General features: G+C 43.3%; 72 protein-coding genes and 1 tRNA gene. 53 read left to right on the top strand and 20 right to left on the bottom strand.

The features are described 5' to 3' along the window. Positions 1-14 precede the first annotated feature (14 nt). Positions 15-989, top strand: coding sequence for an elongation factor P--(R)-beta-lysine ligase (gene epmA / locus D9603_RS09540; RefSeq protein WP_128731131.1), 975 nt, complete (start codon positions 15-17; stop codon positions 987-989). 50 nt (positions 990-1,039) lie between these two features. Here the strand turns inward: epmA and D9603_RS09535 are convergent, their stop codons facing one another. The 3 genes from D9603_RS09535 to D9603_RS09525 all read right to left on the bottom strand — a co-directional run bounded on the left by D9603_RS09535 (position 1,040) and on the right by D9603_RS09525 (position 3,930). After that, entirely contained in the window at positions 1,040-2,266 is a 1,227-nt protein-coding gene (locus D9603_RS09535; RefSeq protein WP_176032409.1) for a methyl-accepting chemotaxis protein, read from the bottom strand. Between the two features lie 81 nt (positions 2,267-2,347). After that, positions 2,348-3,070 (bottom strand): glycerophosphodiester phosphodiesterase family protein, encoded by a 723-nt coding sequence (locus D9603_RS09530; protein ID WP_128731126.1) that lies wholly within the window; start codon positions 3,068-3,070, stop codon positions 2,348-2,350. Further along, positions 3,067-3,930, bottom strand: coding sequence for a DMT family transporter (locus D9603_RS09525; RefSeq protein ID WP_128731125.1), 864 nt, complete (start codon positions 3,928-3,930; stop codon positions 3,067-3,069). Before D9603_RS09525 ends, D9603_RS09530 begins: the two co-directional genes overlap by 4 nt. 110 nt (positions 3,931-4,040) lie before the next feature. Between D9603_RS09525 and D9603_RS09520 the strand changes: the two genes are divergently transcribed. The 5 genes from D9603_RS09520 (at position 4,041) to rlmB (ending at position 11,633) form a co-directional block, all read left to right on the top strand. Further along, a complete protein-coding gene (locus tag D9603_RS09520; protein ID WP_128731124.1) occupies positions 4,041-5,135 on the top strand; it encodes a histidine kinase in 1,095 nt (364 codons plus the stop codon). Continuing rightward, the gene (locus tag D9603_RS09515) at positions 5,132-5,734 is read left to right on the top strand and encodes a response regulator transcription factor (RefSeq protein WP_128731123.1); all 603 of its coding nucleotides are present in this window, start codon (positions 5,132-5,134) and stop codon (positions 5,732-5,734) included. Before D9603_RS09520 ends, D9603_RS09515 begins: the two co-directional genes overlap by 4 nt. 108 nt (positions 5,735-5,842) lie before the next feature. Then, on the top strand, positions 5,843-8,029 hold the full coding sequence (locus tag D9603_RS09510) for an ATP-binding protein (RefSeq protein WP_128731122.1): 2,187 nt from the start codon (positions 5,843-5,845) through the stop codon (positions 8,027-8,029). A 355-nt stretch (positions 8,030-8,384) separates the two neighbouring features. Then, the gene (gene rnr, locus D9603_RS09505) at positions 8,385-10,871 is read left to right on the top strand and encodes a ribonuclease R (RefSeq protein WP_128731121.1); all 2,487 of its coding nucleotides are present in this window, start codon (positions 8,385-8,387) and stop codon (positions 10,869-10,871) included. 21 nt (positions 10,872-10,892) lie between these two features. Further along, positions 10,893-11,633, top strand: a complete 741-nt coding sequence (gene rlmB / locus D9603_RS09500) for a 23S rRNA (guanosine(2251)-2'-O)-methyltransferase RlmB (RefSeq protein WP_128731120.1) — start codon at positions 10,893-10,895, stop codon at positions 11,631-11,633. A 235-nt stretch (positions 11,634-11,868) separates the two neighbouring features. Here the strand turns inward: rlmB and yjjG are convergent, their stop codons facing one another. From yjjG to D9603_RS09485, 3 genes are all read right to left on the bottom strand, one after another. Further along, positions 11,869-12,546: a pyrimidine 5'-nucleotidase gene (gene yjjG, locus D9603_RS09495; RefSeq protein ID WP_128731119.1), complete on the bottom strand. Its 678-nt coding sequence runs from the start codon at positions 12,544-12,546 to the stop codon at positions 11,869-11,871. Further along, on the bottom strand, positions 12,546-13,079 hold the full coding sequence (gene yjjX, locus D9603_RS09490; protein ID WP_128731118.1) for an inosine/xanthosine triphosphatase: 534 nt from the start codon (positions 13,077-13,079) through the stop codon (positions 12,546-12,548). The genes yjjG and yjjX overlap by 1 nt, the downstream gene beginning before the upstream one ends. 98 nt (positions 13,080-13,177) lie before the next feature. Next, on the bottom strand, positions 13,178-14,077 hold the full coding sequence (locus tag D9603_RS09485; protein ID WP_125251035.1) for a phosphoribulokinase: 900 nt from the start codon (positions 14,075-14,077) through the stop codon (positions 13,178-13,180). Positions 14,078-14,212: 135 nt separating this feature from the next. On the opposite strand from D9603_RS09485, the gene D9603_RS09480 reads away from it, so the two are divergent. The 3 genes from D9603_RS09480 (at position 14,213) to phnW (ending at position 17,600) form a co-directional block, all read left to right on the top strand. Further along, the gene (locus D9603_RS09480; protein ID WP_128731117.1) at positions 14,213-15,097 is read left to right on the top strand and encodes a hypothetical protein; all 885 of its coding nucleotides are present in this window, start codon (positions 14,213-14,215) and stop codon (positions 15,095-15,097) included. 23 nt (positions 15,098-15,120) lie between these two features. Further along, positions 15,121-16,134, top strand: coding sequence for a UDP-glucose 4-epimerase GalE (gene galE, locus D9603_RS09475; RefSeq protein ID WP_128731116.1), 1,014 nt, complete (start codon positions 15,121-15,123; stop codon positions 16,132-16,134). A 359-nt stretch (positions 16,135-16,493) separates the two neighbouring features. Next, positions 16,494-17,600 (top strand): 2-aminoethylphosphonate--pyruvate transaminase, encoded by a 1,107-nt coding sequence (gene phnW / locus D9603_RS09470; protein ID WP_128731115.1) that lies wholly within the window; start codon positions 16,494-16,496, stop codon positions 17,598-17,600. Positions 17,601-17,980: 380 nt separating this feature from the next. Here phnW and D9603_RS09465 read toward each other — a convergent pair whose 3' ends face one another. The 6 genes from D9603_RS09465 to D9603_RS09440 all read right to left on the bottom strand — a co-directional run bounded on the left by D9603_RS09465 (position 17,981) and on the right by D9603_RS09440 (position 25,739). Then, positions 17,981-18,673, bottom strand: a complete 693-nt coding sequence (locus D9603_RS09465; RefSeq protein WP_128731114.1) for a UTRA domain-containing protein — start codon at positions 18,671-18,673, stop codon at positions 17,981-17,983. A gap of 60 nt (positions 18,674-18,733) precedes the next feature. Next, complete coding sequence (locus tag D9603_RS09460; protein ID WP_128731113.1) at positions 18,734-19,270, bottom strand: HD domain-containing protein; 537 nt, start codon at positions 19,268-19,270, stop codon at positions 18,734-18,736. Beyond that, entirely contained in the window at positions 19,267-20,685 is a 1,419-nt protein-coding gene (locus tag D9603_RS09455; RefSeq protein WP_128731112.1) for an FAD-dependent oxidoreductase, read from the bottom strand. The genes D9603_RS09460 and D9603_RS09455 overlap by 4 nt, the downstream gene beginning before the upstream one ends. Then, entirely contained in the window at positions 20,685-21,494 is an 810-nt protein-coding gene (gene phnX / locus D9603_RS09450; protein WP_128731111.1) for a phosphonoacetaldehyde hydrolase, read from the bottom strand. The genes D9603_RS09455 and phnX overlap by 1 nt, the downstream gene beginning before the upstream one ends. Before the next feature lie 17 nt (positions 21,495-21,511). Continuing rightward, complete coding sequence (locus D9603_RS09445; RefSeq protein WP_241651633.1) at positions 21,512-22,858, bottom strand: DUF5690 family protein; 1,347 nt, start codon at positions 22,856-22,858, stop codon at positions 21,512-21,514. Positions 22,859-22,943: 85 nt separating this feature from the next. Further along, positions 22,944-25,739: a TonB-dependent receptor gene (locus D9603_RS09440; RefSeq protein WP_128731110.1), complete on the bottom strand. Its 2,796-nt coding sequence runs from the start codon at positions 25,737-25,739 to the stop codon at positions 22,944-22,946. Positions 25,740-25,982: 243 nt separating this feature from the next. On the opposite strand from D9603_RS09440, the gene D9603_RS09435 reads away from it, so the two are divergent. Together D9603_RS09435 and D9603_RS09430 are read left to right on the top strand one after the other, a co-directional pair. Next, the gene (locus D9603_RS09435) at positions 25,983-27,191 is read left to right on the top strand and encodes a cation:proton antiporter (protein ID WP_128731109.1); all 1,209 of its coding nucleotides are present in this window, start codon (positions 25,983-25,985) and stop codon (positions 27,189-27,191) included. A 180-nt stretch (positions 27,192-27,371) separates the two neighbouring features. Continuing rightward, positions 27,372-29,036, top strand: coding sequence for an alkaline phosphatase (locus tag D9603_RS09430; protein WP_128731108.1), 1,665 nt, complete (start codon positions 27,372-27,374; stop codon positions 29,034-29,036). A gap of 17 nt (positions 29,037-29,053) precedes the next feature. Here the strand turns inward: D9603_RS09430 and D9603_RS09425 are convergent, their stop codons facing one another. After that, entirely contained in the window at positions 29,054-32,038 is a 2,985-nt protein-coding gene (locus tag D9603_RS09425; RefSeq protein ID WP_241651632.1) for an EAL domain-containing protein, read from the bottom strand. Positions 32,039-32,476: 438 nt separating this feature from the next. Between D9603_RS09425 and mraZ the strand changes: the two genes are divergently transcribed. The 16 genes from mraZ to lpxC all read left to right on the top strand — a co-directional run bounded on the left by mraZ (position 32,477) and on the right by lpxC (position 50,137). Continuing rightward, positions 32,477-32,935 (top strand): division/cell wall cluster transcriptional repressor MraZ, encoded by a 459-nt coding sequence (gene mraZ, locus D9603_RS09420; RefSeq protein ID WP_125251058.1) that lies wholly within the window; start codon positions 32,477-32,479, stop codon positions 32,933-32,935. Positions 32,936-32,949: 14 nt separating this feature from the next. Continuing rightward, complete coding sequence (gene rsmH, locus D9603_RS09415; RefSeq protein ID WP_128731107.1) at positions 32,950-33,882, top strand: 16S rRNA (cytosine(1402)-N(4))-methyltransferase RsmH; 933 nt, start codon at positions 32,950-32,952, stop codon at positions 33,880-33,882. Then, positions 33,882-34,205, top strand: a complete 324-nt coding sequence (gene ftsL / locus D9603_RS09410; protein ID WP_128731106.1) for a cell division protein FtsL — start codon at positions 33,882-33,884, stop codon at positions 34,203-34,205. Before rsmH ends, ftsL begins: the two co-directional genes overlap by 1 nt. Next, entirely contained in the window at positions 34,202-36,016 is a 1,815-nt protein-coding gene (locus D9603_RS09405) for a penicillin-binding transpeptidase domain-containing protein (RefSeq protein ID WP_128731105.1), read from the top strand. Before ftsL ends, D9603_RS09405 begins: the two co-directional genes overlap by 4 nt. Next, positions 36,009-37,472 carry a UDP-N-acetylmuramoyl-L-alanyl-D-glutamate--2,6-diaminopimelate ligase gene (gene murE / locus D9603_RS09400; RefSeq protein WP_128731128.1) on the top strand — a complete coding sequence of 488 codons (1,464 nt, stop codon included), beginning with the start codon at positions 36,009-36,011 and terminating at the stop codon, positions 37,470-37,472. Before D9603_RS09405 ends, murE begins: the two co-directional genes overlap by 8 nt. Next, positions 37,469-38,863 carry a UDP-N-acetylmuramoyl-tripeptide--D-alanyl-D-alanine ligase gene (gene murF / locus D9603_RS09395; RefSeq protein WP_128731104.1) on the top strand — a complete coding sequence of 465 codons (1,395 nt, stop codon included), beginning with the start codon at positions 37,469-37,471 and terminating at the stop codon, positions 38,861-38,863. The genes murE and murF overlap by 4 nt, the downstream gene beginning before the upstream one ends. Then, positions 38,857-39,939 (top strand): phospho-N-acetylmuramoyl-pentapeptide-transferase, encoded by a 1,083-nt coding sequence (mraY, locus tag D9603_RS09390; protein ID WP_125251063.1) that lies wholly within the window; start codon positions 38,857-38,859, stop codon positions 39,937-39,939. The genes murF and mraY overlap by 7 nt, the downstream gene beginning before the upstream one ends. Then, positions 39,939-41,267 carry a UDP-N-acetylmuramoyl-L-alanine--D-glutamate ligase gene (gene murD / locus D9603_RS09385; RefSeq protein ID WP_128731103.1) on the top strand — a complete coding sequence of 443 codons (1,329 nt, stop codon included), beginning with the start codon at positions 39,939-39,941 and terminating at the stop codon, positions 41,265-41,267. The genes mraY and murD overlap by 1 nt, the downstream gene beginning before the upstream one ends. After that, positions 41,260-42,435 carry a cell division protein FtsW gene (gene ftsW, locus D9603_RS09380; protein ID WP_128731102.1) on the top strand — a complete coding sequence of 392 codons (1,176 nt, stop codon included), beginning with the start codon at positions 41,260-41,262 and terminating at the stop codon, positions 42,433-42,435. Before murD ends, ftsW begins: the two co-directional genes overlap by 8 nt. Further along, on the top strand, positions 42,432-43,499 hold the full coding sequence (murG, locus tag D9603_RS09375; protein ID WP_128731101.1) for an undecaprenyldiphospho-muramoylpentapeptide beta-N-acetylglucosaminyltransferase: 1,068 nt from the start codon (positions 42,432-42,434) through the stop codon (positions 43,497-43,499). Before ftsW ends, murG begins: the two co-directional genes overlap by 4 nt. Positions 43,500-43,507: 8 nt before the next feature. Beyond that, positions 43,508-44,941: a UDP-N-acetylmuramate--L-alanine ligase gene (gene murC, locus D9603_RS09370; RefSeq protein ID WP_128731100.1), complete on the top strand. Its 1,434-nt coding sequence runs from the start codon at positions 43,508-43,510 to the stop codon at positions 44,939-44,941. Further along, positions 44,938-45,849, top strand: a complete 912-nt coding sequence (locus tag D9603_RS09365) for a D-alanine--D-alanine ligase (protein ID WP_128731099.1) — start codon at positions 44,938-44,940, stop codon at positions 45,847-45,849. Before murC ends, D9603_RS09365 begins: the two co-directional genes overlap by 4 nt. 1 nt (position 45,850) lies before the next feature. Next, complete coding sequence (locus D9603_RS09360; protein WP_128731098.1) at positions 45,851-46,636, top strand: cell division protein FtsQ/DivIB; 786 nt, start codon at positions 45,851-45,853, stop codon at positions 46,634-46,636. Then, positions 46,633-47,865 (top strand): cell division protein FtsA, encoded by a 1,233-nt coding sequence (ftsA, locus tag D9603_RS09355; protein ID WP_125251070.1) that lies wholly within the window; start codon positions 46,633-46,635, stop codon positions 47,863-47,865. The genes D9603_RS09360 and ftsA overlap by 4 nt, the downstream gene beginning before the upstream one ends. 21 nt (positions 47,866-47,886) lie before the next feature. Next, positions 47,887-49,125 carry a cell division protein FtsZ gene (ftsZ, locus tag D9603_RS09350; RefSeq protein WP_128731097.1) on the top strand — a complete coding sequence of 413 codons (1,239 nt, stop codon included), beginning with the start codon at positions 47,887-47,889 and terminating at the stop codon, positions 49,123-49,125. 88 nt (positions 49,126-49,213) lie between these two features. Then, the gene (gene lpxC / locus D9603_RS09345; RefSeq protein WP_010368639.1) at positions 49,214-50,137 is read left to right on the top strand and encodes a UDP-3-O-acyl-N-acetylglucosamine deacetylase; all 924 of its coding nucleotides are present in this window, start codon (positions 49,214-49,216) and stop codon (positions 50,135-50,137) included. Positions 50,138-50,177: 40 nt separating this feature from the next. Here lpxC and D9603_RS09340 read toward each other — a convergent pair whose 3' ends face one another. Further along, the gene (locus tag D9603_RS09340; RefSeq protein ID WP_194086961.1) at positions 50,178-50,663 is read right to left on the bottom strand and encodes a DciA family protein; all 486 of its coding nucleotides are present in this window, start codon (positions 50,661-50,663) and stop codon (positions 50,178-50,180) included. Positions 50,664-51,670: 1,007 nt separating this feature from the next. On the opposite strand from D9603_RS09340, the gene secA reads away from it, so the two are divergent. The 5 genes from secA (at position 51,671) to D9603_RS09310 (ending at position 61,559) form a co-directional block, all read left to right on the top strand. Continuing rightward, the gene (secA, locus tag D9603_RS09335) at positions 51,671-54,379 is read left to right on the top strand and encodes a preprotein translocase subunit SecA (protein WP_125251073.1); all 2,709 of its coding nucleotides are present in this window, start codon (positions 51,671-51,673) and stop codon (positions 54,377-54,379) included. A gap of 63 nt (positions 54,380-54,442) precedes the next feature. Beyond that, positions 54,443-54,844 carry an 8-oxo-dGTP diphosphatase MutT gene (gene mutT / locus D9603_RS09330; RefSeq protein WP_128731095.1) on the top strand — a complete coding sequence of 134 codons (402 nt, stop codon included), beginning with the start codon at positions 54,443-54,445 and terminating at the stop codon, positions 54,842-54,844. 106 nt (positions 54,845-54,950) lie between these two features. Beyond that, on the top strand, positions 54,951-57,017 hold the full coding sequence (locus tag D9603_RS09325) for a M13 family metallopeptidase (protein ID WP_128731094.1): 2,067 nt from the start codon (positions 54,951-54,953) through the stop codon (positions 57,015-57,017). 278 nt (positions 57,018-57,295) lie between these two features. Beyond that, positions 57,296-59,887: a family 20 glycosylhydrolase gene (locus tag D9603_RS09320; protein WP_128731093.1), complete on the top strand. Its 2,592-nt coding sequence runs from the start codon at positions 57,296-57,298 to the stop codon at positions 59,885-59,887. Positions 59,888-60,335: 448 nt separating this feature from the next. Continuing rightward, positions 60,336-61,559 (top strand): sugar MFS transporter, encoded by a 1,224-nt coding sequence (locus D9603_RS09310; protein WP_128731127.1) that lies wholly within the window; start codon positions 60,336-60,338, stop codon positions 61,557-61,559. 569 nt (positions 61,560-62,128) lie between these two features. Here the strand turns inward: D9603_RS09310 and D9603_RS09305 are convergent. Continuing rightward, positions 62,129-62,204, bottom strand: a tRNA-His gene (locus D9603_RS09305). Positions 62,205-62,626: 422 nt separating this feature from the next. Here D9603_RS09305 and D9603_RS09300 point away from each other — a divergent pair. The 18 genes from D9603_RS09300 to D9603_RS09215 all read left to right on the top strand — a co-directional run bounded on the left by D9603_RS09300 (position 62,627) and on the right by D9603_RS09215 (position 81,705). Beyond that, positions 62,627-63,445 (top strand): mechanosensitive ion channel domain-containing protein, encoded by an 819-nt coding sequence (locus tag D9603_RS09300; RefSeq protein WP_128731092.1) that lies wholly within the window; start codon positions 62,627-62,629, stop codon positions 63,443-63,445. Between the two features lie 15 nt (positions 63,446-63,460). Next, positions 63,461-64,252: a DUF481 domain-containing protein gene (locus D9603_RS09295; RefSeq protein ID WP_128731091.1), complete on the top strand. Its 792-nt coding sequence runs from the start codon at positions 63,461-63,463 to the stop codon at positions 64,250-64,252. An 85-nt stretch (positions 64,253-64,337) separates the two neighbouring features. After that, positions 64,338-67,016 carry an SLBB domain-containing protein gene (locus D9603_RS09290; RefSeq protein ID WP_128731090.1) on the top strand — a complete coding sequence of 893 codons (2,679 nt, stop codon included), beginning with the start codon at positions 64,338-64,340 and terminating at the stop codon, positions 67,014-67,016. A gap of 63 nt (positions 67,017-67,079) precedes the next feature. Further along, positions 67,080-68,123, top strand: coding sequence for a nitroreductase family protein (locus D9603_RS09285; RefSeq protein ID WP_128731089.1), 1,044 nt, complete (start codon positions 67,080-67,082; stop codon positions 68,121-68,123). After that, the gene (locus tag D9603_RS09280; protein ID WP_128731088.1) at positions 68,120-69,280 is read left to right on the top strand and encodes a polysaccharide pyruvyl transferase family protein; all 1,161 of its coding nucleotides are present in this window, start codon (positions 68,120-68,122) and stop codon (positions 69,278-69,280) included. The genes D9603_RS09285 and D9603_RS09280 overlap by 4 nt, the downstream gene beginning before the upstream one ends. Before the next feature lie 105 nt (positions 69,281-69,385). Next, a complete protein-coding gene (gspG, locus tag D9603_RS09275) occupies positions 69,386-69,781 on the top strand; it encodes a type II secretion system major pseudopilin GspG (RefSeq protein ID WP_128731087.1) in 396 nt (131 codons plus the stop codon). Next, a complete protein-coding gene (locus D9603_RS09270; protein WP_194086962.1) occupies positions 69,781-71,439 on the top strand; it encodes a GspE/PulE family protein in 1,659 nt (552 codons plus the stop codon). Before gspG ends, D9603_RS09270 begins: the two co-directional genes overlap by 1 nt. Continuing rightward, positions 71,439-72,638, top strand: coding sequence for a type II secretion system F family protein (locus D9603_RS09265; protein ID WP_128731085.1), 1,200 nt, complete (start codon positions 71,439-71,441; stop codon positions 72,636-72,638). The genes D9603_RS09270 and D9603_RS09265 overlap by 1 nt, the downstream gene beginning before the upstream one ends. Continuing rightward, entirely contained in the window at positions 72,622-73,032 is a 411-nt protein-coding gene (locus D9603_RS09260) for a type II secretion system protein (RefSeq protein WP_128731084.1), read from the top strand. The genes D9603_RS09265 and D9603_RS09260 overlap by 17 nt, the downstream gene beginning before the upstream one ends. Beyond that, positions 73,022-73,435 carry a prepilin-type N-terminal cleavage/methylation domain-containing protein gene (locus tag D9603_RS09255; protein ID WP_128731083.1) on the top strand — a complete coding sequence of 138 codons (414 nt, stop codon included), beginning with the start codon at positions 73,022-73,024 and terminating at the stop codon, positions 73,433-73,435. The genes D9603_RS09260 and D9603_RS09255 overlap by 11 nt, the downstream gene beginning before the upstream one ends. Continuing rightward, positions 73,432-74,145, top strand: a complete 714-nt coding sequence (locus tag D9603_RS09250) for a prepilin-type N-terminal cleavage/methylation domain-containing protein (protein ID WP_161972733.1) — start codon at positions 73,432-73,434, stop codon at positions 74,143-74,145. The genes D9603_RS09255 and D9603_RS09250 overlap by 4 nt, the downstream gene beginning before the upstream one ends. Beyond that, positions 74,145-75,032 (top strand): type II secretion system protein GspK, encoded by an 888-nt coding sequence (locus tag D9603_RS09245; RefSeq protein WP_128731081.1) that lies wholly within the window; start codon positions 74,145-74,147, stop codon positions 75,030-75,032. Before D9603_RS09250 ends, D9603_RS09245 begins: the two co-directional genes overlap by 1 nt. 2 nt (positions 75,033-75,034) lie before the next feature. After that, positions 75,035-76,114: a hypothetical protein gene (locus D9603_RS09240; protein WP_128731080.1), complete on the top strand. Its 1,080-nt coding sequence runs from the start codon at positions 75,035-75,037 to the stop codon at positions 76,112-76,114. Positions 76,115-76,126: 12 nt separating this feature from the next. Continuing rightward, positions 76,127-76,681, top strand: a complete 555-nt coding sequence (locus D9603_RS09235) for a hypothetical protein (protein WP_128731079.1) — start codon at positions 76,127-76,129, stop codon at positions 76,679-76,681. Continuing rightward, positions 76,678-77,163 carry a hypothetical protein gene (locus tag D9603_RS09230; protein ID WP_128731078.1) on the top strand — a complete coding sequence of 162 codons (486 nt, stop codon included), beginning with the start codon at positions 76,678-76,680 and terminating at the stop codon, positions 77,161-77,163. The genes D9603_RS09235 and D9603_RS09230 overlap by 4 nt, the downstream gene beginning before the upstream one ends. Then, entirely contained in the window at positions 77,147-79,243 is a 2,097-nt protein-coding gene (locus D9603_RS09225) for a secretin N-terminal domain-containing protein (protein WP_128731077.1), read from the top strand. The genes D9603_RS09230 and D9603_RS09225 overlap by 17 nt, the downstream gene beginning before the upstream one ends. Before the next feature lie 301 nt (positions 79,244-79,544). Continuing rightward, positions 79,545-81,005, top strand: coding sequence for a hypothetical protein (locus D9603_RS09220; RefSeq protein WP_128731076.1), 1,461 nt, complete (start codon positions 79,545-79,547; stop codon positions 81,003-81,005). A gap of 157 nt (positions 81,006-81,162) precedes the next feature. Continuing rightward, entirely contained in the window at positions 81,163-81,705 is a 543-nt protein-coding gene (locus D9603_RS09215) for a hypothetical protein (protein WP_128731075.1), read from the top strand. 104 nt (positions 81,706-81,809) lie between these two features. Here the strand turns inward: D9603_RS09215 and D9603_RS09210 are convergent, their stop codons facing one another. Then, complete coding sequence (locus D9603_RS09210; protein ID WP_128731074.1) at positions 81,810-83,069, bottom strand: flippase; 1,260 nt, start codon at positions 83,067-83,069, stop codon at positions 81,810-81,812. Next, a complete protein-coding gene (locus D9603_RS09205; protein WP_128731073.1) occupies positions 83,066-83,947 on the bottom strand; it encodes a hypothetical protein in 882 nt (293 codons plus the stop codon). The genes D9603_RS09210 and D9603_RS09205 overlap by 4 nt, the downstream gene beginning before the upstream one ends. A 223-nt stretch (positions 83,948-84,170) precedes the next feature. Here D9603_RS09205 and wecA (D9603_RS09200) point away from each other — a divergent pair, with 223 nt between their 5' ends. The 3 genes from wecA (D9603_RS09200) to D9603_RS09190 are packed head-to-tail and all read left to right on the top strand — an operon-like array spanning position 84,171 to position 87,715. Beyond that, positions 84,171-85,262, top strand: coding sequence for a UDP-N-acetylglucosamine--undecaprenyl-phosphate N-acetylglucosaminephosphotransferase (wecA, locus tag D9603_RS09200; RefSeq protein WP_128731072.1), 1,092 nt, complete (start codon positions 84,171-84,173; stop codon positions 85,260-85,262). Positions 85,263-85,302: 40 nt separating this feature from the next. Continuing rightward, complete coding sequence (locus tag D9603_RS09195; RefSeq protein ID WP_128731071.1) at positions 85,303-86,586, top strand: oligosaccharide flippase family protein; 1,284 nt, start codon at positions 85,303-85,305, stop codon at positions 86,584-86,586. Then, positions 86,561-87,715: a glycosyltransferase gene (locus D9603_RS09190; RefSeq protein ID WP_128731070.1), complete on the top strand. Its 1,155-nt coding sequence runs from the start codon at positions 86,561-86,563 to the stop codon at positions 87,713-87,715. The genes D9603_RS09195 and D9603_RS09190 overlap by 26 nt, the downstream gene beginning before the upstream one ends. 11 nt (positions 87,716-87,726) lie before the next feature. Here the strand turns inward: D9603_RS09190 and pssE are convergent, their stop codons facing one another. The 3 genes from pssE to wecA (D9603_RS09175) form a co-directional block, all read right to left on the bottom strand. Next, positions 87,727-88,173: a PssE/Cps14G family polysaccharide biosynthesis glycosyltransferase gene (pssE, locus tag D9603_RS09185; RefSeq protein WP_128731069.1), complete on the bottom strand. Its 447-nt coding sequence runs from the start codon at positions 88,171-88,173 to the stop codon at positions 87,727-87,729. After that, a complete protein-coding gene (gene pssD, locus D9603_RS09180) occupies positions 88,170-88,646 on the bottom strand; it encodes a PssD/Cps14F family polysaccharide biosynthesis glycosyltransferase (protein ID WP_128731068.1) in 477 nt (158 codons plus the stop codon). Before pssD ends, pssE begins: the two co-directional genes overlap by 4 nt. A gap of 2 nt (positions 88,647-88,648) precedes the next feature. After that, the coding region (gene wecA / locus D9603_RS09175) for a UDP-N-acetylglucosamine--undecaprenyl-phosphate N-acetylglucosaminephosphotransferase (protein WP_128731067.1) at positions 88,649-89,494 on the bottom strand (846 nt) is incomplete at its 5' end.

The following is an 89,494-nucleotide window of genomic DNA, read 5'->3' as shown; positions in this document are numbered from 1 at the left end:
TTTTTGGAGTAGAAATAATGGTAAATGATTGGCAGCCGAGCGCAAGCATAGAAACGCTAAGACATAGAGCCGCGATTTTAGCGAAAATACGGCAGTTTTTCGCAGCCCGAGAGGTAATGGAGGTAGAAACCCCAAGCCTCTCGCAGGCCTCAGTAACCGATCCCCATTTAGATACTTTCCATACACGTTTTGTTGGCCCAAATCATAGCCAAGGGTTGCCACTGTACTTACAAACTTCTCCAGAGTATGCCATGAAAAGGTTATTGGCAGCTGGAAGTGGCTCTATTTTTCAGCTTGGTAAAGCATTTCGTAATGAAGAGTCTGGCCGTCATCATAATCCAGAGTTCACTATGCTTGAGTATTATCAGGTGGGCTATGATGAATTTGAGCTAATGTCTGAATTAGATGAATTGATGCAGTATTTACTAGACTGTCCTGCAAGTGAGTCAATCAGCTATCAGCAGGCGTTTATTACCTATCTTGGGTTTGACCCACTAGCTATCTCTTTAAGCGACTTAAAAAAGCATGCCGAGCAGCGTGGTTATGGTGATATAGCCGCGATTGAAAATAACCCAGATACATTGCTACAGTTGTTGTTCTGTATGGAGATTGAGCCGCAAATTGGCCAACGTGTTCCGTGTTTTGTATATAATTTTCCGGCATCACAAGCCGCGCTTGCCAAGCTCAACCCGAAAGATAATCGAGTTGCTGGGCGCTTTGAGCTGTATTATCAAAATATGGAACTGGCAAATGGTTTTAATGAGTTAACCGACGCAGCCGAGCAGCGTGCCCGTTTTATGCAAGATAATCAGCTAAGGGCAGAAATGGGGCTTGATGCTGTGCCTGTCGATGAGCGTCTACTCGCAGCTCTTGATGCTGGCATTCCTGATTGTGCCGGCGTTGCGGTGGGCATAGATAGATTGGTTATGCTCGCACTAAACAAAACGACCATAAGTGAAGTAATCAGTTTTGATGTTTCGCGGGCTTAACGCACCGCGAAACAGCTGGGGTAAGAGCAAATAGTGATCCTAAGTTTAGGCTATTTATGTGAAACAAACCGTTTCAGCTCTTTTTGGGTTGTTTCTGTAAGTTTTTGGGCGCTTTGACATTCAGCCAATGCACTATCTATTTGCGATTTTGAGTGCTGCCCCAATTCAACAATTTGCTGCACAGCTTGATGGGTGTGCTTTTGTGTCTCTTCCAGTTGGTGCACTGCGCTGACAATTTCTTCCAATTGTGCTTGATTGCGTTCAAAATCATCACTCATTGAGATAAAACCATTGGATGTCTCACTAATGGCTTTCTCGGCAGAAACCGAATGTGAAATAAGTTGCTCTGATTCTTGATTGGTTTCGCCAACAAGTACGTTCATCTTGTTGATAAAGTCACTAATTTGGCGTGTGGCGTCATTTACTTTGACGGAGAGTGCTCTTACCTCATCGGCGACCACGGCAAACCCTCGACCTGCTTCTCCTGCTCGGGCAGCTTCAATCGCGGCGTTGAGCGCAAGTAAATTAGTCTGATCTGAAAACTCTTCAACCATTTTTAGGATACTGCGGATATTTTCGCTGTTCTCTTTTAGCCCCAGCACCGTCGATGAAAAGTTACCAAGCAGTGTGGTGATCTGTTTTACTTCAGCTACCAATTTAGTGACGGTTTGTGATGAGCCTCTCACGAAGTGCAGGCTCTCTGTATTGGCCTGATATACTTGATCCGTATTGTGAACAATGCTTTGTAAGCTATGGCTAACCTGATCAGAGGCTGCAATGATGGTATCGCCCTGACTTAACTGCTGCTGACCGTAGCTTGCGGTACTTTGCATTGATGCTGTGACATCATGGTTGCTTTGGGTTGCAGCAGCAGCACTTTGATAGGTCTTTTCTAATAGTTCGCTTAAATGAGTGGTAAAAGAATTGTATTGTTCGCTGAGATCTCTAAATTCGTCAAAGGTAAACTGAGGCAATTTGGCATCTAAATTACCATCTTGGCGGTTAATTCGCTCTAATGACTCTTTCATTGCTTGTACTGGGCGGACAATTAAAAAGCGCATGTAGAACACAGTAAAACCAAATGCTGCAATAATCACAATAGCTAGCAGCCAGAATGCGGCCAGACTGGCGTCGGCGCTCACCAGCTCAGAATATAGCCAAATCAAGCTAATAATTTGAAAAAGCAGTAAAAATCCTAGGTTACCAACTATTTTACGAGTGAGTGTGAAGAAAAAGGTTTCTTCGATAAAATTATAAATGCGCATATATAAACTCATATTGGGCTCATCATTGTGCCACTTTATTTGTCTCAGTATAGATGAGCTAAATGGAATAACAATGCTAAAGCGATCAACTAGTTACTCTTTTGGAGTGGCATAAGCACCATTCCGTTGTAAATACATTTTTGTCTGGCATGGGTAATTGGTAAAAATACCATCTACACCATAATCAATCATCATATCTATGTCTTGTTGTTTATCGACCGTATAGGCGAATACCTTAAGGCCTCTAGACTTTGCATCCAACACATACTCATGGTTGATAAAATTCTTGTCCATATGAATGCTGTAAGCATGCAGTGATCCGGCAAATTGCGCATAGTGGATTGGAATAGAAGCGGTCAGTGCGCCAATTCTCACCCAGGGCAACTTTTGCTTCAACCATAGCAGTTGATGATGATCGAATGATGAAATGAGCAATTGCTCACGGTTGATAATACCCTGTTGAATATGCGCTTCAATGTAGGAAACAAATTTATCCAAACCAAAAGTATGCTTAAGCTCTAAATTAATATCGGTTCGCGTACCAATGGTAGTAAACACTTGTTGCAAAGTGGGAATTTTTTGTCCTTTACCCGCGTCCAGCGTTGCTAAGTAAGCTTGGCTTTGTTCATTCACTCTGCCGACGCCATTCGTGGTTCTATCAAGCCAAGTATCATGAATAATCGCGTAATCATCTGCGCAGCTTTGCACATCTAACTCTATACCATCAACACCAACATCCAACGCTGCCTCTATAGCAGCAAGCGTATTTTCGGGATAACTGCCACTGGCTCCACGATGCGCTAAGACTTGAATCATGCTTTTTTCCTTGTAATAGACCAAGTTTCAAAACAGGCTGCACTAACGACTAACAAGCCACCAAATAATGTTGTTAGCGTTAGTGTCTCGTGTAACAGAATATAAGCTAACAGTGTTCCATACAATGGCTGTAAACAAGAAATTAATCCGGCTGTGGTAGCAGATAAATGTCTTAAACTTGAGGCAAATAAAGCATGAGGAATAGCCGTAAATACAACCCCTGCTAGCAGAATGAGTGAAATGTTTTGCGGCGAAACGTGCTGTGGTGGCACGTCAACAAACGCAATGAGTAGCAAACAAGCTACCAGCGTTTGATATAGCATAGTGTGTGGTCCGCTATAGTGTGAAAAAAATTGTTTTTGTAATAGGTTGCGTAGTGCAAATAGCACGCCTGAGAATACCCCAGTAATAATACCCAATGTTACTTGATTACCAAGGCTAGCTTCAGGCACCAGTAAATATATCCCCAGCAATACTGTTGATGCACTGATAATATCTTTGAGTTGTATTTGTTTGCGATTAAATAATGGCTCTAAAAATACAGTGATCACCGGGTAAGTAAAAAATGCGATGATCCCGATAGCAATGCCAGCCATTTGCATACCGGCAAAATAAGTAACCCAATGCAGCCCAACAATTGCGCCGAGCATAATAGCGACTAGATAATCTCGTTGATTGTGTAGTTTTATAGGCTGGCGTTGCAGTTTTAATAAAATAAGTAACACAATGAAAGCAATAGCTGCGCGATAAACAGTAATATCAAGTGCTGATAGTGAAATCAATTTTGAAAATAATGCTGTTCCACCAAACAATAAAACGGCACTATGGAGCGACAGTAAAGCGGATTGTTTCGGTTGCATAAAAAATTATTTTGACTTTTTTTAGCAGTCTACAAGATTGCGAACACTTGTCATTCCACATCGAACAATAAAAGTAAAACAACATTAAAAATAATGAGCGGGAGAACGTGGTGGCCATTACCACAGATCACACTTTAGTAGAAAAACGGCGCTCCTTTTGGGATGCCGGTCCATTGATATTCTCAATTTTTTATTTCTTTCCTTTGGCTTTTAGTTGGACACAAGAAGGGAGCGTTAACCTGCTCGCGCAGCTGTTGATTTATCTCGGATTTGTCTGGCTGTATTGGCAGAGTATTGCCAAAACCGGCATTGCTTTAATTACCCTTTTGTCACTGATGACGTTACTGTGTATTGTTGGCAGTTTGGCGACAACCGGTACTAGCTCGTTATTTGGTTTTGTTGCTTTTTTTTGCGGTTTTAGTTTACAGGGTAAATACAAAGTTTATGGATTTTTGGGGCTACTCATATCGATCTTGTTTACCTCCCATTTTATCATACCAGCGCATACGATTTATTTTTTAATGCCTGCCATTTGTGTTTCATTGGGGCTATTTATCTTTGGCTGGGTAACGCATAGAGAGCGAGTGCATCGTCAGTTGCAGCGTCAAAGTGAGCAAGAGATAAAACGCCTAGGCGCCGTTGCTGAGCGAGAACGAATTGCACGAGATTTACATGATTTACTCGGGCATTCATTGAGTTCTATTGCATTAAAGGCTGAGCTTGCCAGTAAGTTTGCTGCTGCACAGGCGTACGAGCAAGCGCAATCTGAGGCCCTTCAGGTCGCGGAGCTTGCACGAGAAGCACTGAGCGAAGTACGCCAGGCCGTTACTGGTTATCATCAACTGGCATTAGACGCACAACTTCATATTATGGCCTCGCGGCTGAAAGATAAGGGAATTGCTGTGTCGCTAAACCTGAATGCGGTGGAAATAGATAAAGAAAAAGAAGCGAGCTTGTGTTTTTTTGCCAAAGAGGTATGTACCAATATTATCCGCCATAGCGATGCCGACAAAGTGAGTGTGCAACTGCAACAAACGCAACAGAGTATATCAGTTGAAATTAAAGACAATGGTTCAGTGAAGAGTATTAAAGAAGGGAATGGATTAATGGGGATCCGAGCGCGTTTAAAGGAGTGTGGTGGTCAGTTGGTTTATCACACAGAGCAAGGTGGATATTTTAAAGCTGTTATTGAGGTAGATTTATGATCCGCGTGTTTATTGTTGAAGATCAAGCATTAGTTAGAGGTGCTATCGTTGCACTATTAAGTTTAGATCAGGATATTGAAGTAATAGGAGATGCTGAAAATGGTCAGGTTGCCAAAAAAAAACTCAAGTCTTTAAGCCCAGATGTTGTGCTGACCGATATCGAGATGCCTCATATTACAGGACTTGAGCTTGCCCAGCATTTGCAACAAACACAGCCTAACTGCAAAGTGGTCATCATGACAACCTTTTCCAAAGCAGGCTACATTCGCCGCGCAATTACACTAGGAGTGAATGGCTTTGTTTTGAAAGAAGCGCCAAGCGAGTACTTACTATCAACCTTAAAAAAAGTGATGAATGGGCAAAAGGTCATTGATCCTGAGCTGGCTTTATATGCACTTGAAGATGCTGATCCTTTGACAGATAAAGAACGCAGGGCATTACGATTGGCAGGAGAGGGCTTAAAAACGACGGAAATTGCAGCTCAATTATTCTTAAGTGACGGAACCGTAAGAAATTATCTTTCGGATGCTATCGCCAAATTACATGCGACAAATCGAATTGATGCAGCAAGGATCGCGAAGCAAAAAGGGTGGCTGTAAGGTATTGTAATAGCATATATTCACTTAATACTTCAAAATAATGTTAAGCAGTACTATACTGCGCTACTTCACAAAATAATGATAATGTATTAATTTTGAGTGTTGTTGATGGATCCTAAATTCCTTATTCAAGTAACCGCAATTACCACGGTGGTTTGCACTGTATTTATGGCGGTAAACTGGTTTATTAATAAGGCTCTCCCAGGCACTCGAGATTGGCTGTGTTTTATTGCATTGACGGGGATTGGATGTGGGCTGCTGGCTGCCTATACATTACCCGTCACATTTTCTATTTTTATTCCCAATTTAGCCATAGCAATAGGTTTATTCTATCTTACTCGGGGTGTGGACGCCTTTTTTGCAGTTCAGAGTAACTATATGCCTTGGTATGTGCTTGGGGCTATCGGAATTCCTAGTTTTAGTTATTTCTTATACGTAGACTTTAATTTTATTGCACGGGTCATACTCAATTATTTGGTGTGGGCAATGGCAATGATTTATTGTTTAAGAGCGCTAAATCAAGGCCAAAAGTTGTTATCAAAAGACTTTACTGTGGCACACTGGGCATTTGGTTTATCTTGTTTTAGCCTGCTGTTGGTATTTACCTTCAGGGCTGTCATGTTAGGTAGCTACTCAGTAACAGATAGCTTAGTGTCAGCAAATTGGGTTAATCAATTCTTCTCCGTGTCAGTAAGCACTATGCCATTGTTGCTATGCTTTTCACTTTGTCTGTTGTGTAGTAGCCGCCGTGAAAAAGAATTGCAAAGCTTGAAAACGGCTGCTGAACAGTCAGCACAAATCAAAGGCCAGTTTTTAACCCTGCTAAGTCATGAATTAAGAACACCGTTAAATGCCATTGTTGGGCACGCAGAATCACTTAAAAAGGTTCCGCGTGAGCCTGCTCGTCATGCTGAACTGTGTGATGTGATAGTTCATGCTGCGATGTCGATGTCTGATTTAGCCAATCAAGTGCTGCTACAGGCAAAGGGCGAGTATGCAGCACAAAACCGCGTGCCTTTCTCCCTTTATAGTCTTGCTCAAGAGCTAGTACGTTTATTACAGCCCCTCGCATTAGCAAAGGGCCTGAGTTTGAAGGTGGAAGTCAAAGGTTTATATCCGCAGGATGTGCATGTTGTAGAGCAAGATACGTTAGCGCTGATACTAAGAAATTTGCTTTCAAATGCGATAAAATATACCGACAAAGGGTGTATTACGCTAAGCCTTGAAGGCGCAGCTAGAGAAGACGATAAGCAAGCAATTCGGTTTGCTATTCGCGATACAGGAAAAGGCTTAACTGAGGCCCAAATAGAAAGAATTTTTGAACCCTTCGTCACTCTCGACAGCGAACAATCTATCTCACATAGTGCCGGGATTGGTTTGGCGCTATGTAAACAACTATTACATGGGCTAGCAGCTAACTTGGACGTAAAAAGTCAGTTAGGACAAGGAACTGAGTTTAGCTTTGAATTAACTTGCCAATGTAGTAACACGCCAATACAGCAAGGTCAGTTGAGTGCGGAAAAACTGCCATTGAATGTATTGGTTGTTGAGGATAATGCAATAAACGTTGAGGTGATCAGCAATTACCTAAATGATATGGTTACGCAGTTTTCTCTAGTTAAAAGCTTGGCAGAGGCTGAAGTTACTCTACTTGCACATCATTTTGATATTGTTTTATTAGATATGCATTTACCTGATGGGCATGGCCTTGAGTGGTTCAAAACTCGATTTACTGAAATTGGTTTTACGAAAAAAATCAAAGTAATCGCGTTGACAGGTGATGGCGACCCTGAATTGAAAAGGCGATGCTTACAAGCTGGTATGCAGGATTGTTTAACAAAGCCGGTGATGCCAAGTCGTCTCTATGCGGTATTAGAAAGTTCAACGATCAAACAAGTTTCCTCCATTGAGCGCAAAGTGTTGATTGACCGGCCTAAATTTTTAGAGCTTGTACACAGTGAAGCATCGGGAGTTTTAGCAACCAAACTGATGTACCTTGCAGATAGGTTTGAATATGAAATTGCCCAGATAAAGGGGTTAATTGAGCTAGATGTTCAGGACTTAGCAGCAGAAAAGCTGCATTATATCGAGGCCGAAGCGCAGAACTTTGGCATGATAAACTTAGTCGAACATATTCAAAGCTTACAGTCTCAGCTACTACAAACTAGTTCGACAATAGATTGGGATACACTCGCTGCTGTGGCTCGTCAGTCTGTTGAGCGTCTATTAGAGTTACATGCACAGCTGGTAACCCCACAGAGTCATTCAAATCAGGCAGTGAATTTATCAGCATAATAGGCTTCATCTGGTGTTATGTAGGTTATTTATTTTGTATGTTTTCATGCAAATAGCACTGTAGTTAAAGTATAAGCTTTTGATATTATTAAACATAGGCAAGGTTAGTTTTTGCATGAAAATGGGGGATATAACTTCACTCACTTTTCGGATGACTTAACCGATTTAAGCTATGACTCAAAAGGTTGGTTTTTAAATATCGTTGGTAAATTTTAGCCAAAGGCTTGAATTGATAATTATCATCAAGCCGATATATGAACTTATTTTGAATTCGCTTACTGTGTTCACTGATAATTAATGCGAGTGCTGTTATTTTGGGTTAAAATAACAGCATAGCTTATTTAACAAGACAGTAATGCCAAAACAGGATCCCTATCTCGATAGAGAACAGCAAAAATACGACAACCCCGTACCCAGTCGCGAATTTATCTTAGAACACATTAAAAGCGCGGCCAAACCTCCTTCTTTCTCTCAACTGTGTTTCGACTTAAAAGTGCTAGACGAAGAGCGTCAAATCGCACTTAAACGCCGCTTGCGCGCGATGGAGCGAGATGGTCAGTTACACTTCAATAAATTCAAGTGTTACACCATTCCAAGCGATGATGGCTTAGTGAAAGGCCGTGTTGTTGGGCATCGTGACGGCTTTGGCTTTTTAGAAGTGGAAGGCGAACCCAAAGATTGGTTTATCACTAAATATCAGATGGAGCGAGTGCTACATGGCGATTGGGTGCTAGCTAAAGCTGGTAGCCGAGGGTCGGGTGGTAAGGTTGAGGCACGCATTGTCCGCGTGCTTGAAAAAGAACGAGCCCCTGTAGTCGGTCGGTATTTTGTTGAGTTTGGCATGGCGGTAGTGGTGCCAGAAGATCCGCGTATTACGCAAGATATTATCATAGTACCAGGTCAAGAAAATGGTGCTCGCCATAATCAAATGGTGCAAGTAGAGATCACTCAAAGTCCAAGTAAGCAAATGAATGCAATGGGCAAAGTGCTTGAAGTATTAGGTGACCATATGGCACCTGGTATGGAAATTGAAGTGGCACTACGTAATCATGACATTCCTCATGAATGGCCAAGTGAAGTTGAAGCACAAGTAGCAAATCTTGGTGAGTTTGTTGAAGAATCAGCGAAACAGGGCCGTGTTGACCTGCGTGATTTACCGTTAGTGACCATTGATGGCGAAGATGCCCGGGACTTTGATGACGCCGTGTATTGTGAACGTAAAAAGTCAGGTGGCTGGCGCTTATGGGTGGCCATTGCTGATGTTTCTCACTATGTAGGTAAAGGCACCGCGCTTGACAAAGAAGCGATAGAACGTGGAAATTCTGTGTATTTCCCTGAGCAAGTTGTACCTATGCTTCCAAAGGTGCTGTCTAACGGCTTGTGCTCGCTAAACCCAAAAGTTGACCGTTTGTGTATGGTCGCTGAAATGACAGTGTCTGAAGCAGGTCGTTTATCGGGCTACCGCTTTTACGAAGCAGTGATGAACTCTCACGCCCGTTTAACGTACACCAAAGTTCATGCGATTTTACAAGGCGATGAAAAACTGAGGGCTGATTATCAGCCACTTGTGCCTCATCTCACAGAGCTTCATAACATGTATATGGCGCTTAAAGCGGCAAGGCAGGAGCGTGGTGCAATTGAGTTTGAAACCCTAGAAACACGTTTTGTTTTTAACGCACATCGTAAGATTGACTCCATTGTGCCTGTTGTTAGAAACGACGCCCATAAGTTGATTGAAGAATGTATGATCTTGGCGAATGTGTCTGCGGCAAAGCTATTGGAAAAACACGAAGCCCATAGTTTGTACCGTGTTCATGATGAGCCAGATCCTGAAAGGTTGAGCCAGTTTAGACAATTCTTGCAAGACTTGGGTATTGAAAGCCAATTACCTAACGATCCGTCGCCAGAGGAGTTGACGCAAGCGCTTGAGTCATTGGGAGATCGCCCTGAAAAAGAATTGATCCAAACCATGTTACTGCGCTCAATGAAGCAAGCAGTATATCAGCCAGAAAATATTGGTCACTTTGGTTTGGCATTAAAAGCCTATGCCCACTTTACTTCACCGATCCGTCGTTACCCAGATTTAGTCGTGCATCGTGCGATCAAAGGCATCTTGCAGCAACAAGAGCAACCTGTGAGTGGCGCTTATATCTATAACGAAGATGAAGTAAAACAACTCGGTGAGCAGTGCTCAATGACAGAGCGCCGCGCTGATGACGCGACCCGTGAAGTTGCTGATTGGCTTAAATGTGAGTTTATGCAAGACCATGTTGGTGATGAGTTTACTGGTGTGATCTCGTCAGTTACCAACTTTGGCTTATTTGTCAGGCTGGACGATTTGCAGATTGACGGTATGATCCATGTCAGCAATTTGGGTCATGAATACTTCCATTTTGATGCAGCTAAGCAGTGCTTGATTGGAGAGCATAGCCGTACTGTGTTTAGGTTGGGCGATAAGCTTAATGTAGTGGTTGCTTCGGTGAGCTTAGATGACCGCCGGATCAATTTAGCATTGGCCGAAGAAGGCCAACAAGACAGATACGCAAGACGAAGAAAGTCTGCAAAGGGGGCTGCTGGTAGTGTTCGTGCACAACTTAAAGCAGGTAAGATCCCTGAGACTAAACGCCGTGATGAGACTGACTCGGTAAGTGACAAAGATAAAGGGGCTGGAAAGTCTAAAAAGCGGAAGAAGACAACGCCAAAAGGTGAGCTTAAAAAAGCGAAAAAGGCCGGTACGCTGAAATCGAAAAAGAAATCGAGCAGCAAAAAAACGAAAGGGGCGAAAAGCAAAGCAAAACGTCCTGGTAAAAATGAAAGAAATCGCAGTAAAAAAGCACAATAAATCTAAAGCGGGAGCTTTAACGTGAGTAACGAATTAATTTTTGGCTTTCATTCAATCGAAGCCATTTTGAATAACGCGCCGGAGCGCTTATTAGAAATTTATGCACTGAAGGGACGTGAAGATAAGCGCTTAAATCAAGTCGTAAACGATGCCCGTAAGTTTGGTATTTCGGTGCAATTTATGCAGCGTAAAGCACTTGATAACAAAGCAAATGGTGAGCAACATCAGGGCATTATTGCTAATGTCAAAGGGGCGCGGGCTTTCAATGAAAAAGATCTTGATGACATCATTCAACGAGAAACCACACCGTTTTTCTTGGTGTTGGATGGGGTGACAGATCCTCACAACTTAGGAGCTTGCTTACGTAGTGCGGATGCAGCTGGTGTACATGGTGTGATTGTACCTAAAGATAAGTCAGCAAAACTGAATGGCACGGCAAGAAAAGTGGCGTGTGGTGCAGCCGAAACGGTTCCGCTCATTCAAGTGACGAACCTTGCTCGTACGTTGCGCGATATCAAAGAGGCAGGAGTGTGGGTAGTTGGTACCGCTGGAGAAACTGATACCGCCGTGTTTGATGCCAACCTAACAGGGCCTATGGCCATCGTTATGGGCGCGGAAGGTGACGGTATGCGCCGCCTAACACGTGAGCATTGTGATGAGTTGGTAAAGATCCCTATGGTCGGTAGCGTATCTAGCTTAAATGTGTCGGTTGCCACTGGTGTATGTTTGTTTGAAGTATTGAGACAGCGCTCGGCACTTTAATTATTTGATAAGCGCTGTTTAGAGCAGAGCATCTTTAAAGCGGTAAAAGCTCGCAAGGTAAACTTGCTCCTACACAAATTCGCTTTGGTAGGAGCCGATTTACTCGGCGAGCTTTTTTATAGCGCGCAAGGTAAGTGTATTCCCACACAAATTATCTTTGGTAGGAGCCGATTTACTCGGCGAGCTTTTTAATAGCGCGCAAGGTAAACTTGCTCCCGCAAATAAGCGCTGGGTATTACCCCTTTAAAATGGCTTGTAGCTGCGCAAGTGACTTTACGGTATAGGTTGGCTTGATATGATCAGGACAAACTTTACCTTCGTGTTGCAGCCAACAGCTATCAATTCCAAAGCGGTTTGCACCTAAAATGTCACTCGCAGGCGTGTCACCAACCATTAAGACCTTAGATTTGTCAGGGTTACCTAGTAACGCTAAGGTGTGTTCAAAAATACTAGGATCTGGTTTGGCCTTACCCACCAGCTCAGAGATCACCACTTCAGAAAAACGATCTATAAGACCTGTATGTTCTAAGCGTTTTTGCTGAAGTGCGGCAAAGCCGTTGGTAATGATAGCCAAAGTGCACTGACCCTTAAGACTGTCAAGCAAGGCGCGAGCACCTGACAGTGGCTGGCAAATCTCTGCCATCGCCGCTAAAAAACCAGCATTGAGGGTTTCAGGTGTCACATTGAGCTTTGTTGCCCAGCGTTTAAAACGAGTAATTTGTAATGTTTTAGCGTCAATTTCACCATTTTGATATTTTACCCAAAGTGGTGTGTTGAGGCTGTTATATTCCTCATAGTCTGCATCACTAAACACAACATCATAATGTGCAAATAGTTTTTGCAACCCGAGTTTGGCATTAAAACTAAACAAGGTTTCATCGGCGTCAAATAGAATATGGCTGTAGTGCGACATTATGGATACATCTCAGGGTGGTTAAACGGTGCCATGGCAAGCAATAACGCTTGAGTATAGCTACTTTCTCTGGTAGCGAGGTGATTGGTCAGCAGTCCAATCGCACCACCTTGTTGTTTTATATTAGTAGTGTTGAATAGGTCGTCCATCACATGCCCGAGTTCTTCACCTTGTTCAAGGCGTGCGTAGACCGATGCCGGTAGCGGCAGGTTGCAGCTGCGACCAATACTAGTACGAGTGTTATTCGCGATGACAACAAAAGCGAATGTCGCAGCGCCATACTCAAATTTGGCCGCGCCTCCTTCCATTGCACAATAAAAATCAGCTTGGTGATGCTGTTTAAGGTAAGTAACTCGGTTTTCCGCGCCTTCTCGTGTGGCCTGCTCACCTAAAGGTTGGTCAGCAACAAGGCTGGGGGCTGATATGCCCTGACAATCGATTTTGGCGTTGGGAAAGTACAGTGTAAAGATAGCTTTTGCAGCGTTGATTTTGACTGGGTTTTTAGACCCTACTAAAACGGTAAGCACGTCCATATTACAACATACTCGTAATGCCCTAAAAGACGTCAGTGTAAAGTGTGATATGGCGTGATGCAAGGAAGCTATTATTTCTTATCAAAAGATAAGCCAGGTTAAATCGGTAAATCGACAGGTGCCATATTTTCGAGGGCACGTTTTTTTACTAGCAACTCTTTAATCAGCGGAGTTAACACCAATTCCATCGCTAACCCCATTTTCCCTCCCGGTACTACGAGGGTATTGACACGCGACATGAAGCTGCCTTCAATCATTTGTAAATAGTAGGGAAAATTGACATCTTCGATACCACGAAAGCGAATAACCACAAAGCTTTCGTCCAACGACGGGATGTCTTTAGCACTAAAAGGGTTTGAAGTATCTACAGTGGGTACGCGTTGGAAATTAATATGGGTGCGAGAAAACTGTGGGGTGATATGGTTAATGTAATCATCCATTGAGCGCACGATTGAAGTCATAACCGCTTCTTTGGAGTGGCCGCGCTCATTGGTGTCACGAATAAGCTTTTGGATCCATTCAAGGTTGATGATAGGCACCATACCAATTAATAAATCTACATTACTAGCGACATCATATTCCGGTGTTACAACGCCACCATGTAATCCTTCATAAAACAGCATATCGGTATTGTGCTCTAACTCTTGGTAAGGCGTGAAGGTGCCCGGTAGTTGGTTAAATGGCACTGCATCGTCAAATGTGTGAAGATAACGGCGTACTTTTCCATTCCCCGTTTCACCATAGCTTTTAAATAGCTTTTCTAGTGCTCCAAAATCGTTCGCTTCCTCACCAAAATAGCTAATGTGTTTACCTTCTTGTAGCGCTTCGCGACGCAATTTATCCATTTCAGGGCGAGTGAAACGATGAAAGCTATCGCCTTCCACGTATGCGGCCTTGGTATTTAGACTGCGGAATATGTGCTTTATCGCGCTTGTCGTCGTTGTAGTCCCTGCGCCTGAGCTACCAGTAATAGCGATAATAGGGTGTTTGTCTGACATTATTTTGCCTTAGCTTTCATCACCAGTTAATTCGATGTTACGCGAAGCAAAGTTTTTGGCAAGCTTTGCTTGAAGGCGAGTGTTGGGTATCATAGAGCAGCGATATAACGACAACGAAAAATCAAAGGAACATCCATGCTCACTTCTATGCGTGTGAAGCTCGCGGTTGGCTTATTTGCCTTGGCATCTTGTTTACCGGCTTATTCTTCTATGCCCAAAAGCCAAATTTGGCTAGCTGAATTAGCTGAGCACTTTAGCGCAAAGCCAATTACTGACAATTCAGCGTATTTTAATCAGCCACTGGTAACCGACTCTGGAGTCTACTATACGGCAGAGGTAAGTACTGATGGTAAGAGCCAAACAGATCTGTTTTTCTATGACTTTCAAAGTAAACACACAACGAACCTGACACAATCCCTGGTCTCTGAATATTCACCCACACTTCACCCAAGTGGCGCAGGGTTAACGGCGATCGTGGTCGAAGCATCAGGCAAACAAAGGTTGTGGTTCTATCCGTTTGATGATGCCCAGAAGCCAAGTCGAGTTTTTGAGCATATTGAGCCTGTGGGGTATCACGCTTGGGGTGATAACCAAGACCTAATCATGTTTATTTTAGGTGCCACTGAAAGCGCTCCACATACCCTACAATACACTGATATAAACGGCCATCTGCCACAAATTCTAGCTGAAGATATTGGTCGGAGCTTATCTTACAACCGTGCTCGAGATGTGTTTGCTTTTACCTATCAAGTTAATGGCTTAACGTGGTTCGCAACCTACCACAAACAAAGCGACCATATTCAGCGATATTTTGCACTACCAAGTCAGGTTCAGGACTATACTTGGTTAGACGATAATAAAGTGGCCTATGCACTGGATAATAAAATCTTTTATCGTGATTTAAATTCCCCTAAAAAAGTACATTTATTCAGAAATCTAAGAAGTTACTGTAAGACCTCAATTTCTCGTTTAAGTTTTTTTAACAACAAACTGGCATTTGTCTGCCACAGTGAAGACTGATCACAATAAATATAGGAATAGATATGACGATTCTCGTAACAGGTGGAGCAGGTTATATTGGCTCTCACACTGTATTGGAGCTGCTTCAGCAAGGAAAAAAGGTAGTAGTTGTTGATAATCTTAGTAATTCTCAGCAGACTTCATTAGATAGAGTTTCAGAGATAGTAGGAAAGGAAGCCGCATTCCATCAAGGTGATATTCTTGACAAGGCATTTCTCGATAGCGTGTTTGCGCAATATGAGATTGAGGAAGTGATCCACTTTGCAGGCTTAAAGGCGATAGGCGAGTCGGTACAAAAGCCTATTGAGTATTATCAAAATAACGTGCAAGGGACGCTAACACTGCTTGATGCCATGCGTGATGCTAATGTCTTTAAGCTTGTTTTTAGCTCATCTGCCACGGTGTATGGCGACCCTGCGAGCCTTCCTATTCGTGAAGACTTCCCTGTTGGCGGTACCACCAACCCTTACGGTACATCAAAGCTAATGGTTGAAATGGTGCTACAGGATGTCGCAAAGTCAGACCCTCGTTGGGCCTTTGCTATTTTGCGCTACTTTAACCCAGTAGGTGCGCATGAATCAGGGTTAATTGGTGAAGATCCAAATGGTATTCCCAACAACTTACTCCCTTACATCTCACAAGTTGCAGTTGGTAAGCTGGCGAGTTTAGGTGTGTTCGGTAATGATTACGACACCATAGATGGTACAGGTGTGAGAGATTACATCCACGTGGTTGATCTCGCTATTGGTCACTTAAAAGCGCTTGAAAAAATTGCAGTAGCAGCAGGTGCGCATATCTATAATTTGGGAACGGGTAATGGCTACTCGGTACTAGAGATGGTTACCGCGTTTGAAAAAGCAGCGGGCAAAGCCATTCCATACGAAATTAAACCGCGTCGCGACGGTGACATTGCCGCTTGTTACGCCGCGCCTGAAAAAGCCAATTCAGAACTAGGCTGGCAAGCCAAGCGTGGGCTTGATGCAATGATGGAAGATACCTGGCGTTGGCAAAGCAATAATCCAAACGGGTATAAATAACCTAAGCTTGGGATAACAACTTGTTTTCTGGCAGCTGTTATCCCTTACTACTGCGTTAAATTTGCTTGCAATAGACCTGCTATTGACGCACAAATTTGCCTTGTATTAAGAAATAACTTCTGGCTAGAGTGAGCTGACAGCTTTTGCGTTTAGTTATTTTAGTTAATTTACTGACTACTTACCCCAAGTTCAGGTTAAATAACCTAAATCTCTGTCGCTTCTCTTCGCCTTTGCTTTTTAGAGCAAAGGCGAAGCTTCGAACGTCATCGCTACATCAATCTTAGTTTCATAAAACTGTCATACCGATGTCACCTAAACTCGCTTAAATATTCTGGTATAGACCAGTTTAGAGGCAAGTTATGAACAACGATTATTTACTCCTGACGCCAGGGCCACTTAGTACCTCTCGCAGTGTGAAAGAAGCCATGTTGCAAGACTGGTGCACTTGGGATGATGACTACAATCAAGGTGTGGTTCAGGTTATTCGCAGGCAGCTTTGTGAGATTGCGGTTGCGGATCCACAGTATCGTAATGACTACAGCACTACCTTAATGCAGGGTAGTGGAACAGCAAGTGTTGAAGCGGCTATTGGAACTTTTATTCCTAAGTCTAGCACTTTATTGGTTATTAATAATGGTGCCTATGGCGCGCGCATTATTGAGATAGCTAACTATCTAAATATTAATGTGGTAGCGCTCGACTTTGTTGAAACCGAGTTGCCACAACTTGAGCAGATCTCACAAGCGCTTGAGCAATACCCTGAGATCACCCATGTGGCAATGGTACACTGCGAAACCACGACGGGGATGCTGAATCCGGCTAAGCGCGTAGCTGAGCTTGCGAAACATCACAACAAAATCATGATCTTGGATGCCATGAGTAGTTTTGGTGGTGTTGAGATGGATATGCACGAGTGGCAAATTGATATTCTCATTAGCTCAGCAAATAAGTGTATTCAAGGTGTCCCAGGTTTTGGCTTTGTGATCGCAAAAACAGCGCTTTTGGTTGCCTGTGAAGGACAAGCACGTTCACTCTCGTTGGATCTTCACGCTCAGTGGAAAACCATGGAAAACCACCATGGTAAATGGCGTTTTACCTCGCCAACGCATGTTGTCAGAGCGTTTGCCAAAGCCCTAGAAGAATTGGCGCAAGAGGGAGGCATTTCTGCGCGATTTAAGCGTTACAGCGAAAATCAAAAACAACTCGTTAGCGGCATGAAAGCTCTTGGTTTTGAAGCCTTGTTACCAGAAGCCATGCACTCACCTATTATCACTTCTTTTTATTCACCAAGTGAAGAAAGTTATGAATTTAAGCGCTTTTATGAAGCATTGAAGCAAAAAGGATATGTGATTTACCCCGGTAAAGTATCAAATGCGGACTGCTTTCGAATTGGTAATATTGGCGAAGTATATGCCGCAGACATTAGCGGACTACTAGAAGCTATCGCACAAGCAAAATACTGGTAAACCATCAGAGTAGGAGCCGCTTTACGCGGCGATGGGTTAAGGGGGTTACACCCCTTTAGCAAAATAAATGAATAGCGAATCTTCAATTGTGTTAACGATGGCCTAATCTGAGCTGTCACCTTCCCATAAAATGATTCTGCACTCATTAAAGCATAAGGCTAACTAAGAAAAATCACGTTTTACCAAATCACAAGTTATCGCAGTGCTAACAGAAGCTGGAAAGTCTCAGGTGTATGTAATAAACACTGCGTAAGCAATGGTACGTATTCCACCACTAACTCGCATTTAGACGTAGAATATAGAATTAATGAAGATGTTTTTGACGCGGCAGTAGCTCTGGAAAGGTTGTCGTGCTAAAGCACGACCTACGGGGACGGGGGTTACACGCCTTCAACAATCATTTCTATGGCGTCATGGAGCCAATATTCAATATTGTAATCCACTAATGCTTGCTCGGCGTCATAGCGGGCGCGCAGTACCTTTAAGCAAGGTGCGCCGCTGTTCTTTTCTAATTTGTCGGCAACATCATCGGGTAGTACGGTGACGCTTATTACACACTGTTCAAAGCTGACGTCAACGTGGTAGTGAGTCGACATCACCTCCGTGATAGAGCCATCCAGCGGCTGGTTGTGTAAGTCGGCAAAACGTTCGGCTGCACAATAGATCTGTTCCATCATTATTGCACGATCATCTAACGCGCGTACTCGAGTTAGTTCATACACCGGCTGGCCGTCAAAATGAGAGCGGCTAAACTCAGGCTCAGTAGAAGGGGCATTAATTGTCACTACTTGAGTTGTTGGTGCAAAGCCTTGTTCAATGGCAAGGTGGTTAAAGTTTACTTTTTTAGCGGGGTGCCATTTGAGCTTTTCCGGCGTGACAAACCAGCCGCGACGCTTTTGGCTAAAGATAAGTCCTTCGGCTTCTAGTCGTGCTAGGGCTTCACGGACGGTGATCCGTGTTGAGCTAAATGTTTCTTGCAGCGCGCGCTCTGAAGGTAATTTGGCACCGGGCGTCATGCTGCCAGCGGCGAGCAGCGCTTGGATATGGTTTCGAATACGTTGATAAAGCAGCATAATTGAGTCGATAAAACCTTTTGTGACAAGCTTACTATCGTTTTATGACAGGATAAATATTTATAATTTGAGACTTGTAAACCAATAACTGCTAGGCAAAACGGTTAAATTTGGATCTTTTCCTAAATCATCAAAACGACGCAGCGCGATAATGGCGTCCAATTCAGGTAGCTTGGAGAATGCCGCAAGTTCTTCGCAGCTCATCTTTGCGCCTTGTCTTGTTAGCGTTAATTGGCTGGCAGGAGAGAGCGTTTGGTAATACTTCTCATCAATACTGACCAGATAGCGTTTCGCATCTACGTGTTTGCGTACTAGCATTGTCACCGCGCGGTCAAAGCCAAGTTGAGTTAAGTGATCAGCCCCTAAATCGCCATGATTGCTATATCCTTGTGGGGTAAAGTCGGGGTTATGCTGAGATTGAGCAACAAAATGGCCAATATCATGTAAAAATGCAGCGATTTGGGTCGCTTGATCATAACCACTTTCTTTCGCGAGGGTGGCGCATTGCTCAGCATGATAAATTTGGCTGCATGCCTCGTCATAGGTGGCATGACCATATTGCTCAAATAGCTGTTTTATTTGTGCAATGGCATTCACTTTATATACTCCTGCTTCACGTTCGGGTCTAATTTTGCTGCGCTGCCACTGAGCTTGCTTAGCCAAACATCGAGTTTATGCGGTGGCATGTTGTTATCCTCAGCGCTTTCTTTACGGCGAATAGCATTTCTCACCATTAAGGCGCCCGCGGTGCGAAATGGCTCGACGGGAAACTGTTTAAGCGTTTGGTTGACCAAAGCGCAGTGACGCCAGTCGTTATGTTGATTAAGCAGAAGACTCGCTAAGATTTGCCCACCTAAATAGGATTGCACCACGCCGTTGCCTGAGTAACCACTGCCATAAAACACATTAGCTTGACCATTTAAATGACCAAAGAAAGGTATGCCAGAGACACTTCGGTCTGAAGGTCCAGTCCAAGTTCTGTCTATCTCGAGCTGGTGATGTGCAAAGAAATGGCTAAATGAGCGTTCAAGAATCGCTTGATAGCGGCTAGCACGGTGAAAAGTGTCTCTTACTTGGTTATTGAAACTAAAATAATTCCCGCCTTTGCCAAGCATTAATCGACCGTTTGAGGTGGTGCGGTAGTAATTCACGAAAATACGTGCATCAATCACCGGAGCACCGTGGTTCAGCCTCATTGCTGCAAGCTTTTCAGGTGCTGGTGTGGTGATCGCCATATCGCTCGAAACTAACACTACGCTTCGAGAAAACTGCGGCAATAAGCTTGGCAGCCAAGCGTTAACGGCAAATACTAGCTGATTGGCTCTGATCTCGCCTTTGTCTGTGGTGATGGTTAGCGTGTCTTGGCCTTGGTGCTTTAGGTAGCGGGTGTGTTCAAATACCTTGACCCCAAGGGCTTTTGCCACCTTCATCAGTCCACGCACAAGCTTGGCGGGTTGAACACTACCCCCGTGGGGGGAGTAAATTCCAGCAAGGTTGGCATTAGATCCGGTTGCTTGCAACTGCGCTTTAGTTAGTGTTTGCCACGCATTAAGCTGGTGTTGCTCAAGTAGCGTGGTAATGGGGCCAAAGGCATTATGCTGGCTGTGATTTGAAGCCGTATAGTAAGTACCATCAACGCGGCAGTCACATTCAATCCCGTGTTTACTGGTAAAGGCTTTAATATCATGAACGGCTTGCTCCGACTGGCGCACTAAAAAGCAGGCTTGTTCTAAGCCAAACTCTTTAATTAAGCTGGCAAACTTAGTCGACCATGTCAACATAGCTCCACCATTACGACCCGAGGCGCCTTGTCCACAGAGGTCTTTTTCAATAATGGCGATATTCAGCTCAGGTTTTTGCTTTTTCAGCGTTATGGCTGTCCAAAGGCCAGTAAAGCCGCCACCTATTATACAAACTTGGGTATCCAACGCGCCATGATGCGGCGCGCTGGCTGCGGCTTCAATATCGGCTTGAGTGATTGCTTCATCAAACCAAAAAGGCTGAAAACGCATTACGGGCGCTCTCCACGGGCGATACGAGCAGAAATATCCACCAAGACCATTTCGATGTCAGCAAGTGAGTCAATCACATAGTGCGCACCGGCTTCGCCAAGCTGCTGATAAGCATTAAGGGAATGTGCACTTTGCTCTTCGTGACCAAGCGCCGTCCATTCTTCTTCGCTAAGCCCCACCGCATTACCCGTTAACGCAAGTCCTACGGTCCACATACCAGCATTTAACCCTTCGCTTATTCCCGGCGCGGAATCATCGACTTTTACGCATCCTGATACGCGATTAATGCCAAGTCGTTGTACGTTTTCTAACGCCATCCAGGGACCTGGGCGAGAGCCTGCTGCACATTCATCACTGGCAACCACACAATCTGGCTGATAACCATAGTCGGCAGCGGCAGGCACTAGTACGTCCATCACAGGCTTGGGATACCCAGAACAACTGCCAATCTTAACGCCTTGTTGTTGTAATCGTTTGATCACCGCAAGCACGCCCGGAATGGGGGCAGCTCGGTCGGCGACTTTTGCTTGTTGGAGCGGCATAAAGGTTTGATAAATATGGTCAACATCTGCCGTACTCGGTGCCTGACCAAATTGCGTTATCCAGCGGGTGCGGACACTCTCCATTTGTAGCAAGGTATTAATGTGATCCCATTTACCCATTCCCATCGGACCGCGCGCTTCAGCCAAGGAAATATCAAATTGATACGCTTGCTTAAATGCTTCAACAAAAATACTGGTAGGGGCAATCGAACCATAGTCGACCACAGTACCTGCCCAATCCAAAATTAACGCTTCAATGTGTTTCATGTTGCAAAGACTCCTAGCTAGGAAATATGTGATGAAAGTGCCGTGGCGCGTAGTTGCGTTGACGCCATACGTGGTCGCTTTAATTTCACGGCAAAATAAATAATTGAACTCACTACGAGGGCGCTTGCGATAAACGCCACCCAATAGCAGGCCATGGTAAAAAAGTGCAGCCAGCTGAGCTCCGGTGTGGCAAAAGTTTTATAGAGCAAAATGCCCACTGAGCCGATGTAGCCCGCCGAATCCGCCAGATAAATCAAAAAACCGGCGTTCGCAGTCGAGCCAACTGCTGAGATCATGCGGTCAAACAAAAAGCAGTTATAGGGGATATAACTGATATAAAGACCAGCCCCCAGCAGTACCATCCAAGTTTTAGGGTCTAGGCTTTGGGTTTGGTATAAATACGTACTACCAGCTAGCAGTGAAGCCCCGAGTAAGACAAAGCCATGGTTGGCAAAAAGTGCGATGCGGTTATTTTTAATTAACACCAATGCGGCAAGCGCAATGAGTACGATAAAGGCGATGCGGATCCCGGCATAAGCAAAAATCGCGGGCTCTTGCCCATACCCTAAGGCCCGCCAGATCTCGGCTGAGAAGTTATCTCTAAAGTCACGAAAGCCGGTAAAGAGTAAAAAGCTAAGCACCAGTACGGTTATTCCAAACCAATACTGTTTAAAAAATGCCAGCCGTGCTTTGCCATCCATTGGCGCGCGCTTTTGTCGTAATTGTTCATCCTCTTGTGTAGGTTCAGGAATACTATTAAGACAAGCAACGCTAAGTACAAGCAGCGGCAGAAAAATCGCTCCGGTTGCCGCTGGCATCCACAGTTCAGGCACATTGAGTTCACTCACCAGCCATTTACCCACAGTTCTGACCAATCCAGAGGCAAGAATAAAAGTTACGCTGAGTACCGCACCTAAGATTTCGGTGGTTTTACGACCTTCTAAAAAGCTAAAAACCAAACCCCAAATCATGCCAAGGGAGAGGCCATTGGCAAACAGCCAAATCAGATTCCAGCCCGTGGGAGTGATGGCAAATAGCACCAGTGCAAGCTCGGCGGCTAAAATCATGGCCAAAATCGCACGACCGCGATAATGATGCTGCATTTCAGCAATCACTTTAACGCCGATAAATTTCGCGCATAGGTAGCCAAACACTTGCGAAAGGATCAGGGCAATTTTAAAGCTAACAACCCAGCTCGGGTCATCAAAGGCTTCATAGGTATTGACCGAAAATGGCTTACGAAAGGCGTACATACAAAAGTAAGTCATAAACGCACTGGTCGCGGCAAATAGCACAAAGCCGATACCTTGGGCGTCTTTTAGCCAGTGTGGGCGAGTGTTAAATAGGGTGATCTGCAACATCATAGGATCCTCGGTAATTCGAGGGCAATCCTTTGTGGATTGCCCGTCAACCGGTGTATACCAATCGGCTTAATCAAGTGAATTGGTATTAAAATTGGTAGTTAATGCCGACCATGCCGCGGATACCATAGTATTCCACCTGTAATGGGCGACCTTGCTCACCTTGGTAGTACTGCAATGCTTCATTGGTGAGGTTACTTAGCTCTAGGTAAACTAACGTTTGTTCGTTAAGTTGGTATGACGTTGTAAAGTCGACGCTGGTATTGGCGCCATAGTAGCTATCTGATTGGCTATCGCCGCCGTGCTCTTCGATATAGGCACCTTTATGATTCAGCGCTATTCGAGCTGCAAAGCGGGTGTCGTCGTAATACAGCGTAAAGTTGTAAAGCTCATTGGCCTGACGTGGAATGGCCACTTTTTCTGTGCGCTCTGGAATTTGCATTTCAGAATCCATAAAGGTTGCATTGGTCATTACTCCAAAGTTGCTCAAACTGTCAGAAATAAAACCAAGGTCGCGGTTAAATGCCAGCTCAATGCCCGCAAGCCAAGCGCTATCGCCGTTTTCAGGACGGATGATGGTCACGCCTTGCTTGTTGTTGTAATTGCCAACGCTGGTGGCTTGGAAGATTGGGTCTTGGATATCTTTGTAGAATACCCCCGCAGAGACCAAGCCAACGCGGTCAAAATAATGTTCCACCATCAAGTCGAGGTTATTTGAGTAGGTAGGGTCGAGCGCTGGATTTCCTGAGTTAAGCTGGTTGTCTTGCTCAAGGTAAGTTGCGCCTGGTGTTAACGAACCAAAATCAGGACGGGCAAAGGTGCGAGTTAGTGCGAGGCGATAATTGGTATCGTCATTGGCACGATAAGTAACATGTAGTGCAGGTAAAATTGACCAATAATCATTGCTGTTGGTGGTATCAACAACTTTGTCTTCGTCGGCTAAATAAGTGTAACCAGACACTTCGGTATCGGTTCGCGTAACTCGCAAGCCACCTAATACTTCCCAGTTGTCGCTAGCTTGGTAAGTTGCCATACCGTAGAGCGAGGTGTGGGTTTCTTCAACATCAAAGTTTCTGCCCAGTGCTCCACCGTTGCTGATGAGTGCTGATTCACCCGCATCTAGCTTGAACTTATTGCGATTTTGCGTCCAAAACTGAGCAAGAGCATCGGTGGAAGCCACTTGTGATAGCTGCGTGCGATAATCAAACTTGGCTTCGCTTAAGTAATCGCTGCGACCGGGTTGATCGCTTAAGGCAAAGTCTGCAAGCGTTGGCGCTGCGCCATATTGTTCGTTGTCCCACGCGTAAAACTCATCGGCAAAGTCAGCTTTACGGACTTTATCGCGGTATTTTGCCCCAAACTTAACGGCTAGCTGGTTATTGTATTGCCAGTCTAAGTCGGCATTGGCCACAAGTCTGTCTTTTTCGTTGACGTAGACCTTGTATAGCTCAACCCAAGACAATCCCATTTTGCTTGGATCGAGTGTAAAGCCTGAGGGGAAGTGATTACTTATGGCGTTCCAAGGGTCACTGCCGCCGTCTACTTGGTTGTAGGCATAATTTTTACCGGTCTCGCGGTCTTCAAGTCCAACATATCCCACATTTTTTTGATCAAAACGGGCGACAAAATAGCTGTTGTCTTCACTGTTGGGTTTGTCGCCATAGCGGAACTCATTTTCGTACGTGGCTAGTTGCCAAGAGAGCGTTTTATCAAAGCCAAAGTCATGTTCACCCGCAATTTCAAAGCCTTGCATTTCGGTGATGAGTTCGTTGCGAATATGCTGCAGTTCAGCACGGTCTTTATCAAAACGCAGCCTGTGCTTATAGTGGATTTCATCGTCAATTAGTGTGCCATATAGCGCGCTGGCACTGAGCGTGCCGTTTTCAAGTTGATATTCCAGCGAGCCATTTAAGCCGTAAGTTTCACGGGTTCCGGTATAATCACGCAGCTCTAAACGGTAAATACCTAAGCCATCGTTACCCCTGCGCGGCTCATAGTTATCGGTTGCCCAATCACGCTGCCACGCTGTGGCGTTAATGATAAAACCTAGCTTGTCGTCGAGTAGGCGGTCGCCATACACCACATTGGCAGAATAGTTTGTGCCATCGGCCAGTTCGTTTTGGCCCACAGCAAAGTTGGTTTTGAGAATAAAATCATCAGCGCCTTTTTTGGTCACGAAATTAACATTCCCGCCAATCGCATCACCTTCCATGTCAGGAGTGATAGCTTTAGACACTTCCACAAACTCAATCAACTCGCTTGGAAAAAAGTCGAACGCAGTGGCGCGGCTGGTGGTTTCTTCTTCTGCGGTTGGAAGGCGGTTACCGTTGATGCTGGCCGAGCTCCATTGTGACGGTAAACCACGCACTGCAACAAACCGGCCTTCACCTTGGTCGCGTTCTATCGACACACCTGGAATACGTTGCACCGCTTCTGCTGCATTTCTATCTGGTAACTTACCAATCCCATCGGCAGAAATGATACTTTTGATATTACTAGCATTTTTTTGGTTATTTGCTGCGGCCATTGCGCCACGGAAGATTTGCCCAACCGTGACCACTTCTTCCATCGTTTGTTGTTGGTTTAATAAGATTGGAGACAAGGTAGTGACTTTGCCATCAATCACCTCAACCTGAAGCTCAGTTTCCTGATAACCCATATATTTCACCACTAGGGTGTAGCGACCTGCTTCCAGTTTTGGCAGTTCAAAGCGACCACGATAATCAGATACAGTGGAAACATCTTGGCCTTTGACCGAGATAACAGCGCCAGACAGATTACTTTGTGGGTCTTTTACTACACCAACGAGTTTACCTGTCGCAGCATATAAGCTGGGACTGGTGGTGAGTAACACGGCAGCTGCGATTTGGGTGAGTTTTTTCATTGCTCTTTTCTCAAAAGTTTGGGTTAAGTTTTCTGGTCTAGTCCAGTTTGTTACAGATAGAGTAATGACGGTTTTTTACAGTCCGATGACATAAAGATTAAAAATTAACTAGCGCCGGCTGCTCTTGAGTATTTAGTACGTTTTATAGGAAATAGGAGGTTGTTATTAGATGTTTGGCTTAACTGAATAAGGTTTGTCATACTCGCGTTATCAGCAACCGGTTTTCAGTAAAGGAATGGCTACGTGATTTATGCTTTGATTGCGGCGATTGGACTTTCTCTTTTTATCTATAGCATCACAGCTAGACAACTAGATAGGGCGGAGCTCACCGCCCCGATGTGGTTTATGCTAACCGGTGGAGTTATCGGGTTAGCGCTTGGTAATACTGAGGATGGACAGCAGGCATTCGCTGTTGATATTGATGGTCTACAAACACTGCTGCCAGTTATTGAGCTGACGCTTGCGATTTATCTATTCTCCGATGCTGCAAAAACACGACTACGGGTGCTATCCCACAGTTTCCAGCTACCAGTTAAATTATTGCTCGGGCTGCCATTAACAATGGTATTCGGTGCTTGGATAGCTCATGAGCTGTTTCAGTTATCTTGGTTGGCTTGCTTTTTAATTGCGGTAATAATCACTCCAACCGATGCCACTTTATGCAAAACCTTCATTCAGGATAAGTCTGTGCCCACCAGATTACGTGAGGCAATTAATGTAGAAAGTGGCCTAAATGATGGCCTATGTATTCCGGTATTTCTGTTCTTACTGGGAGTATTAGCTGAGCGAACGCAAGCGACAACTGAATCATTTGCTGGGATTTTTATACGAGAAGTAGGGACTGCACTTGTTGTCTCGGGGTTACTGACCGGGGCGATCATTTGGTTACTTAAACGTGCCTATCAACATCATTTTTTTGCGTCTAAAACCAGCCCTTTTCTCTTTGTTGGTATCGCTTTTTTAGTTTTCTCGGTAACCCAAGTACTGCATGGCAGCGGTTTTATTGCTGCATTTGTCAGCGGTTTGCTGTTTGATAAATATTATCGTGATGCGTTTAAAGATCAGCTTATCGAGGAAGGGGAACACCTCGCTGAATTTGCGGCTTTTATCATTTGGATTGTGTTTGGTTTGTCGGCCAGTGTGGTGCTTTTGGCAGTCACAGAGTGGCAGGTTTGGGTGTACGCAGTGTTGGCGACTGCCTTATTTAGATTGCTCCCGGTATACCTTTGTTTATTAGGTGGTGATCTGACAACCAAAGAGCGTTTTACTTTAGCATGGTTTGGCCCTAAAGGCTTGGCATCGGTGGTGCTAACCTTAATGCTACTCAGCGAAGAGTTGCCAAATGGTTTGCTAATTACTCAAGTGGCGATGGCAACGGTGTTGCTGAGCATTTTTGTATTTGGGCTATCTAGTCGACCCATTTCTAAATTATTTACCAGTACTTTAGGCTGAGAGTGATGACTCTACATCATGAAAACTATACAAGGTAACTTCGCTCCAAATTGTATTGTTATATTATAACTCATTGTAAAGTAATATAATTTTTGTCACTTTGCTGAAATAAAAAAGTCATGTAACGCGCCTAGACTGTGCCTGCCTTACAGACAAATATTACGTTTCAGGAACAGTACAATGAATAAAAAGTTACTTACAGTTGCTATCTCTGCAATATTACTTACCGCGTGTGATGACGATACTAAAACCGTTGAGGTGATCAAAGAGGTTGAAGTCATCAAAGAGGTTCCAGTGCAAGAAGTGACACAAGTAAAGAATGTGATCCTTATGATCGGCGACGGTATGGGGCCACAGCAAGTTGGCTTACTTGAAGAATACGCTCAGCGCGCGCCAAACTCTACTTATAAAAATAAAGGCAACCAAACAGCGCTTTCTAAACTTGCTGCGGGTGGTCATTTGGGTCTATCGCTTAATGCGCCGCATGGGGCAACAGGCAGCCTTGTGACTGATTCCGCTTGTTCTGCAACACAGTTAGCTACGGGCATTGCAGCTGGCTCTGAAATGATAGGTCTTGATGCCGAAGGTAATAAAGTTGCAACTATCTTAGAAAAAGCTAAAGCAGCTGGTAAAGCAACAGGTCTTGTGTCAGACACCCGTATCACTCATGCAACACCTGCGGCTTTTGCTGCACATATGCCGCATCGTTCTTATGAAGCAGAAATCGCCGAACAGTTGGTACGTTCAGGCAATGTTGATGTGATGCTATCTGGTGGTGCACGTGTATTTGTACCAAAGAGTACACCAGATAATGCAGAGCTTAAAGCTCAGTTTGATGCGCTTGGTATGCCAAGTAGTGTATATAAAAAATCAAAGCGTGGCGATGAAACAAATCTCGTTGTTGAAGCAAAAGAGCAGCACGGTTATGGCCTTGCTTTTGATAAAGCACAGCTAAATAGTTTTGAAGGTGAGAAAGTACTTGGTCTATTTGCAAACTCAGGCATGAATGACGCAATTGCTTATAAAGCTTGTCAACAAAACGACAACTGTTCGCAGCCTTCACTAAAAGAAATGACAATTAAGGCTTTAGATATTTTATCTAAAGATGAAGATGGCTTTTTCTTAATGATTGAAGGTGGTCAAATTGATTGGGCGGGTCACGCAAACGATGCGGGTTGGATGTTAAACGAGCTGCTTAAATTTGATGAAGCTGTTGAAGCTGTGCATGAATGGGTAAAAGACCGTAACGATACACTAGTCGTTGTGACTGCAGACCATGAAACGGGCAGTTTTGGTTTTAGTTATTCAAAGCATGAGCGACCAGAAGCACAGACGCTGTCTGGTGATGGTATGTATGTTAACGGTGTTGCAAAAGAATATCACCCCAAGTTTAACTTTGGCCCACTTGCGCAATTAGACAAGCTTTACGCACAAACGGGCACCTTCTTCGATATTCTAGCGGCAGCAGCTCCAGATGAAGCCTATGAGAATGTGTCTGGCTCAACGTGGCAAGCAACAATTGCAGATATGACAGCGTATACAGTGACGCTAGATAATGCGGCAAAAGTTGGTCAGAGCGTATACGATGAAAATAGCGCGGATATGATCCCTGCGTTTGAAGACTTTAGTGATTTCTATGTGTATGCGAAAGAAGACTATACAGGTAAAATTGCACGAGCGCTTGCGTCAGAGCAAAACGTTGTTTGGGGCACGGGCACCCATACCGCTGCCCCTGTCCCTGTTTATGCTTATGGCCCGCAAGGGGTAACTAAGCAATTTTCAACGATGCAGCATCACGTTGATATTGCTAATAAAATGATGACTGCGCTTGGTTTAACTGAATAAACCAAGCTCAAAACTCATTAAGCCACAGCAATGTGGCTTTTTTCTGTCATTAAGGCCAGAAACTCATTTTGTGGTAGCGGCTTTGAATAGTAATAGCCTTGACCGAAGTCGCATCCTGCTTGTTTTAGCAGTTGATGTTGAGTGGCTGTTTCGACGCCTTCAGCAATAACACGTAAGCCCAATCGATGTGCCATTAGAATGATGGTCTCACAAAGTGTTAAATCGTCTTCATTAGTGGCGATACTGTCCACAAAGCGCTTGTCTATTTTTACAAAATGGCAATCTAATTGTTGTAAATAAGCCAAAGAAGAATAACCGGTGCCAAAGTCATCAAGTGCAAATTGAAAACCATGTTGTTTTAGTCGCTCAACACGTTGCTTAGTACGACTATCATTATGCAGCATCATACCTTCAGTAACTTCGAGCACGACTTGCTTTGCAGCGATGTTTAACGTGGTTAATTTGTCATGCCAAGATGCAAGTGTGCAGTTTTTCGCGGCAAATTGTACCGGAGATACATTAATACTTATTTGGGTATCATGACCTAAGTGCTGTAACTGAGTCAGGGTATCCAGTGATTGTGTGAAAGCAAAATCACCAATATTGTGAATTAATTGGGTTTCTTCAGCTAAGGGAATAAACTCAGCTGGGCTTACCATACCTTGCTCAGGATGACGCCATCGTATCAGTGCTTCTGCTTTTACAATATGGTTGTCATGCAATGACACAATCGGCTGATAGTGCATTTCAAACTGGCTGCGATTGAGCGCTGTTCGGATACCTTTAAGCATTTGCATTCTTGATTCTGCTACTTTTCGCAAAGTATCATCAAAGATGACATAGCCGTTGCGGCCTTGTTGCTTCGCTCGATACATTGCTTGGTCGGCGGCTTTTAATAGTGACTCAGCGCCATTACCGTCGTTTGGGGTCGCGGCAATTCCAATACTCGCAGTAATGTGGCACTGCTCATCTTGGATCTCAAATGGCTGTTTTAATGCGGACTGAATTTGCGCGGCGAGTGCCTTACACTCGGTTTTATCCTTATCATCAGGTAGGACAAACACAAACTCATCACCACCAATACGTGATAAAAACGCCTGCGGCGAGATTTTTTTGAGCCGCTCGGCCACGGATTTTAGTAATAAATCACCGTAATAGTGACCTAAAGTATCGTTAATATCTTTAAAATTATCGAGATCTAGTAGTAATACAGCCGTGCGTCGTTTGCTACTATTAACTTGCTTTTTCAGGTGCTTTTTGAGGCCAACGCGATTGTGCAGATCTGTGAGTTCGTCAAAATGCGCCTGTCGCCAAATTAGCGCATCTTTTCGTTTTATTTCTGTAATATCGGTGAAAATAGCAACACGACGGTAGATCTCTCGATTCTTGTCATAGACACTGTCGATGGTTAACCACTCGGTATACAGTTCACCATTTTTCTTGCGATTAACGATTTCACCTTGCCAGCGACCATGTTCATTTAATTGTTTCCACATAAGTTTATAGAAGCTGTGATCATGCTGCCCAGAGCTTAGTATGGAGGTTGATTTACCTAATACTTCTGCACGGGTGTATCCTGTCACTTTAGTAAATGCAAGGTTAGCGTCTAATATAAAGCCATTAGCGTCGGTAATTATCATGCACTCGCTACTGTTATTGTAAACTAGCGCCGCCAGATTTAAGGCTTCTTCTTGGTGTTTACGCTGACTAATATCACGAAAAATAAGCAGGGCTTGAGGGTGTGACTCAATCGCACACAGGCGACACTCAACAACTTGATTGGCTGTGGGGGAAAACTCCAGTTGTACGTAGGTGTCATCGTTTAACATCGCGAGCTCTGCACAGATCCTCTTGTATATATGCTCGGGCAACAGTGCCTCTAGGGTGTGAGCACCATCTGTGTAAGCACCATATCGAGACAAAATTTGTGCGTGTTGGTCTAGGCGTACATAACTATCTGGTAAGGCATTAATCAATGCTCTGACTACCGCGAGTCTGTGGTTGGCGTTATCTTCTGCGGCTAGCCTCGTTCTTGCCATGTGTGCAAAACGTTCAGCAATATGCTCAAACTCACTCGGTACTTTTGTAGCTTCAAAATCAGAGTCTTGTTTACCGGATTCTAATTTGGCAATGGCGTGCGTTAAAGTTCGTAATGGTTTAAGCAGTTGCTGTTTTAGCTGCCAATGTGTTTGCCAAAATAACAGGGCGACCACCGAAAAGAAAATCCCCAAGAATATGGCAAAGCGGTTGTCAATCTTGCTTAACTGAGATTCAAAATCAAAACTAAAATAAATTTGTAAAGCGCGGCCGCTGCTATCTAAAGGTTGTTTAACATAGACTAAGCGGTTGCCTTGTGGCGTTTTAAGTAAGGTCGCTTGCTGTTGCAAATTGCGAGGCCAAGCTGTACTTACAGCGCGACCAAGCTCAGCCTTAGAGGCTGGGTATTGTGCAATGATCTGATCTTTTGCATCAGCTATCATAACGCGCGTCCCAACAGGCAAAGGTAGTTTTGCAAGGGTTTGACTCCAATGAGTCAAGCCTTTTACGGCAACGAGCATAAACAAAAACTGCTGCTGTTGATCATAAATAGGCAGTGCAAAGTTCACGGTAGCGCGCTGCATGCTTCTGTCTATCTGGTATTCACCGACACTGAATTTGGCGGTGCGCATGGCCGCTTTAAAATAGCCTCTGTCAGCAATATTAATGGCACCTTGTCCGGTTTGGTGCGTGGTACAGAGAACATCTCCTTGGGCGTTGACTATGCCTAGGTTCGCCAAATTTGGGCTGAGAAGCATCGCATGATACAAAAGGGCAGGGCAATTGCCATTGTCTACTTTAAGGTGGTCAATACGAGTCGATAATTGCTGCAACACAAGTTCGGTATCGGCAAGCTCTACCTGTTGGATAGCCGCAACCTGCTTAGCATAATGTAAAGCTTGTTGTGACTGTTGTGTTAACGCCTGCTGACGTTGCTCACATAATAAGAATAAAATAATGATCAAACATGGTAAGCAGAGTAGAACAAGTAAGCGATAAAATCGAAACTTTATTGAAGAATTTAGAATAATCCCACCTGTGGAGCTGATCAAAGAGCGCGAATGATACCGAATCCAAAGGGGACAACCAAGCAAATTTGCATAAATAATTCACTGTTTTTGGGACTGTCACGCTCTCCTTGAAGTTAGGAATTTTTAATTTCTAATTTTAAAGTATGAGATGATTATCAAGTCAAAATTATTGGTGTTTTTTCTGTTCTCCACTTTTTTCCACCAAATTCATGATCTTCCACAAATCCCGCGATTTTTCTGGCTTGCAAAGGTGTTAAAGGTACCGACTTAGCTTGACAAAAGTGCTTGTCAAGCCCTAGACTGTTCTTCTGTGGTAAAAAGTGGGTTTTAGTGGATCAAACTGGATCAGCCAACTTATAAATAGGGTCACTCATGTTTCGAGGTGCAAGTTCGCTAGCTTTGGATGACAAAGGGCGCTTTGCGGTACCAACCAAGTACCGTCAACCGCTGCTGTCTGAAGCTCAGGGGACGGTTATTTGTACTATTGCGATCAATGAACCTTGTTTGTGGCTTTACCCACTCACCGAATGGCTAGAAATTGAGACCAAATTAAGTCGCATCTCTAACACCAATCCCAGAGTAAGGCGCTGGCAACGCATGTTGCTCGGTCATGCTACAGAATACCAACTAGATAAAAACGGCAGAATTTTATTAGCTCCGGCACTACGAGCACATGCACAGCTTGGGAAAAAAATTATGCTAGTTGGATTGCTAAATAAATTTGAAATTTGGGATGAAGAACGCTGGTATCAGCAAATGCAAGCAGATACTGAAATTGAACATTCAGGAAACTTTGAGGAAAGCCCTGAATTGGAAAACTTTTCCTTGTAGGGGTAGATAAATTAATGAGCGAAGAGTTTAAGCATATTTCGGTGTTAATGGCCGAAACATTAGATGCTCTAGCAATCAATCCCGAAGGTATTTATATCGACGGAACATTTGGACGAGGTGGGCACTCAGGCGAAATCCTCAAGCGATTAACCTCTGGGCGTTTGCAAGCGATTGATCAGGATCCTCAAGCGATCAAAGCTGCTCAGAAGTTTGCTGATGATACGCGCTTTGCAATCGCGCGCAGTCGTTTCTCAGAAATAAAATCAGTCGCTGAAGAGGCTGGAATTTTAGGTCAAGTCGACGGTATTTTACTGGATATAGGCGTGTCTTCTCCTCAACTTGACGATGCCGATCGTGGTTTTAGTTTTATGAAAGACGGGCCACTGGATATGCGGATGGATCCTGATTCGGGTCGAAGTGCTGCTCAATGGCTCGCTGAAGCTGAGCTAGAAGAAATGGTGTTTGTGATAAAAAAATACGGTGAAGAGAAGTTTGCCACCCGTATTGCACGTAAAATCATCGAAATACGCGAGCACACCGCAATTACCACCACGGCGCAATTAGCACAATTAATTGATGATGCTGTGCCTGTGAAAGATAAGCACAAGCACCCCGCAACTCGCACTTTTCAAGCTATTCGAATTTACATTAACAGTGAGTTAGAAGAAATTCAGACGGCATTGCAAGCCTCCCTATCGGTATTAAAACCTGGTGGGCGGTTAGTGGTGATCTCGTTCCATTCCTTAGAAGATCGTATCGTAAAGCAGTTTATCAAGAAGCAGAGTAAGGGAGAGGCGATACCCAGAGGTCTGCCTTTAACGGATGAACAACTTAAACAAAATCTCACCTTAAAGGCAGTGGGTAAAGCCATTAAACCGAGCGATCAAGAGATTGCACTGAACCCACGCTCTCGCAGCTCGGTATTGCGAGTGGCGGAGAAGCTCTAATGAATGCCAGCAAGCAACGCCAACCGAATCTGTTTGTCGAAATTAGCCACTTCTTAATTTCTAATAAGCTGACGGCGTTGTTGCTGGTGACGATCTTGATTTCTGCACTTTGTGTTGTTCAGATCACACATTTAACTAGGCAACAATTAATACTACAAGATGAGCTATTACAGCAACGTGATGAATTAGATCTGCAATGGCGTTACCTCGTTGTTGAAGAGGAATTTTATTCACAGCATGCAAGGATTGAAGAGATTGCCAAGATGCAGCTAGAAATGAAACGTCCAACAAGTAAAGACGAACAGGTGATTGTGCTGCCATGAATAAGCCAAAGCAAAAGACTCAATCAATCATCACTTGGCGCTTTGCGCTGGTATGTGGCGTGATGCTTATGGTTTTTATGACTTTGGTCGCACGAGCGGCATTTTTGCAAGTCATAGAGCCTGATAAAGCGATTAAAGAAAACGAAAAGCGTACAGTTCGTGTTGAAAAGTTAAATGTTCAGCGCGGGATGATTTTTGACCGAAATGGTAAAGAGCTTGCGGTAAGCGTACCTGTGGTAAGTGTGTATGCTGATCCTTTAGCTATCGATAAAGCGCTGGCAAAAAAGGTACTTCGTAAAGCTCGTAAAGAGGGAGAAGACCACAAAGCATTGGCACAAAATGAGCCAGAGCTGACATTGCGAAAACAAGCTTGGTATGATGATGAAATCCGCTGGAAAGAACTAGCCGATGTGCTCAGGCTAAAACCACAAAGTGTAGATGAACGGCTTAGGGGAGACCCAAGCCGTCGTTTTGTTTATTTAAAGCGGCAAGTGACAGCAGTCGTCGCTAATTATATTCGTCAAATGCGCCTACCAGGCGTTCACTTGCTTGATGAGTCTAAGCGCTTTTACCCAAGTGGTGAAGTCACGGCACATATGATAGGTGTAACCGATATTGACGGCAAAGGTATTGAAGGTGTGGAGCGGATGTTTGATTCTGCACTCACCGGCACTGCTGGTAAACGAACAATCCGTAAAGATGCTCAAGGCCGTGAGGTTCAGGTTTTATCTGAAGAACAACGGGTTGAGCCTGAAGATGTGTACTTAAGTATTGATTTACGTATTCAAGCCATCGCATACCGAGCGCTCAAATCCGCAGTTTTGAGCTATAAAGCCACTTCTGGTTCAGCAATAGTAGTAGATGTTCACACTGGTGAAATTTTAGCTTTAGTAAACAGTCCAAGTTTTAATCCTAATGATCTGAGCACGGCAGCGCCCTATAAACGTCGTAATCGCGCCATGACAGACTTATTTGAGCCAGGTTCAACACTAAAGCCTTTGGCGGTGTTAGCAGGATTACATTATGGCGCAATCCAAGCTAATGACACGATAAATACACACCCTGGTTGGATGAACTTAAGTGGTGGGTTAGTTAAAGATACACGTAATAATGGGGAGCTAAGCCTCAGAGAAATTCTTAAAATCTCCAGTAATATGGGGGTGGCTAAAATTTCGCAAATGCTACCGAAAGAAGCATTCATCAATTTATATCAACAAGCTGGTTTTGGCGAACCGACAGGGTCAAATATGATTGGTGAAAGCGCCGGATTGTTTTATCCAAACCGCCGCTGGTCTAACTTCGAAATAGCAACTTTGTCTTATGGCTACGCGGTTTCTGTGAGTACGGCACAAATGGCAAGGTTATATGCCATGTTTGGCGCTGGGGGCATATTGAGACCTTTGACCATAGTGAAGCAAGACGAAGTCCCAGAGGGGAGACGTATATTTAGCGAGCAAGATACTCAAGCTGTAGTGGAAATGATGGAATCTGTGTTTGAGCGTGGCGGCACCGCCCATAACGTAAAAGTTGATGGGTATCGCGCTGCGGGGAAAACCGGTACTTCAGAAAAAGCAGTAGCAGGCGGCTATGGTGATGAGTATGTTGGTTATTTCGCGGGGGTTGCACCGGTGAGCGATCCGCGACTTGCGGTGGTTGTTATGGTTAATGAGCCAGCAGGTGATGTTTATTACGGCGGCCAAACTGCGGGACCGGCTTTTGCAGAAATCATGTCTAATGCACTAAGAATTTTAAATGTAGCGCCAGATAAAGGGCGTGTAGCGTATGTTTCAGGAGCCGATAATGATGCGTGATTTGGCTCAAATATTAAGTGAATTTGGAGTCAATACTCATACTATTGAAGTTAAGAACTTACGAATTGATAGTAGAGCGATTGAACCTGGAGATTGCTTTATTGCGTTACAGGGGCATACCCAAAACGGCGCTAAATATGCTGCCAGTGCAATTGCGCAAGGAGCTAAGTGCGTATTAGCTGAAACAGCAAGTGAACCAAATGTGGCACCAGAGCAGGTTATTTTTGTGGATAACCTAACTGAGAAACTAGCGGCTATCGCTGCCCAATTTTATTGCCAGCCAAGCAAAAAGCTGAAATTAACAGGGGTGACCGGTACCAACGGCAAGTCTACGACTACTGCCATGATTGCTAATTTAGCCACTTTAATTGGCCGCGCAGGAGCGGTGGTTGGGACTCTTGGCTTTGGTCATCCTGATACACTTATTCCATTGGCAAATACCACGCCATCAAATGTCGACTTACAACGTATTCTCGCTACGTTGAGCCGCGATTTTACGCACGTAGCTATGGAGGTTTCCTCTCACGGTTTAGTTCAGGGGCGCGTTGATGAATGTGACTTTGATGTGGCGATTTTCACTAACCTGACTCGTGATCACCTTGATTATCATGGTGATATGCAAAGCTACGCAGAAGCCAAAAAATTACTTTTTACTCGTTGTGCGCCTAAGCACAAGGTCATCAACATTGATGATGAGGTTGGCGCTAGCTGGGCGCATGCCCTCAATGATGAAACTCTCGTTGCTTACGGGCGCTGGGATGCAAAACATGCGTTCAAGCAATACGTATTTTTTGATGCAGTATCAACACATCCGCATGGTTTGAGCGCGACATTAAAAACCAGCTGGGGTGAGTGTCAAATTAACGTGCCACTTTATGGTGAGTTTAACCTGTATAACTTAACTGCTGCGTTTGCCAGCTTACTCCTTCAAGGAGAAAGTCTCGAAACACTAGCCTGTGCCTGCGTTAAATTATCGCCGGTAGCTGGGCGTATGGAGCCTTATAGTGCACCAGAAAAGCCAACTTGTATTGTCGATTATGCCCATACCCCCGACGCTTTAGCGCTAGCGTTACAAGCATTACGTGCACATGTCCCGGGCGAGCTTATCTGTGTGTTTGGTTGTGGTGGTGATAGAGACAAAGGCAAACGTCCTGAGATGGCCCGAGCGGCGGAAAAGTTTGCGGATAAATTGGTGATCACCAGTGACAATCCTCGCAGTGAAGATCCTAATGTAATCATTGCAGATATTAAGGCAGGACTCATCAACCCCGAGTATGCTGTCTGCCAGCCAGATAGAGGGCTGGCCATTCAACACGCGATAGCGCTGGCTGATAAAAATAGTGTGGTGTTGATCGCGGGTAAAGGTCATGAAGATTATCAGATTATAGGTACTGAGCGCATTGATTTTTGCGATAGGCAATGTGTTACAGCGATTTTAAAAGGGGAAAAGGCATGATCAAGATGGATTTCTCTTGGCTTGCAGCAGTCTTAAAAACCTCTTACAACGGGGAGAATTTGGCAGTCGCCAACATCAATACGGACACCAGAACCATTGAGTCTGGAGAAGTATTTTTAGCGCTTAAAGGGCCTAACTTTGATGGCCATCGCTTTTTGGAAGTGGCTAAGGCGCGGGGCGCGATAGCGGCTATTGTATCTTGTCCTGATGAAGATATTGATTTAGTGCAGTTTGTCGTTGATGACACCCGTATTGCTTTAGGTCAAATTGGTAAAGCTGTGATTGACACTGTGGCGCCTAAAACCATTGCGATCACCGGCAGTGTTGGAAAAACCACGGTAAAGGAAATGTGCGCTGCTATTTTAGCGCAAAAAGGCAAAGTGTTAGCAACAAAAGGTAATTTTAACAATGATATAGGTGTTCCTTTAACCTTGCTGCGGTTGACTGAAGAAGATCAATATGCAGTGGTTGAATTAGGTGCTAATCATTTAGGGGAAATAGCCTATACCACCGCGCTCGTGAGTCCTGATGTTGCCACTGTATGCAACGTTGCACCTGCACACATTGAAGGGTTTGGCTCAATAGATGGTGTAGGTAAAGCCAAAGGGGAAATCTTTTCAGGCCTAAAAGTAAATGGTGTCGCTGTGATTAACGCTGATAGTGATTACGCTGCGATGTGGCAAGAAAACCTAACTGTCACGAATGTTAAACGTTATAGCTTACATGAACAGCTCGACATATGGGTGGACGAGGTGGCGCTAGACGAGTTGGCTAGACCTACCTTTAAGTTATGCCGAGACAACCAGAGTGTCAGGGTTAGCTTACCACTTTCAGGACAACACAATGTCAGTAATGCGCTCATTGCTGCGGCGTTAACAACTGAGTTAGGTGCCAGCCTTGAAGAAGTGGCTACGGGTCTTGCACAGATGGCTGAAGTGAAAGGCCGAGTCAACATGATCCAAGTGTCAGATACGCTACGAGTTGTTGATGATACTTACAATGCCAATGTCAAATCGGTCAACGCCGCCATTGATTTACTGGCTTCGATGTCAGGCTATAAAGTATTAGCGCTAGGTGATATGGCTGAGCTTGGTGAAGGGGCTCGTGAGTATCACAAAGAAGTAGGCGAGTACGCGAAACAGCAAGGCATTGATGAGTTGTTTTCTTTGGGGGTGCTAAGTAGTAGCGCCAGTAATGTATTTGAAAAACCAAATCGTCATTTCTCCACAAGAGAAAGTTTGATGAAGGCGTTAAAAGTAGTGTTGGCTGAGCAATCAGGCCGATGCACGGTCATTGTAAAAGGATCACGTAGCGCGCGGATGGAATTGCTGGTTGAAGAATTAGTAAACGCTGGCCAGTCGGATAACGAGACAGGAGAAGTAACATGTTAGTTTGGCTAGCCGAGTATCTTACCCAATACTATTCGGGGTTTAACGTTTTTTCTTACCTCACTTTAAGAGCGATTTTAGGTATTTTAACAGCCTTGATGATCTCTTTATATTTCGGTCCAAAACTTATTGCGGCACTACAGCGCATGCAGATTGGACAAACAGTACGCGATGATGGCCCTGAATCTCATCTTTCTAAATCTGGTACACCAACCATGGGCGGGATTTTGATCCTTGCAGCTATTTTTACCAGCACGTTACTTTGGGGAGATTTGAGTAACAAATATGTATGGGTAACGCTGTTTGTGATCGGCAGTTTGGGTATTGTGGGTTTTGTTGATGATTATCGCAAAGTGATCCGAAAAGACAGTAAAGGCCTTATCGCCCGTTGGAAATACTTTTGGCAGTCAGTGATCGCAATCTCTACCGCTGCATTTTTATACTTCACCTCAACCAATGCGGCTGAAACAACCCTAGTTGTACCATTTTTGAAAGATGTCCTGCCGCAACTTGGTTTGTTCTACTTGGTGATGAGCTATTTTGTGATTGTGGGCACTTCAAATGCCGTTAACCTTACAGACGGTCTTGATGGGTTGGCGATAGTACCAACTATCTTGGTTGCTTCGGCTCTTGCCATTATCGCTTATGTGACTGGTAACGCGAATTTCTCAAGCTACCTTCATATTCCTCATTTACCACTAACAAGTGAGTTGGTGGTGGTCTGTACTGCAATTGTTGGTGCTGGACTTGGCTTTTTATGGTTTAACACTTATCCCGCACAAGTGTTTATGGGGGATGTTGGCTCGTTAGCCCTTGGTGGTGCACTTGGCATTATTGCAATTCTGGTGCGCCAAGAATTGGTGTTGATCATTATGGGTGGCGTATTTGTTATGGAGGCACTGTCCGTTATTTTACAAGTTGGCTCGTACAAGCTCCGAGGACAGAGAATTTTTAGAATGGCACCTATTCATCATCACTATGAACTAAAAGGCTGGCCTGAACCTCGCGTGATCGTGCGCTTTTGGATCATTTCAATCATTTTGGTGCTAGCAGGTCTTGCCACGTTGAAGATTAGATAATGACGTATATTGAACAATTACAAAAAAAACATATCACCGTACTGGGGCTTGGCGTCACAGGACAAGGGATTGTGCGTTTTTTGTTGTCGCACGGTATCAATCCAAAGGTGGTAGATAGCCGTCCGGTTCCTCCCTGTGCAGATTGGCTGAATCATAATGCACCGGATTGTGAGGCGGTATTTGGCAACCTTGCAGATGCCGCTTTGGCACAGACCGACCTTATCATTATCAGCCCAGGGATCCCGCTTTTTGAACAGAGCGTGGCACAGGCTATTGCTAAGGGAGTGGAGGTAATTGGTGATATTGAACTATTTGCTCGACTGAACACTCGCCCTGTTATTGCTGTAACAGGATCAAATGGCAAGTCGACAGTGGTGAGTTTAGCAACAGAAGTACTCAAAGCCGCAGGGTTAAAAGTCGGACTTGGCGGAAATATTGGCACGTCAGTACTGTCAATACTTGATGATGAACACGATGTGTATGTGTTGGAGCTATCTAGCTTTCAGCTAGAAACAACCCACAGCTTAGCTTGCTTGTCTGCGATGATCTTGAATATTACAGAAGATCATATGGACAGGTATCCAGATTTTCAGGCCTATATTAAAGCCAAGCAGCGTATTTACCAGCATGTTGAACATATTGTTTTTAATGCTGAAGATCAACATACCTTTGCAGAACATGGTCAAGGCAGCAGTGTATCCCTCACTGAAGGGGATTATCATTTGATGAAGGTGGCACACGAACCTTATTTTGCCTACAAGCAAACGCCATTATTGCCTGTAAGCTCGCTTGCGATGGTGGGTAAACACAATCAGTTTAATGCTTTGGCCGTGTTGGCATTATTGGCGCCGATGCAGCTGCCAACTAGCGCATTTGTCACTGCACTTGGAGCGTTTCGTGGCTTGCCTCATCGCTGTCAATTGGTCGCGGATGTTGCTGGTGTGCGCTATTTTAACGATTCGAAAGCCACCAATGTAGGGTCAACGGTGGCTGCGATTGAATCATTAGCAAGCACTAAGCGAAATATTATCTTGATAGCCGGCGGTGATGCCAAAGGTGCCGATTTAACACCGTTGAAAGCACCGCTAAACGCACACTGTAAAGCTCTATTTTGTTTTGGTCAGGACGGTGAGCAGTTTATGCCGCTGCTGCGCAACAGCCATAGAGTCAATAATCTTAAAGAAGCGGTTATTGCGGCAAAGAGTATTGCTACCATTGGGGATATTGTCTTGCTTGCGCCTGCGTGTGCCAGCATAGATATGTATCCAAATTATATGGCTCGCGGTGATGAGTTCGTTCAGTTAGTGGAGGAACACACGCTTGTTTAGTATCACAAACCTAAGAGAGGCTTTAACGCCTCGCCAGTCCGAAAGCTTGTTTGACGTGCCATTGATGTACTGCATGCTGATGCTTATTGGAGTGGGGTTTGTGATGGTCACGAGTGCATCAATGCCGGTTGCCGAGCGCCTGTTTGATAATCCGCTGCACTTTACTATTCGGCATGTCATTTTTTTAGTCGGCTCTTTTTTACTGTTTTGGTTTACCTCAAATATTCCGATGACTTGGTGGAAACGGAGCAATCCATATTTGTTACTTTTTGGACTGATATTATTGGTTGCAGTACTGATTATCGGCAGAGAAGTGAATGGCGCGAGACGATGGATCCCGTTGGGGCCGTTTGGTCTGCAAGTTGCTGAAGCGTCAAAGCTATTTTTCTTTAGTTATATTGCGGGTTATTTGGTACGCAAACGCGATGAAGTACAAGAGAATATCAAAGGCTTCGCCAAGCCCATGATAGTATTTGCGGCTTACGCATTTTTAATTTTAATGCAGCCTGACTTAGGAACTGTAGTGGTCATGTTTGTCACAACGGTTGGTTTGTTATTTTTAGCAGGCGCAAAGTTATGGCAGTTTTTCACTTTGATGTTAACAGGGGTTTCTTTGGTGGTGTTACTCATCATCATTGAGCCTTATCGAATGAAGCGAGTAGTCGGTTTTTTAAATCCTTGGGAAGACCCATTTGGTGCCGGTTATCAATTAGTACAGTCGTTGATGGCTTATGGACAGGGAGGCTGGTTTGGTCAAGGTTTGGGCAATAGCATCCAAAAACTACAATACCTGCCAGAGGCGCATAACGACTTTATTTTTGCTGTCATCGCTGAAGAGCTCGGGTTTGTTGGTGTATTCAGCATTATCATTTTACTGGGTGTGTTAGTGACTCGAGCGCTTTTTATTGGTCAAAAAGCACTGAAGGCTAATAAGGAGTATGAGGGGTACTTTGCGCTGGGGATTGGTATTTGGTTTGCTTTTCAAGCCGTTGTAAATATTGGCGCAAGTGCAGGGATCTTGCCCACCAAAGGCCTCACTCTGCCATTTATCTCTTATGGTGGTTCGAGTCTTTGGGTGATGACAATTGCGGCTGCTATTCTACAGCGTATTGATTTTGAAACTAAAATGTCGACAAGGCAAGCAACATCCCGTGGAGGTAGGCGATGACAAAGCGTCTTCTTGTGGTTGCGGGCGGTACAGGAGGGCACATTTTTCCTGGTATTGCTGTAGCGCAGTTTCTACAAAGCCAAGCCTGGCAAGTGAGCTGGGTTGGGACTGCCGATAGAATGGAAGCCGACGTGGTTCCACGTTACGGCTTTGAGATAGATTTTATTGCCATGAAAGGGGTTCGTGGTAATGGTATAAAACGCTTAATTACCGCGCCATTTATGGTGCTGAAGGCCATACTTGCAGCCAAAAAGATATTGCGACAACGTAAGCCCGATGTGGTTTTGGCTATGGGAGGCTATGTGACGGGGCCTGTTGGTGTGGCTGCAAAACTGCTTGGGATCCCTTTGGTGATCCACGAGCAAAATGCAGTTGCGGGAATGAGTAACAAACTGTTGGCTAAAATTGCCACCAAAGTATTGGCAGGGTTTCCAGGAGCATTTAGTGAAAAGCTCGCTGATGTCGTAGGCAACCCTGTGAGAGCGAGTGTGGCCGAGATAACAGAAAAATCGCCTTCGGTACCGTTAAACATATTGATAGTGGGTGGCTCGCTTGGCGCACGTGCACTCAATGAAGTGGTACCTGAAGGGCTGGCTCAGTTACAACAACAAGCACCTGATGTATCACTGGCAGTTCGCCATCAAAGTGGCAAAAATAATCAAAATGACGTGCAAAAATATTATGAAAATGTGGGTGTTAATGCTGAGGTCAGCGAGTTCATTCATGATATGGACACCGCATACGCTTGGTCAGATATTGTAATTTGCCGGGCAGGCGCCTTGACTGTAAGTGAAATCGCGGCTGCTGGAAAAATGGCAGTATTTGTGCCTTTCCCACATGCTGTTGATGATCACCAAACAGCGAATGCTCAGTTTTTAGTCTCAGCGGGGGCTGCACAGCTAGTACAGCAATCACAGTTGAGCGCTGAAACACTCACGCAGATATTATTGCCCTTAGTCACTGAGCCGAAAAAAATTGCACTGATGGCGGCTAAAGCGAGACAATGCGGTAAGTCGGAGGCAACGGCTAAAGTTGCCCATATTTGTACAGAATTATCGAATTAGGAATGTAAATGGAAGCTTCAAGCAGAAGAGCAATGCGACGTATCAACACCATCCACTTTATTGGAATTGGTGGTGCTGGTATGGGTGGTATTGCCGAAGTGCTGGCCTTTGAAGGTTACCGTATCACAGGTTCAGATATTGCTAACAGTGCAATGACTGAGCGTTTAAGCAAAATGGGCGCTGAGGTTTTCATAGGCCACCATGCCGATAATGTAAAAACCGCAGATGTGGTTGTAGTATCTAGCGCAATTAATGAGCAAAACCCAGAGATCCAAGCTGCGCTTGCCAATCGAACACCGATTGTTCGACGTGCAGAAATGCTTGCCGAACTGATGCGCTTTCGCCACGGTATAGCAGTCGCTGGAACGCATGGCAAAACGACAACAACAAGCTTGATTGCGAGTATTTTTGCCAAGGCACAGTTAGATCCTACTTTTATCATTGGCGGTCTATTAAATAGTGCTGGTAGCAACGCCAAAGTAGGTAGCAGTGAGTACCTTATTGCGGAAGCAGATGAAAGCGATGCGTCGTTTTTACACTTGCAGCCAATGGTATCTGTAGTTACAAATATCGAAGCAGATCATATGGATACTTATGACGGTGACTTTGAAAAAATGAAAGACACCTACATAGAGTTTATCCATAATTTACCGTTTTACGGTTTAGCGGTTGTTTGTATTGACTCCCCTGTAGCAAAAGAGCTACTACCTCGCTTTGCAAGACCCACTATTACTTATGGCGAAGCGGCGGACGCTGACTATCAGTTATTTGATTTCACACAAACACAGAGTGAATCACACTTTAAAGTAAAAACAAAAGAAGGTGAGGTGCTTGAGGTTACACTCAATATGCCAGGTAAGCACAATGCTCTCAATGCTGTGGCGTCGATAGCTGTTGCTAAAGATCACAACATTGAAAATGATGCGATTTATCAAGCATTAGCGAGCTTTGAAGGCGTTGGCCGTCGCTTCCAACATTATGGTGCATTTAACAACGAAGTTGGAGAAGTGATGTTAGTTGATGACTACGGACATCATCCCTCTGAAGTCGCTATGACCATCCAAGCTGCAAAAGCTGGCTGGCCAGATAAGCGCCTTGTGATGATCTATCAGCCTCATCGTTATAGCCGCACAAGAGACCTATATGAAGATTTCGTAAAAGTACTATGTGATGCTGATAAGTTACTGCTGTTGGATGTTTACAGTGCTGGTGAAACACCAATTGTTGGTGCCGATAGTAAAAGTTTGTGCCGTAGCTTACGTCAACGTGGCGTAGAGCCTATTCATATCAGCGATCATGCTGAACTTGCGCAAGTATTAGCAACCACGCTACAAGATGGGGATTTAGTGTTAACGCAAGGGGCTGGTAATATTGGCCAAATCGTAAAACAGCTAGCCGCAACAGGGCTATCAATAGAGCAATTAAAACAGAGTAAGTTATGAGTAGTCAGTTTGGTAAAGTAGCAGTATTACTTGGTGGCAGTTCGGCTGAGCGAGAAGTTTCGCTTAAGTCTGGTAATGCGGTATTAAATGCTTTTGTTAGCCAAGGTGTTGACGCAATTGCTTTTGACCCAGCAGAGCGTAATTTATGGGAACTGAAAGAACTCGGTGTGGAACGCGTATTCATTGCGCTACATGGTCGTGGTGGCGAAGATGGCACGATTCAGGGTGCTCTTGAGTTTATGGGGATCCCATATACAGGCAGCGGTGTATTAGGCAGCGCGCTTGCGATGGATAAAGTCCGCTGCAAGCACTTATTTCAGTCGGCAAAGCTCAGCACTGCACCTTACGCTGTCGTGAGCAAAGAAACGGGATTTGATGCTAAGGCACTCATAGCACAATTTGGTAAAGTTATGGTCAAGCCGAGCCACGAAGGCTCTAGTATTGGTATGGCACAAGCCGATAGCGAAGAAAGCCTCACTGGAGCACTAAATAACGCCTTCAAATTTGACGACCAAGTTTTAGTAGAGCAATGGATCACAGGTCGGGAATTTACGGTGTCTATGCTAGGTAAAAATGCGCTCCCCGTTATTGAAATGCGTACCCCACGTGGGTTTTACGATTACGAAGCTAAGTACCAAGTTAATAGCACTCAATACTATTGCCCTGCAGAGATTAGCGCAGCGCATACTGAACAATTACAGGTGATGGCAAAACACGCGTTTGAATTGGTTGGCGCGACGGGGTGGGGGCGAGTTGACGCAATGCAAGATGAGCAGGGGCATTTCTATTTATTGGAAGTCAATACCGTTCCCGGCATGACAGAAAAGTCTCTCGTGCCTATGGCTGCAAAAGCAACGGGTGTAAGTTTTGAGCAATTAGTTGTTCGCATTTTGGAGCAAACCCTTTAAGATGCGAGCATTTTTGGTGAAGGCAAAGCTTATCAGTTCCAAAGTGAACTGGCCCCTATTCTGGGGACTGGGCTTTTTCTTTGCTGTTATTTTTACATTGATACGAGGTACATACTGGGTAAGCGATTGGTTAGTCGTGCATCATGATGCACAGATAAAAACGCTAAAAGTACTTGGTAAGCCTTATTTTACCAATGAAGATGACATTGTAACGGCGATAAAAACGACCGACTTAACGAGTTTCTTTAAATTGGATGTAAAAGCGGTGCATGAGGCCGTAAAGTCGCTTCCATGGATTGCCACGGTATCGGTTAGAAAACAATGGCCGGATACACTGCAAGTATATGTGGTGGAGCATAAACCCGTTGCACATTGGAATAGCGACTTATTACTCAATAGTGATGGTGAAGTATTTCAAGCGATAAGCAACAAATTACCAGAAGGGCTACCGGAGTTATATGGCCCTGAAGGCAGTGCTGAGGAAGCTTGGCACACATTTAAGCAGTTTAAAGCTTTACTAGCCGTGAACCAGTTTACGTTGGAGAGTCTCGCGCTTTCTGAACGTTTTGCTTGGCAATTATGGCTAGATAACGGCATCCGCTTGAATTTGGGACGAGAAGATAAAGCCAAACGAGTACAACGTTTTATAGATGTATATCCTCGCATGGAGCGCCCTGAAGGCAAAGTAATAGACGTGATTGATTTAAGATACGACACGGGACTGGCAGTGAGTTGGAAAGAACCCATTGAGCAGAAAGAACAACAAAATAACAAGAGTGAAGCATGACGAAGTCGGCAGAAAGAAACTTAGTGATTGGATTGGATGTGGGCACATCAAAGGTCGTCGCCACGGTTGGGGAAATCACTGTGGACAATCAACTTAGTATTGTCGGTGTTGGGCGCCAAGATTCTCACGGAATGGACAAAGGCGGAGTGAATGACTTAGACCTTGTTTCTGAATCCATCAAACGTGCCGTAGATGAAGCTGAGCTAATGGCAGATTGTCGAATTAGCTCGGTATATTTGGGAATTTCTGGCAAACACATTCAATGTCAAAATGAAAGCGGTGTGGTCGCAATTAACAACGCGGAAGTGACGGATGATGATATTGCCAATGTTATCCATATTGCACGCTCTGTGCCTATGTCTGCTGAGCGCAAAATGCTGCATTCATTGCCACAGGAATATAGCATCGATATGCAAGAGGGAATTAAAAACCCACTAGGCATGAGCGGTGTTCGAATGGAGGCAAAAGCTCATATTATTACATGCTCGAATGATATGGCTAAAAACATCGAAAAGTGTGTTGAACGCTGCGGTCTACAAGTTGATCAGTTGACGTTTAATGCACTGGCGTCGTGCTACTCGGTACTGACGGAAGATGAAAAAGAACTGGGTGTTGCAGTATTAGATATCGGTGGTGGCACCATGGATATTGCAATTTATGTTAATGGTGCATTGCGTCATACCGCGGTTATTCCTGTTGCTGGAAATCAAGTGACGGGAGATATTGCAAAAATATTTAGAACACCTATTTCGCATGCCGAGTCTCTGAAAGTACAATATGCGTATGCCGCAAGCCAAATGGCCTCAAGTGAAGAAACCATAGAAGTACCAAGTGTGGGTGGGCGACCTGCACGGATAATGTCGCGTCATACATTATCTGAAGTAGTAGAGCCTAGATTCAGAGAGCTATTTGAATTAGCGCAAGACGAAATTCGTCGTTCTGGGTTTGAAGACCAAATTGCGGCTGGCCTTGTGCTCACCGGCGGTAGCGCCAAGATGCAAGGAGCACAAGAAGTAGCTGAAGATATATTCCAAATGCCAGTCAGAATAGGTAAACCGATTGGTATTAAAGGATTAACTGATTATGTGGATGACCCTGCATATGCAACAGCCGTTGGCCTATTACAATATGGTCGATCGCTGCAATCGATGAATGCACAGAAGTCGAAAGCAGATGTAGAGGGGAGTTGGTGGAACCGTGTTACAAAATGGTTCCAAGGCGAGTTTTAATACTCAAGTCGGAGAGTGAAGATGTTTGATATTATGGAACAGCACAGCGAAGAAGCTGTCATTAAAGTCATCGGTGTTGGTGGCGGTGGTGGTAACGCCGTAGAACACATGGTGAATCAAGAAATTGAAGGTGTTCGTTTTATTGTTGCGAATACTGATGCACAAGCGCTACGCCGTTCATCTGCGGATGTTACGGTACAGCTTGGTACACAAATTACTTCGGGCTTAGGTGCTGGCGCAAACCCTGAAGTGGGTAAAAGCGCAGCGGAAGAAGACCTTGAGACTATAAAAAGTAGTCTAGAAGGCGCCGATATGGTCTTTATTGCCGCAGGTATGGGTGGTGGTACAGGTACTGGTGCTGCACCTGTGGTTGCTCGCGCGGCAAAAGAATTAGGTATTTTGACTGTCGCTGTAGTTACGCGCCCATTTGACCTAGAGGGCAAAAAGCGTATGGCGGCAGCAGAGCAGGGGATTGCCGAGTTGTCAGAAATTGTAGATTCACTTATTACAATTCCGAACAACAAACTGCTTAAAGTTCTTGGTAAAGGGACTACACTGCTAGATGCGTTTGCTAAAGCGAATGATGTACTCTATGGCGCAGTTCAGGGGATCGCAGAGCTGATCACCCGTTCAGGTCTAATCAACGTTGACTTTGCAGATGTAAGAACGGTGATGTCAGCAATGGGGACAGCTATGATGGGAACTGCATCAGCAACAGGCCCAGACAGAGCGCAAGAAGCTGCTGAAGCTGCAATTTCTAGCCCGTTACTCGAAGATGTTGATTTAACTGGCGCAAAAGGTATCTTGGTAAATATTACTGCGGGTATGGATATCACTATCGAGGAGTTTGAGGTCGTCGGTAATCATGTCAAAGCACTGGCGTCAGAAAATGCGACAGTTGTGGTTGGTGCGGTAATTGACCCTGAAATGAGCGAAGAGCTAAGAGTTACCGTCGTTGCTACTGGTCTTGGTGGAGATCGTCGTCCTCAGTTTGGTATTGTAGACAATGGTTTCAAGCAAGCGTCAGGTTCGGATGCGGTAGGTGGAGCACAATCAAGCTCACAAACTAGCATGTATGTACCAAGTTTTACACAGCCACAAACGTCATCAGCTGAGCCTGAACAGCCAGCTGAAGCGCCAGCTCCTCAAGTGCAAGAGCAAAAAGCAGCACCGAAGCCGGCCACAAATGCGAGCAATGATAGTAAGGAAAAAGGCGACTACTTCGATATTCCTGCTTTCTTGCGTAAGCAGTCAGACTAAAGTTGGTATAAAAATTAAACAGAGATTGGCAGTTTGGCGGAACTATGTTATACTCCGCCGCCTATCTGAAATTTAAGTGGGCGAATATATGATTAAACAACGTACGATTGCACAAGTCGTAAAAGCCACAGGTGTAGGTTTACACAAAGGTGAAAAGGTCACGATCACTCTCCGACCAGCTGGTGTGAATACTGGTGTTGTATTTCGCCGCGTTGATCTAGACCCAGTTGTTGACTTTGAAACAACGCCAGAAGCTGTGGGCGACACGCAACTGTGTACGTGTTTAACGAATAAAGACGGTGTTCGCTTGTCTACTACTGAGCATTTAATTGCTGCGGTAGCTGCACTTGGGATTGATAATCTAATTGTTGAATTAGATAGCGCTGAAGTGCCGATTATGGATGGCAGTGCATTGCCATTTATCTACTTAATTCAGAAAGGCGGTATTGAAGAACAAAATGCTGCTAAGCGTTTTATTCGCATTAAAGAGAAGGTGCGTGTTGAAGACGGCGACAAATGGGCTGAAATAGAGCCTTACGACGGCTTTCATATCGACTTTGAAATTGACTTCAACCATCCTGCAATAAATGCGAGCCGCCAACGTATTGGTTTAGACATCACTGCACAAAGCTTCACTGAAGAGATCAGCCGAGCGCGTACTTTTGGTTTCATGCGAGACATTGAGTACATGCACGCTAATAATCTTGCATTAGGTGGCAGCATGGATAACGCAGTGGTGCTGGATCAGTTTAAAGTATTGAATCCTGATGGGCTTCGTTATGCGGACGAATTTGTAAAGCACAAAATTTTAGACTGTGTTGGCGACATGTTTATGGCGGGCCACAACATTCTAGGAAAAATTTCATGCTACAAATCAGGTCACGGCCTTAACAACATGTTACTGCGCGAGATTATGGCGACAGAATCAGCATGGGAGTGGGCAACCTTTGAAGAACCGGTCAGCATGCCTGCACCAGGTATGGAAGCTGGTATCAATACTGCAACTGCTTAAAAATCCTAATTGGTATTAATAAAAAAATGACGCTGAGGCGTCATTTTTTTTGCGCTGGGGTTGCGTGTTTGGCTAATTTTTCTAGCTTGGCCTTCAATGAAGGTGGTGCCGACTCTGCTAATGCCAGCAGTTGCTCGCCAGTTGCTTGGCTCATGTTACGGTTAGCTTTGTAAGCTGTGGATGGTGACTCAACAGTATTGTTTAGCCGCTGTTGTGCCTCAGGGTTTGTTGTGATTTTCACTAAAGCGCAGTCATGAACACCCGCCTTTCGAAAAGCGCTAAGTATATCCATTTTTAAAAAGTTGAGGCGTGTGGCTAGGGTCGCTGAAGCGGCCTCTATTGTGAGTGTGCCTTCTCGATAATGCGCGACTCGACACTTCTTACTCAAAATAGGTCCGAGCGTCTCGACTAAGCAAGTTTGTAATTGTGCGGCCTGCGCACTTTTTTGGCCATACTGATTGAGTTTATCAGACCACCCACCCATAACTTCATCCAATGGCTTTGGATTGTAGCGATTTTTAGCCAATGACTTGCTTCCCGTAGGTTGAAAAATAAAAAATAACCGCCATATCAACAAGTACAGGTACATGACGTATCGTATTTGTCGTTTCTCAGTCTCTTTGAATTATAACAGAGACTCGATATTGAGAAATCCATAAGTACTAATATTTGTGTGAATACAAATCTGGGATTTGAGAAATAAGCGAGTTAATACCAATTTTCTTAATTAAGAGGTCTATTTTGAGGCAATAAAATCTTGTCGATAACTAGGCAAAAAACTTGCTCTTTAGTTGTTCTAAATAAGAAATTTTTAACGCTGTTAGCGTCAGATTTGCTCCTTCAAATTGAGCAAGTATTAAGTCAAATTGGTATAACTTATTTCTTAAAAAAACTCATCTAGCGTATTTACCCTGAGGGTTTGATAAGGCGTGCCCTAACTTGCTGTTAAGGCAAAGCTTAATTTATCTCATTGTCTAGCGTCGAAAATGGCTGCTAGAAAGGTATTAATTATCTGAAGCCCAGGCTATTTACCTTCTTTCGTCATGTTATCTGTATGGATAAATTGAGCTTCTGTCAGTTTACACCCTAAATTGAACAAGTGTTGAGCAAGATAGTGTTAGCTATCATCAGCCGTGCGCTTGGTCAATTTGTGTGAAAAACTGGCTGTGCGAAAGGTACTTATTATCCGTTGCTCAGGTTATATGACCAGTCAAACCAAATCGATGAGGCGCTTTAGAGTGATGTGTCAATAAAACTTGATAACGTGCAATAGTAACCTTACGCCTAACAGTAAAGATTTCTTGCAATTAAGGCCGGTATTATTTGCTCAATAAGGTTTGCAGAAGCAAAGAGTCTGGTATGATAGGGCATAATTTTAATTCGGCAATGCACAAATGCTCACTCCTAAATTGGCAATCTAGCAACTTGAATTTAGGAACGCTTTTGTCGCCAGCAGGACAAGCGCGACCCAGTCTTAATAACACTGGCTTAGAAGTATGGGTCAGCCAATACACAGAGTGAATCGGTTCAAACATGTTAGCTAATATTTTTACCAAAATTTTTGGTAGTCGTAATGATCGCACCATCAAAAACTTAAGAAAAACAGTCGCCTTAATCAATGCCTTAGAAGAGCAGTATACCAAATTAAGCGATGACGAATTAAAAGCCAAAACCGCTGAATTCAAACAGCGTGTTGAGCAGGGATTAAGTTTAGATGACTTATTACCAGAGGCGTTCGCTACGGTGCGAGAAGCATCTAAGCGCGTATTTGGAATGCGTCATTTCGATGTGCAAATGATAGGTGGTATGGTGTTGCACCAAGGTCGCATTTCAGAAATGAGAACGGGTGAAGGTAAAACATTAACTGCGACGCTACCTGCATATTTGAATGCACTCTCTGGTAAAGGCGTACACGTGATCACGGTGAATGATTATCTAGCGAAACGTGATGCTGAAACCAACCGCCCACTATTTGAATTTTTAGGGTTGACTGTTGGCTGTAACGTACCAGGTATGATGCCGCAACAGAAAAAGCAGGCTTACGGCGCCGATATTACTTATGGGACAAACAACGAGTTTGGCTTTGACTACCTGCGCGATAACATGGCATTTAGCGTTGAAGAGCGTGTTCAACGTCCTCTGAACTATGCTGTTGTGGATGAGGTGGATTCAATCCTTATCGATGAAGCGCGTACACCTCTTATTATTTCAGGCCCAGCTGAAGATAGCTCAGAATTATATGCTGAAATCAATAAAATCGTTCCTGAACTTGTGCAGCAAGAAAAAGAAGATGAAGAAGGCGTTGAAGGTGATGGCGACTTCACTATTGATGAGAAAGGCAAACAAGTTCATTTAACTGAACGTGGTCAAGTTAAGGTCGAAGAGCTACTTACTGAGCGTAATCTAATTGAAGAAGGTGATTCGCTCTATTCTGCTGGCAACATTTCTTTGTTAAGTCATGTTTATGCTGCGCTTCGCGCTCACAAACTGTACCAAAAAGATGTTGATTACGTTGTTAAAGACAACGAAGTTATCATCGTTGATGAACATACAGGTCGTACGATGGAAGGGCGTCGTTGGTCTGAAGGTTTACATCAGGCTGTTGAAGCAAAAGAAGGCGTTCGAATTCAAAATGAAAACCAAACGTTGGCTTCAATCACTTTCCAGAACTATTTCCGCCTTTACAACAAGCTTGCAGGTATGACAGGTACGGCGGATACGGAAGCATTTGAGTTCCAATCAATTTATGGTCTAGATACTGTTGTTATCCCAACCAATAAACCTATGGTGCGAGATGACCGTGCAGATTTAGTCTACTTAACTCAAGAAGAGAAGTTTGAAGCTATTCTTGAAGATATTCGAGGCTGCCAAGAACGTGGCCAACCTGTACTCGTTGGTACAGTATCAATCGAAAGTTCTGAATACCTTTCTCACTTCTTACGTAAAGAAAAAATCGAACACAACGTACTGAACGCTAAATTCCATGCGCAAGAAGCTGATATCATTGCAGATGCAGGTTTGCCAGGAAAAGTGACTATCGCAACGAATATGGCGGGTCGTGGTACTGATATTGTGCTTGGTGGTAGCTGGCAGTCGGATGTTGAAAAACTTGAAAATCCGTCTGAAGAGCAAATTGCCCAAATTAAACAGGAATGGAAAACTCGCCATGATGCTGTACTCGCGTCAGGTGGTTTGCACATCATTGGTACAGAACGCCATGAATCTCGTCGTATTGATAACCAGTTACGTGGTCGTGCTGGTCGTCAAGGTGATGCAGGTTCAAGCCGCTTCTACTTATCAATGGATGATGCGTTAATGCGTATTTTTGCTGGTGAACGCATGACTAACATGATGCGCAAACTAGGCATGCAACGTGGTGAGGCTATTGAGCATCCATGGGTGAACCGCGCTATTGAAAATGCACAGCGTAAAGTTGAAGCACGCAACTTTGATATTCGTAAACAACTACTTGAATATGATGATGTGGCAAACGATCAACGTAAAGTAGTTTATGAGCAGCGTAATGAGCTACTCGAAGAAGGTAATATCTCTGAAACTATCACCGCTATTCGTGAAGACGTATTGAATGCGACTATCGATCAATACATTCCACCACAGAGCCTAGCTGAAATGTGGGATGTTCCAGCGTTGGAAGAGCGTTTGAAAAACGATTTCCATGTTGAGCTTCCGATTGCGAAATGGCTTGAAGAGGATACCAAGCTTTACGAAGAAGTACTTCGTGAGCGCATTATTGAAGAAGTAGATAACGCCTACAAGCAAAAAGAGCAGATGGTGGGTGAGGATGTACTACGTCATTTCGAAAAAGCAGTGATGTTACAGAGTCTAGATCAGCACTGGAAAGATCACTTAGCGGCGATGGATCATCTGCGCCAAGGTATCCACTTACGTGGCTATGCGCAGAAAAATCCAAAGCAGGAATATAAGCGTGAATCGTTTGAGCTGTTCTCACAAATGCTTGAGAATTTGAAGATTGACGTTGTAGGTGTTCTGAGCAAAGTACAGGTTCGTGCAGAGGAAGATGTTGAGAAAGTTGAAGAGCAACATCGTAAGAGTGAGCAAGCACCACGCGAATATCAACACGAAGAAGTTGAGCGCGTAGGTGGTGAAGCACCACAGGGCGCTGTAGTGAGCGACCGCACTGAACCAAAAGTGGGCCGTAATGAGCCATGTCCTTGTCAGTCTGGCAAGAAATATAAGCAGTGTTGTGGCAAGCTAAAATAATTGAATAATCATTATTTAACTTTAAAAAAGCGACGAACAGTCGCTTTTTTTATGAGGAAAATCATGGAAAAAAAACGAGTAGAAGTTGCTGTTGGGGTAATTGAAAAAAACCAAAAAATCTTTGTTTGCTTGCGCAGCAAAGATCAACACCAAGGTGGGCTGTGGGAATTTCCTGGCGGTAAAGTTGAAGCTGAAGAAGACGTATTCTCTGCCTTAAAACGTGAGTTAAAAGAGGAAATCGGGATTGATATACACAGCTCTACTGAGTTGATGAGGGTAGAGCACGATTATCCTGATAAAGCGGTGTGCTTACATATTCATATAGTTACTGAGTTCGCAGGAGAAGCACATGGCGCTGAGGGGCAACCATCACAATGGGTAGCGATTTCGAACTTACACGAGTTAGACTTCCCAGCGGCAAATAAAGCCATTGTGGAACGGTTACAAGCGGCACAAAAAGAGTGACAAACTTTGTTACTAAATATCAAGCTTGAATGATAGTCATCCATATGGAGCATCAGTAGACTAGTGTATGGTCGTCATACGACGAAACTCTATCAGGGGAATTTACATGAAAAAATTATCATTGACCGCTGCAAGTGTTGCGCTTGCACTGGGGTTGATTGGTTGTAGCGAACAACCGCAAACACAACAACAAGTTGAGCAGCCTAAGACACAAGAAGTTATGCTAAGCTCGGGTATTGAACTTAGTAATATAGATAAATCAGTTCGTCCTCAAGACGACTTTTACTATCATGTGAATGGACATTGGCTCGAAAATACGATTATTCCAGCAGACAAATCCAACTATGGCTCATTCACGCAACTGTACGATGACTCCCAAAAGGCATTGCGCAAAGTACTCGAAGAAGCAGCCAATAATAGCACAGCAAAAGCGGGATCAGACGAGCAAAAGTTGGGTGCGTTTTATCAAAGTTATATGGATGAGGGTGCAAGAAATGAGCTGGGGCTAACGCCTATCAAGCCTTATCTTAGTGAGATCCAAGCGCTGAAAAGTAAGTCAGAACTGCCAACTATCTTTGCTAAAATGCGTTTAACTGGCGCACATACTCCTTTTGGTTGGTACGTAAATAATGATGCCAAAAACTCAAGTGAAAATGCCCTATACATGTTCCAGTCGGGTTTAGGCTTGCCAGATCGTGACTACTACCTAAAAGATGATGAAAAATTCACTAAGATCCGTGAGCAATATCAGCTATATATAGAGCAGCTCATGGCCAAAACTGGGCATAAAAACCCAGCGCTAGCCGCGTTAAATATTCTAGAGCTAGAGAAGCAAATTGCTGAAGCACAGTGGACGCGTGTAGAAAGTCGGGATGCAACCAAAACCTATAATAAATTAACCGTTGAAGCTTTTAACAAATCAATGCCAGATTTTGATGCCGCAGCATTTTTACGTGCATTAGGGATCAAAACGGACTCATTGATCGTCAGTCAACCGAGCTTTTTTGAGTCATTATCTAAAATAATTGCAAGTACCGATTTAGAGGTGTGGCAAGACTATTTTGCTTTCCACTTTACCAATGACTACGCAGAGCTATTAAGCAAAGATGTGGTTGATCTTAAGTTTGGTTTCTTTGGTAAGACGTTACGTGGCGTTGAAGCACAAGCACCAACATGGAAAAAAGCCGTTGATGCGAGTAACTCAGTACTTGGTGAAATGCTTGGGAAGATTTACGTTAAGTCTTACTTCCCACCTGAAGCTAAAGCACGAATGGAAGAGTTGGTAGCCAACCTGATCAAAGGTTTTGACCAAGCTATTGACGGCCTTGAGTGGATGAGTTCAGAAACCAAAGTCGCAGCAAAAGAGAAGCTCAATAAGTTTACCCCTAAGATTGGTTACCCAGACAAATGGAAAGACTACTCGGCACTAGACATTAGCCCTGATGACTTAGTAGGAAACTATGTTCGTTATAGTGAGTTTGCTAATCAGGAGATGATTGACAAGTTAGGCAAGCCTGTTGATCGTGGTGAATGGTTTATGACGCCACAAACGGTCAATGCTTACTATAACCCGGTAAACAACGAAATCGTATTCCCTGCGGCCATTTTACAACCGCCATTTTTTAATCTAGAAGCTGATGATGCTGTAAATTACGGCGCAATTGGTGCGGTTATCGGCCATGAGTTAGGTCATGGCTTTGATGACCAAGGCGCTAAATATGATGGCGATGGTAACCTTAGAAACTGGTGGAGTGAGTCTGACTTAGCTCAGTTTGAAACGCGTAGTCAAAAATTAGTTGAGCAATTCAATAGCTTTAAACCATTTGAGGATGCAGCGGTAAATGGCCAGCTGACGCTTGGTGAAAATATTGGTGATTTAGGTGGATTAACGGTAGCTTACAAAGCCTATCAGATTTCTTTAGCTGGCAACAAAGCGCCTGTTATTGATGGCTATACGGGTGAACAGCGGTTCTTTATGGGATGGTCACAGATCTGGCGCCGTAAATACCGTGATGAAGAGCTGCGTAATCGTCTAATGACAGATCCGCATTCGCCAAGTCACTACCGAGTCATTGGTGTATTACCAAATATGCCTGAATTTTATCAGGCGTTTGATGTGAAAGAAGGTGATAAGATGTACCTGAAGCCAGAAGACAGAGTAAAAATCTGGTAATTTCGCCCACGTCTATTATTGCGGGTTTACTCAGTGCAAAGAGTAAACCCGCTCTTCTCATTACGCTTTAACTTTCCAAATAACCTCAGTAGAACAACACCCTACCTACAAAAATAAGATTGCTTTTGTGACAAAAGCGAGTAGCTTACATTTGCTTAGCATAAAGAGATTAAAAAATAATGATAGCGCTGTCATTTTAACTTTTATATGATGTTTGGGAACAATAAGTGATTAAATGCTGTTCATATTGAATTGGACATGAAGACTGGGAGCAAAAGATGAAAATAAAAACGACTTTGCTTGGGGCGATGATTGCTGGGTGCGCGTTCTATACACAAGCATCATTGACTCAACAGCAACTCACGCAGTTTGCAACTGACACACATTTTGAATTTGCCGTAGAAAATAATTTCAGCAACGGAGCTGAGGGGTTCAGTGGCTCTATTACATTGACTAATAATTCAAAAGTGGATCTACCTAAAGGGCAAAGTGACTGGCAAATTTATATCCACTCTGTACGTCATATTGCAACCGAGTCTTCAAACGGATTACGATTTGAACATATTAATGGCGATCTTCACCGTATAACACCGACAGCATCATTTGCAGGATTAAAATCAGGCGAAAAACTACAGCTTTTATTCGATGGTAGTGCATGGGTTGCTGCATACAGTGATTTTATGCCGCGTGCTTTTATGGTGTCTGGTAGTAATAAACCAGTGATATTTGCTAACACAGATACTGAAGACATGACCCAGTTTGTTGCGCCATTTGAACGTGAAAACCAGCTTAAAAGATACAACACACCAACCGACTACACCAAAATAGCCACCGCTGAATTACGCTTTGAACGTAATCAGAGTAATGTTGACGTAGCAAAAGCTGATGCGCTTAAACGTATCATTCCCAAACCAGAATTTATTGATTTTAATCGCGGTGAGATTACCTTAAATAGCGATTGGCAAATCCGTTATGCTGGACGGCTAAAGTCTGAGGTTGAAGTCTTTCAAGAGGACTTGTCGGAATACGGCCTCAACCTAAAGGCTGAGCCAAATCATATCTCTGAAGGCAACTTACCAACTATTCGCCTGAAAGTTGCTAAAAGCTTAGGTCGAGACTATGACTACAAGAAAGCCGGCTCATACACCCTAGAAATAGACGACGATGTCATAGAAATTGTCGGAATTGATAACGCGGGTGTGTTTTATGGTATCCAAAGCTTGCTCGCGCTCTTTCCTGCTGGAAGCAAAAATGAAGTGACTTTGTCTCATGTGGAGATTAAAGACTCTCCTCGCTTCGACTGGCGCGGTATGCACTATGATAATGCTCGTAACTATCACGGTAAAGAGGCGCTATTTAAGTTAGTTGAGCAAATGGCACGCTATAAGCTGAACAAGTTCCACTGGCACTTTTCTGATGATGAAGGGTGGCGCTTAGAAATTCCAGATCTTCCTGAGCTGACTCAAGTTGGAGCGTATCGCTGTTTTGATCTAGAAGAGCGTGAGTGCTTACTAACGCAGTTGGGCACTGGTCCTTTTAAATCTGGAACGGGTAATGGTTACCTTTCTCGTGAAGATTTTGTAGAGTTACTTAAATTTGCCAAAGCACGTCATATTGAGATCATCCCGGAAATAGAAAGCCCAGGACATGCTCGGGCAGCTATTAAGTCTATGGAAGCACGCTACCATAAGTTAATGGCCGCAGGTAAACGTGATGAAGCAAAAGCTTATTTACTGACAGATATTGATGATAAATCTGAATATTTAACGGTACAGCTTTATAAAGACAACTCGATTAATGTGTGTTTAGACTCAAGCTACGCTTTTATGGAGAAAGTTGTATATGAGCTCCAAGATATGTACCGTGAAGCTGGAACTATCTTAAATACGGTGCACTTTGGTGGGGATGAAGTCGGTAAGGGGTCTTGGACACAGTCACCAGCTTGTGATGCGTTATTTGCAAAAGCAGATAATGGTGTTGCCGGGCCTAACGATCTTAAACCTTACTTCACTCAGCGAGTTGCAACATTACTTGCTAAAAGAGGGATAACACCGGGCGCATGGGAAGATGGCCTAATGTATAATACCACGACAACTTTCAAGCGTGATGAATTTCCGAATCCACAGTTTTTAGTAAATACATGGGATAATATTTGGGAGTGGGGGGTTGCAGATCGCGCTCATCGCTTTGCCAACAATAACTATCAAGTTATTTTATCTCATGGCACTCATTTGTACTTTGACCATCCGTATGAAGCACACCCGCAAGAACGTGGTTATTATTGGGCGACTCGCTACACCGATACTAAAAAATCTTTCTCTTACATGCCGGATAATGTTTATGCAAATGCTGACTTTACCCGAAACAGAGAGCCGATTGAAAACTTAGAAGCATTGGTTGGTCGAGCGCTACCACCGTTGAAAAAGCCACAAAATATAATTGGGATGCAAGGACAGATATGGAGTGAAACAATCCGTACTGAAGAGCAAGTGTTGCGCTTAATCTTCCCGCGTATACTCTCAGTCGCCGAGCGTGCATGGCATAAAGCCGATTGGGAAGGGCACAAAATAGATAAAGCGGAGTTAGACAAAGACTTTTCATTATTTGCAGCCGCACTATCACTGAAAGAAATTGCTAAATTGCAAAATGATGGGGTTAATCCAAACCTACCTGTACCAGGTGCCAAAGTGGTACTTGGAAAGCTGAAAGCTAACAGTGCATTTCCTTTTCTTCCTATCGAGGTGAGTTTGGATAATGGCGAGTCTTGGCAACGATATACTGGACAGATGAGTATTACTGATGAAAGTAAAGTGCTGCTCAGAACACGAATGGGTGACAAAAATGTCAGTCGCGTTACGGGGTTAAATTAATTCACTTTGAACCACTGCGCGCTATTTAGGTTGGCGCGCTGCTACAAACTCAATAAAAATATTCAATTAGAACAATTGAGTGTAAAATTTTTAGCGAGTCTATATGGATGTAGACTCGTAACGTTTGTAGCGCAGTGGGGAAATGTATAATGTGCTTTTAACAGCTTTAACGCACAGTTAAAGAAGCACAAAGGGTCAAGCGCAGCCTTCTACATACAAAAAGCTGGATGTAGCTGAGCGCCTTGCTCAAAATCTATCTGGAAATGAAACAGATTTTAACGTAAAGTTAAATGTCAGCGCTGTCATTTTTGTAAAAGAAAGACTGTAAAAGCAAAAATAAAAAGGCAAAAGCCAAACGAACAATAAACGATGAGTAATGTTTATGGAAGCTACCGTGTCGAATACAACAAAACGAAGTAATGCTATCCCAATGGCGATAGTCGCCGCCATGTTTTTTATTCTTGGCTTTGTGACTTGGCTCAACGGGTCTTTGATGCCATATTTGGAACAAGTGTTAAAACTTACTCCATTCCAATCTTCATTTATCCTTTTTTCTTTCTATATTGCGGTCACGTTTACTGCCGTGCCTTCAGCACTCGTTATCAGAAAGGTCGGCTATAAAAACGGTATGGCTATCGCCATTGCAATGATGATGTGTGCCGCGTTACTTTATATTCCAGCTGCAAAAACACAAATGTTTGCACTATTTTTATTTGCACAGTTCACCATGGGAATTGGGCAAACATTATTGCAAACTGCGGTAAACCCATATGTGGTTCGTATTGGCCCTGAAGAATCAGCTGCGGTGCGAGTGAGCATCATGGGTATTTTGAACAAAGGAGCAGGTGTGGTTGCACCATTGGTGTTTACAGCCTTAGTGTTAAGTAATTTTACGGATATGGCAGGTAAAGACTTAACTCAGGCCGACATCGACGCGATGGCGAATGGCTTAGTAGGCCCTTATCTTGGTTTAGCCGTTTTTATTGGCATATTTGCTTTAGGTATCAAGTTTGCGCCACTGCCAGAGCTTGAGAAGGAAGGTGAGGAAGAGCATGGTTCAGTAAGAGAAGCATTACAGCACCCGAACCTAAAACTTGGCGTCATTGCGCTGTTTTTATACGTTGCGGTTGAGGTAATTGCAGGAGACACGATTGGCTCGTTCGCACTAGCGCTTGGAGTTGAGAAGTATAGCGTCATGACTTCTTATACCATGGCATGTATGGTTGCAGGTTACATATTAGGTATTTTATTAATCCCAAGAGTGATCTCTCAAGAAAAGGCTCTAACCGCTTCTGCTATTCTTGGTGTATTACTGACACTGGCAATTTCATTTGGTAGCCCCGACTCGTTCATTATCTCAAACCTATTTGGTTTGTCAGCGTTACCTGATATTCTATTAATGGTTGCAATACTCGGCTTGGCTAATGCTATCATGTGGCCTGCAATTTGGCCTCTCGCATTATCTGGACTTGGCAAGCTAACCAGTGTAGGCTCAGGGTTATTGGTTATGGGAATTGCCGGTGGTGCATTTGGCCCTGTATTCTTAGGCTTAGCTAAAGGTACGTCAGGTACAGTAGAGTCGCAGCAAATAGCGCACCTTGTAATGCTGCCTTGTTACTTATTTATTATTTTCTATGCTGTGAAGGGCCATAAGCTCAGAAAGAAGGCGTAGCAAAATAACGTAAAGCATTTCTATGTATGTAGAAATAATCCCGTGTGTGATGCCACCTGAATAAGGTGGCATTTTTATTTCTATACCTATCTATCAGACCATGTGGTTATACCAATAGACTTACTACTTGCTTAATTTGAAGGAGTAAATCTGACGCTAACCGCGTTAAAAATTTCTTATTTAGAATAACTGAATAACCTGAGCTTTGGATAATTAATACCTTTCTAGCAGCCAGCTCTAGCGCTAACTGTGTTGAATTTACTTCCAATAGCCGGCTATTGGCACGTATATTCGCCTTGCCTACAGAGTGTAGGTACCTTAGAGAGAGCGGGACGCGGTAGCGGAGTTATCGACAAGATTCTGTCGCTTCAAAGTAGGCCACTTAATTAAGATAATTGGATATCTATGTTTTTTAAAGTGTGAAAGCAGTGTGGTCGGCAAGCTAAAGCCAATCGTTTTTTCAAATCAGCCAGATAATTTAGTCAACAGCAGCAAATGGCGTAAAAAACGGTTTGATTAGAATGAATTAAGCACTAATAAGGTAAGAATTACTATGATGTAAGAAAGAATGGGGCGACTGATGGGGCTCGAACCCACGACAACCGGAATCACAATCCAGGGCTCTACCAACTGAGCTACAGCCGCCACAAAAAGAATTGAACACCTCGTTTGGTGTGGCGCGCATAATACATAAGTTTTTAAAAAAAGCAAAGCGAAATATGCAAAAAAACGGAGAAAAAGATTTTTTTGCATAAAAATTCTGCATACAGCAAATATTCATATATCCTATGTATGATCCGGACGATCTAATAATATTTCTAATTGACCAGACTCACATGAGGCTTAGATAAGAAGTAATCTAACTCATTGCTCGCTGTGATGACTATCATCGATGGCTCCGTTTTTGCGTGGAGCTGACGCTGCTGTATTTATAGCGCTTCAGTGGGGGGGTAAAATTTGTTCTAGACAAGAAGGGGTTGACGCAGTTAGCGTCAAACCATCAGAGCAACAAGTATTCAGTCGATACAAACTACTACTGCGTAACACAAATAACAAGAGGAATGGGGATGGAAGCTATCTGGAATTGGGTTAACGAAAACTCAGACTTAATCTTGCACTACGCACTTCAAGGTGTGATTGCGCTAATTATCTTTTTTATTGGTTTGAAGCTTGCCAAACTCAGTGCGAAGCTCACAATCAAAGCATTTAGTAAACGCAATGTCGACAAAGCGGTTGGCTCTTTTGTTGCTAACATAGCATATGCAATAGTATTTGCTGCAACACTTCTGATGGCGCTGTCTCAAGTCGGCATAGAAACCACTTCATTTATCGCAATTTTGGGTGCCGCAGGTCTTGCTGTGGGCCTTGCACTACAAGGCTCTTTATCTAATTTTGCATCAGGCGTGTTGATCATCATGCTACGCCCTTTCAAGTCTGGTGACTATATTGAAGCAGGCGGTAAGGCCGGTAGTGTACAAAAGATAGAGATCTTTTCGACAGAGTTACGTACACCAGATAACAAAGTAATTGTGATGCCAAACTCGTCGATTATGTCTGGTGCCATTGTTAACTACTCGCGTGAAAAAACGCGTCGCATTGATTTGGTGATAGGGGTTGGTTACGATGCCGACCTTAGAGAAGCAAAAGCAGTATTAAAATCCGTACTCGACAACGAACCAAGGATCCTAAAAGAGCCGGCGTACACTGTTGCAGTTCTAGAACTGGCAGATTCAAGCGTTAACTTTGTGGTGAGACCTTGGGTTGAAACGCAAGAGTACTGGCCAACTTATTCCACCCTAGTAGAAAATATAAAAATTGCACTAGACGACGCGAATATCACGATTCCATTCCCGCAAATGGATGTTCACCTACACAAAGATCAGTAAAAAGGTTAGTTTGAAATGAAAGTAAAGGTTTTAACCTGTTGTATTCTTATGGCTGTTAGCATAACAGCAGCGGCAGAAGGAAAAGCGAAAAAGCCAAAGAAAGTTTGGGATGTAACAAGTGAGGTAGGTGCGATCATAACCAGTGGTAATACTGAAACAACCACACTAAAAGGTGGCATAAAAGCAAAGCATAACCTCACAAATTGGCATAATGAATACAAGCTGGATGGCTTCTATAAAGAAGACACACGCGAAAATGATGCCGGTGAAGATATCACATCACGTACTAACGAAAAGTATTCGGCTTCGGTACAAGGTAACTACAAGTTAAATGAAGATCACAGTCATTTATTTGTATTTGGCTCTTACGTATCTGACTACTTTGGCGCGTATCGCAGTGAAGCTGTGGCTTCTGTGGGTTATGGCCAGCGTTTATTTGAAAATGATGATATGTACTTAAATGCTGAAATTGGTCCTGGTGTTAAGCGTTTTGAGCACCAAGATGATAGTAAAGAGCTAGGCGATAATGGCGAGCTATTAGCTGGTACATCTGAGAGTGAGTTTATCGGTGTTGGTAAACTAGACTATCAATGGCAAATTTCTGACAACGCGCGTTTTACTCAGCTGATCGCGATAGAATACGGTGACACAAACACCAAAACAACGTCAGAGACCGCACTATTAACTAAAATCAACGGCTCGCTGCAGATGAAAGTGGCTTATAACATTATTCATAACTCTGACGTAGCAGACGAAAAAGAAAATACAGACACTGAAACCTCACTTACGTTGGTTTACAGTTTCTAACAAGTATCTTGCCAAAGGGTACCTCAGTGCCCTTTTAATTCTTTTAAACTTCGGTAGAATGCTCAAAGTTTAACAAAAATCCATAATGGAAGAGATTTCAGTGAAGTTCTTCAGAATATTATTTCTCTCAGTATTTATACTTATCTCGCATCAAACCGTTGCGATTACACCGAGTAAACAGCAAATTGAGCAGTTTAAAAAGCTTCCAAAAGCGCAGCAGGAAGCGCTTGCGAAACGTTACGGTATAGATTTGAACACCTTAGACGGGAATACTAAAGGTGATAAAAAAGATGAGGAGAAAGATTCCTCAATTCGACCTCGTGATCAAAAAAATTTGCTGGAGGAAGAGACAGAGGAAGACAAGTACAAGCCAAAATTAGAAGAGTTAAAACCTTTTGGTTATGAGCTTTTTGCAGGAGAGCCAACGACCTTCATACCATCAGAATTGGCAGCGATACCTGACACTTATTTGTTAGGTATAGGTGATATGGTGAAGATCAATCTGTATGGTAAAACCAATGAAGAGCATGAAGTCCAAATTGACAGAGAAGGTCGCCTCGCTATCCCAAATTTAAGTCCTATCCATGTGATTGGACTGTCATTCAAAGAGCTAAAAGCACTGATCTCAAAAAAAATCGCAGAAGAAATGATTGGAGTACAAGCCTTTGTTTCTATGGGTGAGCTAAACCCTATGCGTATCATGGTTGTTGGTGAAGCATACAAACCAGGTAGCTATACGGTATCTCCTCTTGCCACTGTGACGCATGCGTTGTTTGTGTCTGGTGGGGTGAGTGATAATGGCTCATTAAGAAAAATTCAAGTAAAAAGAGCTGGCGAGCTTGTTACTACTTTTGACCTATATGACTTATTATTGTTTGGCGACAGCTCAGATGATGTTGTACTAAAACCTGGTGATGTTGTATTTATTCCACCGGCTGCGAAAAAGATCAAAGTTAAAGGTGAAGTAAATCGCCAAGCTATTTTTGAGCTTAAAGATTCCGACTCACTTGACAGTGTCTTAGCAATGTCTGGCGGTTTTAAAGCGAATGCAAATAAATCAAAAGTGGTAGTTTCACGGTACAACGGTGATGGTAAACGCATTACGCTTAACTATAATTTTACTCAGAATACCAGTTACAAGCCGCAAAATGGTGATGAGATTTCCGTAAATGCGGCTTCCACACGGTTTCAAAATACCGTCACTGTAGTGGGTGCTGTAACGAGTCCAGGACACTATGAGTGGCACCAAGGTAAGACATTAAAAGACGTATTTAGCGCACCACGTGAAGACTTACTATCGATAGCAGACTTTGGTTATTCACTTATCATCCGTGAAGTAAACTTCAAAGGTGACATCGACATCTTACAGTTTTCATTACAAGATATTTTTGATGGTAAATCCGGTGACATTGCACTGTCTTCCAACGACACGATTGTTGTTTTTAGCCGTTATCAATTGAAAGAAGAAGAAGAGCAGCTATTAGACGATTTAGCTTACAATAAAGAGCAATTGAAGCTGCGTGAAAATGTCAAACTGTGGGAGCAATTTGAGCGTGACGAGTTCTTAAAGTACATTGGATTGAAAGACGATGAGCTTTTTGAATTAGAAGAGGAAGAAGTCAAACTCATCACCAGCATAGGGGCTCTTTTCGAAGAGCCGGAAGAAATTGAAGAAGATGACTATGCAGTATTTAGCCGTCAAAAACTTCTTGCGCCTATAGTTGCTAAGTTACAAAGGCAAGCAACGCCAACTGAGCCTGCAAAGTTATTTGCTGTTAATGGGCAAGTTAAATTCCCAGGCGTTTATCCTCTAGCTAAGCAAGCGAACTTCCAAAAAGCAGTACAGGCAGCCGGTGGCTTTCTTGAGGCAGCATACCTTGAGCAAGTTGAGTTGACCCGCGTTATATATAATGATGGTAAACAAGTTGAGCATATTCAATTTAACGGCTTAGATGAACTAACAAGCCCCACGCACGCACTAACGAGTAAAGATACAGTCAATATCTTCCCGAGACCAAATTGGCAGGATAGATTGCAAGTAAAAGTTGTGGGTGAGGTCAGGTTTCCTGGTATTTATACCATCAAGCGCGGAGAGACGCTGGAAAGCCTACTTACCAGAGTTGGAGGACTTAGTGAGTTTGCCCATAAGGATGCGGCAATTTTCACTCGTGAATCAATTAAGCGTAAAGAAACCTCGCAAATTCAACGCCTAACGCAAGAGCTTAGACGCGATATCATTACGAATACCTTCCAAAAAAGTGCGACAGCAAATACTTCGATGCCTTATGAAGATATGGATAAAATTTTACGTGATTTATCTAAGGTTGAAGCATTGGGGCGTCTTGTTATTGATTTAGATAAACGCGCGACAAAAACGATTCAACTAGAAGATGGCGATGCGCTGTATATTCCAGCGATGCAAGATTCAGTGAGTGTTATCGGAGAGGTCAATCTTGCCGCGACACACTTATTCGATGCGGGTAAATCGGTTGACGACTACATTAAAGCCAGCGGTGGTCTAAAACAGAAGGCTGACGATGAGCGCATTTACATTATAAAAGCTAATGGGTCGGTTGTTCTACCAGGTTCAGGTTCATGGTTTGCGGTGAGCAATTACGCAAACCAACTAGCTCCAGGTGATACCATCGTCGTGCCACTAGACGCGCAGCATATGGATCAACTGACTCTCTGGAGTACTGCGACTCAAATATTGTCACAAATTGGTCTTGCAGCGGCATCGCTGGCAACATTGAATAAAGACTAATACGTCATAAAAATCTAACACAAAAAGGGTACGGGAAACTTGGGTTTCCCGTATTTACGTTTTATGCAGAAACTAAAAAAGCACATCATCAATGTAATTGAACTTACCCGAGGAGCTGTGCAGCCTTTTTTTGTTGCTTTGCCGACGTTAAGTCGACTTTACTATTTACTGTTTGACCGCGCATTTGGCTACGAGCAGCAGGCGATACTAAAAGCAAAGATCCAATATCAAAAGCATCAAGGGATCCAAAAAAGCGCCAGTGCATTACTCAGGCGTAACATTCATAGGCTGGAAAAGGGGTTGATTATGCGGCCTCGAAAACCAGTATTTGCTCTGGACTATATTGCCGAAACTGTGTCTGTGTATCAGCGGGCTACACAAGTTGATAATCTAGAACAGACGGATCTAAAGTGGGCTCATTCGGTGCTCAAACAGTACTTTGATGTTTGTGATACCAGTCACCCTATTGTTAAAAGTAGTTATCTTACTTTTCTGACTATTGAGTTTGAAGGTGATTGTAGCGCCACACCTTATTCAAGTAGTCAGCGAGTAAAGCATGATGTTTCTTACGAGCAGCTCAAAGCGCTTGCTACATCAAGGCGCTCCGTTAGGTGGTTTGAGCAAAAAACCGTAGATAGATCACTGCTAATTGATGCTTTGACTATCGCAACCCAAGCACCCAGTGCATGTAATCGTCAAGCTTATGAATTTATGTGGATTGATGATGAGCAGATAAAGCAAAAAGCAGCCACTTTACCAGGTGGCACAGCTGGCTTCGCAACTCAAATCCCTTGCTTATTAGCGGTAGTGGGGGATTTATCAGCGTACCCTTTTGAACGAGATCGTCATGTAATTTATATCGATGCGTCGTTGGCCAGTATGCAGTTTATGCTAGCATGCGAAACGCTCGGATTATCGACGTGTGCGTTAAATTGGCCTGAATTACATAAATTAGACGAGCGAGCTGCGCGCTTACTTAATTTACCCCAGCATAAGCGTATTGTAATGTTTATTGCCGTCGGATACGCCTTAGCTGATGGTGGCATTCCATTTTCTAACAAAAAATCAGCAGAAGTGCTACTAACACGTGTGGAACCAAAAGAGTGATTAATATAGAAGTAAAAGGGGTTCAGTTTTCCAATAAAGGTGCTGAACTAATGCTGTTGTCTGTGTTAGAGCAGCTAGATAAAGAAATAGGTGAGTACAATCTAGTATTGTCTCCAGGTCCAAACCTTCCCTACAAACAAAGAGCTAGATTAGGGGCGTTGCAAAAGCTTAGTTTTCGGAGGGGACCCTTCGACTTAACGGGGTTATTCGGCAAATTACCGCAATTTGCTAAACGCCTACTTAAACGTTATGGCATTGTAACAGAGGCAGATGTCGATATTATTTTGAACGCCAGTGGTTTTTCGTATGGCGATCAATGGCCATTAAATGATTTGAAAAATGCAGCAAAGGAAGCTGTACGATTCAAACAAGTAGGTAAGCCTTATATTGTGTTACCGCAAGCACTTGGTCCGTTTAACAAAGTAGAGCATGCAAAAGCGGCTCGAAAATTGATAAACTCAGCGACAAAAGTATATGCCAGAGATAAAGCATCCTATCAGGCATGTGCCGCGCTTAATGAAGTTGGCACGTTACATCAAAGCCCTGATTTTACGGCGCTAATAGAACCAAGTATTATTGAACCATTTACGACAAAGACGGTCTGTTTTATTCCAAATAATAAAGTGATTTCTAAATATCACCATGAAACAGCACAAACTGGCAGCGAAGCATATATTGCATTTTGGCGTTATCAAGCCGAGTTTTTTAAACAGCATGAATTCGATATTTTGCTCCTAAACCATGAAGGTGCTGAAGATAAGCATTTGTGTGAACAGATAGCTGAAGTTATAGGGGAAAGTGTTGAAATCGCCGATGGTTTGGGTGCAGTTGAAATCAAAGCGCTGTTAGGGCGCTGCCAGGCTGTGGTTAGTAGTCGCTTTCATGGTTGTGTCAGTGCGCTATCACAAGGTGTTCCTTGCTTGGCTACCAGTTGGAGCCATAAATACGAAATGCTCTTTGAAGAGTATGGCTTAGCAGATAATATTTTGGATTACCTAGCGAAGCCTGAGCAAGTAAATAAGCAGCTAACGCAATTTATCAATAACCTAGATAGCCAGAAACAAGCCGGTTACGGGCATGCGACGAAGGTAAAACAAGAAAATCGAGCAATGTGGCAAGCCGTAATTGCTGAAATTAATGGGTGTCAGCCAAAATAAGCTGATAAAATAGACCGCGTATAGAAACAAGTTGGGTGCCAAATACTTTATTGGGGCTCAACCAATAAATGCAGATGTAGCTCATCAACGATAGAGGAACTAAAGATGAAAAAAGCAAGAGGTTTTAGCTTAATAGAACTGTTGATCGTATTGATCATTCTAGGGTTATTGGGTTCCTTAGTTGCACCTAAGTTATTCTCAAAAGTCGGTTCATCTAAAAAGAAAACGGCTGTAGCCCAGATGCAAATGTTTGAAACGGCGATCGATACGTATCGTTTGGATATGGGCACTGTACCATCTTCACTAGAAGAGTTAAGACGCAGCAATGCAGCTAATTGGGATGGTCCATATCTGCCAAAAGATATTCCACTAGACCCGTGGGGTAAACCGTATGTGTATACCGTGCCAGGCAGTGACAATCGCCCTTATGACATCCTGTCTTATGGCTTAGATGGTAAGCCCGGTGGTGAAGGCGAAAGTGAGGATGTAGTACATAAATGATGGATATTAAATCGCTACTGAGTGAGTCATTCAAAGTATCAAACTCGGACATTGATAAAGCTGCAACTTATCAACAAAGATATGGTGGACGTTTAGAGAATATCCTCATCAATATGGGGTGTTTAACGGAAGATGATTTACCTCCCTTATATCAAGTTCTGCTTGGTTATAAGACATTTGAGCCTGCACATTACCCCAACTGGCAGCCAAGTGACTCGGTAGCGTTTGAGTGTTACGAAAAGTTAAAAGAGCTTAACTGTGTCTTGTTATCTGCGGATAACGACAGTTGGGTCATTGCTTGTAAAGACCCTCTTGATACAGAGCTGTCGCAGTATTTGATGCGTCAAAATGTAGCGATTACTGTATTAGTTGCAACTGAGGCGCAATTACAAAGCTTCTTCTATGAAATTCAGAGTCAAACAGAAGCAAACTTCAGTGAAGATGAGCTCACCGGAGCTGAAGAAGCAAGACTGCGGGAACTCGCTTCAGAAGCGCCGACTGTTAATCTGTTGAACTCATTGATTACTAAAGCGTTATCTCGTGGCGCATCGGACATGCACCTTGAGCCATATAAAGGGCGTTTTAGGGTGCGATATCGAGTTGATGGTGTACTGCATGAGGTTGACTCATTAGCACCGAAAATGCAGTTACCTATTACCACTCGTCTTAAGATCTTATCGGGCATGGATATCGCTGAAAAACGTCGTCCACAGGATGGCAAGATAGAGATGCGTATTGCCAATCAAGAATTAGATATTCGTGTATCAGCATTGCCGTTGAATGAAGGTGAAAGCATTGTTTTACGTTTTCTGAGAAAAGACTCTATTCGATATGATATGTCTGTGCTTGGTTTGTCAGAGGATACTCAAGGGCTAATCAATCAAGACTTGAAAAAGACCACGGGTGTGATCTTACTGACCGGTCCTACAGGCTCAGGTAAAACCACTACGTTGTATACCTTTCTTAATGAGCTAAACACCGAAGACGTAAAAATTATTACGTTAGAAGATCCGGTAGAATACCAGCTTGAAGGTATTAACCAAGTACAAGTAAACCCTGAGATAGGGTTTGATTTTGCCGCAGGTCTTCGCTCTATCGTCCGACAAGACCCTGATATCATCATGGTCGGTGAGATCCGAGATAAAGAAACGGCACAAATTGCGCTTCAGTCAGCGCTAACTGGTCACTTAGTATTTAGTACAGTACATACTAACGATGCCGCGGGTGCTTATACTCGACTACTTGACTTAGGTGTTGAAGAGTTCTTATTAAACGCAGCCCTGGTATCAGTGGTTGCTCAGCGTTTGGCGCGTCGACTCTGTGCGCATTGTGCACAGCCTGCTGAAAATGCAGATGAACTAATCAATAAGTACCCTCTACAAGAAATAGCTGATATGGCGGGTATAAAAACCTTAAACTTAAAACAGCCCAAAGGCTGTGAACACTGTAATAATTCAGGTTTTAAAGGACGTATTGCAGTGAATGAATACCTCCGTTGTGATGATGATATAAAAGCAATTCCTAAAAATGACCAATTTATCGGAAAAGCCAAAGCGCATAACAAAAAACTACAAAGAAGAGACTTGCTTGAAGATGGTCTCTTTAAGGTGATCACGGGTGTTACCACGATAGATGAAGTCTTAAGGGTTGCAGGCTAATGGAGTTTGAGTACAAGGCAATAGACAGCAATGGTTCCCGCCATCAAGGAACCATTGAAGCCAACGACCAAGCACAAGCTCAGCAACGCCTCAATGCAGAGGGGCTTAGTCCGATAGAAATAAAGGCAATTGCTAAGTCATCCTCTTTTTCTGGGTTATTTACGCAAAAAGTGACGCTCGATCAACTGGAGTTTTTCACCAGTGAACTCTCCTTGTTGCTCGAAAGTGGGGTAAGGGTAGACAAAGGGATTGATATTATTCGTCAATCTAATTCCGATCCAGCACTTGGGCGGCTGCTAAATCAAATTGCCAGCTCGATAAAAAAAGGGGAATCGCTCAGCCAAGCGTTTGGCAAACATGAAGCTCTGTTTGGACCGCTATATATTAGCCTGCTAAAAATTGGTGAAACCTCTGGTAATTTACCCGAAGTGTTGCAACGTTTAGCGGCTGATCTTAAATTTCAAAAAGATCTCAAATCACAAGTTAGTACCGCGCTTACTTATCCAAGTGTGATTTTCTTTGTCTGTTTGATGGCTGTGTATTTTGTGCTGACATTTATTGTACCGAAAATGTCAGGGATTTTTACCGACTTGAGTCAAGCGCCGTGGTACACCCAAATGATCATCGGGGTAAGCCAATTTTTTATTGATAACCAGTTGTTTATTATTGGTGGTGCAATTACGAGTTTAGTCTTAGGTGGCTACGCTCTACAACAGCCAGAGGCAAGAAATTGGCTATATGTACAAGCCAGTAAAATCCCTGGTATCGGCGCTATTATTACTACCTCTGAAAGGATTAGATTTGCCCAATCTATGTCAATGATGTTAGAAGCCGGTCTGCAACTAGACACTACACTTGCGCTAACAGCTGAAACATTAAAACACCCAGATTTTAAACGTGACGCAAAACAAGCGCTAAAACAACTAAAGTCAGGTAAACAGTTGGGGGGTGTACTGAGTAAAACACGGATATTTCCTGACTTCTTTCTATCCATCATCAAAGTGGGTGAAGAGACAGGGCAACTACCCAAAGTATTTAATGAAGTTGCAAATCGCTCACGTACAGACCTAGAGCAAGTGATCAGTAAATTTACCACAATGCTAGAGCCGCTCATGTTGCTATTTATGGGTGGCTTTGTTGGCGGTATTGTTATCACGATGCTGTTAAGTATGGTGTCTATTAATGATGTTCCACTCTAAATCCAGTCAAGGCTTTTCACTCATTGAGTTAATGATAGTCCTTGCCATTATGGGAGTGGCGATGAGCTTAACGGGTGGGCTTGTCATCCAAGCATTCGAGAAAAATAAAAGACAGGTTGAATTGGAGCGAGTAAAGCAAGCTTTTAAAGTATATGGCTACCGGTCATTTTACTCTGGCTATGACACCAAATTGGAGTTGGTAGGCAATACCGCGGTTATTTCATCAGAAGCAGATGAAGAGCCAGAAGTTATAGAGTTCGAGTCATTGACTTTTGTCGCGGAGCAATTTCATATTGGTCAAAAATTAACCATACAACCTGCAACATTTGGTGTATTTATCAATGAGCAGCCTAGATTTTATGACGTTCCTAGTGTGTTAGAACATGGTCAATAAGTCCTCTGGTTTTACTCTTATTGAAGTACTTATTGCGGCGGTGATTTTGTTTTCGTCAATCGCCATCGTTGCTGAGCTATTTTCAGCAAGCAACTTAAGCGCGGATAAAATAGTAGATTCAAACCGAACGCATCAAGCAATTTATAGCGGCATCCCTATGGTCAAAGAAGCACTACGCACTAAGGTTTATAAAGCAGCGAAGCCTGAATATGTAACAGGTGTAGTCGAGAGCTTTTCAATGCCAATAGTTTGGCGGGCCAACGTTGTTGAGCGGTTTGCTCCTCCAAGAGATATTGAAGATACATTTGAGCAACCGAAGCGTTATACATTGTACCAAGTTGAGATGAGTACAAATAATCAGCCTGATCGGGTTTTCTCATTTAATATGGTGGTATGGGAGTGATGCGTCAGCGAGGCTTTTCACTGATTGAGTTAATGATAGCAACTACGCTGTTGTCTTTAGTTATGTTCGCAGGTTACTACAGCTACAGTTTATATAATGGTGCATGGAACAAGCGTGTTGAGTATTTTTGGAAGTATGCAAAAGAAGACGTTGTTCAGGTAAAACTGGTAGAGCTATTTCAAGGGATGGCGCCTTATCTGATAAAAAAAGAACGTGGTAATGAAGCATTCATTGCATTTTCAGGCACGTCACAAACGATGACATTTATCTCTCAAGGGGGCTTTTTCGCGCATGGCTATGTCGTAGCCAAATTAGAAGTTGTGACTGCGCAGCAAAGCGGCAAAACAAGGCTACAATATAGCGAGGCCAAAATAGGCGCCCAACCTCTGCTACATTGGGAGGTAAAGCAGTTGGAGTTTACAGAGCCTTATATTATTTTTGATGACTTGGTATCTGCCAAGTTCAGCTACTACGGTTGGCAGGACTATGCGAGTGCATTTCGTAAAGATGGTGACGAGTTATTAATCACAGACACCAGTAAATATCAACACTGGTTCGATAATTATCTCGCCAAAGAGAAGCGGCTGAGTCCACTCAAAATTAGGTTGCAACTGCAAGCGACTCAAACATCAAGAGAGTCTGACATTATTTTGCCTTTGTACAGTGCACCAGAGCTTGTGGTTTCCAGTGGATCGGGAGCTAACTTTTAATGAGTAACAAGCAGCGTGGGATTGCACTAGTACAAGTGCTAATTATCTCTGGGGTGCTAATGTTGTTGGGTATTTTTATTCAGCAAACCTTGAGGCAGCAGGCACAAGTAGTTGCTATTGGCAATGATAAGGTAATGTTAAGACTAGCACTTGAAGATGCACAGGCGCAGGTTGTGACGGCACTCCTATCACACAACCGCTATCAAGAACCTAACGCGCAAAACATGGTTGTTAAAAGTTGGAACTTTTATGGCCAACCTTTCATAGTGGGTGATGTGACTGTCAAACTTCAAGATATATCAGGGTTACTGAATATCAATACTGGCAGCCGCATTATGCTGACTCGGTATTTTGAAAAGCACCTTGATGAGCCAAGCCTCACTGACCACTTAGTAGATAGTATCGCAGATTGGAAAGACGCAGATAATTTAAAACATCTCAATGGGGCTGAAAAAGCGGACTATAAAAATGGTATTACTCCTAGAAATGACTACTTGCAGAGCATTGACGAGCTAAAGACAATTATGGAGCACTTAAAGCTAGGCTTTAATCACGCTCAAAGCGTTCAGTCACTTAGTTTTGCAAGAATTTCAGGGTTTAATCCGCTCAATGCACCTGTTGATGTATTAGAAACATTGTTGCAGAATGATGATCAAATACAACAGGTGATACAAGCTCGCGACCAAGGTCAGCTAACAGGCCTTCGTTTTTATCAGATTACGGGAATAGACTACGACGAATACGTTACTTTTGGCACTTCGCAGCATATTAGGTTAGAATTGTCGGCTACAAAAAATGGGGTCAGAGTAACTAAAAAGCTGAGTCTAAAGGTCAATCCCAGAGCGCTAGAAAAGTCACTCACAATTTCTAATATAGTGTGGTATTAAACTTGGAAATTATTAATAAAATACAACAAGCTGCTTCAAGTTACTTAACTGGAAAACTCAGTTATTTTGATGGTACTCACTATGCAGTAAAGGCATCAGGGTTTAGCGAAACTAAGCAACCTGGTGCAATCTGTATTGTGGCGCGTAACCACTGCGTGGAGACCAAAAAAAGCTACAGCTCTATTAGTCGCAAAGAATTACAAGCCATTCTAACTCTAGAAAAGAAAAACGCAGCTCAGCCCACTTGTTATCGCGTAATAGAGAACGCGAAGCAAGACGCATTTGAAGTGCACAAAACGGTATTCTCAGTTTCGGCCGAAACATTAAAAAATGCGTGGTTACTGATACCGGAGAGCTTTTTGCTCGGAACGTTATATCCAAAACAACTACTAAGTGTAGAAACGCCAAGTGGTACACTTTATAGTTATATGTCAGGTTCATTACATTGCTTGTACCAAGCTGGTTTAATTCGCTCTATTGAGGCTTTTAAACACAGTGTTGGACTGCCTGATGATGTTAACGATCAAACGCTTACTTTATCTGATTATGCAAAAGCGATAGGGCAAATAGGAGTAAATAAATCATTACTTGAGCTACTTCGAGCCTCTGCCGTTTGCACCCAAGGCAAGGTGAATGCAAATAAGCTACACGCATTGTATATTGCTCCTTTAGTTACCCTTACTCTTTTACTTGGTGGCGCTGTTGGCATGCAGTTGTATCAGCTCAATAAAAATGAAGCAGTAGCTTTGGCTGCGAGCGATGAAATTAAAACGATTTTGGCAACCTCAAACAACATCACACAGATGAGTGCGGTGATAGCTGAAGTGAACGAGCAGATCCTAAGTAAACCTCTGGCCTATCACCATTGGCAGTTGTTAGCACTATTGGTAGAAGAGGAAGTTAAATTTAACTTCCTCCGCTATGAAAACAATGCAGTTGTTGTTGATGGCGAAGTAAAAAATTCAGGTAAAATGCTGGCAAAACTCAACCAGCATCCGCTAGTACAAAGTGCCCAATTTACTGGAGCGGTGAGTAAAAGTGGTGATACAGACAAGTTTAATCTAAACATCACTTTGAATTAAGCGAACGCTAAAATGAAAGAACTCATTAAGTATAAACATTATTTAATTTTTATCGTGGTGATTTTGGGAGCTACGTATATTACCGATCCGTTATGGTTGCTTTACCAAGAACAAAAAGAAACCTTGGCCTTATCAAAAAAACGCACAGAAAAAGCCCTGGCACTGGTTGCCAACCGCGATGAATTAGAGGCTAAGTTTAGCCAGTTGAATCAAGAAAGTTCTAAAGCTAATGCACTGCTTTTTAGCCAAGTTAGCGAGGGGGAGTACAAGCTTGCGGTACAAAATACGTTGGAAGAAATTTTGTCAAACGCTGGCTGTACACTCAATGTTGTAGACTGGGAAGAGGCTGCACAGGTATCAGCATATGTACAAAGTAAAAGCATAAAAGTAGATTTTAGCGGCAGTCCTTTATGTTTAGCAAAAACAGTGAGACTAATTGAGTCAAATACCCCAGCGCTACGCATAGAGCGATATGCGTATGGTGCAAGAGGGTGGTATGGAAAGTTTTCAGAGCGCTTAGAAGCAGAATTAACAGTAAAGTCATGGCGTAAGGTACAAGGCAAATGAATAAAGTGATAATCACACTGTGTTTAGCCGTGGTGCTATGGTTTGCCTCTCAGCAGTGGTTGACAGAAGCCGGTGACGGGCTTTCACATCAAACACCAGACACCACAACATCACTTCACGCTTTTTCTAGGCTTGAAGTTGGTGTGCTGGAACAAACATGGCAGCAAGCACTCGCTGCACAAAAAAAGCAACAAGAATTAGCAGCACAAGAACAGGCTAAGCCAACAGCGAAGCAAAATAAAAATTTAATTAGTATCGGAAACCACTCATTTGAGTTGATTGGGGTGTTTAAGCAACAAGCTGAAAGCTTTGTGCTACTGAAGCCAGAATCAGGCGCGTTAATCAAATCTGGTGTCAACCAAGTGGTGATCGATGAAATTAAAGTGACGAGTATTTCTGCAAACAGTGTAGTGCTTAGTAGTGCAGATCAAAGCAAAGAATTTAAACTTTTTAAGTGGCATAAAAATGAACAAGTTAATTAGAGTCGCCCCGATTGCGTCAGTGCTACTGGCACTATCTGGCTGTCAAAGTGTGGTTGCGCCAAATAGCCCAACATCTGCAAAGCAAGTCAATGTTCAGCGCTCATACTTAGAAGAAGAGGCCGCAGGCGCTACGTCGAAAACGCCTGTAAACACTGAAAATGCCACTCAAGAAGGCGGTTTTGAGTACTTGAATCGCTTGGCTGATCGCAAACAAAATCTAAAACTCGAAATTGATCTATCAGCCCAGTTTAATGGAACGGATAAATATCAAGTCTCAGTGGATGCGTTACCACTGAATGACTTTATTCATTATGTGCTTGGTGAGTTACTAGATGTTTCTTACCTGATAGAGCCGAGTGTAAAAGCAAAAACCACGCCGGTAACGCTAGAGCTAAAAACCGAAGTGGGCGCAAAGCGATTATTTCAACTTATTCAAGAGGTGTTAGCACAAAATAATATTGATATTGTGTTAAACGATGGGGTGTTCTACGTTTACCCGTTTGAAAAGTCAGGAAGTAAATCAGAAAGAGCCTTTGGCTTTGGTCGTACCGCTGCCTCTGTACCAAATGTGTCGAGTGATATTATCCAGCTGGTACCGATAAAATATGGAGTATCAACTGGGCTTAGGAATTCAGTTGCAGGTTTGGTTGATGCGCAAATTGCGATTGACCCCGCGCAAGGGATGATGACGGTGATTGGTAAGCGTGAACAGATTATACGTGCGCTAGAGCTACTTGCGCTCATCGACAGCCCAGCACTGAGTAACAAAGCGATTGCGCTGATGAGCTTTACCTACATTGACTCGCAAACCTTTATAGAGAAAGTCAGCGAAATTTTGGAAAATGAAGGGGTGCCCGTAAACAGTGGGGCAAGAAGCTCAGCCAGTATCCAATTTGTTCCGATAGAACATTTAGGTAAAGTGGTGGTGTTTGCTACCGCTGATGAAATTATTGACCGTGTTGAATATTGGGCTAAACAGCTTGATAAACCGGCCACAGGCTCTGAGCAAAGCTTTTACATCTATCACCCTAAATATGCACGGGCAAGTGATTTAGGGCAAAGCCTAGCACCTTTGCTCGGTGGTAATAATTTTGCAACAAACAGCGGTAATAATGCCCGCTCTGAAACACGTGCAAGTACCAGTGGTAATACCTCAAGCTCTGCTACACAAAGTAATCGAACACGTAGCAGTGCCGAGAGTGGTAGTTTTGCCGTAGAGAGCGATGGCATTAAAATGGTGGTTGACCAGCGCGCCAACGCATTGATTTTTTACTCTACAGGGCAATACTATCAGGAGCTTCAGCCAATTTTAAAGCAGCTGGACATCATGCCAAAACAGGTGATGATGGAAGTGGTTATTGCTGAGGTTAAGTTGACGGGCGGATTTTCTAAAGGGGTGCAATATGCCCTGAAAAGTGGCGACTCAACGACTACCACAGAGGAGTTTAAATTTAGCTCAAAAGATGGCTTTAACTACTCTATTGTAGGCATGCCTGGCAGCATTAAAGTTAACCTCAATCAGTCGAACGGTTTGGTTAACGTGCTATCACGACCAACCCTTTTAGTAAGAGATGGTGTGGCAGCGAATATTAGTGTAGGTGATGATATACCTACAAAAGGCAGCACCACCATTGACCCTTTGGGCAATACTGACCGTGAAACAACAACCATTCAGTATCGCAAAACTGGGGTTAAGTTAAATGTAACACCGACTATTAATGCCCAAGGCACGGTCATTATGACCATAGAGCAAAGTATTTCATCGGTTAATAAAGAAGCTGCCGGTATTTTAGAAACGCCCGCTATTTTTGAGCGCAGCCTAAGTACTGAGGTTGTGGCCGGTGATGGTCAAACTGTATTATTAGGTGGGTTAATTAGCCAAAATAACTCCAAAGGGGCAACGTCTATTCCTTTGTTAGGGTCACTTCCTGTGCTGGGTCACCTATTTAGAAGTGATGAAAGCAGCACAGATAAAACCGAGCTTGTGGTACTGGTAACCCCAAAAATCATCAATAATCGTGATGACTGGCGAAAAGTTGAACAAAGTTTTAAAAAAGGTTTAGAAAATTTGGTATTTTAGCTTGATTATCCAACAAATTATGGTTAATTTAAGCTAGTTTCTTTGACCCTAAAGGAAAAGCTCGTGGGTAAAAGAAAATTACAATTTCATTTGGTGCTAAATCGCGGTAAATATGAAAAGAATAGTCACTGCATTAGTACCAAAAACTGTGATATTTAATAGGGTAAAACTTGACATCTAGACAAGTTATACTTAGATTGACACCATTCGATGGAAGTCGATTAAAAATATAAAAAGTTCTTGGCTTATTGACCCTTCCTAATCAATAAGCCTGTTTCATGAAACTAGGAGAATGGAAATAATGAAACTATTCAAAAAAGCGCTTGTAGCTACGGCTATTTTTGGTGCTATCGGCGCTCAGGCTGCTGACGTATCTGACGCTACTCAATTCACTTCATCAGAAGGTTTTTCAGTAGGTAACCTTGCTACACTAACAAGCCAAGATCCTGGCGTTCGTGTTATCGTACGTGAAAAGCTTGAAGCTGGTGACAGAATCAAGCTACAATTCGGTGCTGGTCTTGATTTCGAACCTACTGGTGGTTTCGCGGGTGTTAACCTTTATAACAGCAATACTGGTACTCCTCTTCCTACAACTGGTGTACCTGCACGTATTTTAGGTATTAATACTGGTTCTGGTACTTACGAACTAGAAGAAGTTACTTCTCTACGTGACGTTAAAAACGGCGTTGTCGTTCTTGAAGTTAAAACAGGTTTCACTATCGAAAAAGACGAGTCTTTCGAAGTCATTCCTGACGTACTTCTTTTTGATTCAAAAGCTACTACAGCTAACGCGACTGTAACTTATAGCGCTACTAAGTGGCAAGACGGAACTCCTAAAGATACTACTGGCGACAACACAGGTTCATTCCTTAAGTTTGGAACTCAGTATTCAGCTAAAGTTTCTACTTTGCTAGACGGCGTAATCGAGCGTGAAGATCAACTATCGTTCATCTCTGGTAACGTTACTGGTGACGACAACGCTGATACTCTTAAAGTAGGTATCACTGATAATGCAAGCTACATCGCTGCTGCTACTGGTGCAAACGTTTCTGCTGATTTCGTAATCACAGGTGATTTCTCTGACCTAGTAGTTGGTGATTTTGCTGTTACTGCTGACGCAGGTGCTGATTTCGTTAACGCTGATCTTGCAGTAGCTCTAGCAGGTGACAAGAAGTCTGCAACAGTAACTGTTGTAGATACAGCTGCGCAAGACGACGGCATCGCTGGTACATTCACTCTTAGAATTGACAATGCTACTCGTACGGGTGCAGGCACTCCAATTACTATCAAGGCAACTTCTTTCACTATCAAAGGTGATGTAGACTTTGACGGTGCTGGTACTATCGCTGACACAAATGTACTTGCAGCTAACACAAACGCTGGTCAATGGGTACTTGATGCAACTATCATCAATGTTCCTTACTTCCCAGTAGGTTTTGAAGGCGTTAACTCTCAAGTTAACTTTGCTAACGAAAGCGGTGCAGCTGTTGATGTAAACGTAACTGCTATCGACGGTGCAGGTGTTCAGTACTCAGGCTCACTAGCTGACCTTGCTAAGTACAGCACAACTAAAGTAAGCCAAGTTACTCTTATGGCTGCACTTAAAGACAGCAAAGGTAACACAGTACCTGCTGGTTCTAAGCTAAGCGTTACTTTCAACATCGATGCTGATGACGGTAAAGTAAATGCGTACGCGTTCAGCGAGAAAGTTGGTCTAGGTCGTCAGTCTCTAGTAACTTCTCAGCAAAAAGGCATCAAATAATAATTTAATTATTTAATGCAAAAAAACCCAGCTTAGGCTGGGTTTTTTATGCCTGTCGTTTCCATAGTCGTGTAAAGCCATCTTTTCCTCTTTTCAACATCCCCCTTGCCTATTACAATCAAGTCCTTATCGAGTTTATTATTTTAAGGAGCCTTTAATGCGTAGATTAAAAACGGCCATTGCGTGCTTGCTGTGTTTTTCGCCTGTTGCTTGGGCAAATTTATGTGCATTACCTGAGGCGTTAACCAGCCAAGCTGGTAAAAAGCAAACCATCCCTTTTGCTAAAGACAAGCGTATGTATATTGAGCAGTGGCTCACCACAAAAACGATTAGTCCGCACTCTGCTGTGCTTGCCACCAATATTACTTGTCAAAAAATGGAGGGAGTAAAATACACGGGCTCAAAAGAAGAGTGGTATGGTCTTATGAATGCCATTGCCAAAGGGTTTGTACAACAAAATGCTAAAGATATCGAGCTGACATTAGTGGGAGAAGACGATGCGGTTTATCAAGGGAAACAAGCTCACCAAGAGTACACCTTGACCGCAGATGTGAGCGGTAATAAACAGTTTATTCGCAATATCACTTGGTTAGACTTTGACGCCAACACGGCATTGACGGTCTCTGTGAGTGGTAACGAAATCATTGCTCCACAAATTGTAGAGCAGTATAAGCACCTGATCCACACCATTAATCGTTAATACTATTCTTGTGATAGCTGCAGTGGTTATCTTCAGAGCTGAGCTTGGCGATAACCACAACAGATAACAAAAAGAGCGGAGATTACTTGGCTGTACAAGCGTCGTTAACTTACTTTAACCAGTGTAGCCAAATAAGTTCTAGTACTACGATAAAACACCATAAAGCCAATACTTGCCATGCCATAGGCCACCACACTCGAAATGGCTGCACCAACACCACCATATTGTGGTATCAATACCGCATTTAGTACTATATTCACAATGGCTCCTATTAGGTGGCTATGCAAACTTAACTTGTGGTTATTAGATAAAATGAGCCATCGGCTCATAAAAGCTCGGCTAAAAATAAATAAACAACCAAAGATATGTATTTGCAAAATCAAAATACTGCTGTGATAAGCCTCTCCAAACAGTAGTAAAACGACAGGCTCGGCAAGCCAAAGAGTGAGTGCGATGACGATGATTGCTGCGATGCTGGAATATAAGTAGCTGTGCCTTTGTAGTTGCCAGTAAAGTTTTGGTTGAGCGCGATATAAGCTTACTAATTTTGGCATAAATACATTAGCAACCAGCATTGGTAACACATACCAAAACTCGGATAACTTAGCCGCTGCGGCGTAATGCGCTACCGCTTGGGTATCTACTAAACTGGCTAGCATAATTTGGTCAATTTTTAAGTAGAGCACCGCTGCAAGGCTTGAAAGCAGCAGCCATTTTCCGCGCTGAAGCAATAACCGTGCCCCACGTTGTAGTCTAGGTGCGGTGTTGAGTCTCTCTTGTTTAGCAGGGGGCTGTCGTTTAAGTAACAGTAAATAAGCCAGCGCCAGCAAAATATATTCAAGGCCTGTGAGTATTATCCAAAGTGCGATTGGCAGCTCAAGTATAATTGCCACCAGTAGTGCAATTTTACACGCCACTTTGATGACTACCCTTGGGACAAGTGTAGCAGTGATGGATTGCTTAGCGATAAAGAAAAACTCAATAACGGTCGCTGCATTGCCTACTTGTAGCGCCACGAGTAAAGCAACTAAATAAGCATCTGTCGGGGTTAGAGTGAGCCACCCCAATACATAGGCGATAGGAATAATAAGCACTGCAAATATAAACCGCACCAGCAGTGAAGCATTTAAGTAGAAAGCGCTGTTATGAGGGTATAGAGTAAAATATTTGCTACTTATATTGTTTAGCCCCATTTGGGTAAACACAAGAAACAGCGAACCGAATGCTACAATGGTTGAAAATCGCCCAAATAGCTCTGTACCCGCATATCTGGCCATAAGCAGTGCGCTTGCAAAGCTAAAAAACAGTACAACAAAGCGCTCAATGATTAATAGTGCGCTATTTATAAAGAGCTTTCGTCTCACCCAAAGCGCTCTCTAGCTACGTCTATGTTCTTAAGCTCTTGTTCACAGAGCTTAGCAAGGTGTGTTTTTATTTCTTTGGAGCTAAAATATTCTTGCAGTGTATCTACTACTTTTTGGGTTTCATGGCTTATTTGAGACTCAGTCGCATTGTGTACTTTAATGTCAAGTGGACGATTAAATTGTTGGGTGAACTTGTCACTAAACGCGTTAAGGTTATCTAAAAAGCCAACTAGGCCAAAGCAAGCGAGGTTTTCAATAAATCTAGTATGCTGCGCCTTTGCCTCATCAGGTGTGGCAGGGTAGCGGCCACAAATAAAAGCACTTTGGGTATTGGCCATTTGCCATCCTCTGGTACTAAAAAGTATGGTATTTGCTTCGGCAATTAAGTCATCGTTACTAAAATTATTGGGAGGCATCACAGGTAAATTGTTTGTGAGCTTGTTAAAGATATAATTTGATTTAAGCCGAGCAATTGGATCTCTCAACATCGTAATAAAGTGTACGTCGCTATAGGTGCTTAAGATATCGTGATTCACTCCCCAGTGACCACTAACATAATGTCGTTCAAGAGATAAAAAGTATCGTAACAGGCCTTGTAGCTGGATGAGGTGGTGCTCGCTAAAGCGGCACTGGCTATCAAGAGAGTCGAGGGCTTGTCCAAAGTTGGTCATACTTGCTGCTATACTGGTGTCTCGGCACAACCTAGCATCTTCTGGGGTTGCAAGTGCTTTACGAAGCGCGTTGTCTATAGCGCTGCCACCACATTTACCAATATGAATATACGCGGCACGCTTTGCAACTGGGGTGTTGGTAATAGGGGTTACAGTAATGTGATAGCCAAGTTGGCTGGCTAAGCTTTTGACGAGCTGTTTCAGCATAGTGGATTAGCAAATTTAGATTTTTCAATATTCTAGCATTTAAGACGTCGCACAGAAACAAAACGACATGGTACAGTGGCTGTTATCTTGCGATTAGCTTGTGCTATTGTATAAAATTTGAGAGTTTAAGCGGAAGTGACTCTGAAAAGCGCTTGATATATAATGCGCCTCTGGTCGAATCTTTCGGCTATTAATGAATAATTCTCACATAGGTCAATTTTAAGTGGTATTAAGTAACATTATCATTTTTTTTGCAGCTTTTCTTAGCTTGTTCATATTTAGAAAACTGGCAAAAATAATCAATCTCGTCGATACCCCCAACGAGCGGAAAAACCATAAAGGGCGGATCCCTTTAGTTGGTGGTGTAGCAATATTTGTGATTGTGTGTTGTTACTTATGGCTATCAGGCAATGGCATGACCAATGTTGGGGTATATCTTATTTGCGCTGTAAGCTTGCTAGTGATTGGCGTGATTGATGACCTAATTGATGTGTCATTTAAATTGAGGCTTGTAGTGCAGGCCGGTGTGGCATTTGCCATGATTTTCTTTGCTGATTTAATGCTCTCACAAGTTGGTACTTTGCTGGGGCCATTTGAACTCAATATTGGTATGTTTGGCATAGTAGCTACGGTCATTGCTGTGGTTGGTGCTATCAATGCATTTAACATGGTAGATGGCATTGACGGGCTGCTAGGTGGTCTCGCTACCGTTTCTTTTAGTTCGATGGCGGTGCTATTTTACTTAGCTGGGCTCACTGAGCTGTTTGCTTTTACTATCGCTATTGTTGTTGCCACTTTACCCTATATTTTGATGAATTTAGGGATCCCTTTAGGTCGACGGTTTAAAGTATTTATGGGCGATGCTGGTAGCACCGTTATCGGGTTTACTGTTGTGTGGTTATTGCTCGAAGGCTCTCAAGGTAGCGTGGTTGCGATAGACCCTGTTACGGCACTATGGATTGCGGCTATTCCAATTATGGATGCGGTTTCTACAATTATGAGGCGTATCAAAAAAGGCCAATCACCTTTTAAACCCGACCGTGAGCATCTACATCATATTCTACAAAGACTAGGTGTGGGCCCTAAAATGACTTTATTAGTCATCTGCTCAATCGCGAGTCTTTTTGCGCTAGTCGGTATCTTTGGGCAGCTTTACGACGTTCCAGATTACGTGATGTTTTATGGGTTTATTTTTTGCCAGCTAGTTTACAATCAAATTATGGTAAACATCTGGAAAATTACCGTACTGGTGCGGAAGTTTTTTGGTATCTCTAAAAAGCAAGAGGCAAACGAAAGTGAAGAGCGCGTAGGCTAATGCGCTTATCTATTTGCTTTTTATAAAAAACGATATTGTGATGCTGAATAAACTTATCCGACAAGCTGGTGTATTGCTCAGCGGTAACTTGTTTGCTTCTGTACTTAATTTTTTATCTGTCGCTATTTCTTTAAAAGCGCTTGGCGTTGAGTCTTTTGGTCAGGTGACCTTATTGCAAGCGTATATTCTTGTGATTAGCTTGTGTTTCAACCCACAAGCTTGGCAAGGGCTGATCCGGTATTTCAGCCTTGAAACAGACCAAGCAGGGCTGCTTACTTCAACATTAAAATATGACTTAATATGCGCAGTGCTTGGCACTGTGCTAGCTATTCTAATCGCCCCACTTTACACCGAAAGCTTTAAGCTCAGTGAATATACTGAGCTTTTACAGTGGTGTGCTCTTTATATCTTGATTAATCAAACCAGTGTTGCTATTGGTATTTTACGCTATCAGGAGCGCTATAAAGCCCTTGCATTACAAAATGTGATAAGTGCTGTACTATTTTTTGTTTGTGTACTTGTGGGCTTTTGGTTGGCGTTAGGTGTTGACTACTATGTTGCTAGTTACCTGCTAACGCTTGGGCTTGGTGTTGTATTTATTCAATGGCTATGTTTGCCTTATACACTTTCGTTGTTTAAAGCGCGTAAAGACAACAATGTTATGCTTTCAAATGCCCGTAAAAAAGAGTTTAACAAGTTTAATTTTACAGTGCATATGACAGCACTTGCCGACATACCGGTCAAGCAACTAGATAATATCCTAGTTGGTGCGGTGGTATCTGTGAGTGCAGCAGGTGCGTATCGAGTGATCAAACAAATTGCCACTATTTCAACAAAGGTAACAGCTCCGCTTAATCAAGTTTTATACCCCGAAGTTAATACACTGCTAGCAAGCAAAGAGTACAGCAAGGTTAAGGGCGCGATGCTAAAAATTATTACCTTGTTGTTGATTCCTTCATTAGTCGTAGTGGTGCTGGCAAGTGTTTCTACAGAATACTGGATCCCGGTGATGTTCTCTGAGGAGTTATTAGCGTATAAATGGCACATCATCACATTTTTGCTTATTCACGCTATTGCCACCGCATTTACCCCCGTACACCCAATATTTTTGGCATTAGGTTATGTGAAACGCTTATTTATAATTACGCTATTTTCCAATTTGGTATTGTGTGCAGGTATTCTTCTGCTAGGGCCGCAAATTGGACTGTGGGGCATCGTAATCGCAATATTTATACAATATGTATTGACCATTATATGCAAATTACCGCTCATTTTAACCAGACTTGCACGAGAAATGGATGAAAGTACTACATTACATACCTAGCTTTTCTGTTACGACAGAGACTTTTATTTATGATCAAGTCGTTGCACTAGAACGCAGTGGGGTTGAGTCTGCGGTACTGACAGCCAAGCGCTTGAATGTACACAGCCGACCTTTTGATAAGGTATATACCGCACCTATCAAGTCTATTATTAATCCACGTATTACACAGGCCTTTGCTTTACGTTTGCAGTTACTTCCCTTTATGATTGACTATAAAACATGGGCACGTGTGATAGAAGAATTTAAACCTGATGTGATCCATTGTCATACGGGTAATGCTGTGAAGACATGGATGCATGTTAATGACAAACTGGGTTTTAATATTCCCACTTTGGCATCCTTACATGGTTCAGATGTTAACAGTGAACCCTTGATCCGTCCTAAGTATCGCGCAGTGCTGGAAGAGGCGGGTAAAAAGCCTTTTATCAAATGGACTGTGCCATCTGCATTTTTAAAGCAAAAATGTATGCTTAACTTAGGCACGCCAGAGAATAAGATAAGCGTAGTACACAACGCATTTAATCCTATATTTTTGGCGGAGCAGCAAAAAAAAGCGCTTGATGAGTTAAGGATTATTTCTGTTGGGCGCTTTATTGGCTGTAAAGGGCATACTTTTTTAATTGATGCCTTTTCTTTATTACTAAATCGCTACCCTAATGCAATGCTTACGCTTGTGGGGGGCGGTGAGCTTGAAAGCCAGTTAAAAGCCCAGGCAGAAGCGCTCAATATCGACCAAAAAATTACATTTATAGAGCAAGTTCAGCACGCTCAGCTACCAAAATTACTGGGCTCACATAATGTATATGTGCAGCCCTCAATTAGAGATGAAATTACGTTTCAAGAGGAGTCATTTGGTGTTGCTGCGCTAGAGGCGATGGCAGTGGGGTTGGCTACCGTGGTGTCTGACTGTGGTGGGCTTACCGAGCTTGCAACACTTACAGACACCGATGCCGTTGCTGTGGTACCACAAAAAGACGCCAGCGCGATAGCAACAGCGGTTGGGCAATTATTTGACCGTCAAGCTTGTCTTTCTCCTTTTGAGCGTGACAAAGTTGGTGCGCTATTTTCATCTCAGACGAATACATCAGCTATCTTAACGCTGTTTAACCAACTTGTATCAGAAAAGTAGCATCACTCGTGTTAGAAAAGCTGAATTAATTCGTCAGCCAGCAAGAATGGCTCTTTTCTATAGGTGTTAGGCTGGTAGTTAGGAGCTTGTTCGATCAGTTGTGCAATATGCCTGGTATTATGGCAAACCAAAGCAAAGTTATGCTCGGTAATATACTGTGCCAAGTCTGACTGATGTTTATCAACTCTTTCTACATTGGGTACTACGATACATTTTTTCCCCATCTCCAGCAGCTCAAATACCGTACCTGCACCTGCGTGGGTAATAATAAGATCTGCATTAGCTAAGCATTCCGAAAAACGCTCGGCAAAGCTAAAATATTCGCCATTAACTGGGGTATAGCTACCACTACCTATTTGAAATGTTGCGTGACAGTGTGGATATGATTTCACTGTATTATCAACGTCTTTTATTAGGCTATCGAACGAAGAAGAGCCAACGGTTACTAAAATATTCATAGTCTGCCGCAGTATCTTGCATTTTTGTATAGACGGAGCTGCTCTTTATTCTGTACCCAAAATTCATTACTCAGCTTAGACATTAATTTTCCGGTGAAAGAGCGGGTATAGAAGCGGCAAAAGGTTTCAATAAATACAACTTTTTTACCTTGTAGCCGAAGTAGTAAAGAAGGCAGTATAGCTATGCCTGGCCCTGTCGAAATGATCCCGCTTACGCGATATTGACGACAGACTTTTAAGGTCGTAACTATCGCTTTCATCGCTCCATACATGGCCATGCCGATAGATTTAATACGGTTTTGTTTGTGGCGTACATCACCGAGGGTATAATGTTCTACACCTTGGTGAAGAGCAGAAGGGCCCAAAGAGATAAAAGTTAGGTTGGAGTCAATAAGGTGTTGGAAAAGTAGACTCATTTCTTTTTTATGCCCACCTTCACCATAGGCAAGGATGACAACCTTTTGTTTCGACATAGTTACTGCTTTTTACTTAATTTTGTAGTGATCCCAAAATACTTACGTATTTTTACGGTGATCCGCCAAATGCGGCTCATCACATAGAAGTATACGAGATTTGCAGCAATAAAGCTCCAAAACATCACATAATCTGGAATATCCAGTGACTCAGCGATGACCCCAACTGCGGCAAATAGTAAGGCAATGCTACAGATTGTCAGTAGCGCTTGCCTAGATGAAAGCCCTAAACGCATCATGATATGGTGAAGGTGCTCCCTGTCAGGCATAAAGGGAGATTGCCCCTTCTTGATCCGTCTCATTATAGTAGAGAGCGCATCCATGATAGGGATTGCCGCTATCCATAATCCGGTTACAGCACTAAATGAACGCTGCTCACCTTGAGAGCCTTCAATTAACATCCAGACTACAGAAAAGCCTATAACTGTGCTGCCTGCATCACCCATAAAAACTTTAAAGCGTTGGCCAAATGGCACACCAACGTTCATCAATATATAAGGAATAGTTGCTATTACAACAACAAAGCAAAATGACAATAGCTGGGTATGCCCAGACATAAAAAACAGTACAGACATTGCGCCGAATGTCACTGTTGCCATGCCTCCTAATAAACCATCAATACCATCTACCATGTTAAAAGCGTTGATTGCACCAATTACAGCGATAAAAGTCAGTAAATAGCCAAGATACGGGATGTTGAGCTCAATAGGAGCGATAAGCTGCCCAAGATCAATTAAGATTAGCTCTGCACTTAACATCATCACAAGAGACATTATGGCTTGTATGAGTAACCTGAGTTTGAAACTTAAGTCTTTTAAGTCATCCCACACACCAATTAGCAATAAAAA

The organism is Pseudoalteromonas sp. PS5, from assembly GCF_004103255.1.
In the GTDB taxonomy this organism is placed as follows: domain Bacteria; phylum Pseudomonadota; class Gammaproteobacteria; order Enterobacterales; family Alteromonadaceae; genus Pseudoalteromonas; species Pseudoalteromonas peptidolytica.
This window is presented reverse-complemented; position numbering and strand designations above follow the sequence as displayed.

Coding starts and splice junctions, on each gene's coding strand:
- D9603_RS09265 (WP_128731085.1), top strand. CDS start 71,439: ATGGAGTTTGAGTACAAGGCAATAGACAGCAATGGTTCCCGCCATCAA.
- D9603_RS09225 (WP_128731077.1), top strand. CDS start 77,147: ATGAACAAGTTAATTAGAGTCGCCCCGATTGCGTCAGTGCTACTGGCA.
- lpxC (WP_010368639.1), top strand. CDS start 49,214: ATGATTAAACAACGTACGATTGCACAAGTCGTAAAAGCCACAGGTGTA.
- D9603_RS09245 (WP_128731081.1), top strand. CDS start 74,145: ATGAGTAACAAGCAGCGTGGGATTGCACTAGTACAAGTGCTAATTATC.
- mraY (WP_125251063.1), top strand. CDS start 38,857: ATGTTAGTTTGGCTAGCCGAGTATCTTACCCAATACTATTCGGGGTTT.
- murD (WP_128731103.1), top strand. CDS start 39,939: ATGACGTATATTGAACAATTACAAAAAAAACATATCACCGTACTGGGG.
- D9603_RS09445 (WP_241651633.1), bottom strand. CDS start 22,858: ATGATGTTGCAGATCACCCTATTTAACACTCGCCCACACTGGCTAAAA.
- D9603_RS09300 (WP_128731092.1), top strand. CDS start 62,627: ATGGAAGCTATCTGGAATTGGGTTAACGAAAACTCAGACTTAATCTTG.
- phnX (WP_128731111.1), bottom strand. CDS start 21,494: ATGAAACACATTGAAGCGTTAATTTTGGATTGGGCAGGTACTGTGGTC.
- D9603_RS09310 (WP_128731127.1), top strand. CDS start 60,336: ATGTTTTTTATTCTTGGCTTTGTGACTTGGCTCAACGGGTCTTTGATG.
- gspG (WP_128731087.1), top strand. CDS start 69,386: ATGAAAAAAGCAAGAGGTTTTAGCTTAATAGAACTGTTGATCGTATTG.
- mutT (WP_128731095.1), top strand. CDS start 54,443: ATGGAAAAAAAACGAGTAGAAGTTGCTGTTGGGGTAATTGAAAAAAAC.
- murF (WP_128731104.1), top strand. CDS start 37,469: ATGATCAAGATGGATTTCTCTTGGCTTGCAGCAGTCTTAAAAACCTCT.
- D9603_RS09535 (WP_176032409.1), bottom strand. CDS start 2,266: ATGAGTTTATATATGCGCATTTATAATTTTATCGAAGAAACCTTTTTC.
- secA (WP_125251073.1), top strand. CDS start 51,671: ATGTTAGCTAATATTTTTACCAAAATTTTTGGTAGTCGTAATGATCGC.
- D9603_RS09485 (WP_125251035.1), bottom strand. CDS start 14,077: ATGTCAGACAAACACCCTATTATCGCTATTACTGGTAGCTCAGGCGCA.
- D9603_RS09190 (WP_128731070.1), top strand. CDS start 86,561: ATGAAAGTACTACATTACATACCTAGCTTTTCTGTTACGACAGAGACT.
- ftsL (WP_128731106.1), top strand. CDS start 33,882: ATGAATGCCAGCAAGCAACGCCAACCGAATCTGTTTGTCGAAATTAGC.
- D9603_RS09440 (WP_128731110.1), bottom strand. CDS start 25,739: ATGAAAAAACTCACCCAAATCGCAGCTGCCGTGTTACTCACCACCAGT.
- D9603_RS09430 (WP_128731108.1), top strand. CDS start 27,372: ATGAATAAAAAGTTACTTACAGTTGCTATCTCTGCAATATTACTTACC.
- yjjG (WP_128731119.1), bottom strand. CDS start 12,546: ATGTCGCACTACAGCCATATTCTATTTGACGCCGATGAAACCTTGTTT.
- D9603_RS09285 (WP_128731089.1), top strand. CDS start 67,080: ATGCAGAAACTAAAAAAGCACATCATCAATGTAATTGAACTTACCCGA.
- phnW (WP_128731115.1), top strand. CDS start 16,494: ATGAACAACGATTATTTACTCCTGACGCCAGGGCCACTTAGTACCTCT.
- D9603_RS09230 (WP_128731078.1), top strand. CDS start 76,678: ATGAATAAAGTGATAATCACACTGTGTTTAGCCGTGGTGCTATGGTTT.
- ftsZ (WP_128731097.1), top strand. CDS start 47,887: ATGTTTGATATTATGGAACAGCACAGCGAAGAAGCTGTCATTAAAGTC.
- D9603_RS09255 (WP_128731083.1), top strand. CDS start 73,022: ATGGTCAATAAGTCCTCTGGTTTTACTCTTATTGAAGTACTTATTGCG.
- D9603_RS09515 (WP_128731123.1), top strand. CDS start 5,132: ATGATCCGCGTGTTTATTGTTGAAGATCAAGCATTAGTTAGAGGTGCT.
- D9603_RS09295 (WP_128731091.1), top strand. CDS start 63,461: ATGAAAGTAAAGGTTTTAACCTGTTGTATTCTTATGGCTGTTAGCATA.
- D9603_RS09465 (WP_128731114.1), bottom strand. CDS start 18,673: ATGCTGCTTTATCAACGTATTCGAAACCATATCCAAGCGCTGCTCGCC.
- D9603_RS09480 (WP_128731117.1), top strand. CDS start 14,213: ATGCTCACTTCTATGCGTGTGAAGCTCGCGGTTGGCTTATTTGCCTTG.
- D9603_RS09320 (WP_128731093.1), top strand. CDS start 57,296: ATGAAAATAAAAACGACTTTGCTTGGGGCGATGATTGCTGGGTGCGCG.
- D9603_RS09525 (WP_128731125.1), bottom strand. CDS start 3,930: ATGCAACCGAAACAATCCGCTTTACTGTCGCTCCATAGTGCCGTTTTA.
- D9603_RS09365 (WP_128731099.1), top strand. CDS start 44,938: ATGAGTAGTCAGTTTGGTAAAGTAGCAGTATTACTTGGTGGCAGTTCG.
- rsmH (WP_128731107.1), top strand. CDS start 32,950: ATGAGCGAAGAGTTTAAGCATATTTCGGTGTTAATGGCCGAAACATTA.
- D9603_RS09215 (WP_128731075.1), top strand. CDS start 81,163: ATGCGTAGATTAAAAACGGCCATTGCGTGCTTGCTGTGTTTTTCGCCT.
- pssD (WP_128731068.1), bottom strand. CDS start 88,646: ATGTCGAAACAAAAGGTTGTCATCCTTGCCTATGGTGAAGGTGGGCAT.
- D9603_RS09325 (WP_128731094.1), top strand. CDS start 54,951: ATGAAAAAATTATCATTGACCGCTGCAAGTGTTGCGCTTGCACTGGGG.
- murG (WP_128731101.1), top strand. CDS start 42,432: ATGACAAAGCGTCTTCTTGTGGTTGCGGGCGGTACAGGAGGGCACATT.
- yjjX (WP_128731118.1), bottom strand. CDS start 13,079: ATGGACGTGCTTACCGTTTTAGTAGGGTCTAAAAACCCAGTCAAAATC.
- D9603_RS09260 (WP_128731084.1), top strand. CDS start 72,622: ATGATGTTCCACTCTAAATCCAGTCAAGGCTTTTCACTCATTGAGTTA.
- D9603_RS09510 (WP_128731122.1), top strand. CDS start 5,843: ATGGATCCTAAATTCCTTATTCAAGTAACCGCAATTACCACGGTGGTT.
- pssE (WP_128731069.1), bottom strand. CDS start 88,173: ATGAATATTTTAGTAACCGTTGGCTCTTCTTCGTTCGATAGCCTAATA.
- mraZ (WP_125251058.1), top strand. CDS start 32,477: ATGTTTCGAGGTGCAAGTTCGCTAGCTTTGGATGACAAAGGGCGCTTT.
- D9603_RS09405 (WP_128731105.1), top strand. CDS start 34,202: ATGAATAAGCCAAAGCAAAAGACTCAATCAATCATCACTTGGCGCTTT.
- ftsA (WP_125251070.1), top strand. CDS start 46,633: ATGACGAAGTCGGCAGAAAGAAACTTAGTGATTGGATTGGATGTGGGC.
- D9603_RS09205 (WP_128731073.1), bottom strand. CDS start 83,947: ATGCTGAAACAGCTCGTCAAAAGCTTAGCCAGCCAACTTGGCTATCAC.
- D9603_RS09360 (WP_128731098.1), top strand. CDS start 45,851: ATGCGAGCATTTTTGGTGAAGGCAAAGCTTATCAGTTCCAAAGTGAAC.
- D9603_RS09530 (WP_128731126.1), bottom strand. CDS start 3,070: ATGATTCAAGTCTTAGCGCATCGTGGAGCCAGTGGCAGTTATCCCGAA.
- galE (WP_128731116.1), top strand. CDS start 15,121: ATGACGATTCTCGTAACAGGTGGAGCAGGTTATATTGGCTCTCACACT.
- D9603_RS09235 (WP_128731079.1), top strand. CDS start 76,127: ATGAAAGAACTCATTAAGTATAAACATTATTTAATTTTTATCGTGGTG.
- rnr (WP_128731121.1), top strand. CDS start 8,385: ATGCCAAAACAGGATCCCTATCTCGATAGAGAACAGCAAAAATACGAC.
- D9603_RS09220 (WP_128731076.1), top strand. CDS start 79,545: ATGAAACTATTCAAAAAAGCGCTTGTAGCTACGGCTATTTTTGGTGCT.
- D9603_RS09290 (WP_128731090.1), top strand. CDS start 64,338: ATGGAAGAGATTTCAGTGAAGTTCTTCAGAATATTATTTCTCTCAGTA.
- D9603_RS09455 (WP_128731112.1), bottom strand. CDS start 20,685: ATGCGTTTTCAGCCTTTTTGGTTTGATGAAGCAATCACTCAAGCCGAT.
- murC (WP_128731100.1), top strand. CDS start 43,508: ATGGAAGCTTCAAGCAGAAGAGCAATGCGACGTATCAACACCATCCAC.
- murE (WP_128731128.1), top strand. CDS start 36,009: ATGCGTGATTTGGCTCAAATATTAAGTGAATTTGGAGTCAATACTCAT.
- D9603_RS09195 (WP_128731071.1), top strand. CDS start 85,303: ATGCTGAATAAACTTATCCGACAAGCTGGTGTATTGCTCAGCGGTAAC.
- D9603_RS09270 (WP_194086962.1), top strand. CDS start 69,781: ATGGATATTAAATCGCTACTGAGTGAGTCATTCAAAGTATCAAACTCG.